Raw genomic sequence first — 115,343 nt, forward strand, 5'->3', positions numbered from 1 at the left:
CTATACCCTAACCTAATCGTAGACTATTGCTACTTTAATACTGGGCTTATCATTAAAAAATACCAGGATTGGTATCCCTAAAGGCAAAAGCATCCCCCTTCAGGGTGGTGTTCGCACCTTCCTGCGACCTCCTCCGGCTTTTCTATACCATTTAACTATCGTTTCCCTATTCATTACCTATCGTTTGGATAGGAAAATTCCGAACATGGGGCAAAGCGGGGACGGTCGATATCCGAACACGGGTCAAAAAAAGCCGTTAGGGGATCCGACCAAAAATGGGCAATACCAGAAGATTCCTGTCGTTTTGAACCAAAGGGAATACTTGGGGGTCTACTTCCTTCCTATTAAACCAGTCTCATCCTAACCAAGAACCAAACGATAGAACCAGCAAGTTAATATATAATATTCCTTCTGTAGCTCCCCGGCCCAATCGGCCGCACAAGGGGTAGACCTGCGAATTGCTTCGTACCTCAGTCGGGACAGCATCGGGGTAAATCCATATTCCTTCCGTGGTGAGTCCGTGGTGAGTCCGAGTTAAACACGCTAGAACAGCAGAACCAATCTGGTCGAACTATGCCAACACCTGCACTTAGCCCCCTTTAAATCCCGATTCAGCTCCGAACAGGTCTCGAATCACAGCAAAAAAAACATTCAACTAGGCTAAACACTCGGACTCATTGGCTGGAAATACAGTTTGTAAAAGTAAAAGGATTCAAAAATTTGCATTTGTTAAACATAAAAATGCTATAAACCGGACTATATTATTGTTACAACACAAACCTTTGATAATTATCAAAAACAGCTGGTTTGTCTTTTTTTTTATGTAGATTTATCTTCTTATAACAACCTCCAAAGTGATGAGCAGAACTACCCTGAAAGATATAGCCTTAGAACTCAACATTTCTGTTTCGACAGTTTCCAAAGCACTATCAGACAGCTACGAAATCAGTGAAGCAACTAAAAAAATGGTTCAGGAGTACGCTAAAAAGCATAATTTCCATCCCAATAAGTTGGCACGAAGTTTAAAAATCGGAAAATCAAATACCATTGGAGTCATTGTTTCCAATATCAGTAATACATTCGTGTCTCAGATTCTCGATGGAATTCAGATCGCTTCCCAACAAACAATCTACGATGTTATCTTTATGCAAAGTAGAGAGGATGAACGCGTAGAAAAGAATTGTATAGATGTATTAAGAATGCGAGGCATAGATGGGTTAATGATAGCCCCTGTATCTTCTGGGTCAAATATTGAGGAGCTTAAAGACCTCATTAAAGCTAAAATACCTGTTGTTATCTTTGACCGTATCAATCACAAATTGGACACATTCAAAGTCGGAGTCAATAATTTTCAAGGAGCATACAATGCAACCCAACATCTTATTCAACAAGGGAAACGGAATATATTACATATCACGGGAAAAAACCTAGGTGTTGCCGAAGAACGTTTAAGTGGTTTTAAAGCAGCTCTCTCAGATGCGGATATAACTTTTAATGAAAGACATTACATCGAATGTAGCTTTAACAGCACGGTTGATTTGGACAATAGTATAAAGGAAATTATAATTAAAGAATATATTGATGGCAAAAAAATCGATGCAATTTTCGGTGCAACGGATGTTATCACAACAAGGACATTGGGCATTTTAGCCGAACTTCAGATTGAAGTTCCGATGGAAGTTGCCGTCATTGGATTCTCCAATACACAAATTGCAGCTTCATTAAACCCCGCACTGTCAACTGTCGTACAACCTGCAACTGAAATCGGTGAAATAGCAACGAAAAAACTGATTGACACCATTAATCAGACAAGACCAATTCACGAATTTGAAACCATTGAACTTCCGACACAACTTGTCGTAAGAAAATCTTCATTATAACCTCCTTTCCTTTGAATCGAAGGAAAAGAATAAAAAAATACAGTCAGAAAATATCGCTTGTGCTATTATCTTCTGGCTGTATTTTTTATATTATGATCTTATCACCAGCAATTCCATATTCCAATCCTCGTAATTCAGCTAAACCTCTTAATCGGCCAATAGCAGAATAACCAGGGTTTGTCACCTTGTTAAGATCGTCCAGCATCTGATGTCCGTGATCAGGTCTAAATGGAATAGCAGTAGATCGCAACTGGTTTTCGGCAACCAAAATTTGCATAATTTTATGCATATTCACATCTCCATCCAAATGGTCTGCTTCATAGAAACTACCAATAGTATCTTTCTTAACATTACGCAAATGGACAAAGTTAACCCGCGCCTTTACCTGCTCTAATATCGCCGGTAAATCATTGGTCTGGCTAGCTCCTAAAGAACCTGTACAAAAACAGATACCATTGAATTGTTGAGGCACTTCACGCAAGATATAGCCAAGATCTTCACCATTGCTAGCAATACGTGGCAAACCTAAAATCGGATATGGCGGATCATCTGGATGGATCGTCATACAGACGCCGTTTGCTTCACATACCGCAGCAATTCCGTTTAGAAAGTAGACTAGATTTCTACGCAAGCCATCCCTTCCAATATGTTTATAGGTATCAATGCTGGCTTTTAAAGCATCCAATTCCACATTTTTTTCTCCCGGAATCCCCATCAGTACAACATTGGACAAGCTATCTTTTTGTTGCTCGGAGATTTCCCCGAAGCGCGCTGTTGCTCTTTTGACAATATTTTCTGAATAGTCTTTTTCAGCATCAGCTCGTTTTAAAATAAAGATATCAAAAAGTGCCAGGTCAATCCAGTCAAAATAAAGAGCCTTTGAGCCATCTGCCATCACCAAATCCAGTTGTGTTCTGGTCCAATCCAGTACAGGCATAAAATTGTAACAGACTGTTTTAATACCGCATTCCGCAAGATTAGTTAATGTCTGGTTATACTTGGCGATATATTCATCAACTCGAGGTCCTTTTGTTTTAATTTCTTCATGAACCGTTACGCTCTCTACCACCGACCAAACCAAACCCGCATCTTCAATAATACGTTTTCGTTCCTGAATATCGGCAAGAGGCCAAACCTCACCATGAGGAATATGATGCAGCGCTGTAACGATGCCCGTTGCACCTGCCTGTTTAACATCCTGCAAGGATACTGGATCGTTGGGACCATACCAACGCCATGTTTGTTCTAATTTATTCATCTCAAAATTTCGTTAAACACCACACCATGCATTAAAACCACCATCTACAAAGACTGTCTCACCAGTTACAAAAGCTGAGGCATCGCTCAATAGATAGATTAAAGTTCCTTTCAATTCCCGTGGATCTCCCAATCGGTTATAAGGTGTCCCGCTCAGTATCCGCTTGGTACGTTCACTATAGCTACCGTCTGGATTTATCAATAGATTTTTGTTTTGTTTTGTCAGGAAGACACCCGGCGCAATTGCATTGACGCGAACTTGATCACCATAACGCTGTGCAAGTTCCGTTGCCATCCATTTTGTATAGCCGTCAATACCGTGTTTGGCAACTGTATATCCCAATACCCGAGTGAAAGGCCGGCTTGCTGTCAAGGAGGAGATATTTACAATGGCTCCTTTTCCGCTTTCTGCAATTACGCGACCAATAATATGCGTTGGGATAATTGTTCCATAGAGATTTAGCTCGATCGCTTTAATCGTGTCTTGAATATTACTTGCAAATAGATCTTGGTCAGCTCCTATTGTCGCGCCCGGAATATTTCCACCGACAGCATTCACTAGAGCGTCAATTCGCCCCCATTTATCAAGGATTTCATCCTTTGCTCTACTGACATCCTGTTCGTCCATGATATCAACCTCTACAAATATGGCCTCCCCTCCGAGAGATTCTACTTGCTGTACACGCTCTTTTCCGATCTGCTCGTTACGCCCAAGAATAGCAACTTTTGCCTCTGCCTCAGCCAACGCTTCCACAAATGCCTCACCAAGAATCCCCGTACCACCTGTGATCACGACAACCTTATCTTTTAATGAAAATGGATTATTACTCATGTATTTCTATGTCAAATTGGTATTTATCCCCAATTTTATTGATAATAACCTTAATTACAAAAAAAAGTAATTGATTTAATTACGATAACGTTTTAGTTATTACAATTTATTTTTCCACTTCTTCCGCTGTCTCATCATCAAACAGAATTCTTACTGAAGGGGTATAGGTATCATCATGCTGTCCTGACTTATTCGCCCAAAAGAAAGCACATAAAAATACCAAAGCTAATAATACACTACAACCGATTAGAATATACATGATTTCCATAACAACTATAGTTTATGACGTTTTGCATACCATCTTGTCATTAAGCTGGTAAATGAGATAATTGTAACTGTACTTATCGGCATCAAGATTGCGGCAAATAAAGGCGACATAATCCCTTGAATAGCAAAGCTCAACCCGATTATATTATAGAGCAAGGATATCCCAAAGCTCATATGGATTACCTTTACAGCATCTTTACTGAAAGCAAAGAAATCCGATAATTTTGAAAATGACTCGCCGTCTAAAATAGCATCACATCCAGGCGAAAAGTTATTGATATCATCACTGACAGCAATCCCTAAATCTGCTTTACGCAATGCTCCGGCATCATTCAATCCATCCCCGATCATACAGACATGTTTTCCCGCCTGCTGAAATTTTTGAATGCGCCCCAGTTTTTCCATTGGAGACTGGTTAAACATCAAGCAAGCTTCCGAAGGAAAAATCAATTTTAGCGCATCCAGGCGTCGGTCATTATCCCCTGATATCAGGTGAAGATCATAACGAGGTTTGAAATTTTCGATCAAAGCCGACAAGCCATCTCTCCAAGCCTGTTCCATCGTAAAATATCCTTTCAACTCTTCGTCGACACGTATAAATACGACAGATCCGTCAGATTTGATATTTCCTATATTCAAAAAACTGGCACTACCGATTTTGACAACTTGCCCCTCAACAATCGCCTCCATCCCTTTTCCTGGCAACTCTTTAAAATCTCGGACCGGAACATCTGAATACACATCCAGCCATTTCACAATCTCCCGGCTCAAGGGGTGACTAGAATTACGACATACTGCATATACCAACGTTTTTTCATTTGTATTAAGTGAGCCTTCAAAATAAATTGAGGTTGCTTTAGGCGACGAAATAGTCCCGGTTTTATCGAAAACGAGTGTATCTATTGTTGCCATCTGCTCGATTGCCGCTGTATTTTTAACATAGAACTTGTTTCTATCGAAAATACTTAATGCCGCCGATAGGGTAAAAGGAGAGCTCAACGCCAATGCGCAAGGACACGCTATAATCAGCACTGCCGTAAAAGCTCCCCAAGCCCTATTGGCGCTTCCGTCCACAGCCCAATATAGTGCTGCAAAAAAAGCGATCGCCAATAAAACAACAGTAAAATATTTACTTATAAAGTTCACAAAAGTCTGAAAATGCTTATCGTAATCTTTATAATTTTCATTATTCCATAATTTGGTCAGATACGACTGTGAAATCGGCTTTATAACTTCCAATTCGATTGCCTCACCCGTCTGACGTCCCCCGGCATAAATAATTTCCCCTAAGGTTTTGCTTACAGGACTTGATTCTCCGGTCACAAAACTAAAATCGATCGCCGCATCGCCTTTTAATAATATGGCATCCGCCGGAATAATCTCATTGTTGCGAACAAGGATACGATCACCGATATGAACATCGGCCAATTGCACCGGTTTGTCCCCTTCTTCAGTAAGTAGAGTTACCGCAACGGGGAAATAGCTCCGATAATCCCTTTCAAAAGAAATATGGTAATAGGTCCGCTGTTGCACCCATTTTCCGATCAGAATAAAGAACACCAAGCTACATAAAGTATCTGTAAAACCAGCTCCAGTCTGCGTTATTACTTCGAAAGCCGAACGTAAAAACAGTACCAAAATACCCAAGGCCAAAGGGACGTCCAGATTCAACCTTTTTTGTTTCAAACTGACATACGCAGACTTAAAGTAATCTGAAGCACAATACAACAAAACTGGCAAGCCAAAAGCTAAATTGATGTAACCGAAAAAACTCGCATACTCCTTTTCAAATGCTCCCATACCAAAGTAGTCCGGAAAACTAAATAACATCGAATTTCCGAAACAGAATCCTGCTACTGCAATCTTGGCAACCAAGGGATTCAGGTTATTCTTGTTTCCCTCTTTAACGACATCCTGCAGCGTAATTTTGGGATCGTAACCAATATTAGCTAATAGATATACTAAATCTTTGAGCGGAAGTAAAGTATGATTAAAAGTGATACTAGCCTGTTTTTTCATAAAGTCCACGCGGGACTGTAGCACGTTTGGATTTAATTTATAGAGATTTTCCAATAGCCAAATACATGAGCTACAATGGATAGCAGGAATATAAAAGGTAATAATAGTCATCTTATCATCCTTAAAATCGACTAATTTAGTCGCAATCTGCGGTTCATCCAAATACGAAAAATCCGCTTGTTTTTCTTTATTGGATTTCCCAGGATGCTGATTATAACGGTAGTATTGTTGCATTCCCCCATTCTGCAAAACCTGATAGACCGTTTGGCATCCCAGGCAGCAAAAATCATGCTCATCGAGATGGTAACCTGTTTCTTCGATTTTGTCTCCACAGTGGTAGCATTTCTCGACTTGTTGTACTTTTTCCTTTGTTACCGCCATATCCCCAATTAAATTGCTTCACTAAATAACTGCATTTTTGTACGCAGCTTCAAAAAACGTTGATCAAAGGCCATACAGATATTCCGTAGAAATGAACGTCCGATCGCAGTGCATCGAATCAGATCTCCTTCTATGCTGACTAAGCCGTCTTGGACTAATGTTGACAATTCTTCTTTGATCTGAGCAGTTAAATCTGATGTGGGATCCAATTGTACTTTACCCTTACACATCATATCAAGGATATAACGTCTTATCACCAGATCTTCTGCATTAAGTATATGTCCTTTCACTACAGGTAACACACCTGATGCGATCAGCTTATGATATTCTTCAACTGTTTTTACATTTTGTGCGAAACCACCCCAAGCATCGCTGATCGAGGACACACCAATTCCAATTAATAAGGGGTTAAACCGATCCGCATACCCCATAAAATTACGGTGCAAGCGTTCCTCTTGGAAAGCCAAATAAAGTTCATCTTCTTTTTTTGCAAAATGGTCCATCCCGATATCTGCGTAGTCTCGTGCCAGGATCAGCTTTTTCCCGAGATTATAAAGTGCAAGTTTGGCAGTACCCTTTGGCAGATCGGCCTCCGTATAATGCCGCTGTCCAGGTTTTAACCAGGGGACATGAGCATAGCTATAAAAAGATATCCGATCTGGCTTGAGCAGCATGGACTTTTCGATGGTATCCTGTACAGATGCTTGGGTCTGCTTCGGCAATCCGTAGATCAAATCAAAATTAATGGATTCAAAACCGATCTCTCTGGCATTCAACATCACCGCTTCCACTTCTTCAAAGGTCTGCTGTCTATTGATCATAAACTGCACCAAAGGGTCAAAATCCTGTATCCCTAAACTGAGACGACGGAAACCTAAGTCGAAAAGAATCTGTAGGTGTTCGGTTGTGGTATTGGCAGGGTGCGCTTCAAATGAAAAAGAACGATCTGCTGTGACATCGACATGCTCAAGAATACCCTCAATCAACAATTTCAAGTTCTCGGGTTGAAAAAATGTGGGTGTACCGCCACCCAAATGTATTTCTGACACGAGCGGTCTCTCACCTTCGAAAACAGCCAGATACATCTCCCACTCCTTTAGGAGAGCAGCAATGTAAGGCAGTTCAACCTGATGATTTTTTGTGATACGCGTATTACAGCCACAGTAGGTGCATAGGCTTTCGCAAAAAGGAAGATGGATATACAGGCTTAATCCCCTATCTTTTGACTGTGTGAAAGTACGGTATACCTGATCCGTCCAAGCATCAATAGAAAATGTTTTCTCGTCCCAAAATGGAACAGTTGGATAGCTGGTGTACCTTGGTGCTGCAATATTATATTTCTGCACCAGCTCCGCCATAGTCTTATCTTGTGTACTCATTGAAAATTATTTTTTTGCGCAGTCATTTAAACAACAACATGCTTTACCAACACATTTCTCCATTCCCCAGAGATTGAGATTCCGGACAGTCTGTTCTGCCAGTCCTTTGGGGCTTTGATCTTCAAAAGGTGCATTCGCAATCTGAATACACAGAGCGCCTGCCTTCACCAAATCAATATGGGATGTTTCTTTACTTCTTGTCATGATCTTATTGATCCCTAATTCCTTCAAATTAAGTAGCATTTTATCATCCAAAATATCTCCTCCTGAGATGACAATCGCATCCTTTCCGCGCGCATAATTTTGCGTTTCGGCATTTAATCCGTTTGAAATCAAGGTGAGATCATGCTGTTTTGCATTGGCCAATGCCCAAAACTCCTTTTCAAATGACCTCACATTATATACAACTACTTTCATTTTGAATTCTACAATCAACCACTTATAAGTTTATCCTAAAAACAAAATTAGCTCATAGCTTAGCCCAAAAACATGATACAAGACCATGCCTGACAATGATATACATCACAATTACACAAAAAGGGTGTGTCCGAAGAACTCAGACACACCCTTTTTGTGTTGATATTTACCTATTTAATTGTTACTGTTTTACGTCCCTCAAGTTTTTGATAGAATTGATAAAAATCTTTCCTTTTTCTTTCGAGATCAGCTTTTCCTCCTTAAAATCAGAAAGCATGCGTGAAACAGTTTCATTTGCCGTACCCGCTATCGAAGCAATTCCATCTCTGGTAATATCAATTGAACAGGCATTGACCTCATTGATATTAATTCCGCTTTTTTCGGCTACACTGATCAGCGCATTGGCCACACGTTTACGGACAGAATGGTATGCAAAGCCCAACAATTGTTCTTCTTTTTCACGAAGATCGACAGAAAGCAATTTGATAAACTTACTTGCTATAGCCGGTTTTTTCCATAAGAGCTCCAAAAAAGCATCCTTCGGGATTAAAATGACTTCACTCGGTTCAACAGCTTCTGCATAATCTTCGTAGTTCTCATTCAAAAGCACCGAAGCGTAACCAAAATAATTCCCTACAATATAAATTCCGGTCGACAATTCGCGCCCATCTTTGTAAGATTTAAAGCTTCGAATCTGCCCCGATTTGACATAATAGACATAAGTAGGTGAATCGTCTTTCTCAAAGATTGACTGTTTCTTCTTTACCGTTTTCACACGCGAGTTGGCGAGCAATTCCTGTAGCAATAAAACTTGCTCCTCTTCGCTCAGATTTAGATCAGCGTCTTCAGGTGTATCAGCGGATAACTGCTCATGCTTTTTTAGACGAACTTCAATTGCATTCATCAGCTCCACATCGTCAAAAGGTTTGGTCAGGTAATCATCAGCCCCCATCTCCATTGCCTTGCGCATGTCTGCACGTTCGGCTTTGGCGGTCAGAAAAATAAAAGGAATTTTTGAAGTGCTTTCTATTTTGCTCAACATAAATAGTACACCATAACCGTCCAATTCGGGCATCATGATATCACAGAGAATTAAATCAGGAATATGCCGGGTTGCCAAATCAACTCCTATCCGACCATTCTCCGCTGTAATAACATCATACCGTCCTGTCAACTCCAAAATCTCTGTTGTCCCCTCTCTAATGTCAATATTATCCTCAATAATTAGAATTGTCTTTTTATTTTTCATTCCTAACATAATTATTCATTCCTATTTATTTTCAATGGATCCTCCAATGCTTGCATTTATCTCATAAGTTCATTAGCACAGATTTTCTCCACTGGAGAGGTGACGCTTACACCTATTCAAAACTAACCTTAAATGATGTTCCTCTATGTACCTCCGATACAAACTCCATTTTACCCCGCATAAGTTCAATATATCTTTTCACGATATTTAGCCCCAGTCCCGTACCCGGAATATTCCCTGTGTTATGCGCTCTGAAAAAAGGCTCAAACAAATGCACCTGATCTTCTTCGGGAATACCGATTCCATTATCTTTGACTGAAATCGAACAGCCTTCGTCATCAATACAGGTTGTAAATTCAATTAATGTATCTTCGCCCGAATATTTGATTGCATTGGAAATCAAATTCACCAAAGCATTTTTCAATAGATTCTGGTCTAAAGAAAAATGTCCGATCTCACCCGTATGCTGATACACAATATGCTGGTTTTTCTTACAGATCAATTGCATTTCCTCCGTAATCTCCTCAGCCAGTTCCACCAAATTAATATACTGCTTGTTCATGACTACAATACCCGCTTCCAATTTTTCCAATGAGAGAAAATCGTTCAAAATACTGGTCAAGAGCTGCACCGCACCTTTGATCTTGTTGGTATGTTTAATGATACTCGCCTTATCATCGGGGCGATCCGCATATTTTTCGATCAACGAAGCTGATAATTGAACGGAACTTAAAGGTGTGCGAAACTCATGTGAAGCCATGGAAACAAAACGTGATTTAAGCTGGTTAAGTTCAATTTCTTTCTCCAAAGATTTAGAGACCTCCGCCTTTGCTTTTTCCAGTTCCGAAACCATCGATATTAGATCACGGGTTCGCTCACTGACTTTATGCTCCAATTCGGCTGCATGTTGTTTTAGCATGTCCTCAGCAGCCTTCTCGCGTGAAAGATCATGGATAAATCCTGTAAAAATATTTTTATCCTTAAGCCAGACTTCACTGACCGCAAGCCGGAATGGAAATGTTCTCCCATTCTTCTTTAATCCCATCACCTCGCGACCGATCCCGATAATTTTCTTATGACCTGTCGTTTGATAATTATGGATATAATTATCGTGATTCCCCCGATCAGGCTCAGGCATTAACATTGAAACATTATGTCCTATAACTTCTTCGGCGTTATAACCAAACAATTCTAAGGCAGCAGGGTTAATGCTTTCCACATTCCCCCTGTTGTCAATGGTGATAATTCCATCAATTGCATGGTCTATTATAGCCGCCAGAAGTCTTCCGCCTTCCATGATCATCGTTATTTCACCAATTTTTTGTATTTAATACGATGTGGAGTCACATCACCCAAGCGTTTCTTGCGGTTCTCCTCGTACTCAGTATAGTTACCTTCAAAGAAATACACTTGAGAATCACCTTCAAAAGCAAGAATATGTGTACAGATACGATCCAAGAACCATCTATCGTGGGAGATTACCACAGCACAGCCACCGAAATTCTCCAAACCTTCCTCTAACGCGCGCAATGTATTAACGTCAATATCATTGGTCGGCTCATCGAGTAAAAGCACATTTGAGCCTTCTTTCAATGTGATTGCCAAATGGACACGATTACGCTCTCCACCAGAAAGTACACCAACTTTCTTTTGTTGATCAGCACCATTAAAGTTAAATTTAGATACGTATGCCCTGGAATTTACGGAGCGATTGCCTAAGATCATATTATCATTACCACCGGTGATATTTTCCCAAACAGATTTTTCAGGATCCAGATCATGGTGCATCTGATCGACATAACCCAATTTGACCGTCTCGCCTACTTTGAACGAACCTGTATCTGGTGTTTCCTGTCCTGTGATCAAGCGGAATAAAGTTGTTTTACCCGCACCATTTGGTCCAATAATACCAACGATACCGGCTGGGGGCAACATGAAACTTAAATTTTCAAATAAGAGACGGTCACCATAGGCTTTGGAAATATCTGTTGCTTCAATAACAGAGTTACCCAAGCGCGGTCCTGGAGGAATAAACAATTCCAGTTTTTCTTCACGTTCTTTGGTTTCTTCTGAAGCTAATTTTTCATAGTTATGAAGACGGGCTTTAGATTTGGCATGACGGGCTTTGGGAGCCATACGTACCCATTCCAGCTCACGCTCCAAAGTTTTCTGACGTTTGGTTTCCTGCTTTTCTTCCTGTGCCAGACGTTTAGCTTTTTGATCTAACCACGAAGAATAGTTTCCTTTCCAAGGAATTCCTTCACCACGATCAAGCTCTAAGATCCATCCTGCGACGTTATCCAAGAAGTAACGGTCGTGGGTTACGGCAATAACAGTTCCTTTATACTGTTTCAAATGTTGTTCTAACCAGTCAATAGACTCTGCATCCAAGTGGTTGGTTGGCTCATCAAGCAATAACACATCTGGTTCTTGTAATAATAAGCGACATAATGCTACACGTCTGCGCTCACCACCTGACAAATTGGCAATTTTGGCATCAGGTTCTGGACAACGTAATGCATCCATTGCTCTATCCAATTTGGAATCGATTTCCCAAGCATTTGTTGCGTCAATTTTATCTTGTAATTCACCTTGTCTTGCCAGCAATTTATCCATTTCATCTGGATTTTCGTAGACCTCAGGCAACCCAAATTTTTCATTGATTTCTTCGTATTCTTTTAAGGTCGCTGTAATTTCAGCAACACCTTCCTGCACAATTTCCAAAACGGTCTTTTCGAGATCCAATTGGGGCTCCTGTGCCAAATATCCCACAGAGTAACCTGGAGAAAACACGACTTCACCCTGATATGATTTGTCCAAACCCGCAATAATTTTCAATAATGAAGATTTTCCGGATCCGTTCAAACCGATCACACCGATCTTGGCACCATAGAAAAAAGATAAATAGATATTTTTTAGAACTTGTTTTTGAGGCGGATAGATTTTGTTGACTCCCGCCATCGAAAAAATAATCTTCTCGTCTGACATAAAATTTAAAAAAATTGGAAAACTCTTGTTATATTAACATACAAATGTAATCTTTTATACTGACATTTTGGACGTATAATGGTCATGGCTTAATTGTTGATGACATTATTTAAAATAATTTTAAGGTTTGAAATGTAGAATTTACTACATTTATATATCCTTAATATAAAACAGAAAGGTATTCAATGGAAGCAAAATTTTCACCGCGCGTAAAGGATGTTATATCGTACAGTAGAGAGGAAGCTTTGAGATTGCGTCACGATTATATAGGCACAGAGCATTTGTTGCTCGGCTTGATTCGTGAGGGCGATGGAATGGCGATCAAAATCCTTAAAAACATAGGCATTGACACAACTGCCCTACGTCAATCTGTGGAGGACGCAGTGAAGGGGGCATCTGTATCACGTGCACCTATTGGCAACATGCCGTTAACTAAACAAGCTGAAAAAGTGCTGAAAATAACTTATTTGGAAGCGAAAATTTTCAAGTCAGATATTATAGGCACCGAGCACCTATTATTGGCTATCTTGCGGGATGAAGATAATATCGCTTCGCAGATTTTACAGCAATATAATGTGACTTATGACATCTTCAAATCTGAAGTTGAGCAAAATAGAACCACCATCAAGGATGAAGCCCCAGGCTCTCCTACCGGTGACGATGACTTTGCTGAGGATGATCAATATATCCAACCTAAAAAGGTTTCGGATATTAAATCCAAAACACCTGTATTGGACAACTTTGGTCGAGATCTGACCAAAGCTGCTGAGGAAGGAAGATTGGATCCTATTGTAGGTCGTGAAAAAGAAATCGAACGTGTATCACAGATTTTATCACGTCGTAAAAAGAATAATCCGTTATTGATCGGTGAACCTGGAGTAGGTAAATCGGCTATAGCAGAAGGATTGGCGTTACGTATCGTGCAACGCAAAGTATCACGTGTGTTGTTCAACAAGCGTGTGGTTACTTTAGATCTAGCTTCTCTTGTTGCTGGCACGAAATATCGTGGTCAATTTGAAGAGCGCATGAAAGCAGTCATGAATGAACTGGAAAAATCTCCAGATGTGATTTTGTTTATTGACGAAATCCATACCATTGTTGGTGCTGGTGGTGCTTCGGGTTCTTTGGACGCTTCTAATATGTTTAAACCAGCCTTGGCAAGAGGAGAAATACAATGTATCGGTGCGACTACACTGGACGAATACCGTCAATATATTGAGAAAGATGGTGCTTTAGACCGTCGTTTCCAACGTGTGACTATCGAGCCAGCTACACATGATGAAACTGTAGAGATCTTGAATCGTATAAAAGAGAAATATGAGGATCACCACAATGTGACTTATACGCCAGATGCGATTGAAGCCTGTGTGTCATTGACAACACGTTATATTACGGATCGTTTCCTACCAGATAAAGCGATTGACGCATTGGACGAAGCAGGTTCACGTGTACACTTGAACAATATTCATGTTCCGCAATCCATTATTGATATCGAGAATAAAATCGAAGAAGTCAAACTGGAGAAAAACAAGGTTGTTCGTAGTCAAAAATACGAGGAAGCTGCTAAACTACGCGATACAGAGAAAAAGCTTATCGACGAGTTAGAGAAAGAAAAGATTGCTTGGGAAGAAGAAACCAAATCTAAGCGATACACTGTTTCTGAGGAAAATGTAGCGGAAGTTGTGGCGATGATGACCGGCATCCCAGTACAACGTGTCAGCCAATCCGACAGCCAAAAACTGTTGAATATGGGTGAACTGATGAAAGGCAGAATCATCGGTCAGGATGATGCCGTCGGTAAATTGGTTAAAGCCATCCAACGGACACGTGCTGGATTGAAAGACCCTAAGAAACCAATTGGTTCCTTTATATTCCTAGGTCCTACTGGTGTCGGTAAAACAGAATTGGCAAAAGAATTAGCTCGATTTATGTTTGATACTGAAGACGCATTGATCCAAATTGATATGAGTGAGTACATGGAGAAATTTGCTATCTCACGTCTGGTCGGAGCGCCTCCGGGATATGTAGGTTATGAAGAAGGTGGACAGTTAACAGAGAAAGTACGTCGCAAACCTTATGCGGTAGTGCTTTTGGATGAGATTGAGAAAGCTCACCCTGATGTATTCAACCTTTTACTGCAAGTATTGGATGAAGGTCAGTTGACCGATAGTTTGGGTCGTAAGGTGGACTTCCGTAACACGATTATCATCATGACCTCCAACATTGGAGCACGTCAATTGAAAGAGTTTGGTCAAGGTGTAGGTTTCACTACTGCAGCAAAATCTCAACAAACCGATGCACACTCCCGTGGAGTAATCGAAACTGCATTAAAAAGAGCTTTTGCGCCAGAGTTTTTGAACCGTATTGACGATGTTATTGTTTTCAATTCGTTGACAAAAGAAAATATCTTCAAAATCATTGATATTGAATTGACGTCATTGTTTAAACGAATCGCAGATTTAGGTTATACCATTAATCTGACGGAGGAGGCAAAAGGTTTCATTGCCGATAAAGGCTATGACAGTAATTTCGGTGCACGTCCATTAAAACGGGCAATCCAAAAATATCTGGAAGATCCAATTGCGGAAGAAATCCTCAAGGGAAATGTGCAAACAGGTTCGGTTTTAACTGTCAGCATCAATCCGGAAACCAAAGATATTGAGGTCTCTAGCTCAGATCCGAAGTCTTCAAAAGATACAGCTGAGAAATAATCGCTTGCTGTACTCGAAATAATTTCAAGAAAATGCACCATTATGGTGCATTTTTTGTTGTAAAGAAGTTTGACGTTAAACTTTCGCACTATTTTATCGTCCTATAATAAAAAATGTCACAAATAACACAAACGATATGAAAAGACTTTTATTCGCAGCTTTAATTGGAACTACAGCCCTAGTTTCATTCTCTTCTTGTACAAAGGAGTATATTACACAAGAGGCTATTAATCCTGGCAGGTCATTTATTTATACTGTTAAACCAAATGAATGGTCATCCGATAATAATAAAAGGATAATACATAAGATAAACCTTCCGGAACTTACCAAATATTATATCGATCAAGGAAATGTTTCTGTTCATATGAGCTTAAATAAAGAAGCTTCGTACAAAATATTACCAGCTTCATTTGCATTCAATGATGGTAGAGAAACCAATCCCGTCAGCTTCCATATTGACTACAAAGTCGGAGAAGTTTCAATAATCGGAGAAGATCCAACTAATGATTTTACAGTTAATCCGCCTACTCAAGACATAATTGTAAAAATTATAATATCAGAAACTGATTTCGTAGAGTAAATAAAAATAAAACCTCAGAATAGATTTTCTGAGGTTTTATTTTTTTCACTCCTTCTCCTAGTACGTCAGGCCATCCAATCCAGCTACTCTCCTTTCAACAACAACTCAGCATGCTCTACCGCAGCATCTGTCGGGTTTGCTCCACTCAGCATCTGTGCAATTTCCTTTACCCTTCCGGATTGATCTAAACGAACAATATTTGATATGGTACGATTGGTCTTATCTTCTTTGTATACTTTAAAGTGCGCTGCACCTTTTGAAGCTATTTGTGGCAAATGCGAAATAGCGATCACCTGCATATTTTCAGCTAGGTTTTCCATGACCTCCCCTACACGTAACGCAACCTCACCCGAAATCCCCGTATCGATCTCATCAAAAACAATTGTTGGTAAAGCCGAAGTTTTAGCAACCAACGACTTTATCGCCAGCATAACACGAGACAGTTCCCCTCCTGAAGCTACGCGATGAATAGATTGTAATGCTTGCCCCTTATTGGCCGAAAATAGAAACTGAATGGTATCTATGCCAGACTCACGCATCTCACCATCTTTTAGTGGCTCTAATACGATCTGAAGCATGGCATTTGACATACCGACATTCGACAGGGTATTTTGCACGTCCTTGGCAATCCTATCCAGCACTAATTTGCGAGCTTCCGATAGTTGCTTCGCATTCCCAAATGCAATCGCTAATTTCTGCACAACCTCAGCTTCCAGTCGCTCCAATTGCTCATCAGAGGAATTGATGGCGATTAGCTTCGCTTCCAGATCATCTCTGAGCTGAATGAGTTCCTGAACAGAATCAACATGATGTTTTTTCTGTAACGAATAAAGTACGCTCAATCGTTCGTTAATCTCCAATAAAGTTCCTTCATCCAATTGTGTATCTTCTTCGAGGGAGGCCAATTCTGCAGCCACATCTTTTAGCTCAATCAAGGTGCTCTTCAATCGCGTAGAAAGATCAGATGCTTCAGGCAAAAAAGAAGATATACCCTCAACTTGTGTCATTGTATCTTTCAGTCGGGTCAATATTGCCGTATCGTCGTTTTCCAACAAATGTGAAGCTGCATTTAACGCCCGCTTTATATCCTCTGCATTTTCCAATTGACGCTGCTGCTGTTCGAGTGTCCCCTGCTCTTCAGCAACCAGGTTCGCTCCATCTAGCTCATCAAATTGAAACTGAAAATAATCCAATTCTATCGCAGCCTTTTTTACCGTCTCTTTGAGTTCCTCCAATTCTCGCTTTGCTTTTTTATAGGCCGTATAGCTCTCTTTGTAGTTCTGTTTCAATACAAATGAACCAGCAACACTATCAACGACCAAAAACTGGAATTCCTCCGTATTGACTTGCAAAGTCGCGTGTTGCGAATGTACATCGATCAATTGCTCACCCAATTGCTTTAGTACCGCCAATGTAACCGGCGAGTCATTGACAAAGGCACGGGATTTACCATCTGGCGTTATTTCCCTTCTTATAATGGTATGATCCGCATAATCGAGGTCGTTCTGCTCAAAGAAACCGTTTAATTGATACGCCCCTATATTAAATTCTCCCTCGATCACGCATTTTTTTGACGGATCAAAAAAGTGTTTTCCCTCTGCTCTGTTGCCCAGAATCAAGGAAAGTGCTCCCATGATAATAGATTTACCCGCTCCAGTCTCCCCAGTAATTATGTTCAACCCTTTATCAAATTGGATTTCCAACACGTTGATCAGGGCATAATTCTTAATATGTAAGGTATCTAGCATATTCTTGAAGGTCTATTTTACAGTTGAGAGGAAAACCGTTCCTCATCCGGATTAATCGTATCTTTTATGATCCTTTCTTTAGTAGGTAATTTACCTAAAAATCAACCGATTTCAATGTATTTTGTTTCAAAAAAATATTGCATCGGTTTTGAACATTATCTTCTTGAATTTTATTCAACGATGCTAAATACTAAAAATAATACCAAAATTCCAAATAAAACTAATTATTATAGCTAAAAATAACTTTTTCATAAACGATTTGTAGTGCTTTCATTTGTAAATGTCGCTTCAAATCCAACATATTGATAGTACCAAGATGAACCAACCAAAGCGAATTACTTCACAGATTCCCTGCGGATAAACACGATCTTTTGACAATAAAATGTTTACCAGTGACAAAATAATGTCCTCTGATTATTATGTGAGCATGAATAAATCACTATTTTTACGGCATGCAAGATTACAGTGCAACCCTCAAAAAATACATGCCCGAAGAAGCTGCACCGATTATATCCAATTGGATAAATCACACAGCATGCTTATTTAAAATTTCCCGGTCTAGAAGCACCAAACTGGGGGATTATCGTGCACCTTTTAAGGGTAGTCCACATCGTATCTCAGTCAATCATGATCTGAATCCTTATTCTTTCTTAATCACGACCATACACGAATTTGCACATCTTCAGACCTGGAACAAACATCAACACCGTGTCAAACCACATGGGACTGAATGGAAGAAACATTTTAAGGAGTTGATGGATCCTTTTTTAAAACTCAGTATCTTCCCAACCGATGTCAATAGCGCGATACACAGTTATATGGAAAATCCAGCGGCATCGAGCTGTACCGATCTTCATCTATTTCGTACATTGAAGGCCTATGACAAGGCAAAAAGCAATGCACTTACAGTAGAAGCATTAGAAGATGGACATTTTTTTAAATTAAAGAATGGGAGGTCTTTTCAGCGGATTGAAAAAATACGAAAACGCTATAAATGTATGGAGTTAACCAGCAAACGCATGTACCTCTTCAACCCAATTGCGGAGGTATTTCTGCTAGAACAATGATTTTTAACAAATACATTCATTATATTTTTATCTTTGCTAACTTAGGAAACAATTAAAGAGAGCTTTTATGTTACACTTACACTCGACAATAGCAATTGTCTTATTGCTAGCCCTGGTGATATCTATTGTGATCACCTTAATGAACTATTTAGGCAACAAACCTTATAACCGTAAAATTGCCTTATTAGGTTTTATCGTATCGCATATTCAATTATTAGTGGGATTGATCTTATACTTTTATTTGAAGTATCCATCGATGATCTCTGGCAGCGTGATGAAAGATCCAACATTACGTTTAAAAATCATTGAGCACCCTTTAACAATGATCATTGCCATTGTATTGATCACCATCGGCTACTCAAAAGCTAAAAAGATGGAAAACTCAAGAAAAGCAAATCAAACTGTTGTGATTTTTTACATCATCGGTTTAATTTTAATGCTTGCTCGTATTCCATGGGGTACCTGGTCATTATTTGCATAGTCTATACAGCAATCATAGCAAAAGAGGCTACCTTAATTGGACAGCCTCTTTTTTTGAACTAGATTATCTTCTCCAATAAGATTAAAAACCGGCCCCACTGATCAACAGACTTTCGCCTCCTTTTTTGAGGCCAGCAGCATCTTGCTGAATTTTAAAATATTGCATTGTAGGACAAGCCATCTGTGTCATCCGTCCCGTATGCATAGGCACTTCGATCACTTGCTTTGCATCATAGCGAAGTAAAGTGGTGTAGGACCAAATCGCTTCCAATACTTTCGTCTTTGTTGCTTGTACAGGCTTGCCTTCATTGGCCACCTGATCGATGGCGTTCACCCGCTTAAATTCACCCAATCCGCCCAGGGTATATCCTGCACTTTCAAACGTAGCTTCATATTTCTTGCCGTTACCCTGTATAGCAAATTTTAACATACCCGGAGCAACAATTTCCAATGTCATCAGCACCTTTTCTCCAGGATACCAATAATATTCGTCCTGTGCGGGTGCATTTTGGTAAAGACTTGCCTGGCCAGAGCTATGTGCAGCTCTTCGTAAAAACGGTCTGAAAGCTCGCCTGTCTTCGGTCACATTTCTTTTTTCATCCTTAATCACTTCCCAGGTAAGACCGATATCCGTTTCCTGTCCCCCCATGTTACCACCCATATAAACAGAGGGATTATCCAAGTATTGCTTGGGTTTGCTCGGGTTCAACCGCGCCGGATCAAATTCCATCTTTGGTAAGGTAACTTCGGCCTTAATGCCGACCCAAACATCTGTACTGGAAACGACTTTTCGATAGTAGGCTCCTTGAAAACAAGCTTTTGAAGAAGCCGGACGAACCTCATTTTTGAGATACTCATTCCCATCAACACCTACAACCGGAAATTCTGGTTTAACAAATTCATTTTTTGCACTGCAGGCGGTCAAGCCGAATAAAAAAAGTAAGAGTATGTGTTTCATTATTTCTTCGGATCAATTGGTACAAAAATTAATGGGGTCGGTAAGCAGGAGGCCCCCGGAGGAGAATAGGTGAATTCAATTTCCTGTATTTCCTTCTTCGGGTCGGGCCAATAAGTTTCGATCAGAATTGCCTCTGGATAACCTTTTGTAATCAGCGTATTTTTGGGATACTGCATTACTGTTTTTTGACCGTCTTGCCCCACAAGTTCCATGGTCAGCCCCATACCACCACACCATTGGTTGTCACCAGATCGGCTGTTCCAGCTGACCAAAGCCAATCCTTTTCCGTCTGTACTCTTCCATTTGATCTTTGTTTTATACAGCACCCCGTAGTTTCCGGCATTCTTGGCAAATTCCTTTTTCGCACCAATCGTTCCCGTAATCCATGGATCGTCCTGCCCGTCGGCAACAATCAGCTGCACTGCCCCTTTTTTGGTATCAAGCGTATCTTTCGGATTAATCTGATAATTGGAAATTGGAAAAATACCACGCCCAGCGTTTGCGTGACTATGTGGAATCAGGGTCTTTATCCGCGGAAACACTTTTGGTCCAGACTCATTTGGGGCAAATTGTATGACAGAGATCTGCGCCGGCTGGTCCACCACAAATTCATAGAAGCCATGGACAAGTTCATCATATTGTACCAGCTGTTTTTCCAGTTTTTCATCGATAGCCATCACTTCCCCCGGTTTGAGCACTTTCACCTGATTGTTTACAGCAGATAAAAAGTAGTCCTCAAGCCCCTTCTTTCCAATTTCAAAGTAGTTTGAACTCGGTTTTTGTGAAGCATACTTCAACATGCGAAAATGCATATTTTCATGCCCCAGGTTTTTTATGACCGCCGAAATCTTACGGGGCATTTTTTGAGGTTCTTTGACACCATTGACGTTATAGACATACAACCTAACTGCTCCGGGATCAACCGTCTCCTGTAGTGCAATGGCTTCCGGAACACGGATATACTCGGGATCATCAGATATGATATACTGCGGCCCCGGTAATACGGTCTTTGTGTAAGGCAACTTGGGAAAGTCCGTTTTTAGAAAATCCTCCAACAAAACGATATCGCCTTTATTTGCGCTGACAATCTTTTTGGACACGTTACTTAAATCACTTTTTTGTGCAAATCCAACTTTACACGAAACTAAACCTAACATCAACAATAAGCTTGTTTTGATGTGCTTGTTCATAATTTTATTTTTTTACGAATGAATACAATGTTCCTCCACTGCAACACAAGCTGCGTGAAGGAACGGTTATTTTAATTTGAATCGGCATAAATTGTAAACTCCTGCGCAACGAGATAACCAAAGGTCGTCAACATATACACCTGAAGCCTTTGTCCATTTTCTGAGGTTCCCATACAGATGTCGCTGGTTGCATTACCATTGGTACCGCCAGTAAACAGTTCCGACTCATAAACACGCAATTGGTTATAGGTAGGTGAGCTCAGTGTGGTACCAATGCGGGCTCGATCGCTAATATCATAAACATATAGCTGACCAATCTCATTGCTTCCAAACAATTTGACCTGAGCCAAAATATCTGCATTGTTAAAACGCTGAAAGGCGATACCACCATTCATAGCAGTACCTGTAATTGCCGGGAATGCTGCTAGCCGCCCCCATGTACTTCCCGAAACATAAGCAAGTTCGGCGTTAGTACTCGCGATCAGTTCGGCGTTAGCGCCGACCCCTAAAGGAAGATATTCCGGTAGGAAGCCTAATGATGTCGCACCATCCTTATATTCCAGGACATCGGCAGCTGTAGATTTTATCTGGCCATTTTCGACTGTCCAACGCAGGAGGTAACGACTGGTTGCAACCGAAGCGAGTAACTGACCGTTTCCGTCCATATCCCCTACCCAGTTAAGTTTACGACCGATATTGCCATCGCCGGCAGCTACCGCAGCAGGTTTGCTATAAGGTAGATCCAATAGCTTGGCAGGACTGGTATCAAAAACATCTTTGTATTTGTATAGCACAAAGCTCTGTCCATTCGGCGTATAAGTTCCTAGCATAAATCGTCCTTTTTCATCGCTCACGCCTTGGAAGATCAAGCGGCCAGCCGGGAAAGGATTTGTTAGATTATGGGAATAAACTCCTGTGAAACGGTTGTACACCTTAAATATAGATGGTGAAGTCCGGCTCACAATCACCAGGTAATCGCCACTCACAAAACAGGACGTTTCACTATTTGCAGTGAAGCCCAAGTCTGCCGCTTTCTTCAGGAACAAGCGCCGGCTAATGCCCACCCCTTTTTCAAGTTTGACAGGTTCTTTGACAACCAATTTGAGCTGCCGCTTGATATTTCCGGCTCCAGAAATCGTCAGGGGTACTTCTGCACCGTTTGCTAAATTGACCTGACCTCCGCTTGCTATAGAACCACTGGAATGTTTATTAATAACGTAACTCAGGGTAGATTGTGAAAGATCCATGCCCGGCACCACATAAAACGTCACCGTATTCCCGTTTAAGATACCCTCAACCTCATTTTCCTTTTGTTCGCTGTCTTTAAATGTAATTTTGATTCCCGAAATATCTGTATTGCCTTTCTTCTCGGCAATGACCACATAATCCTTTGCGTCACCGTTTCCCGCGGTAACAGTAATTTTCTTGGGTGCCGTCAAGTCTGTAAATCCATTTAATCCCGGCGTCACCTGGGCATCAGCCGGAACGGAAGCGCGTAACATCAGTCGTGAAAGATCTACTTCATTGTCCGAATCGATCGGATAATAATAATCTACGTGCAAATACACCGTATCATTGCTGATCGTACTCAAGAAGAGGCGATCTTGCCCTTTCCCATCAATCGTAGCGTAAAAATCCATCAATTGATTTTTCACATTCCGCTCCAGATAATTAGGTTTTTGACATCCTCCCAAAAGGATCGCACAGGCCCATAAACTGTAAAATTTTATTTTGTCCATTGCTAGTCTTTCATGTTTTTACCAACCTTTAATTTGAGTCAAAGCGCCGTTCAACTGCACTTCATTTTCAGGTATGGGCAGATAATATAATTTTGTACTGAAACTTCTGTTGGTTGCGTCTGCTGAGACAACTTCATACGTTAATCCTGTTGCGTTCGGACTGATCTTATGCCCTGTAAACTTCACATTATCCAACAGGAGGTGAGCTTTTCTCCAACGGCGCAAATCCCAGAAACGATGTCCCTCAAAAGCGAGTTCAACTTTGCGTTCGTGCTCCACTACGGCCATTGCCTGATTATTGTTGGCAAGGCTAAGGGCATTAAGTCCACGCTTCTGGCGAAGCTGATTGATGTAGGTTGTTGCAGTCGCAAAATCGCCCAATTGCGCTTTCGCTTCCGCCATAATCAACAAGACCTCGGCATAGCGCATTTCGATCCAGCTTTGTGTACTCTTATTTTGAACGAATGTCGTATTTGTAGGATCAAGCATTTTGCGTACATAGTATCCCGTAACGGTACGTTTGGGGTCGCCACTCGCGCCAAATGTTGTGAATCCTTCTATCGCATCGGTCGTCGACGTATTCAATGTTCTTCCTTTCCAGGTTGCACCATTGTACAAGATCGTCGCATAGAAACGAGGCTCACGATTTGTATAGGGAGCCGCTGCCTGCGCGGCATTCTGCCAGGAGAATTTGGATCCGTCGGCCATTTCAAATTCATTGACCAATTCCGCGGTTGGTACACCATAAACCAATGTATTACCCAGAGCATCCCGAGGTGGAGCATAGCCCAGGTCGTATTGATGCGTGACATCGGGTGCTGCAAAATCTACCCGAAAGATTGCTTCCTTTGTATTTTTATTGGTAAAAATGCTTGCAAAATTATCGTCCAAGGCATAGAATCCCCCATTAGCCATATCGATGACTTTTTGCGCTGCATCGGCTGATTTTTTAAAATACTCCGCGCTCCTCGCCTGTGAAATGCCCGTCAAAGGATCCTGATTGAACTGCTTGAGATCATATTTAGCAATAGAGCCTGCATACAGTCCTACACGCGCCATCAAGGTATAGGCTGCGCCCTGGGTAGCCCGGCCGGCAAGATTGTTGAGCGGAAGATGATCCACCGCAAATTGGAGATCCTCCAGGATAAAATCATAAACGGCTTCCTCACTGGAGCGTTCGTGATCTTTTTCAGTATACTGATCCATACTCTTGAATAGAATCACGCTTCCATGGATCTTTGCCAGCCAGAAATAGGCATATGCTCTCACGAACCTGCCTTCAGCCTCATAAACCTGCTTTTGAGCATCGGAAAGACTGGACTTGGTGTTAATCCCATTGATCATTTCATTGATACGACGGATACGTTCATATCCGCTCGCCCAATAATTCAGCCCCACGCTTGCGGAAGAAAACTGGTTTGAGTTGGATACAAGAATATTGACGGTACCATTCCCAGCCGTATTTGAGGTAAATTTCATCCCATCTGCTAAGGCATCCATTGCATTGTCATAGCCTAAATTGGGAAATTGACCAAACTGGAATTTTTTAAATTCAGCATAGATACCCGACACATATAGTTCGGCCGAATTGGGGTCAGCCCATACTTTCTCTTCTGCGATCCGGTCCTGTGGAATTAGATCGACAGAACAACCTTGCAACGCCATAAACAACAGGCCTAAAAATGAAAGCTGCCGACAGCTGGTATATAGAGTTGATTTCATCTGTAATAATAATTTTTAGGAGATTAAAAAGTAACGCTTAAACCAAATTCAAAAATCCGTTGCTGCGGATAAAATCCATTATTGACATTTGGCATTTCGGGATCGAGGTATTTCAAGTAATCCCATGTGAAAAGGTTTGAGCCCGAAGCAAACACGCGTACATGTTCAATCTTCGCTGCATTCAGCAATCCTTTCGGGAAAGTGTAGCCCAACTGCACGGATTTAAGCCGCAGATAATCTCCTTTTCTGATCCATCCTGAATTGGCATTTGCATTGTTCGTCGACATACCTGTTGCTTTATAGGCACTCATACGTGGAAATTCGGCATTCGGATTGTCTTCGCGCCATGAGTTTTCAACCAAGAAATAAGGGGAGTTTCCATAATTATAAAAAGGTCGCGTAAAAGGTGTATTATCCTCTACCCCTGAAGTTCCTGACGATCCTTCGTAGGCTCCTGCTAGGGCGACATCAACACGTGCAGCACCTTGCAACAATGCTGAAAAGTCGAAGCCTTTATAAGCCATATCGAAATTCAAACCGAATGTTAATTCAGGTACGTTGGAGCGTCCAATATAGGTCATATCATCTGTTCGGGTAATCCGGCCGTCGCCATTCAAATCTTTAAATTTGAAAAAACCGGGAGCCATAAATCCCGAACTTGGTGAAGGCGTATTGCGTGCTTCCTCCCAGGTCTGTACCATCCCCTCTTTGACAAATCCAATTTTTGTTCCGATAGGTTTGCCAATGAGACTCTGCCAAGAAGGGATACCGTTAGCTTCATCTAGTTTCAGATACCTGTTTTTTGCCCAGTTGATATTGCCGGTTACGCCCAGTTTGAATTCACCAAAACGGTCGTTATAACGCAATTGAGCATCAAAACCGCGGTTATCAACTTCGCCAATATTGGCCAAACTCGGAAAATAACCACCCATCGACGCTGGATAAAGGTTTCCTACCTGTCCTAGAATACCGAAAGTATAACGGTAGAACCATTCGAAATCAAAACCAAATTTTCCATTTAAAAACCGTGATTCAAATCCAATATTGGATGTGGTGGATTCTTCCCATTTCAATAGTGGGTTTTGAGGTGCATTGGTATATAAGGCTTTGACCGGTTTGCCGTCTATGACAATGACTGGTGTTGTATTTTGCGAAAGGGTATTAATGTAAGGGAAACTACCCAGTTGTGCACGATCATTGCCTGTACGCCCAATAGACCCTTTTAATTTAAGGAAATCTGCAAAAGGGACAGCTTCCTTAAAGAAGGACTCATTTGAGACAACCCAGCCCAATCCAATGGCCGGGAAAGATTTCCAGCGATTTTCCTTGGCAAAGTTAGCGGAAGCATCCCAACGCGACACCAACTCTACCAGGTAGCGATCGCGGAAAGCATAGTTCAGCCGTGTCACAAATCCCGCCCGTGCAGATTCTGCATCGCTGGAGCCGGTAGACTTGATAATGTCTTCCTGAGAAGCCGAACCATAGTTTATTTCCTGAATAATACTGATTGGAAAATTACTTGCGCCGGCACCAAATTGATTACCATGAGTTTTTGCATATTCATATAAACCTAACACACCGATGCTATGATCACCGAAAGTCCGGTTATAATTTAAACTGGCCTGCCAGGTGCTGCGGTAGTTTGCAGCAAAACTCTGACGAAGAGATGTCTTCGTGATTCCGGGCAAAGTGGTCATCGCCACAAAGTCGCCTGCAACCTGGTCCCGCTGTCTTCCCATCGTCGGATAGGGTGTCAGCCAAGATTTGGATTCATCCGAATTATAGTCGTATGCGCCCTGGACTTTTGCAAGCAAACCTGTTACTCCCGGAACTTTAAAATCGATGTTTGCTGTTCCCTGAAAGATATTGCTTTTGAGCTTCTGGTATCCCGAATTTGCAACGGAAGCAATTGGGTTGACCCAACCTGCTCCGGCCTGATATGCTACCGGAAGTCCATTTGGGGCATACATAGGCAGATTCGGGAGCATCCGAACAGCCTGGTAAAATGGATTCATATAGGCCGAGTTATCGGGTGAAATACCGGGTAAATTGGTATTCTGATTACGCAAACCAATGTTCAAACCAACCGTCAGGTATTCATTAAGTTCACTTTTAAGATTTGTACGGATATTGTAGCGTTTAAAATTGGTATTGTCGATCACCCCGTCCTGGTTCATATGGCTGACCGAAGCAAAATACTGCGTTTTGCTCGCTCCACCAGAAATTGTCGCTGCATGATGTTGCGAATAGCTATTATTATCTGCCAATAGGCCAATCCAATCTGTATTCCCAAATAACGGATTGGTATTGGTTCCATTTGCCACAGCATCGATGAGTTCCTGCGTGTAGATGTAAGGTGCTTCAGTTTGCTTCGTATTGCGGAGAAAATCATTGTCCAGTTCTGTTCCTTTGTTATACCAGTTCATATAATCCGGTCCATTGAGGAATTTTGGAAAGCGGGTATTTTGGCCAATGCTGTATCCAAAGTCATACGTAACTTTGGTCTGCTCCTTTCGTCCATTTTTTGTTTTAACCAATATAATACCATTGGCGGCCTGTACACCATAAGCGGCCGTGGAAACTGCATCCTTTAAAAAGGAAATCGTTTCTATCTCACTTGGGTCCAGATAAGCCAAGGTAGAAAGCGGTCTTTCGATATCATCGACAATCACCAAAGGACTTCGATTACCACCATAAGTTCCAACTCCGCGCAGATACAAGGTCGCATTATCTGCCCCCGGGCGTCCTGATTGTTGCAATGCCGTCAATCCAGGAACACGTCCTACAAGTGCATTGGTCAAATTCATCGACGGGGCTTTCTTGAGCTGATCACCTCCGATCTGTACGACAGATCCAACAACGTTGTTCTTCTTTTGCGTACCATAAGCCACAACAACGACCTCGTCAATCTGACGTTCATCGGACTGCAAAACAAAACTTTGTGTACCGGCAGCTGTGATCTTCCGCGACTGCGACAAATAACCGATATAACTAACCTGAAGTTCGGCCGGAAGTCGGTCTACCTGCACGGTAAAACTCCCTTTTTGATCCGTAAGTGTTGTTACAGAAGTCCCCACTACTTTAACCGTCGCCCCGGCAATAGGCTGTTCATCGCGATTTCGTATGGTACCATTTACAATGGATTGAGCAAAGCTTATTGCGGATTGCATAAAAACAATAAGTAATCCCAATGCCTTAAAAAGATACCTGCGTTTTACATGTGTTGGTTTCATAATTTAGGAATGAAAAAATAGTGTTATGTTAAAAAATAGTATTTATGGTCACTCGGTTACCTACACCATGATCAGACGTTTTCCATTGGATAAAACACGCAACGTTCTGACACGGACAAGGCAACGTATTTTGGTTTACAATTATTAGGTATATTATTTATACAACACTAAATAAGAAATAAAATTTTAAATATTCAAATTATTTCTAATTTTTTTTATTAATTCAAACAGACTAAAGAAAAAAAAACATAAACTTAATTTGCGATGATGAGATATTTACTATATTTACCCTGAAGTTAACGTAACAAAGTTATGGGTATAAAATTTTTGAGTGACTTACATGATGCGAGCTATAGCGGTGTAGCGTATAAAAACATTTTACTTAAAAAGGAAATTTTAACCTTTTTTGCGACCAAAGGTCCCTCGACAATTCCTGAGTTGAGCAAGGAATTCAACATTAGCATTCCCAAGATTAACGAATGCATCAATGAACTCATCGAAGACGCATTGGTACAGGACAATGGAAAATCGACTTCGGGAATTGGTAGAAAACCGAATTCCTACGGACTACTTCCAAATGCAGCATTTTTTGTTGGTGTTCAGGTGAGCCATGATCATCTCAGTATCGTGGTCATGAATATGAAAAAAGACATTATTGCCAGCCAGGAGGAAATTCCACATCGTTTGGAGAATAATCAGGAATCACTCCAGAATATATGCCGGGAGATCAATCAGTTTATTGCCACACATCAGATTCAAAAGGATAAAATATTGGGTGTAGGTATCAATCTTTCTGGCCGTATCAACTATCGAACAGGTTATTCCTACAGTTATTTTAATTTTTATGAAGATCCTTTATCGAAATATTTCGAACAGGAGCTGCAATTGCGCACCTATCTTGAAAACGACAGTAAGGCGCTTGCTTATGGCGAATTTTCCAGCGGAATTTTAAAGGACGAGAAAGATGCACTCTTTGTCAATGTGGACAACGGTATCGGATTGGGTATTTTAATCAACGGAAAGATCTATTATGGGAAATCGGGTTTCTCGGGTGAATTTGGACATATTCCCATTTTTGACAACGATATCATCTGTCGCTGCGGAAAAAAGGGTTGCCTCGAAACGGAAGCATCTGGTTTTGCACTTAGAAACCGTGTAATAGCAGCACTGCAAAATGGCGCAACGAGCATCCTAACAAAAAAATTCAATGATCTGGAAGATATTCGGCTCAGCGATATTATCACTGCTGCAAAAAAAGATGACAATCTCGCCATTGAGTTGATCAATGAACTTGGGGAAAAATTAGGTCGTGGGCTTGCTACATTGATCAATATTTTCAATCCAGAAATCATCATCGTAGGTGGTATTTTAGCCAAGAGTGAGGAATACCTGATGTTACCGCTGAAAAATGCAGTCAATAAGTTTTCATTATCCATTGTCAACAAGGACACCAAACTTGCTTATTCAAATAATGGAGAAAAACTTGCCGCCTTTGGAGCCTGCCTTCTCATTCGGGACCGTCTGCTTTCTATTATCGATTAAGACATAAGGCGTGGATTTCAGTGAAATCCACGCTACTTTATCTTTCCACAATTTCCTTCACAACCTCTCCATATTGATCTTTCACCTGCTCTTTCCTTTGTGCAAGGTGTATCCACTTCTTAAACGTTCCGATAAATACAATCGCCATCAATGACATCGCTGCTACAGCCAAGCCCGCCAGTAGGTACTGTCCTTTGGGCACATATCCTTGTACCACCTGAAGATAGCCGGCCCAAAATGTAATCACGGCCATAAAGACACCGGGAACGGCTGCAAACAAGACATATTTTCGCCTATTCATCCGGATGAGCATTGTTGTACATACAATCAGACCACAGGCTGCCAAGAGCTGATTGCTAATACCAAATAATGGCCAAATGCTACTTACGTTACCGGTATAAACCAAATATCCCCAGGAAAACGTAAACAGGGCACTGCAAATCCATACACCCGGTTTCCAGTTTTTATCACTAAATTTAGGAAAAACGGTTCCAAGCATTTCCTGTAGGAAAAAGCGTCCCACCCGGGTACCTGCATCAATTGCCGTAAGGATAAACACAGCTTCAAACATAATCGCGAAATTATACCAATAGGCCATTATATCGTTCATAAAAGGAACCTTATCGAAGATATGAGCCATCCCTACAGCCAACGACACTGCTCCGCCCGTCCTACCGTGCAGATCTACACCTATTCTGTCTATAAAATGTGGTAAATCCACAGCTGAAAGATGGGGGTGCTGCGCTAGAAACTGTGCATAATCGGCTACCGGCGTATTGATTGCAAAATAATCACCAGGCATCAACGTACAAGCTGCAATCAATGCCATCAAGGCTACAAAGCCTTCAACAAGCATGGCGCCATACCCCACAAACAAGATCTCGCGTTCATTACCGATCATTTTGGGTGTTGTCCCGGTTGCGATAATAGCGTGAAATCCCGATATGGCTCCACAGGCTATCACAATAAAGATAAAGGGCAATACAGGTCCTGAAATTACGGGTCCGCCACCATGGATAAATGAGGTCAAGGCGGGCATCTGAATTGTTGGTGCAACAAAAAATATCCCTACCGTCAGCATAATAATTGTACCTATTTTGAGATAGGTCGAAAGGTAATCTCTCGGAACCAATAATAGCCAGATGGGCAATACTGAAGCGAAGAAACCATATACAGCGATACCGATAGAGATCGTTTTCACATCCCAGTTGAAAAGTGCGTGAAAAGTTGGAAGCTGCATCAGGTGATGACCAGCTATAATACCTGCAATAAGCAAGATACCGCCAATGATACTCGCCAAGGTCACCGAGCCCTCCCGATAGCGCATCATCAAGCCCATTAAAATAGCAATGGGCATTGTCAGTACAATCGTAAATAAAGACCATGGTGCCTCGTGCATCGCACTAATACAGGCCAGCGATAATCCGGCCAACGTTAGGATCAAAATGAAAAGTACGGCAATACCAGCAATAGCGCCAATAGGTTTACTGACCTCCTTGGAGGCAATGGTTGCCAAACTTTCTCCTTTATGTCGTACAGAAGCGAAAAGCACGACCATATCGTGCACACCGCCACCTAATACACAACCAATTAATATCCACAGAGCGCCCGGCAGATAACCAAACTGTGCCGCGAGAACTGGACCAACTAGTGGTCCTGCCGCAGCTATCGCCGCGAAATGATGGCCAAACAACACTTTTTTATCGGTTTTCACATAATCATGTCCATCAGCAAACTCCACCGCCGGTGTCTGACGACTTCCATTCAACCTGAGCAGCTTATTTGCTAGAAGCAAGCCATAAAAACGATACGCGATCGCAAAGATCAATATCGCTGCGAAAACTAAGGTCAACGCATTTATTCCATTGAGAGCATCCATACCAGTTAAGTTACACGATTATTTTTGCTTTTTCAAACACCTCATATACCTTCCATAAGGCACGAGGCACATGAAAGCATCCCTTCCATTTTCCGCCTTTGAGATCGAGTAATACCTCACCTCTTCGATTGAGGTAGCCAAACCATTCGCCATGTTCGGGGTCCCTAAAATGCGTCCAGGTATATTCATGAACCCGTTCAAACCAACGTTTAGCCTCTTGATTACCCGTCAGTACCCAAGCTTTCGCCATACATACCAGTGTTTCACAGTGCACCCACCATAACTTCTGGTCCCATTCCAACTGCTGGGTTGGTTTACCCTGCGCATCCATAAAGTAGAATATACCACCATATTTCTCATCCCATCCATGCTCCAACATACGAAGACCAATACGCATGGCTTTTTCAATCAACGCTGGTCGCTGCAATCTTTCTCCCAGATCCATCATAAACCACATGGCCTCTATCGCATGTCCCGGATTGAGCAACCTTCCTTCAAAACTATCCAGCAATGAACCATTGGGACTTACATTTTCAAAGACAAGCCCCTGCTCCTCTTTATAAAATACATCCATTACCTCGACCACGATATCCTCGATCAATCCCTGCACCAGGTTAGGTTCCAATAAATGCTCTAGTTCGATGGAGAGATTGCTCAAGATCATAGGCAAAGCAAAATTCTTTGATGGACGTGTCCCTGGAACAGCCTTATCGTATATGCCCTTGGTATGTGTTCGACGTTTCAATATATTATGAAAGGTATCTTGCGCAATTTCCGCGTAACGCTGCTCCTGAGTTGCTGTATACAGGGCACCAAATCCCATGGCAGCAAAGCAATCGGAAAAAATATTGTAGGGCTGCACAAGTGCCTTCCCTTGTCGATCAAGTGAAAAATACCAGTTCCCCTCTTCGTCACGTCCATGTTTTTCCATAAAGCTGGCACCATGAACTGCAATATCCAACCAAGATGACCGTGTTTCAATTTTGTTGTAAATACTCGAAAAGAGCCAAACTTGCCGCCCCTGCAGCCACATAAACTTATCCGTGTCAAAAACTCCACCTCTTCTATCCAGACAGGTAAAATAGCCACCATACTCCCTATCAAGCGAATGCTCCGTCCAGAAAGGAAGAATATGATTAAATAATTCGTCTTTATAAATTGTACTATAATGATTCATATATAAATGAATTTGCTCTTTAAAGGCCATTTAAAATCTCTGGCCTACTCTTATCAATAATGCTATTTCTTGTTCTCTGACTTCTTCGAGATTGCTTTTGTCGTCATTTCGCGTGCTGTAAACACACGATCCCTATCACCAATTGTGGTTCAGTACATGTTCCCGGTACCGATTGTAAAGGTGTCCTGCCTGTAAATAAGCGGATTGTGGACTCATAAAGTGAGAAAATTCGAAAGTAATAGCCTTATCATAACCCGCCTTTGCTGCAGCCTCAAGTTTTAGCCTTAGTTTATCAAACTTGATCGGCAAGAATTTGATCGGCATATCCCGGTCAAAAGATTCGGCATTCGTCCAACAGGCCATACCATATTTATCAGCCAATTTCTTATTGACCTCAAAGAAATCGGGAAGCTCATCGTAATCAATGTGTCCATCCTGAAAGGCCACTGCGTCGACAGCTCCTTGTATACCTTCAAAAATTTCGCCCCATTCCCGTTCATGTTCCAATACCGAAACTGCATCGGCTTTACTAAGCTCGGGAGAAGCGGCAAGCACAGCTTTTTTTCCATCAATCCACGGCGATATAAATGTTGGCAAGCCGCCACTGACTGCCTTGCACTGTAACCCAAGTGTACGAAAAGCATGAACAGCCCCTTTCGTTTTACGGCTGATTTCCGTACTAATATACCATCCACCGAAGCTTTTATAATGTCCATATTTAGCCCAAACCTCTTCAATTACATATTGATTGGCATCGATTTCTTGACTCAGATCTCCTGTCTCCCAATAAATACCGCTGTCATAAAGTCCAAAATAGAATTTCATCTCATACTTGTCTGCAAGCTGCAGATAAAGCTCTACAAGATCCAACGATGGTTTAAAACAGCCATATTTATCCATCAGATAAGCCGATGGATAGGTTATAAATTTACGATAGCCACTGCGAATCATAATAACAGTGTCTATACCAATTGCCTTCATATACGCAAAATCCCGATCCCACTCTTCCGGACCCCAATTCTGGTGCGGAATATCGTGGGAAATCTCGTCAATAAATGTCCCTGTAATTCTCATAAATATTTCTTTTCTTTTAATAATTGTACCCATTTTATATAGGCACTGGGTATCAGATGGACACCATCAGCTGAGTAAATTGCGTTAAGTTTTCCCTCATTGTCCTGAAAAAGTGGGCAGAGGTCGACAAATGGGATATTTTCATCTGCTGCAAGCTGTCTTAGTTTTTCATTTAAGATCGGAACCAACACATTTCTACCCTTTGTATAAGGCTCTTTTGTTAGTTCTTCATTGATCGGTAAAGCACTCTGAAGATAGATAAGGGTCTTTGGTGAGATCTTTTTTATTCGTTTAATGATACGCTTGTAGTTATTGACCGACACTTCCTGCGGAAGCTTTCGGAATTGGTCATTAATGCCATCCATCAGAAAAATTGCCCGCGGACGTCCGCGCAACACCTCATCTATACGCGCAAGAATCCCAAACGAATTATCTCCGCCTATCCCCCTGTTCAGTACGGGATATCTTGAATCCGCAAGCAATTCCTGCCATTCTGCCCGTTCAGTAATACTATTTCCCAAAAACACGATTGCTCCTTTAATTGTTGGACTTTGTTCGAAATAGGCCATTCGTTGTTGATAATACCAGTTGGCATAACTGCTATCTATTTTAGTCTCCTGAGCTGAGAGGGACTGGGAAAATACCGACAGACATATTCCAATGAGGAAGCAACCTTGGAAAATACGATACACCTTAAAAAATTCCAATGATCTCATAATAGTTTTTGCTGTTTTAAATAATTGGCCCAAATTAAATAGGTGGCTTGTTTCAGATGTAAGCCATCAATTGTTAGCTCAGCTTTTAGTTCCCCTTTACCATCTACCAATATCGGCTGTAAGTCTACAAAACGAACTTGTTGTGCCGTACACAATTCTTTCAAAGCATTGTTCAGTAGCACTATCTTTTCATTCCGAACCTCTTCATAGATTTTTGGCAGTAAAGATTCATTCACAGGTAGAAGTCCCTGCACAAAAAGCGCTGTATTTGGCGACTGCTTTTTAACCTGCTTTATTATCCTTTCTATATTCGTTGAAATAATGGAAAGCGGTATTCCTCTTTTCATGTCGTTCACCCCACAGAGCAGAAATATTTTTCGTGGTCTGGACGCTAATATCTCGTCTAGTCGTGCTAAAATACCATAAGTCACATCACCGCTAATCCCACGATTGATCACATGCTTCCGCTGGAGGATTTCTTGCCATTTTCCACCTTCGGTAATGCTATTGCCAAGGAAAACGATTTCGTCCTTCTGGTTGGGCATCGCTTTAAAAAACTCAAGCCTTGCGCGATAATGCTGATTATCAAACGTAGAATCAATGCCTTTTGATTGCGCTAAAGTCAATGCCGGTAAAAAAAAAGGCAACAATAAGGCCTTCCAGTTCCTATAAGAAAGTATGTTCATATGCATTAATTATTTTCGTCGGTCTGTTCTTTTTCGGGTTTTCGCAATGGCACCCACCAGGAAACCAAAAAGGCTGGAATAGTAGAAATCAACACCCAGATAAAAAATTCTTTATAGCCCAAATGATCACTCAGCCAGCCGCTGATCATCGAAGGAATCATAAATCCCAGATTAACAAGTCCACTTCCGAAAGCGTAGTGTGCCATCTTATATTTACCTGGGGCAATATTTTGCATGATAAAGAGAATAATTCCGATAAAGCCAAAACCATATCCAAAGTACTCGATGGCGACAGCAGTCGCTATGAGATAAAGGTTTGTCGGCAATGTGATCGCAAGAAATGCATAAGCTACAAATGGAATATTAAAAAAGGCACAAAGGATCATAAGTGTCCTCCGGTCTAAGCCCTTTTTGGATACAAAGTGCCCTGCGACAATCGACCCCAACACAAAAGCTATGGCACCAAATACACCATAAAGCAATCCAATTTCCGAAGTACTCAGGCCAAGCCCACCTTCGGTGCGTTGCGCTTTAAAAAATAATGGGGTGATCTTAATGGCCTGCCCTTCAGCAAAACGATAAAAGACAATAAAAAGCAAACTAAACCAAATATTCTTTTTCTGAAAGAAAGTTATGATAACGTCTTTAAGCGTATCCATTCCCTCCTTTAAAGAAGTGGATTTGGGTGCTTCATCGTGAGCAGGTAAAGCACGTATGCTGTACAATCCAATCCCCAACATAATAAATCCATAAGCAAACATCACCACCATCCACGCGGATTTAATGCCGATTTCCTGTTCCAATTGCCCCGCCAAATAAACGAGTACGCCGCCAGAAAACACTTTAGCCACATTATAGAAGGCACCTTGCCAGCCGACATATTTTGCCTGTTGTTTTGCATTCAGTTCATTCAAATATACCCCGTCGGCTGCGGTATCATGTGTGGAACCACTGAATGCTATCAGTGTCAATAAGGCAATGGAGAAGCTAAAGAAATGATCCAACTGCAGCGTAAGACCAAGCAGACCAAAGAGTAGCCCCGTGAGTATCTGCGTGGTATAGACAAAAAATTTCTTGGTCTTATATAGCTCCAAAAAAGGCCCCCATAAGGGTTTTATTGTCCAGGGTAGCATAATCAATGAGGTCCAAAAAGCAATCTGTGCGTCCGATACCCCCAAATTTTTATACATAATGGAGCTCGCACCCGAAAGGGCAACAAAAGGTAGCCCCATGGCAAACCATGTTGTGGAGATCCAAAAAATAGGCGGAAGTGCCTTACGCCCTTTGCGAAGCTCCACCGTTTGTTCTAATAATTCATTCATTTTATGACTTCCAATAAAATTTTAACCGGCTGCTCACGACCGTCAACAGCGCCACGATTCCGGTGAATAATACACCTCGCATCACTCCCCCAAAAACACCCTGTGCCCCCATTTGATCAAGAGCGCTCTGTAGTCCCGTAAGCGCCAATAGTGGGATCAACAATAGATTTCCTGCGGTATAGGCGACCATCGGATTTTTACCAACCAGTGCTATACCTCGAAACAGAGGTTTTCCAAAAGCAAGTTTCTCGATACAACACAGCATTGTTAGCGCATAACAGGCTAAGCCCGTACAGACAAAATAATAGCTGTATGTGGAATAATCCTTTTTTATTCCCCCCTCATACGCTTCGAAGATCAGTCCTAAAAAAAGCAGATAGCTTCCGAGCACAGCCATTTTTGCCTGTAGTGTCAGTACTTCGCTCTTCCGAAAAACACCTGAACAGAAGCATAGTGAAAAGATCAACATCAGGGTAAGTCCGATATTGATATCCAGATAACGCATATAGAGATTGAAGACATTCAGCCCAATTAGAAAGGCACAGAGCAAGCCTTGTAACACCAGTTGAGACCGCTGCATCCTGGGTTTGTCGGCCAACGACGTATCAGCAATAATCCACTCGCCGACAACTGTAGCCGGAAGGATAATAAAGAGGTATTTGAGGTAATAAAATTGATAAAGCCAAGTCGCAGGGCTGAGTTTGTAGATAAATTCGTTGATACTACCGACTTCTTTGGCTCCCAAAAAAACGCCCATAATAAATGGTAAAATCGCCATACGTAACCAGATGGATTTCGCCGTCAGCCACCACCACAGTGTTCCAAACAAAGCCATATTGGCCAGTACCAGAATAATAATATCTGTCTTCTGGAGGGTAAATCTATCCGTTTGTGCATACAGCAGATATAGCATCCCTATAGATAGCAACAGGGCCGCTACGTGAACAAGTCTCGCGGTCTGCATCGACAAATAGGACTTTAAATCGGCATAGAGTGCAAAGAGCAGGACAAACCCCACGATTGACAAGAGATACTGCGACGCAGCAGGCTCTCCACTCATAACCCAAGCGCGCATATAAAAAGAAAATAATGCAAAAAAGAATAAGGCAACAAAACGCTTAAAAATTGTACCCACGATAGGCAAAGCGTTTAGGTTAGCCACTTTTTTCCGCATAGCTAATGGGATGGCCGCCCCCATTGTAAAAAGGAAAATCGGAAAAACCAGATCTACCCAGGTTATACCTGCTATACTGGGATCAAATACATGTTTGGGCGGTGGCACCTGTGCATGGTACATCCAAGCAGGAAGGTTTCCAAATGAAATGCTCGATGAAAGCACCATTAAAAGGATGGCAATTCCCCGCAGAGCATCCAAACTATCGTTTCGCTGCTGTGGAGTCGCTGTGGAATTTGGTAAAATTGGTATCATCTCGTTTTTCTATACGTTCGGAAATCAATTTTTTGTTGCTATAAATTGGCCGGTAAAATCCACTGGCCGTTCAAACGGCTTTAGGATATGATCCAACACAACCGCCACTTGAGCCCTTGTTAACACTTGATTTTCTTTTACTGCAATGACGGACCAGATTTTATCTTTATTCAAAGTGGGATCGACTTGGAGCAATAGAGCCGCAAAAAATTCTGCTGTGACATCGGCACCCGAGCCAGCGACTTTATCGGCCGATGGATAATAACTACGCATACCATCGATCAGGTCTACTTCGCTTATGCGGTGTTCGGGATAGAACCAAGTCTGATTGGCCCATTTGTACGGCACCCCTTTTCCTTTAAGAATCCCAGTTGCTCCAATACGTTGGATTGCCTGAAAACGGCTATCTTTTGGATCAACATCGATAAAGGGCATGAGATAGGAATGATTGTCCAAAAGTACTTGCTGTACCTCCCTTAATGAAAGATCTTTGGGAGTAACAGCTTGTTTTGCAGACAGCGCTGCCAGTACTCCAGCAGCTTGACCAATACCCAATACAACTGGCTGAAGGCGGGTGGCCCCAGCCACAATATTGCTCACACTGATGCTTTTTTCAGCAACAATAAAATCCGTTATTTTCTCAGGAATCAAACTTCCAAGGGGCACATTGTAAGATGGTACCCGAATCTTAACAAAATCGATTTTGGGTGCATCCAGGTTCTTCAGGTGATGATGATCGATGGTATAATCGCCTACTATCCCACCTGTGCGGTACAAAGGCAGCTCCTGCTGATAAGGACTCTGCACATAAGGCAATGTAAGCTGTACCAAGCCCTTAGCACGTCTAGACTCGCGATGATAAGCAATAAAGGGAAGTTTATCGGCCGTATCATATTCATCATCGGCAAGCCCCAAGTTTTTAAAACCCAGCTGATTTTGAAGATGATATACAAAACGTAAGGTATGATCTTTCGCCTTTTGCAATTCCACCGCCCTCGCCTTTGGCGACATTTCGATAATATTCAAGTAGATATCATTTCCGTCTTTAGGCCAGTTTATCATGTATTTTCCATTCGGCAATTTGCCATAGGTAATCATTTGATCACAATTGATGATAGGTGTATTGCTGTGTGAAGCAGGATCTTTAACATCACAGGCATGTTCAAACTCTTTAGGATCATAACCTTGAGGTTTCTTTAGCAATCTCTTTGGATCAGCACCATAGTCTTTCAGAATAGCGACATAAGTAAGGTCTTGAATTATTGAATTGGCCTTTTCGGGAGCAAATTCTTCTTTCGTATCGTAGCGGCTATCCATACCGATGCTGTAAGCAACACCCGCACGCGGCAAGAGATCCCCCAATTCCGTCGCATCGACTAAAATAGAAGCGTTTACGGTTTTCTTTTTTCCTTCCTGTTCAATGGCAACAGTCCAGCCTTTAGCCTGTTTTTTCAGGTCTAAAAGGGTACTTTTATACCAAACGGCAATATTTTTTTCGGCTCCAACCATCTTTTTTAGCAAGCGATTACCGACCGAAGGCTCAAATAGCGTATTGCTTACCCATCCTGTTTCCACTGCCTTTGGACCACCATAATAGGCATAAAGTTCTGCCCTAAATTCGCCCCATATTCCCGAAGGCATACGATGGTTACCATCAATAGCGGAGACCCCAGCAGCAGTGAGCATACCACCCAACCAGCTTGTCTCTTCCACCACAAGGACCTTACTTCCCAAACGGGCAGCTTGCAAAGCCGCAGAAACACCACTTGCGCCACCTCCTACAATCAAGACATCGTATGAAGCAACAGCCTGCCCCTGCGAGGAGAGTGTGACAGAAATCAATAAAATAGAAAAAAAAGATTTAAACCAATTCATATGAAGTTAATTGCAGTAAATAATTTGAAAAATACGCGCCAAATACCGGCGTAAAAACCAGAGATATACTATTTTGTCGTCGCACTAAAGGATCAGTATAAGGTGAATAAAACATATAGGTTATCGATTAATGGATCAGATGATTAAAATAAGCGAAATGAACCGGAATAGTTTTGGCCCAGTAGCCAGAGGTATGTGCGCCGGGCTGCGCAATATAAGTGGCTTTGATCTTGAGTACATCACAACTATCCCGAAGGGAATTATTGGCCCCATATAGATAATCTTCAGTACCACAATCAAAAATAAATGTCTTTTTACTCCCAGCGATCTTATGGACATTATGGATGACACTAAAACGATCGAACAATGGATTTTGATCGCTGTATTGACCTAAATGTTGGGCTAGACTTGTCTTCTTGAAAGCCGAATGTCTCAGATTGACAACTCCCGAACTGCTACCAGCACTTTTAAAAAATGATGGATAGTTAAAAAAGAGCCAAAGTGCACCATGCCCCCCCATACTCACACCAGTAATAAATGAGTTGTCCCGATCCGTATGATATTTGCCCTGTATGTAAGGCATTAATTCCCCTGTCAAGAACCGACCAAATTGTGCTCCGTCTTTTTGTGGACTGTCTAAAAACCAGCTCGTCCGAAGACCGTCAGGGCATACCACCACAAAGCCATATTGATCGCTCAATGCCTGAAAATCGACAAATTTTGAAAGACTTTTATAATTTGCCCCATGACTATGTAGCACATACACAACAGGTAAGACACGGTTGCCTGGCTTCATCTTTGGTATATAGACGTAGCCGGAATCTACTTCAGAAAGATGAGTAGACTGTAAAGTATAAAGCTCTTGTCCTTTGGCCAACATTGTGCCAACAGCACATAAAAGGCATATGATTAAACGCATGGATATAATTTAGTCAGTCTTTAGATTTATAGTGAAGCTAAATTAATAATAAAATTTATAATAAAAAAAGTATTTAATAATTTTTTTTACTTATTAGAGTTGGATTACGTTATTTTATAAAGAACTAGGCTATATTAATTTAACGTGTACAGAAGGCTGAGGATAATAGTAACCTAATTTAAGAAAGCTTTTAGCTAATTAGTTAGGCACAGAGTCGTTCTTTCGATAATCAAACAGTTTCTACTGGATAGATCGAGAAGTAAGTGAATTCTAGATGGAGGAGGAAGTTAAAACTTATATAGGTTGGCTTATTTGACGACCAATAAAAGACCTCTTAGCTTGAGAAGTTTTTATCTTGTAAGCGACCATAAAAAAGGCTGACCCAATTATGAGACAGCCTCTAACAATATCTTAAATGACTTTTAATTAGTCACGATTTTTTCCAAATCCCAAAATACCGAAAACAGTTTTAAATGCGATAAGCGTACCTATAATCAATGAGATATTTGCTATCGCGGAAAACAAGAATGTTTGTTGTCCCATTGCAGTACATACATCCGGTACAAAACGGATAAATGTGCCTATTAAACCTAAAGCGATAGCTACTACCAATGTTTTGTAGTAATGAGTTTGATTCGCATTATTATCAGTTGTCTTTGGAGCTCTTGGTTGTACAGTTTCTGCCATTTCTATTTCGATTTTATTCGATACAAATGTACAAAATATTCTATGTTTGAAAAATAAAATTAAAAAAACCAGCAAGGCTCGAAATCTTACAGAAAAAAGCAGAAGATACCAGTAAAATTTTCAATCAATATTCAACCGAAAATCTAGCAAATCGGCATATTTTTCGCGGTTACTTCTTTTTTCTCGGGTTGCAAATAATAGTGCTCATCGCTCCTAAAGATACGGAAGCACTAACGACAATTGAAAAGGCAATTAAATTAGCAAGCATCCGATGACAAAATAAGTAAAAATATTTCATCCATTGTGCGGGATGTCATAGCAGGAACACGTCAAAGGCCAACTTTTGAAGATGCAGTAGGATAGTGTAAAATCTCATGATTTACCCAACTCCACCTTTGCTTACATAACTATCCAGTTCTTTATTTACCTCATCCAGCAACTGCTTTTCGGTAGGCAAATAAAGTTCGTATTGACTGGCAACGATCTGTTTTTGTTCTTCAGGAAGGGTAAATTTCACGACCGCATCATTTTTACTTGCGCAAAGTAAAATACCAATCGTGGGATGCTCATGTGGGAGCTTTTCAATACGATCGTAGTAATTGACATACATTTGCAATTGACCTATATCCTGATGCGTTAATTTGTGTGTCTTGATTTCAATAATCACAAAGCTTTGCAATAGACGATTGTAAAAAACTAAATCAACAAAGAACTCATCGCCTTCAATATGTATACGTTTTTGGCGGGCAACAAAGGAAAAGCCATTCCCTAATTCCAGCAAAAACTCCTGCAGATGGGTGATAATAGCGCCTTCAAGATCTTTTTCATAATACGCACTCTCCCACTTCAAACCTAAAAACTCGAGTACCATTGGATCTTTGATGATCTCTTTCGCATCGGACGGCATCTTTTCTCTTTTTGCAACAGCCAACACACTTTCTTTATCGTTACTCAATAATAGGCGTTCATATAGACTGGTATTGATCTGCCGCTCAAGCTGTCGGACAGTCCAGTTATTCTTTATGGTTTCGGCGACATAAAATTCTCGCTGTTCCTCGCTATTAAGACTTAAAAGTAGCTTGTATTGACTCCAACTCAATTGTGTCCACAGTGTAGACACAATTGGAAAGGTGCGATAAAACTGGCGGTACCAATTCAACTGTCTAGCGGAAAAACCACTACCGAACTCAGGTTGCAGCTCCTCTGAAAGATATTTGATGATGTATTTTCCATAATCAGCCCTATCCTTACCTTCTTGTTCCTGTTCAAAAATACGCTTGCCGATGTGCCAGTACATCAACGTGCGCTGATGGTCGACAGCACGAATAGCATGTTCTTTAGACTGCGCAATAATCGTCTTTATATCGGATACTAAAGTCTGATCGGACAACATAATGATTTGTTTAATTGGTACTACTTTTGTACGTGAACAATACAAACATAGCTAAACTTCATTAAAATACTAAATATATTAGTATTTATTTTAAAATACATCACGTTATGGTATCCGATTTTAAGTCCTCACACCTTCACAACCATCGATCATAAGACCAAACTCATTTATTTAAATAATCCAATGCTTTTTCCATCACCTCATCCCTACCTTCACGAATCCCCTTTATACTCGGTTTGACAATCTCATCAATTTTAATACCGACACGTTGGGTTTCACGCTGATCTGGATAATATACACCCAATCCCGAAAGCATTGTCCTTTGATTGCCCGGTAAATCAATATAACTGACATTGCCATCTGCACCGGCTGTCTGTGATCCGAAAACCTTGACATTAGCAGCTGCCTGATAAGCCATCACATGATATTCCGCAGAACTTTGGGTATCTTCATTGACCAGAATAGCCACTTCACCCTGATAACAATCATTGGCATTCTCCCCAACTTGTAATGGGCTGCTCATGACAAATGTTCCGGGATATTTTAGACTGGTGCTGGTAAAACGAACGAAATCAGTAGGCTTGGTCAACAACAAGGGACCAAGCTTGAATACTAAAAAATCACCGGGGTAATTGCGGTCATCAATCACAATACCTTTTACCTTGCTCCAGTCTGCCATATTTTCTGTGATCATCTTACCACGCAGTAAACTGTGATTGATATACAAAATATTATTGTCCAGCATCTTAAAAGGTACCGTATCTCTTGTAGCAGGTTTAATTTGGCTAGAAGGTAGCGCAGCAATATCTACTTTAATCGACTGACCATCACGCAGTAACTCACAGGGCACAATCTCGCTATTGCTTGTCACAAGCTTTCGCGCCAGATCACGGTTGGCCACAGCTTCATTCGGTGTACTCATATAAGCCCAAAGCGAATCTCTAATCTCTTCAATCTTTTTATGTTCCTTACTGATGAGCACATCCCCTATGCTAAGTTTATCTCCTGATTTCTCACTATCGAAAACTTTAGTTACCACAGCTTTTCCTTCTATCATTCGGATCTCTACCGGCATACGGTACTTGCCATAATAATTTATCAGCCCTTTAGGCATGCTCCAGAGTCCGGTATGTGCATCTTTAACCTGGGATACCATCTTAAGAAGTGAAAGACCATAAGAACGATCATCCCGACTAAGGATCATTTCGGGCACAGCGGTCTTTAAAACAGCATCCCATTTCGGATCCGTCAGATGTTTATAGGGGGAAAAATATTCGATCATATTCCAAAAGCGAAAGAGCGCCAATAAACGAAACCCCGCATCTGCAGAAAATACATTTTCATATTTTTTTTCATTCTTGAAAAGAACATTGCCAGCACCTCCAGCAAAACCAAAATAATGGTGTTGATCAAAATTACTGTAGCGAATACGTCTTAATTTATTCTTGATATCATTGTTAAAAGAAAGACCATCAATCCAGCTGTAATCTACTTCATGAACCACATTTTCAAGCTGTGGCTTGGCATAATTAGCCGTAGTACCGAGACTATCTAACAGGGTTGCATAATGTGACTCGACAGATTTATTATCTTTTGCCATAATAACAGTATTCATAGACTTAAATAACTGTTGATCCCAATCGTACTTGCCTTGTGCTACAGCGGGATGTCTATATTTCAGGAAACCCCATATTCTCCCCAAATCCACTAAGCGTTGATCAATCTCGGGCGTAGTATTAAAATCAGAGATCCCCGAACTTGCGGGTTCACTGATCCCTTTCGCAAATGGCACAAACATTCCTACTTCTTTGGTAATATCCTTACCATCTACAGCAATGAGCACATCATCAACCCACATCTTACCTTCTCCAGAAAGAAAAAATGCAATGGATATTCCTTCTGTCTGGTTTGGCACCAATTTAGTTTTCAGCTTAATATTTTCCCAGTTTTTTGTCCCATTCATTTGGCAGTCTGCCATATTGTCGAAAAAGACTTTGGGATCGATCCGTAACATCATCGACACATAGGACCCCGCGACGATATTCTCACGCTTGATCATCGCAGACACTTCAATGGAATCGCCCTTTAAATTTGATGGTAACCACATCATAATCCCTCCGAAAGCGCTGTTCTTCTTTATACTTTCAATCCGAAGCGCTCCTTTTGCACTATAATACGTATCGTGATCTATACCACTCTTAAAAGCCGTCGTATCACCAATCTTGAACCAGGGATTTGTAATCGGTTGATCAAATGAAAAGTTAAAATTTTGTTGACTAAACACAGGAGTAGCTATCGTTGTTAGAAAAACAACAAGGAAAATAAATAGGCGATTAGATTTCATAATGAAAATTTTCATTAAATTAACCATTAAATGAATTATTAACAAAACATTTTTAACTTTTCGCAACAATCTTTTTCTAGTTCTTCTCCGAGATTTTAAAATTTTAGGTTCGTTATAAAAAAGCAGACAGAAAAGGAAAATACACTACAATTTACTTTTTTATTCTATCATAAAGTTTGGCTAACTTCACCGACAAGAAGAAAAGCAAATGAAAATAGTAGACAATTATTTATCTGGTTTAAAGAAAGCATACTATAGTAATGGTGGTAAAGAAACCTGGAATCATTTTGAGCAGATTAAACATGGTGCAAGCAAAACAGACATGGAGCAGCTCAAGGAGATATTTCCAGATGTCCCTCAGCCACTCGTAGACCTGCTTGAGTATGTAGATGGGACTTACTGGAGAACCTACGCCAACGAAGAAATTGCGTTCTACTTTCTAGGATCTGACGTCAATGAATATCCCTATTATCTGCTTTCTTCCAAAGAGATGATCGAAAATCAATCTATTGCACATACCTATTATGCTGACTATATCGATCGGAAATATGACCACGTGGAAATTGATAGCAAGATTACTGATAAATCAGCTAACTTAAAATGGCTTCATTTTTCAGACTGTATGAACAATGGTGGCACTTCTCAATTATTTGTGGATTTCAGTCCTTCAGAAAAAGGTAAAAGAGGGCAAATAGTACGTTTTGTGCATGACCCTGATGAGTTTCGTGTCATAGCGGATAGTTTCGATGAGTATCTTCAGCTACTGATCAATACTGGTTTTAATTTTATTGATGAAGAAGATATGTATTAGCACCAAAATAAAAAAAAAATAGAAAATAAAAATGTACTCATCGGCAGATTGAAAGAATTGGCCGATTTTCCGAAGATCGGTTATATTATTGATGAAAAATGGGTATGGAAATAGGGTTAAAACATGACTAAATTATGTGGCACATATTCTCTTCAAGGACTAAGAAAAAACATATTTCAACTCCTTGCTAAAAATCCAAGTGATTTTTTCCTTGTTTATAAAGGTGATAAAGCTGATTTGCAAAATCTATTGGATGGATGAAAATTTGTAAAAAAAGCCAATGACTGCCTTTAAATTAAGATATCCCATCATATTGATCCATGGTACAGCTGCAGGAGATAGTAGTTTGTTTTGGGGCAGGATTCCCAAAACCTTCAAAAAAAACAATATCTCATTTTTTTATGGCAAGACCGATGGATGGGGCACCGTCGCTAACAATGCGCAGATGCTGAAAAGAAATCTGTTAGATCTTGCAGAAAAAACAGGTGCCACTAAATTTAATCTCATCGCGCATTCTAAAGGTGGGATAGACGCGCGCCATTTTATTTCAACGCTAAACGGACATCAAATGGTGGCCTCCTTAAGCACAATATCCACGCCACACTTAGGAACACCAATAGCAGATTATCTAATGGAAAAGCATTTATCCGGGGATTCTGTCACAAAAAAACTGATTCAACATATTTCTTTCTTATTTGGTGGTCAATCTCCCGCCCCAGTCGAACTAATCCAAGATCTCAGTGTAAAAGAAATGCGTATTTTCAACCAGCTCAACCCAAATATGGACAATGTATTTTATCAGAGCTTTGCTTCGACAATGAATAAGCCACAGGATGATTTGTTATATGCATTGAGTTTTAAATACCTGACGCGACTGATAGGTAAAAATGATGGGATGGTCCCATTGAAAAGCGCAGTTTGGGGTGCCAACTTTAAGTATATACACGCTTTCCCGGGCATTTCGCATGCTGGTATTACCGATGTCACCCGTAAAAATATTGGGAATGTACATATACCGCAAATCTACTTAGACATTATTAGTGGATTAGGAGTTTTAGGATTATAACGATTAACAAATGTATATACTATACGCTCTAATTTTTTTGATATGGTTTTGCATCCCAGGCCTATTCATCTATTTAATATATTGGATCCTAAAAAAGTCTGGCCGTAAAAAATTGGGAACTATCGTCTCGATTGTTTTAATCTTGTCTTTTCTTATATTCACACTATACTTGCTATTTGATGATCTATTATTCTCTAAATCTGATGCAAGAAAATTACTCAGCGAATACCATATCACGCTAAACGATGATTTTAAAATTATTTCCAATCAAAGTGGCGGCTTAAGAGATTACACACATCATTTTAAACTATCAATCACCGAAAAAGACAAACAATCTTTTATTGATCAACGAAGCTGGAGTGACAAAATGGATGAAAGAATAGAAGTTCATACCACTGCGGTAGACAGATATGAAGGTGACACGCTAAGGGCTAATTATCACGACAATGATTCCTATATTTATTCCATGTACCGTCCCAATGGCAAAGGCATCGCTCCGACATTTATAACTATCCGTGTATCAAAGAGTAAAAACACATTGACATACGAGGAGATCTTAGACTAGTTCAACACAGAACCGATCAAATCTCCTATCGCTTTGCTTTTAAATATTTGACCACTATAATATTTTGTTACTTCATACTTCACAGCAAGCAACGTATGAAGCAACAAACAGGTTAACCATTCAACATCTTGACGGCTAGTATATGTTTACATAGCCCTCTTTTTCCCTGATGATTGGTAAACCAATTGCAGGTACATTGATGCTTGTCGCCTCGTATAATGACGGTATGTTGCACCCCTGATCCATCAACTCTAGCTTCGATATAATCCGTTGTATTCTTAACAAATTGTACACCTGCTGTCGCAACAAGTTTTTTAGCATTTTTTAGCCTCGGGTTCAATGCCAAGATACGTTCCATCTTAAACGGCAATCGTCTATAATAGTGCTGATGGCTATGTAGATCATAGCCCAGCAACCCGATGGAAGATAATGATGCTGATAAGGTGTCCATCGTGTCAAAGTCGACATCGTGCTCAATTGAAAGCATTGTTGGATCAAATAACTCGTTGGATTTGAGTAGTCCGTTGACGGCATGAATCCATTCATCCGGAACGGCCTTAATCATATTTTCCAATACATTACCTTCGCCCGAAAATCCGCGATAACTATCTGGTGACAAGGCAAGAGTCAGTCTCATTTTACCAAAGTCAGCAACAAAAGCCGCACTTTCACCTCCTTTTTCCTGATAAACAAGCAACTTATCTGCGTAGGTCAGCAATCCCTCCAATAAACGTAATCGCTGTATACCACCAATACGTACCGCATCACCTGTACTTATAGGGGAAAACACAAATCGGTTAGCTCTTTTCGTCAAATAGAATTCTCCTTTCACATTCCCTTTTGGAATACCCTGAAATAATTGGATAAGCTGAATTTTATTTAATTCAAACTGTAGCTCCATTCCCGCCAAATATAACTGAACCGAAGTCAGCCCTTTGATCCAACGCGGGGGCAAAGTCACTTTCTTTTCAGTCACTTTGGCCTTATCAGTACTAATGGCAACCTCATTGCTTCCTACTCCCAACACCATCTTTTCGGTTTTCTTGACAGCGTTTAACGCATTGAGCATAGGTTCATTAAAATCCACATTGGTTGTACCACTCGTAATAAACTCACCATCAATAGCATCTTCCAATAAATCTAGGCGTGCATAAACACCATTGCAGGAAGAGAAGCCCTCAAAACGAATCTGATTGGTACCAGCTGAAACGATAGGATCCCGCAAACTCGGAGGTACGGGGCCGAAACTCGACCGCACTACTTTCGACAAGGTCAACAAACATTTGGATGTCAGTAAAGGATCCGTCAAACTCCCCCAAAAGAAACAAGGTACATTGGCGACTTCTGCCAATTCCGACTGATGTGCCAATACCAATTGCTGTATGCCCGATTGCTGGGTCAGTTGTGAATTTCTTGCATAGCTAATCGCTAAATCTTGCTCTGCCATATTATTATTTTCTTATTTTCTTATTTTTTTCAAAATAGGTTGTAAACTCTTATATATTTCCAGTTTCCCAAAAATCTGCTGAAGATCATCTGGAAAATGATATTGCTCCTTGTTCATCAAATCGTAATAATATTCGATGATTTTCTTAAAATTGGTCGGCATTTTTTCAGCAATGTTATAATGCGCAAAAGCCACATCCAATAGCTGCAATAAGGCATTGTTATGCTTCGAAGATATATCGCGGCATTGTTCCAGCACTTCAACACAACGACCGATCGGGCCATAACCATTGCTCAGCAGCATTCCCAATTGTTCACCTAATACAGTAGTGTCTAATCTATTTTCATTAACTGCAGCCAGAATGACTTCAACAGCCATCGCACGCACCTCTTTCTCTTTATTGAAGAGTGAAGTTGCCAGGTATAGATTGGACTGCTGATCAAAACGGAAAAAGTCGTACAGCATCTCCTGTAGGTAAGCAGCAGAAGATTTTCCCCCAATATCACTTTTACTATTCAGCCCCATCGTTAAAAACATGGAAAGACTTTCCGTATTCTGCGGCATCAAACTATGCATATAGGGGACATCCGCCCTGTACAAATAATAAGACAGTAAAGTATCGTTCCCACGGTTAAAAATATCTTTGTGATACAAAAAGGCCTCAGCTCCCTGTTTGTAAGACGGGAAATGATAGGTCAGCTTATCACCGTTATACACCTGTTCCGATTTTCTAGTTGTATAGTTATAACCGTTATAATAGGTTGGTTCTATTTTCAATGCCGGACGGAATGGCTGTGCCGCAAAAGGAATATCCGCTAAAGGCTCCTTAGCAAATTCTTCAAAATGGGTATCCCGATGATGCGTGCGCGCCACTGTAGCCCATACACCAATCCAATTGACCGGATCGGAATCTTTGGAAGACAATAAATTTTTAAGCCAAGATTGCTGCTGAACCTTCATCGGTTCCAGCCCCAGGGCATAGCTGATCACATCCTGTACCTGCTGTTCCTTTATTTGTTTTATCAGGGCTTCAATTCTTTCTAAATCTTCACGGACAGTACGGCTCAGGGCTATGGACAAATCCAATAAATTGATCTTCACTCCTGCTTCCTGATAAGCCAAAATACGCTCAACGAGAACGCTCGGTGCAATCCAAAATGGCTTATGTGTCGGCAAACTCAATAAAGGCAGACGAATGCCATTTATGCGATAGTGTTGCAACAGCTCCAGTTGGCTTCCCATCAGACTTACCCATTTAGAATAATTATGATACCGATCCTTATCTTTATATACGACATTGGGTTTATAATACATATTAATGAAGGTCCCTGAGAAATGATTGTACCAGGAAGATTCACGATAGGCTCCTGTCAGTTGTTTAATATAAGGTTCCAGCTGTATCTGATAGTCTTCTGGAAAAACAGCCGTTTGTTGCACCCATGCATTCATTAAGATCTCCACCTGAATGGGGTCAGAACCACCGATTACCTCCCCCACCTTGAAAAATAATTCGTTCCAGGTCTGTGGGTATTCATAAGCTTCGTTCAGGCAACGAACTTCTGTTGGCTGATAACTATATTGCGCTAAAGATTGACCATTCAGTTCTGCTAGGATTTCATCTTCAGAATATCCATCTTCTTGTAAAAGATGCTTCAGGTCAACAGCCACTGTACCCATCATTTGGGCTTTATATAACTGAAGCTTACCGGATAGTTCTTCTGAAGGCTCCGTCTGATTTTTTAAGATGAACTTCGCCGCCCTTTCCTGTAACTGCAAATCCGAGATCATAAAGATATCCGACGCTAGCGAAACAAATCGCTCCCGCCATTCCGGTTTTTGTTTCAATAGCTTATCAAATTGAATCAAAAGAGTTTTAAGACTTGTCTTAATATCAGTCCGCATAAAGATCGGTTCGGCCCAATCTAAAAATTCCCGGAACTGGAAATCACGATGCGAGAAGAATGGTTTTAGATAATCGACCACAAAATTGATCACAGCGCTATGTTCAGCATGCAATAAGGGAAAGAACTGTTGCTGATGTTCAATCACTGTATTCTCGGAAAGCTTCATCCGTTCAATAAGCTTTCTGAAATAGCTTTTTAGATTATTATTCCAATTTTTGGTTTGAGCTTCAAGCGCTCCAGTGATGATGAGTTCCGGATCAATTTTTCCGTTTTCCAACAAGGTATCAAACACCTTATCCCATAACAGTTCATTGACCGTATTCTGATAATTATAATTCCAATACGTGCTGTGAATGCCCGTTTCATAAGCAAATACCAAAGGGATATCCCGTTGGACCGTCAATTCATCTGTCGTCAGAAGCTCAAAAAAACTTTTTGATTCATAATTATTAAAACTAGAAATTGAACTTGCATAAAGCTCTGGTTCAAAATCAACATGTCCCATTTGCTCCAAAAAACGGAGATTGTCGTATTTAATCTGCTGCCACTCATTTTTACGAACTAACTGTAATAAATATACGCCCAGCCATTTGGGCTTGGCATAGGCAAGGATCTGTATCACCTCCTTACTCCGGGCCTGGTTCAAAAGTTCATAAAAAATATCCCAATTACCGGCATCCGAGCCCGAAAATGTGGCGAGCGCTAGTAATTTTACTGTACGCTGTTGCTCCTTCGTGCCTCGTGTCCCCCAGTTGTACTGTGCCTTATTTTTAAATTCAGGGTCTTTGGAGAGATCACTGTAATCAACCCAATATCGCTTGGCTGCACGAATTTCTTTTTTTAAAATTTCAAGGTTGCCACTGGAATATTCCTCCAGAAAAGGGATGATATCTACCATCCTCGCCTCTTTGATAAGCAACTTCAGTGCTGCTATCGCCTCTTCTTTTCGCTGGCTGGCAGCCGTTGGCGGTCGAACAGCTGATCCTTTTTCCTTGCTATCAGCATCTACTGTACCATCTCCAGAATAGCCTTTTTTAGTCTTCTCCGCAATTAGTTTTTCGGCATCCTTTAGACAGGCTTCCTCCGAATCGAAGGTTTTACTTTTACTTTGTCCCGCCGTTCCATTTCGACCATAGGTAACCGTATGTGTCGCACCAGCTGTTTGTATTTCCCAAAATTTATCTGATGTCCCGTCTATGTATTTTAAATGCTTAAACATTTTTTCTTAACGTATTATAAATTCTTTTCTCTGATGCTTAAATATAGGAAATTTAAACACATAAACAGCCCTTATTTTTCACTTATGAGATAATAATCCCCTTTTACAGACGGGAAAATACACTTTTGAAAGAGCCTGAGATTTTATCTACCAGGATTAAATGAGTTAACATCATTCACATTATTTTCTTATCAAAAAAGCGTATATTAAACATCAAATCACAGTCATATGATACGTATATATATCCTATTTAGTTTTGCCCTGTTGCTTTCCAGCATTACCGTAAAAGGTGAATTTTCATCAGATAAAAACCGTTTTAGACAAGGATCAGACACACTATCGAGTAATGTAAAAAATTACATTGCCAAGCTGGCAATCTTAGAAGGTTTAGATAAAAGCTCTATTCAGATTGAAGTAGATCCCTGGGGAGAAGTTACCGTTTCTGATAAATGGCGTAAAAGCGTAAAATATAGCAAAAGCTACGGCGGTGATTATACAGCAAAAGATAAATATGGTGCAAAAACAATAATAAAAGAGGATTTTTTGGGAAATATTATAGTAAAAGATGAGGATGGAAATGAGACCACAGTCCGGAAAAACAACAATGGTGATTTCGATGTTCCTAATCTGGAGAGAAGTCCTTCTACAATCGTTAAAAACATACATGGCAACTTAGAGATGTATGACAATAAAGGCAATGTAACGACTATATCCAAAAATATTTTCGGTGGTTTAGAAATACGTGACAACAATGGAAACAGCAGTACAATATCCAAAAATGTTCTAGGCGATCTGGAAATCTCTGACAATAAAGGAAACCGTACCTTTGTATCAAAGGATGTGCTTGGTAACCTTAGTATACAAAGTAGCAATGGTAAACGTACATCGGTAACGACAGATGTCCTAGGGAACAAAGCAATTGATGATAATAGAGGAAATCGTATTTCTGTAAGAAAAGATATATTTGGAAATTACGAGGCAAGTGACAATCATGGTAACAATGCTTCAATTAAAAAGGATATTTTTGGAAAAATAGTCGTTGACGACCCGAAAGGAATTTTGGAAACTGTAAAACTTCAGTTAGTTGAAGAGCTAATGAAGAAATAATTTTTTTCCCCACGACCTTTTAGTATACTGATTTTGGCATTCAGATATGGACAGAAAATTTCTACAAAACCAATATAACGGTCAACTAAGAATTATCAGGAAGATCATTAAGTCCTGGAATTTAATCCCTGGCGCACCATTGGATGAATTTAATGCATTGGCACATAAATTACTAAAACATTTATCAGAAGGGTCCCATATAATAAAAATCAGAGAGATTATTACGAGCGGGCTGGTGTCGAGATATGGCTTTTTCAACCATGAGATAGATACGGAATCATTTACCAATGAAATTATGGATTGGTAAATGATTAGATTCTTATTGTTAATAAGTTGATTTTGTATATTTATGTCTTAACTTGAATTCAATAGTATTTAACTTCTGACAATACCTACAATATCCAAACTGGAAAATGAAAAATTTATTTATCTGGACGTGTGTATTCGTTTTTTTCGCTTGCAATAACTCGCAATCTCAATCCTACAAAATACCGTTAGAAGAGATCGAAGAAATGTTTTCCAAGATGGAAGCTAATGGAGTTTATACAGATAGAACATTGCTTTGGGGATATTTTTTCACTGCAGATAAAAAAGATCATTTTTATCAGATCACCAAAGAGCTCAAAAATCAGAATTTTGAACTTGTTGAAATTTTTCAGGCCGACGACAAAAGCTATTGGTTGCATCTAGAAAGAAAAGAAATCCACAATCCGAAGAGTTTATTTGAACTTGACAAAGTACTCTATAATGTAGCGAAAAAATATGAAGTCACTTATGATGGCTTTGATGTTGGAAATATAAACAAAGGCCAGCCAATACCACGAGATACATACGTAGTACCGGAAGAATTTAAGACTACCGATTACCCAAACGACAATTTCCCTTACTTATTGGTTGGTAATACTGCATTTGATTGATTTCTTCATAAGCCCGAATTTTGCTACTTTGCAAAAATAACAACAGCTTGTGTCAGCAAAGACACAGCGACAATGCTACCAACAAATGAAGAACTGAATGAGTTAGATCAATTTGAACACACTATTGAAAATTACCTGAAAGAAAGTAATATCCAGTGTTATTATGTTTTCAGAGATACACACAAAGGAATCAGAAATTTTTATATTGTAACAAATGACAAAACAGGTACTACAACCGTCCTCAATAATATAAAGAATTCAAAAAAATTAAGAGAATTTGATTTTGCTATAACAACAGACAAAAACTGGGACTTATATCATGATTTTAGAAAGAAAATCCGCGATAAATAACATTCTTGAACAATGAATCTATTCAAATAAATAAATGACAGACCACAATATAATTGACATCGTTGTTGCGGAACTCACAAAATATCCTTCAGTAAAATTCCAAAAGGGAAAGAACGACGAACTTAAATTTATCGTAATGACGAATATGGCTTTGACATTATACTACAAACAGATGTAAGGGAAAATACGCTTCATTTTGGCTCATTTCATCGGCATTATGAAAATACCGAAGAAGAAATCGATGAAATGCTCAGTCAGCTGATTTTTGCTTTAGTAGGATTGGTCAGAATTCAAGAGTTTTCCAAAAATGGTATAGCCTATAAATGGACACTTCAGATCAAAGATTCAGATGGGAACTGGCACGACAACGGAACGATGCAAACAATAAATCTAAAATTTTGGACCACTCCAGATATTAGTTATCTACAAAATTCAATACTACCCGAAAGTATAGTTAAATAATAATGACTACTTTTTCATCGTACTGATGTACATCAGAAAGTGGCGACTTCTTCTAACAGCGGCTGCCAGTCAAAACCGAATGGCATAGTGATCAGCTTCCCTCCCGGTGTTAAAATGTATTTGCTTGGATAACCCCTGACTTGAAAGCTTTTTTCCACCCGACCGTCTGACATCAGCACTGGTATAATGTAATTGTTCTTAGCAAGAAAGTTTTTCACTTTGTCTACAGCATCATTACATGCAATACTCATAAAACCAATCTTGTCTCCTCTTGATTTATCAGTCTTCAAGTGCTCATAAAAACTATTGAGTTTAGGCATCTCTGCGACACAGGGGCCGCACCAAGTTCCCCAAAAGTCAACCAATGTCCATTTACCTTTCAGGTCAGCCTTTGCAATTTTGCTGTTCTCCAGATTCGCCAAAGCAAAATCTGGTGCCTCGGGTAATTGTGGAATGACCTTCTGAATGAAAAACTCACTGAATTTCTGTTCTGGATAATAATGCTGGTAAAAATCACGTAACCCCTTATAGCTTGTTCCCTGCACGGTCAAAAACTCATCGATATATTTTTGTAAAGCGACATCTTTCTTACCGCTCGCGGCCAATTCTGTAAGATAATCTTCTGAATAGCTTTTCTTAGATTTTAAAAATATAATATCGTAAGATGAGTTGTACGCAGTCTCCGCCTGATTTTTTGGTGAGTACAGAGCCGCTTTCTCCAAATAGTTCAGGGCGTCTTCCTTATTGCTTTTACTGGTCATTTGGTAGGCCAAATAGTTCGCTGTAGCAAGATGTGCGCGGGTTATATTTCGATGCTCGGTCTTATCGGCATTATAAAGCACTGTTAATCTTGAAATAATATCCTTTAGCAATTGTTGGGTATAGTCCGGATCTACAGAAACCAAACGCTGATAGGCCAGTAGCGCATATCTCCCAACGTTTCCATTGTTCCAATACGCATCGTTAAGGTTCATTAACTCTTCAAGCAATTTTTTAGCTTGTGACAGATTATCTGCCTGTTGTATAATCCGTTGCCCCAAAATCATCGGATAGGTATATTGCTTCTCAATTTCGAAAAAATGATTTATTAATAAATCGGCTTGTTCATCAGAAGACAATACTCCTGTGGCAGCTGGACGCCCCAGCTGTTGATATAAAACATTCTGAATCCAATTATATCGTTTTTCGTTGTCTAATAACGGTATTACGGTTATAAATTTATCCCTTGATATAGCACCATTGTAGAGAAAGTTTGAAAGATGATGTGTACCCGAAAGCAAGTTGATTGGCACATCGTTCAAACTCAGATCATATAATTTATAGTTTTTAATCCGCTGAAGTAGATCTAACTTTCGCTGTACGAATGTCCTATCATTTGTAAAAATAGCCTCATTTTTAGTGATGTATTTCATGACCTTCACACTATCAATTGTTTCGTCTGTATAAAGTGCCTTACTAACAAAACTGCCTGACAGCAACATCTCCGCATAGGCTTGATCGTAAGTACTGGATACATTCGTATCCAAAAGTTGCATAATAGTGGTCGTGATAAATGAACGATCATCTTGGATATGCTCACTTCTTCGTGAAAGCATAATAGGCTGAAGTGTCTTCTTATCAACGACAAGCTCTCCATCCGAAAGACCTGATGTATCCCTAAAAGTTAGATACAAATTTTTCTTATCGTCTTTAATTAATTGATAACGTTCGCTTTTGACGAGTATAGGCCCGGATTGGAGTCTCTTTATGAGATCATTGTCTAGGTACTGGTAATTTAGCTTGTTACAAAGAAACCCTGCTCCTACCGTAACATTGTTCCTTACCATTTCTGCGGCGTCATCTGATAATTGCCAGTTCCTGGCCTTTGACAGGATCTCTTTTCTAAGTGAAGAAGTGTCGACAGCGGTCTCTTGATGTTGTAAATTGAATCGAATAGGCTGTTGTAAGTTCATCAAAATATCAACGAGTTTACTCGAAGATAAAATATTCTGATTACTGTCAGGATGAAAACTAGAAAAGACAAAAGAAAAATAAGGATCCTTGTATTCTATAGCTTTAATCGTTATTTCTGAGGGGAAGTATTTTTTTGAAGCTGATTTGTTAGCCGACAATGTAAAATAGGTTGATTTGGACTGTATAAGCTTCCCTTCGGACTTGGATTCCTCGATTATCTTATAATTAACATTCTTTTGGCCGAAACACACTGAATGCAGCAAAAGAAATACGAATAATATTCTTCTCATCAACAAATAGTTTTACATGGTTATCTCTAAAATTAATAAAAATTCTATATCGATACAAGATATGCTCCAATTAAAAATATATAAAACAAATGATGACTCCATTGTTCTTCAGTCCTTTATAATCTTCTCCTCATTTAAAAGACTCGAACTTTGGACAGAATCAATTGATATTCTTCCAGAAGAAAAGTAATTAGTCCATTGATCTTGATCCCATAAAAACTCGATTTTAAACCACTATGCTGATTGCATTTAAAGAATTATATTACAGATGGAATATCTTGCCAGCGAATTGGTAACGCTTCAGGGAGCAGAAGCGCAAGCTTATTACTTTGAGCTGATCAACGAATAATCTATAATCCGGAAACTTCTGAAATGCCGCTCGCTCAAACCAAGCCCTTCTACGTTTTTTTATAACGTAGCTTACCCTTGACGCGAGGGAGATAAAACAGATTGAAGCAATACTACGCAATAAATCTGCGCATTAATTTATCCAAAGCCATTTTCTTTTCGAAATAAAAAAAATAACAATCTAATAATCAGATAAATAAATATTAATCACACATTAACCTCTTATTGCGCAAATATAACGCGTAGGTCAGCTTGCAATTTTGTAATGTCAGTTCAGAATAGTCTGGCACAAATGTTTAACGATAATGCAATGATTATGAAATTCAACTTCCTCAACACTAAAAAACAGCTGGTCACGAATCATGAAAAAGCAAAGGCTTATCTCATGACGCCAGAACTGGAATTGTATACTACGGTAGTCACAACTGCATTGAATGACTCATTTTATGAAACCGGCAACAGTAGATTAAATCGAATCAAGGAACTGGTCATGACATGCGAATCGACATTTGTCGCCAAACTTGCCATCTATGCACGTACAGTGATGAACTTAAGGTCCATTCCGATAGTACTAGCTGTCGAATTGGCGAAGAAAGCCTCTGGCGAGTCGATCGTTAGTAAGGCAGTGAGCCGGGTAGTATTGCGTGCTGACGAGATAACTGAACTTCTGGCCTATTACCAGATTGCAAATAACAGAAATGGAGCGAAGAAGTTAAGTAGGCTTTCTAAGCAAATCCAAAAAGGTCTTGGAGCCTCTTTTAACAGATTTGATGAATACCAGTTTGCAAAATATAACAGAGAAGCTGAAATTAAGTTAAAAGATGCGCTTTTTCTTGTACACCCTAGTCCTAAGAACGATCAACAGCAGGTTATTTTTGACAGGATCGCAGCGGATAATCTTTCGACCGCTTATACTTGGGAAACGGAACTTTCTAAATTGGGTCAGGAAAATTTTGATAACGCCCTGGCCAAATCTGATGCTTTCACCAGAAAATGGGAAGAGTTGATCGAAAGTAAAAAAATGGGTTATATGGCTTTGCTCAGAAATCTTCGTAATATACTGGAGGCTAACATATCAGCACAACATGTCTTGATAGTCTGCAATTATCTATCGAATGAGCAAGCAGTACTCAACTCTAAACAACTTCCGTTCAGGTTTCTTTCAGCTTATAGAGAGTTGAAAGTGCTAAAATCGGGTTTAACGTCAACTGTATTAACAGCATTGGAAGATGCCACATTATGTAGTGCCAGAAATATAAAAGGCTTCGGTTTTGAGACTTCGGTTGTGATTGCCTGTGATGTTTCAGGATCTATGCAAAAGCCTATTTCGGCAAAAAGCACGGTTTTACTGTATGATGTAGGCCTAATGTTAGCAATGCTATTGCAATCACAGTGTAAAAATGTAACAACAGGGATATTCGGTGATACATACAAGATAATCAATATGCCTAAACATCAGGTGCTGACGAATGTAATGGAATATTACAAACGAGAAGGTGAAGTGGGCTATTCAACAAATGGATACCTGGTCGTGGACGATCTAATCCGTAGAAAGAAGATCGTGGATAAGGTCATGATATTTACTGATTGTCAATTATGGGATAGTAATTATAATGGTAATTCTTTGGAGAAGTCATGGAATAATTACAAAAGTTTAGCTCCAAAGGCGAAACTCTATCTATTCGATCTGGGGGGATATGGAAAACAGCCCATAGATGTGAAGCAAAATGATGTTTACCTGTTAGCGGGCTGGTCGGATAAAGTGTTTGATATACTTTCTGGCATGGACAATGCCCTATCCGCTGTCGAACATATCCATCAAGTTGAAATATAAGATCATCCCGCAGTATAAAATAAGCAAGTGTCGTAGAAGAGAGTTACTTCGCATTTGGGTTGCCCGTGTCACAGGTTCGAGTCCTGTCTCTATAGATATATAGAGTAGCTCAGTTGGTTAGAGCAGGAAAAACAGTCTCTTTTCGTTAGTTACCTTGCTTTATGATAAAATTGGATAAGTGCCGTAGAAAAGAGTTACTTCGGTCCAATGGCAGGTTCAAATCCTGCTTCCGATCAGTTCTAGATAGACGATATCGAAAACGTCGGAAAAAACTCTTTTCGTCAGTTGTCTTTCTGATTCTAAACAGAATGCCGTAAACGATAGTTACTTCGTCACCGTTAAGGGGAGGAATAATGAAGTTGTAAAATCAACAAGATTATCCGGTTCGAATCCGGCAATGACTAGCCCCCACTATTGTTGCTTTTTGCTTCTGTTTTTTAAACTAGAAATTTGTCAAGTACAATGTATTCTCTTACATTGTACTTTTTGATGGCAAGTCCTCCCAAAAACTGGATATATGAGATTCACCATAAATGAAGTTAATGGACAAAATAGATTTTATACCACTAATTGAACTTCCTACCTTAAAGGGAGCCCAAAGCAATATAGTGCCTAGGGGAACCTCCTTTACAAATACGAAAGAATGGGATCTATATCAAGAAAATGAATTAAAGAAAAACTATATTGATATCCCCCGTCCAATCGCAACAGGAATTTACCAATATAGACTTTTTGACATTAAGGTCGAGGATCTAAGAACTATAATCAAATTACATATTGGAGACATGCCCATAAAAGACTCTTGCTCACTATTTGGCGGGTACGCAATTTCTATTAATGGACAGGTCGAATTGTATCCTCAATGCTGTGGCCTCTTAGAAGAAATCCAACAATGGAAAAAAATACTAAATGAAAATTTCGAAGATTTTTCCCTATTGGAGTGCCACCCTTCACCCCTAATCACCAAAAATCAAGAAAGGATTACCATTTTCTGCGACGATAAAGACGAACCTTTCTTTCCATATTTTTCAAAAAATAAAATCGAACTTGATTATCAAACCACAAAAAATGCCCTCATCACCTTGCTAAGTCAACTGCATTCTTTCTCCGAAAAATTGGACAATCTAGCGGCAGAATTTAAGGTAGATAATATTGCTGACATCTTGATTTGGGGACAGAATGAAAAGGAGCAATCTCTCGAAGAAACTTAATACCAATAGACTAAAAGATAAGCTGGAGAATCCGAGCTTCGCTGAAAGGAAAAAATTAGCCATAAGATTTGAGAACAAAAAAGGAAGTTTTCGATTAGAATCAGTACTCAAATAATTTAAGATTTCGAAAAGAAGATTAAAATTCCTAAAATTGCATTCTCATTTTGACTGGACTTGCTTTAACACATCCAGTATTAACTTATCTCCTTAGTAGATCTGGATATAAGGGAATAAGTCAGACCTGTTGTTACAGGTGAGTTAAAATTTAAAAGCATATAAATAAGATGAAAAAGGTTCTATTTTTTCTATTACTGATACCTTTCTGGGCAAGTGCTCAGGAGCAGAATATCCAAGACTTTGTAATAAAAGAGAATCTTTCGAAAAACGGAAAACTGGCGGTCGTCGCTTTGGATTCAATAGGCAATACCAATGAGACTATCAATGGAAACTACATGTTTACCATTAACGGTTTCTCTCAGGCGCTCCAATTTCACGATGGTGTAGCTGTTCCAAATCAAAAAATCGAATCGTCTACCTTTGTATTTTTTAATCACAAAAACCAAGAGAAATCTAAAGGTCGCCTGTTTTACATCTATAAGACTGATAATGGCCTTTCTCCTTTTGCCATCAGTGGATTGATGTTTTTGATCATCCCTGCTATTGTATTAGGTATCGCCTACATGTTTAAAAAAGTAATCATGACAGCCATTGCACTGGCAATCGTTTTCTTTATATTCAATCACTCACAAGGATTAGATTTAAGCAAGATCTTTGAGTCAATTTTCTCCAGCCTAAAGAATCTCTTAGGCTAGGGCTAGCATTCAATATCAGCACATCAAAGTCGTAATCTAGGTTAGTGAGCTTTTTATAAAAAATAGTGTTCCCTAGAACGGCATACCTATCCCAAAATTGTACTGTATAAAATTATAACGGTCCGGTTTATGGGTCTGATAATATTGCTCCTTAAATTCTTTTGAATCGAAGAAATTCTTGATGACCCATTGATTGCTTCCTGAAAACTGTGGGTCTTTTACCTTTAATCCTGCATCCAAACGGATCACAAAGTAATCTGAATCAAAGCGTAGTCCAAAACCGGTACCAATGGCTACCTGTCCCAAAAACTTGTTGAATTTAAATTCGCCGCCAGGATTTAAATCGTCATCTTTTTTTAGCCGCCAGACATTCCCCATATCAACGAACGTTGCTCCGTTCATCTTGGCCCCCAAAAAATTATTTAAGATGCGAAATCTATACTCAGCATTAGCCTCCAATTTAATCTCTCCCAACTGATCTAAATTCCTTAGATTCAGACGAAGATCTTCGCTCAAATTTTGCCTATTGTATGCGCCAGGGCCCAGGGTTCGTGCTTGCCAAGCCCGTATACCATTCATCCCTCCACTATAAAAACTCTTTTCAAATATCAGTAACTTCGAATTGTTACCATACGGAATTGCTATCCCCGGATTAAAACGGAAAACAAATTGTCTATTTCCGCCAAAGTTACGGTACAAACGATAATCAAATTCGGTTTTCGCATATTGCAAGAACGGTACTCCAAAGATTTTTTTCTCACCATCGGCATTTGCCGGTAGTTTAGCAATACTACTTATCAGATCCAACACATTACCACTGACGTCCACTGTTCCACGGAAATATTGAAAATCTTCCTTGCTCGTCAGCTTTTTCCCGTTCAGAATAAAGGTATATTGCGTTCCCAATCCGAAATATTGACGGTCATTGCTACGTACATACAATTGATACCCTTCCTGTTCGAGATTTTTTCGAAAATTTGAATCTAACCTCCCATCCCGATATTCCAATACTATCGGGGTAAAGCTATGATATTTGTTCTCTGTTTCATACCAGGAGTAATTCAGTGAAGTAATAAAATAGCGGTTGGAATAAGTACGATCCTGATCAAACAACTGAAGAGTCATCGAATATGTTGTTTTTGGTAAACCAAATTTCCCACCTGGATTAATATGGAAAGGTACCATGAGTCGTGGAATTACTAAATTGACACCCGCCTGAAAATCATTATTGAATATCTTACTCGAAAGCCCCCCTGCCAAACGAGGATCAAATAGCACACCATACCGCAACTTCACCTCCAATTGCTCAGAGCCACCAAAAATATTACGCTGTGAAAACGTATTTCCGATATTAAAACCACTCATCCCCGAGCTAAAAGTATACTCTCCTTCGATCTGGTTACCCATTCGTGGTCGCGGGACGAAATCATAATGAACATCGAGTTTATTGGAATCTTTTTTCACAAACTGCACTTTCACAGACCGAAAACCGTTCATCTCATAAAGCCGATCATAAGACTTATTTTCCTCGGCCAACGAATAATAATTCCCCGATCGTAGATACATATACCTTTCCAATGGTTTCCAACGAAAGCTATTTGTTTCATCCACAAAAAGAAGTCGTTTTGCAGAATCAGTTATACGGCGAGCTGGTTTCTTTGACATTGCCCCATAATTCCTAATAGTCATATATACACTATCAATTTGATACTTTTTATGTATCGTTGAATCACTGGGATTTTCTACATTTATTTTTAAATCGATCAAGTTTCCACTCAATGTAGAGTCAATACCGACACGCATATATTGCCTCAAGTAGTCATAATACCCATTGTTGCGCATAACAATATATAACTTTTCCCGTTCCTCCAGCAATTTGGCGGCATCATATTGTGTATTGGGCTTGACTTTAGTTTTTGGTAGGATATCCCGATCAAATAACCATTTGGCATCCCCATCTTCAAATTTACGTTCTATGTTCCTAATTTGATATGCATTTCCTTCATCGACGTTAAAATTGATATGCGCTCTTTTTTTGTTAACTGTAATCTCAGGACTGACTTTGGCATTAAAATATCCCTTAGTAAACAAAAAACGTCTGATCTGATTAGCGGAAAGGTCAACCATTGCTGAGTCAAGCAAATGAGGAGGTTCGCCTACATTTCGAATTTTCTTGGTCTTATAGCGTCCTTTTGTCGTATTGAAGGTGTTGTAAATAAATAGATTGACCCTAGAATTAGGTTTTATCTGATTGGATATATAGGTTTCGGAAGACTCTTTCAATGCTGGTGAAACGCCGGAAATCTGTATTTTTGTAACCAGGGCTTGGTCGTCGCCTATATATTTTGAAGATCGGCAAGATGCAAAAAATAGCGTCAAAAGCATTATACTTGCAAATCCGATAAAACGAGGGTACTTAATCATCAATAAAAATGTTGTCAAAAGCGCAAATCAGTCTAATAACGTCTCTACAAAACAAAAAGTATAGAAAACAACATGGCTTATTCATCGTTGAGGGCATAAAGTCCGTCAAGGAATTTATCTCATCGAGCTACCAGGTTGAATCCATTTTCTATACAGACGACGCAAACACAAAAGTGGGTAAAATCTCGCATAATATAAAATCCCATGAACTGACGGAGGCTGAATTCCAAAAGATTAGTACCCTAAAATCTCCTCAGGGTGTTCTTGCCCTGGTGAAACTTCCGAAACAACAACAGATCGAAGTAAGTGATCTAAGAAATTGCTACAATATCGTATTGGATGATGTACAAGATCCCGGTAATTTGGGAACTATCATTCGCACAGCGGAATGGTTTGGGATCAAACATATCATTTGCTCCATTGGCACAGTAGATGCTTATAATCCAAAAGTCGTGCAGGCCACAATGGGCTCATTGGCAAGAATACAGGTTCATTATGTAGATCTGCATGAACTTATCTCTTCAACAGATCTACCGGTTTATGGCGCACTGCTCAATGGGCAATCCATTTACCAGACCGAATGGAGTACAGAAGGATTGATCGTCATGGGAAATGAAGGCAATGGTATTAGTGAAGAAATTATAACATTAATAGATCAAGCAGTGACCATACCCCGTATCGGCCAAGCGGAATCCCTGAATGTTGCGGTAGCAACAACGATATTTTGCAGTGAGATAGCCCGGCAGCAGCTGGTTTAGCAAATTTATTTCCAAAAGCGCCCTACAACCGTTGATGAAGTCCGATCCGATTTCCTTCAGAATCCTCTATTTCAGCGACTGCAAAGCCCAGCTCTTTATGAAAGGTCGCAGGATATAATATCCTTGCGCCAGCTTTTTCTGCCTTTTTTAAGGTCTCTTCCATATTTTCAGTATGCAAATAAAGCAGTACCCCCTGATGCGTAGGTTGATAGATTTCCCCTTTTGCCAGCGCACCGTTAATCCCCGACAGCTTTTCCTCAAAAGAGAAATAAGCCATCTGAATTCCATCAAATTCTTCCTGATCAAAGGTAAAGGCAAACAACTCACTGTAAAAATGAACTGCCCGCTCCATATTTAGTACAGGAATCTCAAAATAGACCCCTGGATTTCTTTTTTCATTTGACATACGACCAATTGGAGGTTTCTTAATGTTCAGTCAATAAAAGAGTTTTCTATCGCTGGCGAAGATCAAATATACAAATTTGTGTCAAGTGGATTTCCGGATGATTATTTTCATGTTACCATTGAAAGGATTTTAAAAATTTTGAACAAAAGAAAAAGTTTAATCGTTTCAAAAGCTGTACATTTGACCTACTCTTCAAAAAGTACAGGTATCTTCCACGGTATCGCATACTTGAAGAAATATTCATGCACGACAATTGTTTTAAAATGCCATCTGAACAGAAATCCATCTATACGCTTCAATTTATTTTACTCTGCCTGAGCTCACTCCTATTCTCCTCGAGTTTCAACATGATTATTCCAGAGCTCCCTAATTACCTGAGTAGTTTGGGTGGGGCTGAATACAAGGGGCTGATCATCGCATTATTTACATTGACTGCCGGAATTTCAAGACCTTTCAGCGGTAAGCTGACCGATCGCTGGGGCCGTGTACCCGTCATGGCCATCGGATCCATCGTCTGTTTTATCTGTGGTTTTCTTTATCCGATCTTAACTTCCGTCGCGGGCTTTCTGTTTCTTCGGTTGATACATGGATTCTCGACCGGTTTTAAACCTACATCTACCTCAGCTTATGTTGCGGATCTTGTTCCCCAAAAAAGATGGGGCGAAGCCTTGGGAATGCATGGGCTTGCATTCAGTGTCGGCACCGCAGTAGGCCCAGCAATAGGAAGCGCTATTTTTGACGCTTTTGGGATAAATGTCATGTTTTACTCCTCTTCCTTCATGGCTTTATTATCAATCCTCATCGTCATCAATATGAAGGAAACTTTGGTCAAAAAGGAAAAATTCAACCTTTCCATGCTGAAAATAGACCGAAAGGATATCATTGAATGGCGTGCACTTCCTGCTGGAATAGTTACATTTCTATCCTATACGGCATACGGAGTAATCCTGACCCTTATACCAGATTGGAGTGAACACCTAGGCCTTAAAAATAAAGGTCTTTTTTTCCTGGCATTTACGATCGCATCCGTCATGATACGCTTTGTTTCGGGTAAGGTATCCGATCGCTATGGAAGGCCAAAAGTTATTATTACAGGCATAGTGATTATTGCCATTGCTTTGGTGGTGATTGGTTTTGGGGATAGCTTTATCGGCATGATGATTGGAGCGAGCATCTACGGTATTGGCACCGGTATATTATCTCCCGCAGTTAACGCCTGGACTATTGATCTAAGTATCCCTGAACATCGCGGCAAAGCGGTCGCCACCATGTATATTTCACTCGAAGCGGGAATTGGCCTTGGAGCGCTCCTCGCTGGATTATATTATGCCGATGTTATTCTTCGCATTCCGCAAATTATGTATGCAAATGCCGTCGTACTAGTGATCGCTTTACTCTATATGCTAAATTGGCAAAGAAAATCTTAGTTTTAGATATGAAATTGATTTTTATAAATCGAGAAAAAGTTTACAATGAGTAGCACAAATACAAATCATCTGATCTATAGCTATTATAATTAACAGACGATAGCATCATGACTATTTATAAACAGATAGCAAATGATAAACAATTATTTAAAGCTTCAATATAAATTGTTGACACGCCATTTTAAGGCGACTGGTCTTCCAATAGTGGTTGCGCCACTTTTGTTACTGGGAGCCGGTTATCTGGTCTATTACCTTCTGCTACAGTATCCTGTTTTTGGGAGCTATGCCCTGCTGCTGAGCAACTTCCAATTACTCTTTCTCATGACCGAAAAAAACAGGAACGATTTTCTAAAAAATACCTTTAGTAAAAAGGATTTTTACACGATCAGACTACTGGAAAATGGCATCGTCATTTTGCCAACGCTTACTATTTTTATATTTCGAGGGCTATGGTTATATGGCGTCACGCTAATTGTGCTAGCTATTATATTTGCTTTTTTGGTCTTTAAAACTTTTGGTAAATCCCTTCCAACTCCATTCGCAAAGAAACCATTTGAATTTATTATCGGGTTCCGAAGGAGCTACCTGCTGATTCTCGTTTTGTATATGCTAGCAGCAATTGGTTTCTATGTAACTAACCACAACCTCGTTCTATTTTGCGTAGCCGGTATTACACTAAGCTGTGTATTTTATTACCAGCTACCAGAACCCGTACTTTATCTTTGGAACAGTAGAGAAACACCGACCAGATTCCTCCTGGGTAAATTTAGACGTGGAATACTGCAATGCCTTTTATGTGTTTTCCCGCTTCTACTGATATATGCCGTTATTTTTTCATCCGAATGGTTTAATGCGTTAATTGTTTTGGGCGGTATACTATTCCTGCTCCCTTTTGCTATTACCTTAAAATATGTCGCTTATCCGCGAGAGATCAATTTCCCGGAGGGCTTTGCACTGGCATTATGTTTCAGCTTCTATCCACTGATATTGGCATTATTACCTTTCTATTACTTGAAAGCCCTCAAAAATCTAAAAAACTATTTATGATCGAGCTTATTCATATCAGTAAATCCTTTGGTCAGCATCAGGTCTTGCACGAGGTCACCTTTAATTTTGAAGATGGAAAGGTCTACGGTATTGTAGGCGAAAACGGTGCGGGAAAAACAACATTATTTCGTTGTATTGCAGGCCTAGAAACAGCTTCAGGGCAGATCAATGCGAACTTAGAGCCACTTAAGAACCATCTGGGTTATCTGACATCAGATCCGTATTTCTTGTCAAAACTGACCGGTGAAGAGTATATCTACCTCCTTACCGATGCCCGTGGGAAAAGCATTAAAAAGCTCGATGAAAGAAATATCTTCGAATTACCATTAAAAGAGTATGCAAGTTCCTATTCTACAGGGATGAAAAAGAAACTGGCGCTGACAGCAACCCTGCTTCAGGACAACAGTTTCTACATTCTGGATGAACCTTTTAATGGAATAGATCTACAAAGCAGTATTATCCTAACCGAAATTATACTGCGTCTTAAAGCTATGAACAAAACCATCCTGATCTCATCGCATATATTTTCGACATTAAAGGATACCTGTGATGAGATCTTGGTCCTTGAAGAAGGCCGGATTAGCAAATCTGTCAAAAAAGAACAGTTTGGTGATTTTGAAGAAGAAATGAAGGAAAAAATATTAAAAAAAGATATCGATAAACTCTGGCTTTGAAGCCCTGTAAACCCAAAACAAATAAGATGGAAAAATATCTACCCACATTAGAAACCGAACGTCTAATCATCCGTCCGATAAGCATGGAGGATAAGGACTATTTTTTTGCTAATGGATTCGCAGCCTGAGGTACATACCTTTCTCAATAAAGAGCCTGTTCAATCCATCGAAGATATGGAAAAAGCGATCGCTCTCATTCAGCAACAATATGAAAAATATGGTATTGGCCGACTGGGAGTCGTTGAAAAATCAAGCAATCAATGGATCGGCTGGACGGGATTTAAATATATTGATGAATTGGAAAATGGACGTATCGGATTCCTGGACCTCGGCTATCGTTTCAGGATTGAATCCTGGGGCAAAGGATATGCTACTGAAGCGGCATTAGCTTGTATGCAGTATTATCGTGAGCATCTGACTCATTTCGAGCTCCATGCCATCACCCATACCGAAAACGAAGGATCAAGACATGTATTGGAAAAAGTAGGTTTTCAGGTCACCGAAGAGTTTCATTTCGACCGTTGGGATATTCGTTGTTTTTGGTATGATCTGGTCGAAGAGGCTAAATCAAACTAATTATGTTAGCTTTAAAAACTAATTTTTTTAACTTTTCATAGTTTCACTGGGATAAAACAAAATGGTTTTGTATTTTTACACGTTCGAATAAAATAAAATTTTGAACATTTCTGTATTGTACAATTTAATCTATTGCTGAGTAAATGAGTGACGAAACAAACTTCCCAACGGAAGATAACCAAGAAGAATTAGGATCAGGAAAAACAGAGGGCGGAAGTCAGACAATACCTTTATCTGGACTGTACGAGAACTGGTTTTTGGATTATGCGTCCTATGTTATCTTGGATAGAGCTGTACCCCATATAAATGACGGCTTGAAACCCGTACAACGTCGTATTCTCCATTCCCTAAAGGAAATGGATGACGGACGATATAATAAGGCCGCCAACGTTATTGGTAATACCATGAAGTACCACCCGCATGGAGATGCTTCCATTGGAGATGCCATGGTACAACTGGGACAAAAAGATCTATTGATTGACTGCCAAGGTAACTGGGGTTTCCCTATTACTGGCGATTCGGCGGCGGCACCACGTTATATTGAGGGACGACTTTCTAAATTTGCAAATGAAGTTGTCTTCAATCCCGAAACGACGGAATGGCAACAGAGTTACGATGGACGTAACCGTGAGCCAGTCACTTTACCTGTTAAATTCCCATTGCTTCTGGCGCAGGGAGCCGAAGGTATTGCTGTAGGTTTAGCGACCAAGATTATGCCGCACAACTTTATTGAACTCATTGATGGCTCAATTCAGGTACTGAACGGCGAACGCCCGAATATTCTTCCAGATTTTCCCACAGGTGGTATGGCCGATGTGTCCAACTACAACGAAGGTCAACGTGGCGGAAAGATCCGTGTGCGCGCTAAAATCGAGGAGCGGGATAAAAAAACTTTAGCAATTACCGAGATTCCTTTTGGTACCACCACTGGTGGACTTATCGAAAGTGTTGTCACCGCGAATGAAAAAGGTAAAATCAAAATCAAGAAAATCGAAGATAACACGGCTGGAAATGTTGAAATCATCGTGCATTTAGCGCCGGGAATATCTCCCGATGTTACGATCGATGCGCTGTATGCATTCACGGCTTGTGAGGTTTCTATTTCGCCAAATACTTGTGTCATAAAGGATGAAAAACCTCATTTTATGAGTGTCAATGACATCTTGATTGAAAACACAAAAAACACAAAAGACCTATTGAAGCGGGAACTGGAGATCCGTTTAAATGATCTACAGGAAAAAATCTTCTTCAATAGCTTACTAAAGATATTCATCCAAGAAGGGATGTACAAACATGCCGATTATGAAAATGCCGGTGACTTTGACACAGTAGTGCAGGTTTTAAATCGATTGTTTGAGCCATTCTTTGATCAGTTTTATCGTGAAATTCTTCCTGAGGACTATAAGAAATTGATCGATAAACCAATGAGTAGCATTACGCGTTTCGACGTAAAAAAATCGGACGAAACGATGAAGACGCTCGAAAATGAGATCAAAGAAGTTAAGCGTCATTTACGTCAGTTGACCGAATATGCCATTGCCTGGTATGAAAAACTGCGTGAAAAATACAGCAAAGATCGTGAGCGCAAAACAGAATTACGCATCTTTGATAAGGTTGAGGCAACGCAAGTTGCACTAGCCAACGCCAAACTATATGTCAATCGTGAAGAAGGTTTCATCGGTTCAGGAATGAAGAAAGATGAGTTCGTATGCGATTGCTCGGATATTGACGATATCATTGTATTCCGCGAAGATGGCAAATATGTCGTCAGCAAAATCCAAGACAAAGTATTTGTAGGAAAAGGGATTATTCATGTGGCAGTCTTCAAAAAAGGTGACGAACGTACCATATACAATGTCATCTATAAAGAAGGCGAAACTGGTACAAGTTATATCAAACGTTTTTCTGTTGTTGGCGTTACCCGTGACAAGGAATACGACGTATCCAAAGGATCTAAAGGATCAAAAGTTTTGTATTTCACTGCTAATCCAAACGGCGAAGCAGAAGTTGTCAATATACAGCTCAAACCGCACACGAAATTACGAAAATTGAATTTCGATATGGATTTCGCTGAAATTGCCATTAAAGGTCGTGCATCCCAAGGAAATATTGTCTCCAAATATCCGGTTAAGAAAATCGCCTTCAAAAGCTCAGGTATTTCAACACTCGCAGGACGAAAAATTTGGTATGACACCATTATGAAACGCTTAAATGCGGATGAACGTGGTCAGTATTTAGGAGAATTTGATGGTGATGATAAAATATTGGTTGTGCTTTCCGATGGTAGCTACGAGTTATCGAACTTCGATTTGAGCAACCACTTTGATGAGAAAATGATCCGTATTGAGAAATTCTATCCGGAACATGTTTATACCGTAGTACATCAAGATGGTAAGAGCGGCACCTATTTCGTCAAACGTTTTAAATTTGATGACCAGCCTATTGGTAAACGCATTTCGTTTATCAATGAAGAACCCGGTTCAAAACTAGTTCTAATGAGCAATGCGGCTGAACCTACAGTCAAATTAGATATTCTAAAAGGTAAATCACAAACGGAAGAAACACTGGAACAACCGTTGACCGAGATTATTGACATAAAGGGTATAAAAGCACAAGGCAACCGTCTGTCCTTCCATACCGTAAAATCTGTCACTTTGATCACAGCTGATGAAGATCTAAGTGAAAAAGGAAAGGAGAAAGCAGAAGTCGCTTCAGAAGGTGGCGAAACGAAATCCGGAGAGACCAAGTCCAGTGCAGCAACTGATGAAATATCAGCGGATGCCACTAAGGATAAAAAAGAAGATGACATCAAATTAGAGATCACTAATCCTGATGACATCCAAATTGATGACAAGGGGCAAATGGAAATGTTTTAACAGCATTTTTCAATAAATAATCCGCATAAGAAAAGGCTCGAACATCATATTCGAGCCTTTTATATTATTATTGATCGAAGGTAGTTTTCAAAGGTCACCAAGGCCTTGTTTCAATCCTCTTCCCCCTCTAGTTAAATAGCCCACAATCAATTCGCTGCGCCTGACATAAAGCTCCTGATATAAAGCTTTTAAGCTTTAAATTCTTTTAGAAATTTTTGGAGTTTCGGCGCAATGACCACCGAACAGAACGGGTTCTCTGGATGATCATTAAAATAATTATGATGATAATTTTCAGCAAGCCAAAATGTTGATGCCGGTTCAACCGCCGTTACAATTGGATCTTCATAGACATCCTCGTTTTCCAACTCATCAATAAAGTTTTTTGCTAAAATTTCCTGTTCTTCATTGTGATAGAAGACCACAGAACGATACTGCGTACCTACATCATTACCCTGACGGTTTAATGTTGTCGGATTATGTGTCTTAAAGAAAATTTTCAACAGATCCTCATAATTGACCAACTCATCATCATACTCCAACTCCACCACTTCTACGTGATCTGTTGTACCTGTACAGACCTGCTCATAAGTAGGATGGTCTATATGACCTCCCATATATCCAGGCAATACGGATGTCACTCCTTCAGTATTTTGGAAAATCACTTCCGTACACCAAAAACATCCACCTCCAAATGTTGCTTTCATATTTTTATAGTATTTAGTAATGAGTATTGAGAATTTAGACTTTAATTTTAAAAGCCTTTGGCATGCTCGTTATATTATTTTTTTTCTTCCACAACGCTCATGCAAAGATAATCATTATTCAATTTAATACTCAAACCTAAACGTGTATTCTATATTTAGTAGTGCGTATTGATTAGTAAGTATTTAGACTTTTCTTTTATAAGCCCTTGACATACTTGCTGTCCTATTTTTTCCAGTCTTTGATCCTTTGTCTCCAATCACCTAACTCACATCTAATATCTCACATCTAAATATTAATAATAATGTTTTCCTTTGATCAATAGATCTTGCTGTTTGCTGTCGCAAACGGCGTAAGAGAATCCCTCCTGCAATGCAAAAGCTCCATACTCTCCTTTTTTATTGATCGCCAAAAATCCAACTTGTATCTCTTTGGCAATTGCGGGCTTTTTCTTCACGATACGCATCACGGCTTCCTTGCAGGCATCTTCAGGCGAATAACCCTGGCGCATTAACTCAACCACCAAAAAACTACCAACATTTCGAATAACTTCTTCACCGACACCAGTCGAAGTAGCCCCTCCAACTTCATTATCCACATAGAGTCCAGCTCCGATAATCGGACTATCCCCTACCCGGCCATGCATCTTAAATGCCATTCCGCTGGTCGTACAGGCTCCGGAGATATTTCCGTTGGCATCCAAGGCTAACATACCTATGGTATCGTGATTGTATTGATTGCCTGGTAGGCGCTCCGCAGCAAAAGTTTTATTTTCGATATTAACGACTGGCTTGTATTTCTTTTCCTTTAACCATTCTTTCCAAGCTTTCTCCCCTTCTGGCGTCAATAAATTCTCTTCTTGAAAACCATTTTCCAATGCAAATTGCAATGCACCTTCACCAACAAGCATGACATGTGGCGTTTTCTCCATCACTAGACGGGCCACGGAGATCGGATGACCTATTTTTTCCATACCAGCCACAGCGCCACAATTACCATCAGCATCCATAATACAGGCATCTAGGGTCACATGACCATCACGATCCGGATACCCCCCTTTTCCTACAGTCATATTCTTCAAATCCGCTTCGGGTACACGTACACCCTGCTCGACAGCGTCAAGTGCTTTTCCACCTTTCGACAGTATCTCCCATGCTGCTTTATTTGCCGCTATCCCAAAATCCCATGTCGATATCACGATAGGATATTTCTTCACCTCGACACTAGATGCAATCGTCAACCCTTTTGTATCGAATACACTCAAGGTACCTATAGCCGTAGCAGCCATAAAACCTTGCTTAATAAAATTACGTCTAGAACTCATATGTAAATTATTTATCTTTTAACACCCTGTTTCATTTGAGTAGCCTCTACCGTCCAAACATGGATATACTACTTTTTGATTCTCATGAGCAGAATAATGCATCCATAACGATTGATTCTAAGATGCTCCTACCTCCTATTGGATCATCGTAACAATTGCATGATAAAACCGCACAATTATGCTTGCAATCCAACGTAATCGGGGACAAGAATATCTTCTTTTTTTACCCTATTATCACCCCAACCCGAAAATACCAAAAACTTGACAATTTCTTTTTTTAGCATGCTTATTGGTCCCAAAGAGGACCTCAATCGCTCTCTGACTTATCTTCAGACAGAGAATCACCAAAAAAAAGCTGATTTCGCTATCAATAAGCAATAATACAAAATGGTTTTAGCAAATAGACAAATTAATTAAAATTAGGCCTAAAGATTCGTTTTTTAGCAACATAATATTCAAATCACTTAAAAATCGACAATAAACATTGATTTATATTGTGAATTAATCCTATCTTTAGGAACAAACTAATCAGCATGAAAAACACACTAAAATTCGCCATTTTAGCATGTGCAAGTCTTATTGGCACAAGTCATGGCCATGCACAGCAGGTAGATTCCACAACATATTTCAAAATCAAAGAATTGCAAGAAAACGTAAAACGTGAATTTGCACCAGATCGCAGAACGAAAATTGTGGCTATTCAAAAAGCGGATATCCCACAAAATCAATATATCCTCGAGACAACCGAAAAAGATGCGAAGTTCGTACTCGAACAGAAAGCGAAAGAAATATCCGCTAATATCCAAATCCAACTATTGCCTGATGCAAGTGTCGAAGGTAAAACTAACGGCGTAATAAGACTTTCGGTTGCCAACATGCGTACCGATCCGAATAATGCCGCAGAATTGACAAGTCAGGTCTTACTGGGCACACAAGTAGATTTATTGCAGAAAAAAAGTGGTGAATACCGTGTACGAACACCCGACGGGTATATCGCATGGGTACCTAGCTCTTCAATAGTTGTAATGGATAAAACTGAAATTGACAGCTGGAGGCAAACGGACAAGCTGATCTACACCAATGAATTTGGCAAATCCTATTCCGAAGCCGATGAGAAGAGCCAGCGGGTATCGGATTTAGTTTATGGCGACATCTTAAAATTAACGGGACAGAAAGGCAACTTTTATACGATTGCTTACCCCGATGGCCGAAAAGGATATATCAAGAAATCTGAAAGTCTAACCTTAAAAAACTGGTTGGATACACGTACCCCTACCGCCGACAATATTATTGCAAGCGCAAAAACGATGCTGGGACTGCCTTATCTATGGGGTGGAACATCCGTTAAAGGAGTCGATTGCAGTGGTTTTACCAAGACAAGTTTCTTTATGAATGGTTTTGTCATCCCCAGAGATGCATCGCAACAGGTACTGGCCGGCGAGAAGATAGACATTCTGGACAATGAGGGGCATTTTGATGCGAGTAAAGCACTCAAAAACCTTAAACCAGCAGATTTATTATTCTTTGCTGCAGGTAAAAATAGTAATCCCAACGCTCGGGTAACCCATGTGGCCCTTTATATTGGTAAGGGCACCTTTATTCACGCTGCAGGCTTAGTTCGTATAAACAGCATGCTAAAAGATTCGCCAGATTACGACGACTTCCAGACACGTACTGTGGTAGCAGCCCGCCGTTACCTTGGAGCCAAGGATAGTGCAATTCAAAAAATCGCTGAAAACAATTATTACACCAACAAATAAATCAAGATGAGCAACCAATCTGAATGGATCAGCAAAGACTTTGGGGCTTTTAAATTACGGTTCCGTCCATATACGTTAACATTGCGGCATGTTTTCACCGTTGCTTCCTACAGCCGAAGTACAACACCTGTTGTATTGACCGAACTGGAGTACGATGGTATTGTAGGTTATGGGGAGGCCAGCATGCCACCATACCTTGGTGAATCACAGGAAAGTGTTATCGCTTTTTTAAATCAAATTGATCTATCCGCATTCAACTCCCCTTTCCAAACCGAAGAGATCTTACACTATATAGATCAAGTAGCAACAAAAAATACTGCAGCAAAAGCAGCTGTCGATATCGCATTGCACGACGTGCTTGGTAAGATTATGGGCCAGCCGTTTTATAAAATCTGGGGATTAAACCCCGATCTTATTCCACCGACTTCCTACACCATCGGCATCGATACGGAGGATATGATTCGTAAAAAGGTTGCTGAAGCAGATCAATTTAAGATCCTAAAAGTAAAATTGGGGCTGGATACCGATAAGATGATCATTGACACCATTCGTCAGGTCACAGACCGTCCCTTATGTGCAGATGTCAATCAAGGTTGGAAAACGCGGGAAGAGGCGCTGGAAATGGCTCATTGGCTCGCTGAGCGGAATGTTTCTTTCCTTGAACAACCCATGCCCAAAGAACAGATTGATGATAATGCCTGGCTGACTGAACATAGTCCAATACCGACAATTGCGGATGAGGGCTGTCAACGGTTGGTTGATGTGCCTGCGCTAAAAGGAGTTTACAGTGGTATCAACATCAAACTGATGAAATGTACAGGCATGCGTGAAGCCAAACGAATGGCCGAACTTGCACGTTCTCTCGAAATGAAAGTAATGATCGGTTGCATGACTGAAACCTCATGTGCCATCAGCGCTGCAGCACAATTAGCACCATTGACCGACTGGGCAGATCTAGATGGGGCACTACTGATCGATAATGATATCTACGACGGGATGACAGTAGTCAACGGAAACTGCATCTTGCCGGATCGCCCTGGAATTGGAATTTTAAGAAAATAACATTATATTCAATGCAATGTTTTTTGTCTTAAAGAAAAACATTGCATTGAATCGCTATCGGAGTTGTAACCAATAGCCAATTTTACCAAGATATTAACAAACTAAATTAATCAATTCACACTTTTATGAAACAACATGTGCTCACAACGTTGTGTCTCATAGCCTGTAGTTCGATGCAGTCACTATACGCGCAACAGATTCAGATTGCTGGAAAAATCACCGACAGCAATGGAAATCCCATCAGTGGAGTTACCATAAATGTCAAAGGATCCAGCCAAGGAACATCAACCAACGAACAAGGCTTATTCATGCTCAATGCAAATTCGAATGCCACACTAATCCTATCTGCTGTTGGCTATAATGCGCAGGAGGTTCAGGTTAATGGCCGAAAAGCCATCAGCATTACACTCGTCAGTAACGAACAAGCCTTAGATGAAGTTATTGTCGTTGCCTATGGTACAGCAAAAAAAAGCACCTATACAGGCTCGGCTGCACAGGTAAAATCTGATGCAATAGATAAACAACCGGTCACATCCTTTGAAAAAGCATTAACTGGACGTGTCGCTGGTTTGCAATTATCAAATGGATCAGGTCAAGCGGGAGCTACATCGGCCATACGTATCCGAGGAATTGGATCAATGAACGCATCCAATGACCCACTATATGTGATCGACGGTGTCCCAGTTATCTCCGGAAGTGTTGGGCAAATGGGCGATTACATCGTCAATACAAACAATGTAATGAGTACATTGAATCCAAGTGATATCGAATCCATCTCTGTACTGAAAGATGCTGCTGCATCCTCCTTGTATGGATCTCGGGCAGCTAATGGAGTAATCATCATTACAACAAAAAGGGGAAAAAATGGCGAGCCTAAGATCAATGTTAAATCCTCAATCGGCATAAGCCCATCTTGGGCCACAAAAAATAATGAACCTGCATCTGTCCAAGATCAAATCAATATGCTCTATAGCATCTTATATGATTCTCGGATAGCATCAGGCCAGACAGCAGAGCAAGCAAACAAGAATACGCTCAACCGCCTGAATTCATTGGAATGGAATCCCAATTCTGCAAATTATGGCAAACCAAATCCTGCCTATGGATTTGGTATCCATGGCTACCAATTCAGTACCGATGGCATATCACAATGGGAGAATGTCCATATTTCCGGAAAAACTGACGGAATGGAAAACAGGGACGGAAAATACTACGATTGGAATAAAGCATTATTTAGAACAGGTATATTTAACACCAACGATATATCGGTCAGTGGAGCAACGGAGAAGACAAACTACTATGCATCGTTGAACTATACACAAGATAAAAGCAGGGTTATTGAAAATAATTTTGACCGCATTAATGGAAGGGTCAATTTGACACAGAAAATCGGAAAATACCTAGAATTTGGATCCAATATCAACTACGCAAAGAACAAATTAATTGGCATGAACGATACGCGAAATACAGGAACAAATTACCTGTATCAAACGCGCAATCTTTTATGGCAGATGTATTGGCCAACTGATTATAAAACAGGCAAAGAATACACTGCCCGCTATGGAAGTCTAGCTTATAACCCATTATACTACAACAAAGAATGGGAGAACTCATCAAAAACGAGCAAAATTTCTGCCATAGAATCCTTGACTCTAAAGCTCTTACCAGAGCTAACCCTGAAAACGATTTTCTCTTACGATAATACAGAAGTTAAAGACCATATTTACTACAGTGCCAAACATTATAATGGTATGGCAGACAATGGTCGTGTCACCGAAGTTTCTACATCCATCGAGAAATTAGTCTCATCAACAACTGCCAATTATAACAAAAGCTTCGGTCTGCACAATTTGAATTTATTGGCAGGTTTCGAGGCTGAAAAAAACACCACAGATTTTATTCGTGCCACAGGTAAAGATCTTCCCTCTTCATCACTTCATACGGTCGCTACTGCTGGTATTTTGGACGCTTCGGCATACTCATGGGGCAACAATATGATGTCCATTTTATCCAGAGCTGAATATAACTTTGATGAGCGGTATTTTGCATCAGCTTCTTTTAGGAGAGACGGCTCGTCACGATTAGGACCAAACCCACGCTGGGACAATTTCTGGTCGGTCGCAGCCTCTTGGAATCTAGCAAAAGAATCTTTTATGAAGGACATTGAACAAATCAATAGTCTGAGATTTAGAGGTTCTTATGGAACTAACGGAACTTTGCCTACCGATCTTTTCGCTTGGAGAAACTTGACCAGTTATTCCAATAAATATATGACGCAACCTGGCGGTGGATTAAATAACCTAGGTAATCCGGACGTCGCTTGGGAACTAAATTACCAGACCAATATCGCTTTGGAATTCGGGTTATTTAACAACAAACTCTTTGGTACACTCGAATATTTCAATAGGGATTCAAAAAGTCTGCTACAGGATGTTCCGATATCTACAATCACGGGTTTTAAGTCTATCCTGAGAAACGTAGGTGAGATGAACAACAAAGGATTAGAAATAGAACTGGGCTCCGATATTGTGAAAAATGAAAATTGGAAATGGACTTTAAGTGCTAATGCGACTTTTATTTCATCGAACGTGACAAAACTATACGGCGGACAGGATATTGTCTGGTTTGACCCTACCGGTGGAGATAATAGGGCAAGGTACGTATACCGTGAAGGTGAATCAGCGTTATCTTTCTTTGGACTGGAATGGGCCGGCACGGACCAAACCAATGGAAAAAATGTATGGTATACCAATGATGGCACCACAGGTGAATTTATGTTTAATGGGAAAGCTGCAACTTATAATTATAAAAATGCAAAGCAGACAATTATTGGAAATGCCAATCCCAAATTATATGGTGGTATAAATTCGGATATTGACTATAAAAACTTTTCATTGGGATTGAACTTTGCTTACAAGATAGGCGGCAAACTATATGATGCTACATCAAAAGATGTCGCAGATGATGGTTATTATTGGGAACGAATACATTCAGAATACTTCGTTGAAGACTCTTGGTCACCATCCAACACAGGGGGAACTTATCCCATGGTAACTGGTAGAGATCTAGAAGATGTCAACCAGATCAGCAGTAGACAATTATTTGACGCCTCCTATATCAGACTAAAAAATATCTCCCTAAGCTATAGATTACCAAATACATTATTGAGTCGAGCCGGAATTTCAAATGCTAGACTATATTTTAATGGCAGTAATTTGCTCACGCTTTCCAAGTATAAATACATGGATCCTGAGGTGAATCAATTTGGTACCCGCGGTTGGGAAACACCACTGGCAAAAACATACACTTTTGGTGTTGAATTTAGTTTTTAATGGACAAAAAACAGTAATATGAAAAAGCTTTTTATCGCCTCGTGCATATCTATATCTTTAGCAATTAGCTCCTGCAGTAATTTTCTGGATGTCACTCCTACAAACATGGGAGATTCCAATACATCTATACAAACTGCAGCCGATGCAAAAGTTATTATGAATGGACTAATGAGCAAAATGGCAAATGTTGATTATTATGGTAGAAATTTCCCACTTTATGCGGATGTAAAAGGTGGGGACTTTACGATCGCCTCGCAAGGACGTGGTTACGATTACTTATACGTATTTAATCATTCTGCATCATCAAATCCCTATGCTAACATTTGGATCCAAGGATTCCACTCACTGGTGCAAATTAATAATCTCCTTGCAAATATAGATAAACTGGTCAACGCCGGTTCAACGGAAGATTTTGCTTCCTATAAAGGGCAAGCATTAACAGCTAGAGCATTAATTAATTTTGATCTAGTGAGATTATATGGCAAGCCATATAATATGGATAAGTCATCCTTGGGTATTCCCAATGTAACCAAAGTACTTGAATACAACGCACAGGAAAAACGCGTCTCTGTCGATGAAAATTATAAGCAGATTCTGCAAGATCTTAAAGATTCAGAAAGCTTATTATCTAAATCAAAGGCAAACGGATATATTAACTATTTCGCGAATAAAGCATTGCAAGCACGTGTCTATCTTTACATGAACGATTATGACAATGCGCTAAAAGCTGCTCAGGAGATAATCGACTCCAAAGTGTACACCTTGTACAGCAATGCTGACTGGGTAAAATCCTGGACTAGTATGTTTGGTACAGAATCAATTTTTGAACTTGGTGTCTATCCCAATGAAGCCGATGCGGGTGTAAATTCTCTTGGGGCAATGTTTCGTAGGAAAGGACATGGAAGTGCTGCTATTTTGGGGAATTTTATCGCTGCAGACCCATTCCTAACGAAACTTAAAACTGACGACACTGATGTGAGATGGGGAGTAATGGGATCTGATGAGGTCGGTAGCACACATCTGGGCGCTTTGTACAAGTATAGTGGAAGCACTACCCTTGCCGGAGACAAAAATTCACCAGCAAATAGTACTGCCGTGAATATCAAAGTCATTCGCCTTTCAGAAGTGTACCTCATCGCTGCTGAATCCGCTTTACTGAAACCATCTCCAGACAAAAGCCTTGCAGCAACCTATTTGAATGCTATTCGTCAAAGATCTCCAAAACTGGATGCCGCAACCTCCAATACAGTTACTTTGGATATGATAGCTGACGAAAGAAGCAAAGAGCTCTTAGGTGAAGGCCACCGATTCTTCGATATGATGCGCTGGAATAAGTCGATCACATTTGACGATGATCTCGGTAATATAAGTACCACTAATAGACCAAAGACTATAGACCGAACTTTTTTCAAAACGATTCTTCCAATTTCTTTGGATGAAATGAATGCGAATCCGGCTATCGCAAATCAACAAAACCCGAGTTACTAGGTAATTAAACGAACAATAAGCGGAGCTGTCTAGGTTGGACAGCCCGTTTATTATTTAATCTTACTCATATCCAGTACAGTTTCTTTCCAAATACTTAATTCCCAAAGGAGCGGGTATTTTTTAGACAGCTTCTTTTTTGAATGAAAAAATAATTCTATTTTTATAAAATACCATTTTTGAAATTCTCTCCCATTTCTTCCTTTAAATCAATCAAGTACCCGTTGATCACCGCATATCGTATTTCGCTTTTAGATCCGATAAAAAAGTCAGCATGATCCCCTATAATGGGCCTCACTGCACCTTGAAAATTAGCACCCTTCATGATCTGAATCGGAAAAGTATGAACCTTTACACCCTCCATCGTATCAGAAACCATTATCGCCGCAAAGCCCTGCTTCAATAAATCAACGATAATCGGCAAAGTTAATTCCGCCAGTGAAAATACCCTGTCCGAATACAATTTTGCGGGAATAAATTGGAGTTCTTCAACATCAAGGTCGGTATATCCATAGAAATCCCTCAGATCGCCTATATCTTCGATTACCCCCTCCACATAATAATCATCTGCTACAGTTTTTTCATTTTGCCGAATAGCCACATCCACGAGCATCTTCTTACCATTTTTTTCGATAGATAGGTTTCGGATCAGAGCATCATGAAGCTTTTCATCGTTAAAAGGAATCGCGTTGTAATCAGCAATATCGTGTACCGAATAAGATCCCGAAGCGATTTCCTGAAAGGCTTTCAACAATGCAATGAAATTATATTTTCGAACTTCCAGTTTCTCCGGATCGCCGGCATAGGCTCCTGATTCAATTAGAATGGTACTGGCACCCCATTTTTGAAAATTGTCCCCGAAACCACGTGGGGTATGCTCATCATCATATTTTGCGACAGCATTCGGGATAAATTCCTGTAGTATCTTGTTTATTCCCACGATTACCCGCATGGCATCCGCCCTAACCGTATTAACACTTCTCGCATAGTCGTATGCTGGGGCCAGCAAGGAAATTGTTACCGGGGTGGCGGTACCGGGGATATTGTAATAATTATTCTGATTATGGAGATTAAAAGCAAAATCTGGTTTTAGTAACATCGCTTGCGCTTTCAACAGAGCCCCTTCCACGGTAGCAACTGCACGTGCATCGCGATTCATGTCCACATCCATCGCCGTTCTCCGCTGATAACGTTCTGCGCCATCGGGATTCAACATCGGAATAAAATATAAAGTCAGTTTCTCCGCTATTTCCTTTCGAAAGGTATCAAAACCGTCCCTCTCCCCATTAAAAAAATTAAACAGGTCAAGGAGCGCCATTGTAGCTGTAGGCTCGTCACCATGCATCTGCGACCACAACAGTACCTTTATCGGTCCTTGCCCATATCTCAACCTAAAGATTGAACGATATTCTACTGATCTTCCTATCTCCTCCACCGTAAGTTGCTTATGGATTTTATTATTTTCCAATAAGGGCAAAATATCCCGATGTTTAAATCGTCTATGCTGCAAAGCCTTTTCTTCATATAAAGAAAAGGCTTTGATAAAATCGTCTTTCACTAAATTCATGTTAATCTTTTAAGGCTGCCTCAAGTAAGGTAATCGTTCCTTGCGATGCATCCATTCTCACCTTTGCACCCACAGGAAGGATAAATTGCTCTGCAATATGCCCAATGACAGCACCGCTATAAGCAGGCACGTTTAAAGGCTTAATATAATCATTGAATAGCTGATCCAACGTCACAGAGCCATAACCTCCCGACGGTTTACAATTGGTGCATTTCCCAAAAACAAAACCTTTGATCCCTGCCAATATCCCTGCATTTTTCAACTGGCAAAACATCCGATCAACGCGTTCCATATCTTCATCGACCTCCTCAATAAAAAGTATCTTATCTTTAAACTCTGGTAGATAAGTAGTCCCACATAAGCCAGTCAATACGGTCATATTCCCGCCCAGCAACACTCCCTCCGCAACACCTGGGGAGATTGTGGCTATCCGGTCTTTAGTCTGTACAATATTATCCCCCTTCAATTTGGGGTTTTCAAATACCGCAGGCTTATTGGCAACAAATTGTGTATTAAAGGCCTCTGCGAGCTTCTTTGTCCATGTGCTTATACCAACCGCACCATGGAAAGTAACAAGTCCAGTTTTCGCGTACAGGGCAAGAATTAAAGCCGTTATATCAGAATACCCCAACAAAATCTTAGGATTTTGAGCAATCATCTGATAATCAAGTCGGTCTAAGAGCCGGGAAGTTCCCGAACCTCCCCTTATGCAGACTATTGCTTTGACAGCCTTATCAGCAAACATATCATGTATATCAGCAATACGTTCCTGATCTGTCCCCGCCAAATTACCGTAACGGCTACGGATATGTTTTCCCTCCTTCACTTTAAAACCCAATGTTTCAAAGATCTCGCGTGCGATAATGATCGATTCCTCATCGTCCAATACACCTGCTGGAGTTATCAACCCTATAGTATGCCCTGGGTATAACTTCTTTGCCAGCAAAGTAGCCGCCCCTGCAAACTCCGCTGCGATTGCTTTAGCGCGCCCAGCTCCCAATACCGGAATGGCCAATGTGCCCAAAGCAATTGATTTAATAAAAGCTCTTTTTTCCATATTATGACAACTTATCTGTTGAACAACAAACGCTCACCAGCACCTTTCTCAATAATTTGTCCTTTAGAAAAGGCGACTTGACCAGATACAATGGTATGTTCGATCGTTGAACCAAATGTATGTCCTTCAAATGGAGACCATCCGCATTTAGAAAGAATATTTGATTTTGAGACGGTATAGGGTTTATTCAGATCTACGAGTACCAGATCCGCCCAATAGCCTTCACGGATATAGCCACGATCTTCAATCTGAAATAGTGTAGCCGTATTATGTGCTGACTTTTGAACCAATTGTTCCAAGGTCATTTTACCAGCTTTGACCATATCCAATAATGCTTGTAAAGCATGTTGAACCAAGGGGCCACCGCTAGGAGCTGATGCATATGGCTGTGTTTTTTCCTCCATAGTATGTGGGGCATGATCTGTCGCTATCACATCAATATGTCCATCTAATACAGCTTTAAGAATATGGTCACGATCATTGGCCGTCTTAACAGCCGGATTCCACTTGATAAAATTCCCTTTTGTTAGGTAATCTTGATCAGAAAACCAAAGATGATGTATACAAGCTTCGGCAGTGATTTTCTTATCCTTTAATGGGATATCATTCCGGAATAGTTCAATCTCTCTTGCTGTTGATATATGTAAAATATGTAATCTTGTATCATGCTTTTTGGCTAAATCCACAGCCTTGGATGATGACAAATAACAAGCCTCAGCGGATCGTATCAACGGATGCATTTCAATCTTCAATCCGTCTTCACCGTATTGCTCCTTAAATCTCGCCAGATTAGCCTTGATTGTTGCTTCGTCCTCACAGTGTGTAGCGATCAATGTAGGAGCGTTGGCAAAGATGCCTTCCAAAGCTTTTTCATTATCCACCAACATATTTCCAGTGGATGATCCCATAAACACCTTTATACCGCAGACATCACGTGGATTGGTTTTCAATACCTCATCTAAGTTATCGTTCGCGGCCCCCATAAAGAATGAGTAATTGGCTAATGCATTCTTTCCTGCAATATCATATTTATCCTGGAGCAATTCCTGCGTCAAGGTATTGGGAACTGTATTTGGCATCTCCATAAAGGAGGTTGTCCCACCTGCTACTGCAGCACGACTTTCATGCCATATATCCGCTTTATAGGTTAACCCAGGTTCCCTAAAATGAACCTGGTCATCAATTAATCCCGGAAACAGATGTAGTCCCTCGGCATTGATTTCCTGATCCGCAGGATGATTTATCTCCTGTGCGATCATTTCGATTCGACCATTACTGATATATACATCAGCAGTCTCAACTTTACCCTCGTTAACAAGTTGCGCAGATTTTATAAGAATAGATGACATGTTGATCTCTTTACTTTGGTATCTGTCAAAAGTAAAGATTTGTTACCGTGATATCAAGTTATACGATCAAAGAGTTCACCAAATAAGAGAATAAAAAAGAGGCCTAAGCCTCTTCTATTATTCTTTATCAAATTTGTAACCTACTCCTTTTACAGTAGTGACGTAATCGTCGCCTATTTTTTCGCGGAGCTTACGGATATGCACATCGATTGTCCTATTGGTGACAACCACCGAGTCTTCCCAAATACTTTTTAAAATCTGCTCTCTTGTGAAAACTTTATTTGGTTTGGAAGCCAACAAGTAAAGCAATTCAAACTCTTTCTTGGCAAGCACAATCTTTTGCTCTCCTTTGTAAACTAAGAAAGAATCTCTATCAATAACCAGATCAGCTATCTCGATTTTATCCTGTGCGTTTGAATCAGACTCCTCGGATGCATTTCTTCTTAAGATCGCATTAATACGACTCATCAGCGCTCGGGGCTTAATTGGCTTAGCGATATAATCATCCGCTCCAACATGAAATCCGGCAATTTCTGAATATTCTTCGCTTCTAGCTGTCAAAAACACCATAAAGGTACTTTTGAATTCAGGCATAGCACGCATGATGCGACAAGCTTCAATACCGTCCATCTTAGGCATCATCACATCCAAGATGATCAAATCGGGGTTTACTTGCTTGGCAACTTGTATTGCCTCTTCCCCATTTTGCGCTGTAGAGACCTGATAACCTTCACGATTTAAGTTGAATGCAATTAAATCCAAGATATCTTTTTCGTCATCAACAATTAAAATCTTTTGTTTCGAAGAACTCATTTGTCTTATTTTTCTGCTAAAATATGAACAAAATGATAACAATCGATTAATCTAATGTTACCAAATTATTAAGTAATATTTCAATTAACAATAACACATTGATTACTTAATTGTTTTCTTCAAAAAATCGCCAAGCTCTTCACCACGCAGATTCTTTGCAATGATAATACCATTTGGGTCGAGAATATAGGAAGTGGGCAATGCCTTGACACGGTAGTCTATTACTATCGGTGAACTCCAAGCCTTTAAATCAGATACATGTGTCCAAGTCAGCTTGTCATCTGCGATAGCACGCATCCATGAACCAGGGTTATCGTCAAATGAAACAGACAGGATATCAAAACCTTTGGTATGATAGGCATTATATAGCTTGACAAGATTCGGATTTTCCTGACGACATGGCATACACCAGGAAGCCCAAAAGTCAACCAAAGTATATTTTCCTTTAAAACTAGACAACTTCACCTCTTTGTTAGAAGGCGTAAATGACGTCAACTCCGGAGCAGGCTGACCAATAGCCATTTTCTTCAGCTTTTGGGTTTCCTCCTTAAACTGAGTCACGTATCTATTTTCCGTGAATTCGTTTTTAATTCTATCTGCGTAAGCTATAATTTCTGCCTCTGCCACTTCAGGATCCAAGGTTGAGATAGCATAAAATCCAGCCAGATCATTATGTTTAGCAGAAAAATCGACAGCCTTGCTGGTATAGCCGCGAAGTTCATTTGCAAATTTGGCCTTATATTCTGCACGAAGTTTTTCTATTTCGTCAGCAGTTGAATTTGCGGTTAATTTGGAAAAGACACCCTGTAGAGAATCTTGCACATAATCGCGATGATTTCGTTCCTTAGCAAATGGCTGGATCGTTTTCGACAATTCAGACCCTTCAACGAGATAATCATTGACATCCTTATGCAAATCTGCTTTAAATGAAATTGTCTCGCCCGGAGAAGCAATCAGGTCATAGCGATTTTTACCGACACGTAGCGACAACAATCTCGATTGACTAGCTTGACGAACAAACTGAAATTTGTTATTATCACCAAAAAACATAGAATCTAGCTTAGTATCCCCCTCATACAAGGAGACGACTTTTATATTACCTGGGTTTTCTATATTTCCTTCGATGCTAAACTGCTCTTTATTCTGGCAACCAAACATCAATCCAACCACGCCAACTACTAAAAAAATTGCCTTTTTCATCTGTATATAGTTTTGTGAGCGCCATAGGTCCATATATAAATAAATGTCATTGCGCTCGGTTTCCTTTTAAATTGAAGAAACTATCCTATTTATGCCCCTCTGTGATTATTCATAATTTGCTCTTCAGCAGAATTAGTGAACTCGTTACACTCGGTTTAAATAAATAGGATAGTTTCATATAGTATAATTTTAGAGGAGACGTCCACTACGTTTGAAACCTATTCAACAAGCACCCTAAGTCTCCGATCTAAATACTCAAATTTAACCTAAAAATTCCTTAGCACGGTCAATTGCTGTTTTTAATCCCGCAGAGTTCTTACCTCCCGCTGTCGCAAAGAAAGGTTGCCCCCCTCCACCTCCTTGGATATCTTTTGCCAAATCACGAACAATGTTGCTGGCATTTAAACCTTTTTCTTTTGCTAAATCATCCGAAATTACGACTGTCAAACTTGGCTTTCCATCGAATTCCGCTCCAATAACCAAAAATAAATTATTAACAGCTCCCTTCAGCGCATAAGCTAAGGTTTTAACTGCTTCTGCATTCGGCAGATCCACCAACGTCGACAAAAAGTTGATATCACCAACCTGTTCAATCTTCGCTTCCAGATCCGATTTCAAGGCTAAAGATTTTTCTGTAATGCTTTTTTCAATTTCTTTTTTCAGCGCTCCATTTTCTTCAATGATCTTACCCAAAGCTGACACAAAGTCCTTTGGACTATTCATCAGTTCTTTTAGATGCTGTACCAATTCAAAATGCTCACGAATTACCGCCGCTGAGCGAGTTCCTGTAATCGCCTCAATACGACGCACCCCTGCCGCAACAGCCGACTCAGAAACAATCTTAAAGAATCCGATTTGCCCTGTCGCTTTCACATGGGTACCACCGCATAGCTCTTTGGAGAATTTATCTTCAAAAGTAATCACACGAACAAAATCACCATATTTCTCACCAAACAAAGCTGTTACACCTGAATCCAAAGCTTGTTGGTAAGGTACATTCCGTTCTTCTTTCAACGGGATATTCTCACGAATTTTAGCATTCACGATATCCTCTACCTGTTTGATCTCATCCTCGCTCATCTTTGCAAAATGAGAAATATCAAAACGTAGGATATCAGCATTAACCAATGAACCTTTTTGATTCACGTGCGTACCTAATACCTGTTTTAGTGCAGCATGCAATAAATGGGTTGCAGAGTGATTATTCTCCGTATCCAATCTTTTGGAGCTGTCAACCTCCGCGATAAAAGTTCCATTCAGATCCAATGGCAACTTATTGGTAAAATGAACGAAAATTCCATTTTCCTTTTTCGTATCCGTAATGTAGATTTTTTCGCCTGTTTCCTCTGAAATCAATTCACCGGAATCACCGACCTGGCCTCCCCCTTCAGCATAAAACGGGCTAACGGAAAGAACCAATTGATACTGCTCTTTATTTTTTGCAATAACTTTACGGTATTTTACGACTTCTGTTTTTGCGGTCAGGGTATCATAACCAACAAATTCAAAGCCCTCATCATCATTGACAAGAATCCAGTCTCCGGTATCAATGGCAGTTGCCGCACGGGAGCGATCTTTTTGAACCTGAAGTGCTTGTTTAAAACCGTCCATATCAACAGACAATCCTTTCTCTCGCGCTAACAATTCTGTTAAATCGATTGGAAAGCCGTATGTATCGTATAATTCAAATGCAAAATCACCATTAATAACACGATGATCTTCCACGTAATTTTCAAAACGCTGTACGCCAGTGGACAAGGTTCTTAAAAACGAAACTTCTTCCTCTAAGATTACTTTCTGAACAAAATCCTGTTGTTGGATCAATTCATCAAATACACCACTGAATTGTGCCGCCAAAACTGGAACAAGCTCATTAATAAATGGTGCTTTGAATCCTAAAAATGTATAAGCATAACGTACCGCACGACGTAAAATGCGGCGAATTACGTATCCAGCTTTGTTATTAGAGGGTAATTGTCCATCTGCTATCGCAAAACTTACCGCACGAATATGATCAGATACCACACGCATCGCAATGTCAGTCTTGTCATCTAAACCATATTTTATCCCTGATTTCTCTGCAATAAAATCAATAGTTGGCGTAAAGACATCCGTATCATAATTTGAGGTTTTACCTTGAATACATCTGACAAGACGCTCAAAGCCCATACCTGTGTCCACATGTTTAGCTGGTAAAGATTGGAGTGATCCGTCCTTCAAGCGATTGAATTGCATAAAGACCAAGTTCCAGATTTCAATCACCTGTGGATGGTCCGCATTAACTAAGCTTTGTCCTGCAACCTGCGCACGTTCTTCTGCACTACGCATATCGAAATGGATTTCAGAACAAGGGCCACAAGGACCAGTCTCTCCCATTTCCCAAAAATTATCCTTTTTATTGCCAAGTAAGATACGATCCTCAGCTATCCACTGTCTCCAGAAATCAAACGCTTCCATATCCCGGTCCAAACCTTCACTTGCGTCGCCTTCAAAAATAGTCACGTATAAACGATCCTTATCAAGTTTATATACTTCGGTCAATAGCTCCCAAGCCCAAGCAATAGCTTCCTTCTTAAAATAATCCCCAAAGCTCCAGTTTCCCAACATCTCAAATAAAGTGTGGTGGTAAGTATCAATACCAACTTCCTCTAAATCGTTATGCTTACCCGAAACACGCAGACAACGTTGCGTATCTGCAACACGTGGAAATTTAATCGGCGCTTCTCCCAAGAATAAATCCTTGAACTGGTTCATCCCTGCATTAGTAAACATTAATGTAGGATCATTTTTTACAACTACTGGTGCTGAAGGTACTATCTGATGCCCCTTGCTTTTAAAAAAGTCTAAAAAGGCTTGACGAATTTCTCTACTTGTCATTTAATTATCTAAAAATATGTGCAAACTTACTCAAAATTGGTCTGTTATGCAATGTAGAATACGAGATAATAACCATGACACAATGATTTTAATAACGTTCAGTTTTCATAGTCAACTGACTTTTCAAACAAAAAAATCAGGACATAAGATTCAGGCAGATAGGATTGTCCTATTTTCAGGATGACCGTAATCACAAATATGCATTAAATGCAACATTTTAAAAGCATTAAATGTTAGCCACCTTTGTACCATTAGGATCAGATTTAATACGCTAAACAATAAAAACATTTTGACTGATAGCCATTCACAATTGCATTTGTTTTATTACATTTGATAGGGATAGAGGGCTCTAAAAAATTAAGAAAAATAAATCTGATGGCTTCATCACAACTAAACAAACAAACAAACAAACAAACAAACAAACAAACAAACAAACAAACCGAGTGAAACGAGCTCATTTATACCGATGAGAACAACACTTATAAATAATTTAAACAGATGAAAAAAAACATTCTACTACCGGTAGATTTTTCGGCTCATTCTAACAATGCGGTAAATTATGCTGTGGATCTAGCCATTCAAAAAGGCTACAGTATCCACCTTTATCACAATTATACCTCTGCTTCTGCTGTATTTGAGGAAGAAACTGATTCCATTGGAAAGCGAAGCCCCATATTTAAAGCTGATTTCCTTATTAAAAATCTTTCAGATCAGATAAAATCGGCACATGCTACACTTGAAGTGACTACCCAGTGCGAACGTGGCATGATCACGGAAACTCTCCCTGAAATGGCCACGCCTGATCGTTTTGACTTTATCATCATGGGCACAAAAGGTATTACGAATGATGATAGCCAACTTATTGGTAGCACAACTTACGTCATTAGCAAAAAAGCAAAAATACCTGTTTTGGCCATTCCGACAGAGGCATCATTCGAGCAGGTTGATAAGGTTGGTTTATTGTCCAATTTCAAAGAAGAAGAAGTACAGACGGTCCAAGATTTTGTCAATATAATGGGTAAGGATTTCGAATTAAAGTTGATGCATGTTCATTATGATCATTCGTCGGAAAACCGGATAGAAGATAAATTGGAAGTATGGAAATATAAAATCAAAAAATATATTGGCGTGACCAACATAGCAATCGAAGTCGACTCAATACAAGGCGACCTAGAGGACCTAGACACTGTCCCTGAAGTTATCAATGAAATGATCCATACAGAAAAAATAAAGATATTACTCGTAACACGCTCAAGAAAATCCTTTTTTGAACGTACTTTCACCAGATCAGTGGCAAAAGCATTATTTAGCCACCCGCTAGTTCCCATATTTTTTACCAAAGCATAATAAGTATATCGCTATGTCTAAATTATTAATACCCGTAGATTTTTCCGAAAATGCGGAAGTCGCAGCAAACTATGCAGCCCAGATCGCTCAGGAAACACATGATGAAATCACACTTTTCCACTCCTTCACTTCACATATCAACAAATTCGCAAATGCGAAGCATTTAGTAGACCCTACCGAAGAGGGCGCTCGTCGTAAGATGGAGAAACTTGTCGCTGAACTTCTACAAAAATATCCTTCGTTAAAAATTTCAACCTTATTTACGAATGGAATTTTAGCTGAATCATTAGAAAAACAGGAGATAAAAGAGAACTACCAAACGGTGATTATGGGTACAAAGGGAGTCACAGGACTTGAATCTGTACTGATCGGAAGCAATACTTATGACGTCATTAAAGAGTCAAAAATTCCTGTATTAGCGATCCCAAAAAATGCCATAAAATTAAAAAAAGATAATATCGCACTGCTTACAAATTTTAAACCTGGTGAGCTGGAAGTCCTCAAACAAGCGATCCCATTATATGGAAAAGACTTTCATTTACAACTCATCCATATCAACAAAAACGAACTAGAAATCAATATTTTAGGATCAAAACTTGAAAAATGGATTGAACAGATTATAGCAGAGACTGGTATTGAAGACATCTCCTACATCGTCAAAGCACCGAGCTATTTTGCAGGCTCACGGGAGAACATTGCAAATGGTATACATACGATTATTAGGGATGAAGATATTGATGTGATTTTGATTACAAAAAGTAGGAAAACTTTTTTTCAAAACATTTTTACTGAGAATATTGTTAAGCACATGGCTTTTGAAATTGAGGTGCCAAATTTTTTCGGCCGAGTAAGCTGACCAAATAATTTTTGGCAAATTTATTGTAAGAGTAGTCAATGAGTTAATTTAACAAGAATTTTATAGTAGAAAATTTTACAAAAACACATTATGAAAATTAGCCTTAAAAAATCAGGATTACTAGTAGCGGCAGGTATCATCTCAACCGCATCCTTTGCCCAAAGCGCAAAGCAGTCATCAATTGAAGGCACTACCCCATTTGGTCCGGCAACACAATACAGGACTTGGTCTATCGGTGTAGGTGCCGGTGTTACAAGCTTGCAAAACATTGCTAAATTCAATAATGGAGGTTATGACAAATTGGACTGGAACTTAGGTTACAGTGCCTATATCAAAAAACAAATCTCACCTTCATTCGGAATCAAGGCAACTTATTTTGGTGGAAAGACCTCAGGATATGAAGCCAGTGATAAACAAACAGGGTTTGAAACAAAAACACCTTGGTCAGTTGCTTTATCTGGTGAGTTTATTGCAGCCAATACCAACTGGCGGTTTTTCAACAGTTTCATTAAACCTTACGCCTCAATTGGTGTGGGTGTAATGAATGCAGAGACAGCAGCAATTGCTGGCGGAAACAGGGGCGAATATGGTGATTCATATTCTAAGATCTACGTACCGGCGGACTTCGGTTTGAAATTTGCAGTTGCCAAAGGCATTAACTTTGAATTGGGCTATCAATTGAACTGGGCAAATCAGCGATTTGACAATAAAGTTGGACCAACTCAACAATATAAGAATGACTTATTCACCTATGCTCACGCAGGTCTAGAGTTCGCTTTGGGTAGTGGTAGCAAACCCGCATTGAGCAACTCAAATCCGGTCGCTACACTTGTAAATGATTACACCGTAAAATATGATGATTTAAAAGCTCAAAATGATGCGCTTAATGCAAAAAATCAAGCTTTACAAGGTCAACTGGATGGAATTAGCAATGATCTGAAAGATGATGACGGTGACGGTGTTGCAAACAAATACGACAAATGCCCAGGCACACCTTCCGGTGTACAGGTAGATGGATCAGGTTGTCCAATTGTTGTTAAAAACGAAACTAGAGTTGTAGAGAAAGTTGTTGTAACAGAAGCAGACAAAAAAGTCGTTGCTGATGCGATTAAAAACTTAGAGTTCGATCTAGGTAAAGCAACCATCCGCCCAACTTCATACGCAACATTAAACAAAGTTGCAGCATTGTTGATCGAGAAAAACTTTAGCTTGAAATTAGCTGGTCACACAGATAATACAGGTTCACGTGAATTGAATATGCGTCTATCCAAAGAACGTGCTGAGTCAGTAAAAGCTTACTTGGTATCTCAAGGTGCTAACGCTTCACGTATCGAAGCGACAGGTTATGGTCCTGACCAACCAATTGCATCCAATAAAAATGCTGCTGGTCGTCAACAAAACCGCCGCGTAGAGTTTACACTTTATTAATAGCTAATAAATTACACATAATAAAATGGTATTTTTCAGTAAAATACCATTTTATTTACCCTTTTGTCATATTTAAACTACAAACCGATTAGGAATTTAATTTTTAACCTATTACTTTTGCCTCGGTTTATACAAACAAATTCTATGAAACTAAATTTACAATTAGCACTTGCTTTCGCAACTGCAGGCTTATTCGCCAATTCCGCTTTTGCTCAAACGTCAAAGGTAGCATCGATAGAAGGAACTTCTCCTTTTGGTTCTGCTACACAATACAGAACATGGTCGATCGGTATCGGTGCAGGTGTCACAAACCAAACTAACATCGCGGGTTTCAATCGTGCGGGTTATGATAATCTAGATTGGAACTTAGGATATAGTGCCTATATCAAGAAGCAAATCTCTCCTTCTTTTGGAATTAAAGCCAGCTATTTCGGTGGTAAAACTGGTGGTTCTTTTCAGGAGGTAAATGGTCAACAATCATTCGAAGCAAAAACACCTTGGTCGGCAGCTTTATCTGGAGAATTCCTAGCAGCAAATACCAACTGGAGATTTTTCAATAGTTTCATCAAACCTTATGCATCAATCGGTGTGGGTGTCATGAACAGCAAAACAACCTTAACTACGGGCTCTACTTCAGTAGAAGCGGATGGTATCTCTAAAATCTATGTACCACTAGATATGGGTTTCAAATTTGCTGTTGCTAAGGGCATCAACTTTGAATTAGGTTACCAATTGAATTGGGTGAACCAAAACTTTGACGGTATCCGTGGTGGCCAATATAAGAATGACCTATTTACTTATATCCATGGTGGTCTAGAATTTGCATTGGGAAGTGGGAGCAAACCAGCATTGAACAACTCAAACCCGGTAGCTACACTTGTAAATGACTACACTGTAAAATACGATGATTTAAAAGCTCAAAATGACGCTCTTAATGCAAAAAATCAAGCTTTACAAAGTCAATTGGATGGTTTGAACAGTGATTTGAAAGATGATGACGGTGATGGTGTGGCCAACAAATACGACAAATGCCCGGGTACTCCTTCTGGTGTACAAGTAGATGGATCAGGTTGTCCTATTCTTGTTAAAAACGAAACTAAAATCGTAGAAAAAGTTGTTGTTACAGAAGCAGACAAGAAAGTTGTTGCTGATGCGATCAAAAACCTAGAGTTCGATTTGAGCAAAGCAACTATCCGTCCTACTTCATATGCAACGTTAAACAAAGTTGCTGAATTGTTGATCGAGAAAAACTTTAGCTTGAAATTAGCTGGTCACACAGACAATACGGGTTCACGTGAATTAAACATGCGTTTATCGAAAGAGCGTGCTGAGTCAGTAAAAGCTTATTTAGTATCTCAAGGCGCTAACGCTTCACGTATCGAAGCTACAGGTTACGGTCCAGACCAACCAATTGCATCTAATAAGAATGCTGCTGGTCGTCAACAAAACCGTCGCGTAGAGTTCACACTTTATTAATCGATCGTATTCGATCTCTACAAAAAAAGGCATCACTCTAAGTGATGCCTTTTTTTGTAGAGTTACATGAACTTACTTAATCGCACCAGCCTGATGTTTAGTCAAAATCAACAGCATACATTATAAATTTTCCACCTAGTATCTGCATCTGGCGAAAGAGAAGTTCACACCTTGATATATAATATGAATGAATTTATTGTCGCTTCGATAGGACATATTCTGATTCCGCTAAAAATCAATTATTTAAATTCTTTGATTATTCAAATATTATTCTTACCTTTGCAACGCCTTAGGCAATAGTGCCTATTGTATATAAAATTTCATGAACCCATTTTTAGAACTGGGAATCCGTGAGGAAGTTGTTAATGCCATCTCAGAATTAGGTTTCGAAAAACCTTCTGAAATTCAGGAAAAAGCCATTCCTGTTTTATTGACTGGTAACGACGATTTTGTCGGATTAGCCCAAACTGGCACAGGAAAGACCGCGGCATTTGGTCTTCCATTATTAGAGCAATTAGACTTTTCTCAAAAACACCCACAGGCATTAATCCTTTGCCCTACTCGGGAACTATGTTTACAAATCTCAAAAGATTTAGAAAAATTTGCTAAATACGTTGACAACGTACATGTTGTTGCTGTATATGGAGGTGCAAATATCTCAGACCAGCTACGTCAAATCAGACGTGGAGTGCAAATTGTAGTAGCGACCCCGGGTCGTATGTTGGATATCATTGGCAGAAAAGCCATTGATTTTTCAAATGTTAAATATGTTGTGTTAGATGAAGCGGATGAGATGCTCAATATGGGCTTCAAAGAAGACATCAACAACATTTTGTCAGAAACTCCTGACGAGAAAAAAACTTGGTTATTTTCGGCGACAATGCCTTCCGAGGTGCGTCGTATTGCGAAAAATTATATGACCGATCCTGTTGAGCTTACTGTAGGTACAAAAAATACAGGTAACGCCAACATTGAACACCACTATTATTTGATCAAAGCAAAAGATAAATATGCTGCGTTCAAACGTATTGTGGATTCAAACCCTGATATCTTTGGTATCGTATTTTGTCGTACAAAAATCGAAACACAGGATATCGCTGAAGCGTTGATCAAAGATGGTTACAATGCAGACTCGCTGCACGGTGACTTGTCCCAACAACAACGTGATAAAGTAATGAAACGTTACCGTGACCGTAGTTTACAATTATTGATCGCAACAGACGTAGCCGCTCGTGGTATTGATGTTAGTGATGTAACTCACGTTATCAACTTCTCTTTACCTGATGAAACAGAAAACTATACGCACCGTTCTGGTCGTACTGCCCGTGCAGGTAAAACTGGTATCTCTCTTTCTTTAGTAAATGTAAAAGAGCTCAGCAAAATCCGTCATCTTGAAAAGATCATCGGCAAAGCTTTTGAAAAGAAACAAGTTCCTCAAGGTGCTGAAGTGTGTGAAAAACAATTGTTCTCTATCGTTAAAAAGATTGAAAACGTCGAAGTAAATGATGAGCAGATCAGTCCATTCTTGCCTGCAATTATGGAAAATCTGGAATCTCTTTCGAAAGAAGATATCATCAAAAGATTTGCCTCTCTTGAATTCAACCGTTTCCTAGATTATTATAAAAACGCTCCGGATTTAAATATCGAAGCCCGCGAAGGTTCTCGTGAAGATCGTGGTGATAGACGTGACGGTCGTTCTCGTGAAGGTTCAAAAGGTTATACACGTTTGTTCATGAACTTAGGTTCTGTAGATGAGTTTTCTCGTGGAGACATGTTAGGCTTTATCTGTAACAATGCAAACATCTCAGGAAAATCTATCGGTAAAATTGACTTAAAAGGTGTGTTTACATTCTTTGAAGTACAGGATGCTGAAGTTGAGAAAGTATTCCAAGGATTCCAAGGTGTAGATTACAACGGTCGTCAAGTACGCATCGAAGTATCTGGAGAAGCTAAAAGCGAAGGCCGTGGTGGTGATCGTGGAAGAAGCCGTGGTGGTGATCGTGGCGGAAGACGCGAAGGCGGATACCGTGGTGGTGATCGCGGTGGAAGACGTGAAGGCGGATTCAGTGGCGGTGACCGTGGCGGAAGACGTGAAGGCGGATTCAGCGGTGAAAAACGTGACCGTGGTAGCAGCAATGGCGGAGGTTTCCGTGATTTCTCAGGTAAACGTAAAGAATCTAAAAGCAAATACTAGATTTAGTATTTAGATAAGCGTATAAAGACTCTGATTTGGAAAGCCCCGGCTTTGCAGATCAGAGTCTTTTTCGTTTACAGTACTTCAGGGGGGTCCAAAACCAAAATAGCCCCTCCTTCTCGCTATCTTAATGCGCCTTATCCCGTTTTTTTATATGCCTCAATCTCCTCAAAAAAACGTACATTAGCTAAATTACACGAACTGGATTTTCATAATGCCAACAGCAACAAGATTATTTGATTTAGCCTATTTGCAACAAGAAACTGCACCTGGGTTTCCTATGTTTTCCTACAAAGACGGAGCTAATTGGGTAGCAGTAAGTAATACAGAATTTATTGAACGCGTCAATCAGGTATCCAAAGGTCTGATTGCCCTCGGTGTACAAGTAGGTGAAAAAGTTGCTTTAATCAGTGAAAACCGTATCGAATGGAATATTCTCGATTTTGCAATCCAACAGGTCGGTGCTGTTGTCGTCGCGATTTATCCGAATATCTCTGAATCAGATTACAACTATATATTCAACCATGCTGAGATTAAAAATTGTATCGTAAGCTCAAAAAAGCTATATACGAAGATCGTTTCCATCAGAGACTCATGTCCGCTCCTTAAACATATTTTTAGTTTAGACAAAGAAGAGGATATACCGTATTGGCAGAGTTTCGTAGCTAACGGCGTTTCCATCACTGATGAGCAGCTTGAGACACTTCGAAATACCGTCAATACCGAGAGCCTGGCCTCTATCATTTATACATCAGGTACAACCGGAAATCCGAAAGGAGTGATGCTGGCCCACCGCAATCTATTGGCCGATACCATGAGCAGTGAATACTCCTTCCCTGTCGGACGCGGGGACCGAGCGCTTTCCTTTCTACCCGTTTGCCATGCCTACGAGCGGGTATTCCAATATGTCTATATGTATAAGGGTTTAACAATCTTTTTTGCCCAATCAATGGATACCATTGGAGAAGATTTCAAATCAGTCCGACCACATATCTTTTCAGCTGTACCGCGTGTACTTGAAAAAGTATATGAAAAAATTATTGCAACTGGTGAAAAGCTGACCGTATTCAAACGCAAGATATTCTTTTGGTCTCTTCGTGTTGGTGAACAATACACTTTGGAGAACCGCTCTTGGTGGTATGCTATCAAATTAAGTATCGCAAGAAAACTCGTCTTTTCAAAATGGCGGGAGGCCTTGGGTGGGGACATCAAAGGGATTGCATCGGGCAGTGCTGCTTTACAAGAAAGATTAATCCGTTTGTATATGGCTGCCGGAATACCTATTTATGAAGGTTATGGTCTGACTGAAGCAGGTCCCTGTATTGCTGTAAATTGCTTTAAAAGAGGGATGAAAATCGGCACAGTAGGTCTACCATTGATTAATATTGAAATCAAACTTTCCGAAGATGGGGAGATCCTCACCAAAGGCGAAAACAATATGATTGGCTATTATAAAAATGAAGAAGCTACTGCGGAGGTCCTCAAAGATGGTTGGTTATATACTGGAGATATCGGTCAATGGGTTGACGGTAAATTTCTCAAAATAATCGACCGCAAGAAAGAGATGTTCAAGACTTCCGGCGGGAAATATATTGTCCCACAACAGCTTGAAGCCAAGATCGTAGAATCTTCTCTTATCGAACAGGTCATGGTGATCGGCGAGTCACGAAAATTCCCCGCAGCTTTAATTGTTCCAAACTATGCCAATCTTTTGGAATGGAGCAAGAACTCCTCTCCTTCATTGGCAAAATTGCCAAAAATAGAATTCCTGAAGCACCCTGAAGTTAGACAGCAGATTGAGTCCGAGCTCAATCGCATCAATCAAAATTTTGGTAACTGGGAGCAGATCAAGAAATTTGCGATTATTCCAAACGAAATGACGATAGAAACGGGTGAATTAACCCCTACCTTAAAGATGAAACGGAAAGTTATTCTCCAGAAATATGAAAAAGAGGTTGAGGCGATCTACAATGCTTAGCGAGATAAATAGACAAATCTATTTATAAGGGGCAAACAACAAAGCATAGGAGATAGGAGATGTCGGGATCTGGATCAGACTTTTGTCTGCAGATTGAAATAAGGGTCAACAAGATTAGTATAAAATTAAACCAAGCCCTCCTGCTTAATTACTAAAGTAAAAATCAACAAGATGGATATTCAAAAAAATAGCCTTTGTCTCTGACAAAGGCTATTTTATATCGCAGAATTTAGTTCTTACGACTTCTTAGGCAGACGTTGACGAATTGCCTCATAAATAACAACAGCAGCCGATACAGACACATTAAGAGAGCCTATTTCGCCATACATTGGTATCTTGGCAAGATTATCCGCGATACGGATTAAATCATTCGATACACCGACATCCTCAGCACCCATGATGACACAAGTAGGTGCTGTATAATCCACATCATAGATACTCGATGTTGTTTTTTCTGTACTAACAACCAATTGCACCCCTGAATCTATCAGAAATTTACCCACTTTTGAAAGGCTATCATGACGGCAGACCGGAATTTTATACAATGCTCCAGCGGATGTTTTAATTGCATCCGGATTTATTTCAGCAGATCCTTTTTTCGGCACAATGATCGCATGCACACCTGAACATTCAGCCGTACGTGCAATAGCCCCCATATTACGAACATCAGTTACACCATCTAACATCAAAAGTAAGGGAGTTTCACCTTTCTCATAAATCTGAGGTAGGAGATCTTCGATACTTTGATATGTAATTGGCGATATAACGGCAATTACCCCTTGATGATTTTTCCGTGTGATACGGTTCAGTTTCTCAATAGGCACTTGCTGAAAGGCAATATCATGTTCTTTCAATAAGGATTTCAGTTCCAGAATCAAGCTACCACTTAATCCGCGTTGTACAAATAACGATTCAATTTCTTTACCACTATCAATCGCTTCGATGACGGCACGGATACCGAATACCATCTGATTTACTTCACGTTTTTCGCCGTGATCGCGATCACGTCTCTGAAAATTTCCTTGCATCATAAAACTAAATATTACCTTCCAAATAGAAGAGATTGCAAAGGTACAAAAATTAACAGGAATTAGAATGATCGATTTAGCTTAAACCTAAGTTAAACTCCTTACGCAAAGTATCTAAAAGCGGATTTTTGGTTACCATAGCCTGATACTTTTCCTGCGAAGTGTACGGTTTGCGGGAAACCGTGAACTCCATCATAACACCTTGTAGATCTAGCGCAAAATTTTGCAGCTTTACCCGAAGATAATTCAACACATCCACTTTCGCGCTTTGCAGGACATCCATCTGTACGCCATTTTCGACATCAATCTCTATTAATGTACCTTTTAGTCGCGGTTGGGTCGTGGTCATCATTGTATATAGGTTGATCTTATTTTCTGCCTTTAACTGTTCGGCGTAAGCGTTCCAAATAACTATGAATTGATTAAAGCTTACCTCACGTTGTTCGGTACCTCTTATTAATTCAGGCTCATCACCTTCTTTGGCAACCGAGTTGTTGTCATAAATGGTGTTCAAATCTGGCAATGATGGAATAATCGCTGAGGCAGCTGCCCCCCATCCTCCTTTTTTTACTTTTGGAGGTACATTTGAAACAGCATCATTTTTTACCTCGGCTTTAACAGCCGAAGTCTGGAGATTGGAAACTGTTGATTGCGGGGTGGATACAGGCGTGGGATTCGATACAACGGGTGCTGGTGTCGCATTGTGCACTGTATTTCCAGAAGATACTGCCGCAGAAGGAGTTTCCTTAGTTTGTGAAACTACTGGCTCAGGGAGTTTTTTTTTTACTCCTTCAGTAGCTGAAGGAACCTGTATAGAACCGAGCTGACTTAGCTTAATGGCACTTGCGATGTGACACATTTTCAACAAAGCAAGTTCTACTTGTAAGCGTTGGTTTTTACTTGTTTTGTAGTTTATTTCACACTGGTTTGAGATATTCAATGCGGACAATAAAAATCCCGAAGAAGCTTTCTGCGCTTGCTGTAAATACTTCAGACGTATACTATCGCTAACTTCCAATAATTTTAACGTCGAAGGCTCTCTAGCCACCAGCAGATTCCGAAAATGAGCTGACAAACCAGCAATGAAATGGCTTCCATCGAAGCCATGGTTCAAAATCTCGTTAAATGTCAAAAGCGTTTGCGCAGCATCTTCAGCCAAGATCGAATCCGTTAGCTTAAAATAATAATCGTAATCCAGAATATTCAGGTTGTCAATAACAGCCTGATAGGTTACATTTTTATTCGAGAAACTGACAATCTGATCAAACATAGACAAGGCGTCACGAAGACCACCGTCTGCCTTTTGCGCAATGATATGTAAACCATCTTGGTCATAAGCGATCGCTTCACGATCAGCTATTCTCGCCAGATGGCCTGCCATGTCCTCCACCTTTATACGGTTGAAATCAAAAATCTGACAACGTGAAAGAATCGTTGGCAAAATCTTATGTTTCTCGGTTGTTGCAAGGATAAAAATTGCATAAGAAGGTGGTTCTTCCAATGTCTTCAAGAATGCATTGAAAGCGGCCTGTGAGAGCATGTGCACCTCATCGATGATATAAATCTTATATTTTCCGGCTTGAGGTGGTATACGGACCTGATCAATGAGGTTACGGATATCATCTACCGAGTTGTTGGATGCAGCATCAAGTTCGTGTATACTGAAAGAATTACCGTTTTGAAAGGATTTGCAGCTGTCGCATTCGCCACAGGGCTCAGTCCCTGGTAAGATCTGTTCACAATTTATTGTTTTGGCCAAAATACGGGCGCAAGTAGTTTTACCAACACCACGTGGCCCACAGAATAGAAATGCCTGCGCCAACTGATTGTTGTGAATTGCATTCTTTAGGGTACCCGTAATGTGTTGCTGACCTACAACCGAATCAAAGGTAATCGGGCGGTATTTACGTGCAGAAACAATAAAATTATCCATTGCACGAAGATACGAATTTTAATATTATTTTTCTACGTAATAGCAATCGGGAGGAAAAGGATTTTAGCATTTCAATCAAGGGTGATATCCTCTCACGCTGTGTTTGCTAAACATCGTATGCACACAAATCAATAAGTTTCAATGGCTTTCTTTGGGCATGAACTGGAAATATGAGTTCCCAATGATGATCTTAAAAAATGGTAAAGAACTTCGTTAACAAATAGCTTATAACCAATATAACTCATCCTTTGTAATCCAGAAAACATTTTTCCTAAATCCTTGGGAAAAGCACTTATAATTGTTAAATTTATATTACACTAATGTTATCAAATTGTTAATAATTGAATATCGAAGGATGCCATATTGCCTTTCTGACCATTTTATGCTGGTTTACTTGCAGTCTACAAATCGCCAGGGCGCAGCATCATGATTTCGATTTTTACGATGGAAAAGTTTCAATTAATGTATCACCATCTTTCAATATTCCATTCAATGATAGTTTAACGGGAGCTCGTGTACAGGAGTTCTACCAAATTGCTGATCAAACAGAATATCACGATTTGGTAAATAGTTTACTGGAATACAAGGATAAACAACATCTCAACGACTGGGTGTATTATCAGCTTGTGCGACGTACCGCACAACAAATCGCGCCAAAAGCGGAAAATTATACCCGTTACACGCTGTACAAATGGTTTCTGATGTGCAAATCGGGGTATGATGCACGTTTGGCGGTAGGAAATAATCAGATTGTCTTTTTTATTCAGAACAATGAGGATATCTCTGATATTCCTTTTTTTGAAGTTTATGGTAAAAAATACACCTGTTTAAATTTTCATGATTATGGAAAACTATTTCAACGAGCAGACACCTATATTCCCGTAAATATTAAAGTACCAGAGGCCACCAACGATTTCAGCTATAAAATCACAAAGTTACCGGATTTTGTGCCGGCAAACTACATTGAAAAACAAATTGCATTCAATTACGGCCATAAAGCCTATCATTTTAATGTTAAATTGAACAATGATATCAGCGATCTTTTTAAAAACTATCCTGGAGTAGATTTCGAGACCTATTTCAATATTCCATTGAGTAAGGAAACTTATCAATCATTGGTTCCTGCGCTCAAAGAAAATCTAAAAGGGAAGAAAGAAAAAGAAGGCGTAGATTATTTAATGCGGTTTACACGTTACGCTTTTCTTTATGAAAATGATGAAGAGAATTTTGGAACAGAAAAACGACTATCCCCAGAACAGACATTATTAAATAAATACAGCGACTGTGATGATCGTGCGGCACTATTCTTTTACCTTGTCAAAGAAATTTATAATCTCCCAATGATCACGCTCCTATACCCCACACATATCACCATGGCCGTTCAATTCGAACAGCCTATTGGTGATGCCATACTATATAATGGAAAATACTATTCAGTATGTGAGCCTACTCCGCAAGCGCAAAGTTTGGCTATAGGTCAATTGTCCGATGAACTGAAAAATCAATCGTATCAGATTGTATATCATTATGAACCGAGGTAAATTACTGTCCACTATCCCGAAAACTGCCGGCAATTTAAATTGTAGCAGAAACCAATAACATTAGGTTCTTCGATTTTATTTAAGGTTTGTAGATCAAACTACTAAGAACTCTTAGTTATTATAGTTTATCAATAAAATTCAATAGATCGGTATATTTACCATCTGTGCGGTGAGCTGCAATAGTAACTGTATTTTCTCTTCCTTCGTATTTTATTGTGATCACATAATCAGTTCCATCTGCACAACGCGCGCATTCCTGAATTTTAGCATCCATTAACTTATACGTATCAATATAGGTTGACAATTGTTTTAATGTGGTCTCACTTGTTTTATAAACTTTATCTCTTTTAGCTTCCGGAACAAGACTTTTCGGATACTTAATTTCAGTCTTATTTTTGTCAATGATGACATTTACAACATCACCCCATCCAGAAATTCCCTTTATTTCTATTTTAAGTCCATCAGGTTCTGTATCAGTTTTATCATCAGACTTTTTGCACCCAACAAAAAAGAGAATACTTAACACAAATAAATAGATTGTTTTTTTCATAATTTAAAGCTTATATTATTTGACTATATAACGAAATATTTACCCAAAATGCGACAAAAAAATCCTGCTGATGGCAGGATTTTTTAATACTTTTAATAAGGTCTTATTATTATTTAACTTGACCGGGAGTTGTGTATGGTAAAGTTTGTGGATCATAATGAGCCCATCCTTTTGTCCAGTCCTCAGAACCGAAAGCACCTTTATAAGCAACTTTCTCAAAGAAGCTTCCAGAGACTTTCGCATTCGTAAACGCTGCACCTGTAGCTGCATCAGAACCAGTCGATAACGTGAAATCCGGATTCGATGGGGCTGAAGAGAAGTCTTTTCCAAAATTATAAGGAGCTTTGAATAATGCAGGTGCAAATTTTGTATTATCAAATACATTATTAGCACGTAATAAAGTATTTACTGCCACAGAATTCGTTGTCGAACTTACTTTCAAGTCCGCATCCTTTGAGCCATATACCAAATTATTAGCAAATACTGCGGAACCACTTAAGAAGTTATTAGAAGTTGTATTTGCAGTAACAACTTTTGTATCGTCAATGTATAATCCAGCAAATGGAAATCCTGAGATCACTGAATTAAATATGCTCAACGACGAATTACGACGAATTTGTGCCCCATGTTGATAGTTTCCAATTGCTGATTCGCCTGCCTTTTTAATAGGTCCTAGAACAGTTACATTTGAAAATACCGCAGAAGTCTTAGGTGTCTGATCTGTACCTGTAGAATTATTATCAGACTCAAAACCATTTGATCCCGATTGATCCGCTTGAGTAGTTGCTCTTTGGGCAAGCGCAAATTGAACATTTCCAGAATAGCCAAAATCGGTATCAAAATCATCATCCCAAGTTGCTACAGCTAATAAGTGTTTAGCATTAACAGTACCACCAAACCATTCAAAAGCATCATCTCCAGAGCGGTACACTTGAATATAATCAAGTGTTGTACCATTACCGACACCTGCCATAGTCAACCCGTTAATTTCATTATCTGCTGAATATTCAATACCACCATATTCAATACGGACATATTTTAACGTACCTGAGTTATCCGCTGCATCTGTTCCGCCATAATATATATAATTCTTGGCATCTTTTCCTTTAGGCCCCTCTAAACCGCCCTCTATCATAACGTCTGTCCCTTGGTTAACTGGAGCTTTACCAAGTAAAATTATGCCTCCCCAATCCCCTCTAGTTCTTGCACCTGCAGGAAGAGCCGATGTAAATACAATTGGTTTTTCAGCTGTACCAGTAGCATTAATTTTAGAACCTCTTGTAATCGTTAAAGTTCCCTTTGTCGCCTTCTCGCCTTTTATGATTGTTCCTGGCTCAATAGTCAATGTAGCTCCGTTTGAAACAAAAACAAATCCTTTCAACAAATAAATCTTGTCCGATGTCCATGTTGTATTGGCTGTTATTTCTCCAGTCACTTCCACAACATCTTTATCCGCAGGATTGGTTGGCGTTTCAGTATCATTGCCATCATCAGTAATTTTGGTTTCCTTACAAGCTCCAGCAATTAATAATGCCGCTAATGATAAGAATAAAAATCTTTTTTTCATTTTTTAAGTTTTAAAAATCTCGATACAAAAAAATACTTTACTTATGTCTTTAGATTTAAAGAAATATTAAATTTACATTATCAATTAAAACGTATAATTAAATGATAATGAATAGTTCGCTCCCGGCTTGTATTTAAACCAAGTTTCATCGTTGATATGCCGCACTTCATTGTCAAAATATACATTGATAGAATTGTTCAAAATGTCACTTGCATTAAATTTAAATTCGCCTTTATTCTTTAACACTTTATAACCAACTTGAAAATCCAAAACATTTCGAGGTGCTTCCCATGCACTGGCAAATGTTTGTCCACCAGGTTGAACAATGCGCTTTCCTATACGGTTATATAGAATGTTAAGATTTAATTTATTATCCAAAGCTGTATGTTGTAATCCTCCATTTATAACATAAGGAGATTGTCCCACCATTGGTCTTTTTTGTTCCAAATAAGGTTGATCATTTGGATTGGTAACTTCTGAGTGAACGTATGCAAGATTCAAATAAGCTGTTGTATTTTTGAAAAATTGCTGCTCATTAACAAAATCTAACCTCTTACGAACCTCTAATTCTGCACCATATAAATTAGCCTTCGGAATATTCCCGAAGCTAATATCGGGAGTTGAGGTAACGTCATATCTTCTTGGCTCAATAGCATCCGTAAATTGCTTATAAAATGCTGAAATGGATAAAATTTCGCCAGCAGATGGATAAATTTCATAGCGTAAATCCATATTATTAATGGAGGCACGCTTCAAATCTGGATTACCAGTTATCATTCCAAGTTGTTCAAAATCATAGAACTTAAATGATGCCAGCTCCCGTAGTTCAGGTCTTGCTAATGTACGGTAGTAAGATGCCCTTAAATTAGATTTTGATGTAACACTATAGGTAAAGTTAACCGAGGGAAGAAAATCAAGTTTAGTGTCATTAACGTCCTCCACCATTTTCATGTTATCTATATCCAATGCATCAATCTTAACATTGTAATTTTCAACTCTCAAACCATAAACAACCCTAAATTTATCGTTGAACTTTTGATCTAACATGGCATAACCAAATGAATTCATGGAACTACCAGTATATTTATCTCCATTCATCATAATTTCTTCATAACTGAAATAGTTATTATTTATATTTTGAGTGGAAAAAATTTGGTCAGGTGGCGTCTGTAGAAAATTATTGATATCATCAACATTATCAAATGCATTTTCGTTAAATTGGAAACCAATGAATCTAGCATCAAAATTTCGCTTTCTATAGTTTCCACCAGCACCTATTTTCAGAGTAGATTGTTCTGTTAAAAAATTTACAGGTAAGGTATAGCTACCCTCTCCAGAATATATGTTCTCATTAAGTTTGGCAAATAATCTTGTATTTTGCTTGCCTATCGTTCCAAGATTTGCTGTAAATGGAACGGAAGGATCATTGGCAGCAGACATCGGTCTTGTATAATTAAGTTTAACCTGATTAGGCTGGTCATTCTTGATATTACTCCATGAAGCTGTCCATTTTATTTTATCATTCTTATCACTCAATACATGTTCACCATCAACGGTCGACTTGAATAAAGATTTTTCCAAGATATCATAGGCAGAAAATTTATTATCAAATGATGTACCTAAATCTATACCTCTTCTGCTTGTATAGGTATTATCGTAGTTTTTGTTATAAAGATTTTTCCATGTGATTTTATTTTTACCAAATGTATATCCAAAATTAGCTAATGCACCCAAGTTGCTAGAGAATTTATACTGATTGTCTGTGAAGTCATATTGATGCCATTCACGTCTTACATTCGCCAATATATTCTGTGAATTTCGATAGGTAACGGAAAATAGCGCTCCAAATCTATTATTATTCTCAAATTGTTTCACCTTTCCTAATGAAAATTGATAATTTTGGGAGGGTAACGCCTTTTTATTTTCAATTGAAAGATCATTTGGTAAAGATTTTAATGCAAGACGGTTTTCTTTACCAGAGAGTCCAGCTTTATACTGCTCCCTTGTATACATATTTGTCGCCAAATTACTCGAACCATCATCAAAACCTAAATAATTTTGAAAATTCTTCTTGGTTTGCAGAAAATCCTTGAATGTAGAGGCCGTATTGTAACCGTACCCTACCCCAAAGGATACGAAATCTTTATCAGGAATATCTTTTGTTGTAATTTGTACTGCACCGCCGGCGAAATCTGCAGGAAGATCCGGTGTTGCAGTTTTCGAAATCGTAATTTTATCAATCAAGTTAGATGGCACGATATCAAATGAAAATGCACGACGATTAGCTTCAGTACTTGGCAAAACGGAACCATCCATCATCGAAACATTGTAACGGTCACCTAACCCGCGAACGACAACAAATTTATTATCTTGGATAGTAGCTCCACTTACACGACGTAACGCCTCAGAGGTATTTTTATCCGGTGATCTTCTGATTTGCTCACTTGAAATACCATCAGAAATTAAAGCACTATTTTTTTGCTGTGCATATAATGCACCAATGGACTCCTTTTTAAAAGATCCCGTAACCACAACTTGATCCAACACCTTACCTTCTGAATTATCAAGGACAATATCCAAATTGGTCATATCATCCGCTTTGATCTCAACTTCAGTAATTTGTTTTGTAGCGTAACCTATATAAGCGTACTCCACAGTATACTTACCAGCAGGCAAAGCCGGGATACTATACTTACCAGAAACATCTGAGCTTCCACCTCTAGAAGTTCCAATAACACGAATGGTTACTCCCGTAATCGTTTCTCCCGTCTTACTATTTGTAATAGTCCCCATTAACTTCCCACTGCTCTGTGCATAAACTGTTGTTGACGCAGCTACGACGAACGTAATGGCAGCAGCTATTCTTTTAAGTTGTAATTGTGGTTCCAATTTATTTTGTTTTTTGTTTCTGCAAAGCTATTGGCAGAATATTATATTAACATTAACAACGAATTACCATTACGTAAACCACTTGTTAATTTAATGTTACCTTGGAAATTCTAGCTTAAAATTTTAGATAAAATCCGGTCTGAAGAAGCATTTGAGCAATTATTCCATTATTTCGATGCGATGATATTAATGAAGTGTAATAAAATTATTAAGTCGAAAAGTTATTAACATATAAAGGTCAGTTTTAGGTTTTAGTACATTTACTTATACATATCATTGTAATTCGATAAGAATAGATATTTGTTCATACTATTGTTTAGAAGCAAGAATGATCTTATTATTGCAATAATATTGCATATGCAAAGCAATTTTTCTAAGTTTGAATATATTTTCAATTTTTGAGCGTATGAGCAATCCGATCGTATCTACTGAGCAGCTAACATTCCAATATCCGAATGCAAAAAGCATCGAATTTCCTGACATCCATATCGAGAAAGGACAGCATACACTACTATTAGGCGATTCAGGTACAGGTAAAACAACTTTACTGAATATGTTAGGTGGCCTATCCCGACCTGATACGGGTCATGTTAAAATTAATGGTCAAGATCTTTCGCAATTATCAAATAGCAAACTAGACAAGTTTAGATCACAATATATTGGGTTTATCTTCCAGGAAGCTCACCTTCTCAAAAATTTAACTTTGCTAGAAAACATCAAATTGGCACAATCGCTGGCTGGAAAAAAAGTCAATTTAGATGAAATTCATCAGGTGTTGAAACAATTGCAGTTGGACCACAAAACCGGGGCCTATCCAAACGAACTGAGCCGTGGTCAATTGCAACGTGCCGCGATTGCACGTAGTGTCATTAATAAACCGGCCCTACTCATTGCGGATGAACCCACAGCAGCATTAGATGATAATAATACAAATCGTGTACTAGAACTTCTTTTGGGCATTGCAGATACCGCTGGCTCAACGTTGTTGATCACAACACACGATAAACGGATCAAGGATCAATTTTCAAAAATGTATCTCTTAAAATAATTGCTTACAGCCCATATCTCTCACCCTTTTTTATTCAACATTTGCTATGAACACGATACAGTTGGTTTGGAAAAATTTAAGTAGACAGTTTGGTTCTGTCTTTTTGAGTATCTTACTGACAGCTTTTGGAATCTCCATACTGGCAGTGCTCTCCATCACAGGTGAAACATTTGAAAAACAACTTGACAACAACAGTAAGAACATTGACCTTGTCATCGGAGCCAAAGGAAGTCCACTTCAATTGATCTTATCCAGCGTATATCATATCGACAATCCAACAGGAAATATCCCCTTAGATGAACTCGAACCATTACGCCAGAATCCTCTTGTCCAATTGGCGGTTCCGCTATCCCTGGGCGATAATTTTAAAGGACACCGTATTGTCGGTACCGACTCTTCTTTTTTGGCCATCTATGATACGAAAATAAATGATGGCCGCATCTGGCAAAAAAACTTTGAGGTCGTTATCGGTGAACAGGTCGCTAAAAAAAACAACTTGAAAATAGGTGACCAGATCAACAGCTCACATGGACTGAGCAAGGATGGCCATAGTCATGACGAACATCCTTTTACTATTGTGGGTATTCTAAAGCAAAATAACAACGTAACTGACAACCTTATATTGACCAACCTCGAAAGTGTCTGGGATGTTCATGGTATTTCCCATGATCATACCGATCACGAAACAGCAGCCCAAAAAGAAAAACGTGAACGGGAAGAAGACCGCGAAGAAACGGTTAAAGCACACCTACACCACCATGGAGAAGACTTGCCGGAAAATTCTGCAGCTCAGGCAGCAACCAATGAAAAGGAGCATCATGACCACGACCATGAAGGACATGCTGATCATGAACACGAAGAGGAAGCTGTATTTGTTAAATCCATCGGCGCGGATATGGTTAAACAGAATGGACTTGAAATAACAGCTGTTTTGATAAAATACCAGTCACCGGCAGCCATCGGTATATTGCCCAAAATGATCGACCAACAAACTGATATGCAAGCGGCTTCTCCAGCAATGGAAAGTACACGTCTGTTTTCACTCCTAGGTGTAGGAATAGACTCATTAGCCATCCTTGCATATGTCATTATGTTCATTGCAGGGCTGAGCGTGTTTATTAATCTCTATAATGCATTGAAACAACGCAAGTATGATCTGGCCATCATGCGTACGCTGGGCGCATCTAAAGGAAAATTATTCAACATTGTCCTATTGGAAGGTCTTACCATAACAATCGTTGGCGGACTAATAGGTCTATTGTTGGCACATTTGGCATTATATTATATCAGTAACCAGACGAGCCAGAGCGCAGACTTTATCGAAGCTTTTAGGTTACATCCAAAAGAATTGGTATTTTTGCTTGTCGCTTGCCTCATTGGCGTTCTAGCCGCTTTAATTCCAGCAATCAAGGCTTATAAGACAAGTATATCAGGAACTTTGTCGAACAAATAGGTTAAAAATAGAATAAATGGGCAATTGGGATAAAAGCATAAGAATAACATATACGAGGTAAATCTCAGATTTGCATCAGCAAAATCTTAATACTCAATACGATATATACTCAATACTAAAATAATGAAACAAATTATTACAGCATTTGCATTTATATGCCTCTTTATACAAGTACATGCTCAGATCGGTAGCAATCCCGATGTGCCTGATCATACCCCCATGATGAACAAAACATGGGACGCCATTGATAAGATGGCTTATAAAGTGACCTATAATGGTGCAAAAAAGGTATACACCCCATTTTATCCCAAAGAACTCAAAGCACTGGAAAACAAAGTGGTCGAACTCCCAGGTTATATGGTTCCGCTGCACAGTGGACGCAATCATAAGAATTTTATGATGTCTGTGCTACCTGTTATGCAATGTCAGTTTTGTGGTTCCAACGGGATCCCGCCTATGGTAGAAGTAACCTTAAAAGGTGGGGCAATTAAATTTTCCGAAGACCCGATTAAGCTCAAAGGAAAGATGATTTTTACAAAGGATCCACTTAAAGGAAATTCTGAAATTCAGATCGTCGATGCTGAACTGATAAAGTAATAGAAAAAGTATCTTCAATGCTGAATCTGATCTACTCCAGATTAGATTCACATTGAATCACTAAGAAAATAGAATGAGAATTATCTATTGAGTAGTGAGGTCTCAAGACAAGCTGCCAAAGCTGCTGTCTCCGTCCGTAAACGGGCTTCCCCAAGCGATACTGGCTGAAAGCCGGCAGCTAAGGCCAAATCAATTTCCTCCGTTGAAAAATCTCCCTCTGGGCCTATCAAAATGATATAATGTTGTCCACCTTCAAATACTTCATTCAAATATTTCTTATCCGAATCAACACAATGCGCAATTGCTTTTTGAACGCCATCTCTTGGCAGATCCTTTATAAACTGTTTAAAGGATACTGCGGGATTCAATTGAGGTAAATACGCTTTCAAAGACTGTTTCATGGCTGATACAATGACTTTATTCAAGCGGTCCAACTTTACTTCCTTGCGTTCTGAATGTTCACAGATAATAGGTGTAATCTCTTGAATCCCGACCTCGGTAGCTTTCTCCAAAAACCACTCAATACGATCGATGTTCTTGGTCGGCCCCACAGCAATATGTAAATGATAGTTTGGCTGTTGGTAGTTCTCCTTGATACTTAAAATGCGAAGTACAGTACGTTTCGGATGTGGATCTATAATTTCCGCTTCGTACAGGCCACCGCGACCGTCTATTAAATATAAGTGATCACCCATATTCATACGAAGCACACGAACTGCATGCTTGCTTTCTTCCTCAGAGAGGATAAAATTTTCTAAAGAAGGATTTAATTCCGGTGTAAAAAATAACTGCATGTACTGTTCGTTATGGTCTTATTCCGCTACATCGTCATCAGCTGACTCAACCAATTCCAGTTTGACAAATTCAATATTCTGTTGGGCTTTGCGGATAATTGTAAATACATAACCATATTCTTGTTTCCGCTCACCTACCTCAGGAATTTTATCAAAGATTTCACTGACCAATCCAGCCATGGTATCGTAATCCTGGCTTGCGGGTAATTCGATGGGAAGAAACTCATTCACATCATGAATGCTAGCTCCCGCATCCACCATATACTCTGTTTCAGAGATACGTTCGACAACTGGTGTTTCCTCATCATACTCATCTTGGATCTCACCTACCAACTCCTCCACAATATCTTCCAAGGTAGCCATCCCCGCAGTACCTCCAAATTCATCCAGTACAATAGCCAGTTGAATGCGTCTTTGCTGAAACTCGGCCATCAGATCATTGATTTTTTTGGTCTCAGGTATGAAATAGGGCTTACGCATAATATTCTTCATCACCACCTCTTTGCCTTTCGCCAAAAGCGGAAGAATATCCTTCGTATGCACAATACCCACAATCTGATCAATATTATCCTCGTAGATCGGAAGACGCGAATAGCCCTCCTCGGTCATGGTTTCAATCAATTCCGACGCGTCTGCTGTTACTTCAACAGCGACGATCTTGGTCCGAGGTACCATAATATTCTTTACGATACGCTCATTAAAATCGAAGACGTTTTTGATCAACTCATGTTCAGAAATATCCAATGCTCCGGATTCTTTTCCTTTATCCAAAAGGTATTGTAATTCCTCAGAAGAGTGGGCAGATTCACCTTTTGTTACTTCAAATCCTAAAATTTTAAGCAGAAAATTTGCAAAACCGTTTAGGATCCAAATAAAAGGTCTGAAAATAAAATAGAAGAATTGCAGAGGAACTGCAATTTTCATCGTCGTTGCAACAGGTTTTTGAATCGCAATTGACTTGGGAGCTAGCTCACCAAAGACAATATGTAGTACGGTAATAATCGTAAATGCCAACACGTGACCCGCGTTGGTCGCTATTGTACCGGTCAATTCAACACCAAAGAACCCTAATGCCCCCTGCACAATTTGGGTCATTACAGCTTCTCCTACCCAACCTAAAGCTAGAGAAGAAAGTGTAATACCCAATTGTGTAGCGGCCAAATAACCATCCAAATGCTCCGTTATACTTTTGGCAATTGTGGCAACTTTGCTACCTGTTTTCGCCTGAACTTCAATTTGGGAGATTCGGACTTTGACAATAGCAAACTCAGCGGCAACGAAAAAACCGTTGGCTAATACTAAAAACAATGTCACAAAAATATCGAGCGCCATGCTTGGGGTTATTTGTTAACAAATTCTGTTTTGTACAATTCAATAGCCTCAATCAAGATTCTTTGTGCTTCCTCACGTCCTTTCACCCCTTCTACGATAACATGTTTCTTTTCTAAAGCTTTATAACTTTCAAAGAATTGTACAATTTCTTTCATTGTGTGTGGCGGCAATTGTTCAATGTCCTTAATGTAATTGAATACAGGATCATTTTTAGCAACAGCAATGATTTTATCATCTTGCTCACCACCATCAACCATATTCATTACACCAATAACTTGCGCTTCCACCAATGTTAAAGGTAAGATATCAACCGAACAAATCACCAAAATATCCAAAGGATCTTTGTCGTCGCAATAAGTTTGTGGAATAAAACCATAATTGGCAGGATACACGACAGATGAACTCAATACTCTGTCCAAAAGCAACAAACCTGTTTCTTTGTCTAATTCGTACTTTCCTTTGGATCCGTTTGTAATCTCAATGATAGCGTTTACGGCATTTGGCACATTCTCACCTGGAGAAACCATGTGCCAAGGGTTTTGTTTACTCATTTTTTATTTTACTGTATATTTTGTTTGTTTCTTTTATCTTTTATTCGCTTTTTAAGCAAAGTAATTGCAATAGGTAAAAATGCGACCACGATCATCCCAACGACAACATATTCAACATAATGGATAATCCATGGAAACTCCATCCCCAAGAAATAACCAGAAAGGGTCAATACCATGACCCATATTAAAGCTCCACTGATGTTATATAAAACGAATTTTTTAAAATCTAATTTTACAACACCCGCAAAGATAGGAGCAAAAGTACGAACTATTGGGACAAATCTACCTATAATTAATGCTGTTCCTCCATATTTATGGTAAAATTCTTCCGCCATCACCACATATTTCCGCTTAAAGATGATGCTATCCTTTCGCTTAAATAACATGGGACCGGCTCGATAGCCGAACCAATAACCTGTAAAATTGCCCAATATTCCTGCCCCCAACAAACCCAAACAAAGCGTGTAAATACTCACGTCGATCTTATTGAGAGCACAAAACAATCCCGCTAAAAATAATAAATAATCGCCGGGTAGAAAAAACCCAAAAAACAGACCTGTTTCGGCAAATACGATTAAAATAACTAAATAAAACCCTCCCGAACTCAAGAGTTCTTCGGGATTCATTA

Annotated in this window: 85 protein-coding genes and 1 tRNA gene (1 of these 86 running past the window's edge); 37 read left to right on the forward strand and 49 right to left on the reverse strand. The window is 39.7% G+C overall.

All coding sequences use genetic code 11. From position 1 onward, the window contains the following. The first annotated feature begins 857 nt into the window (after positions 1 to 857). Positions 858 to 1,880, forward strand: coding sequence for a LacI family DNA-binding transcriptional regulator (locus tag LC454_RS21990; protein WP_223584605.1), 1,023 nt, complete (start codon positions 858 to 860; stop codon positions 1,878 to 1,880). Between the two features lie 85 nt (positions 1,881 to 1,965). On the opposite strand, the gene uxuA is transcribed toward LC454_RS21990, so the two are convergent. The 9 genes from uxuA to ettA form a co-directional block, all read right to left on the reverse strand. Beyond that, entirely contained in the window at positions 1,966 to 3,138 is a 1,173-nt protein-coding gene (gene uxuA, locus LC454_RS21995) for a mannonate dehydratase (RefSeq protein WP_223584606.1), read from the reverse strand. A 12-nt stretch (positions 3,139 to 3,150) separates the two neighbouring features. Further along, entirely contained in the window at positions 3,151 to 3,969 is an 819-nt protein-coding gene (locus LC454_RS22000) for an SDR family oxidoreductase (RefSeq protein WP_120259989.1), read from the reverse strand. A gap of 106 nt (positions 3,970 to 4,075) precedes the next feature. After that, on the reverse strand, positions 4,076 to 4,237 hold the full coding sequence (gene ccoS / locus LC454_RS22005; protein WP_223584607.1) for a cbb3-type cytochrome oxidase assembly protein CcoS: 162 nt from the start codon (positions 4,235 to 4,237) through the stop codon (positions 4,076 to 4,078). A gap of 5 nt (positions 4,238 to 4,242) precedes the next feature. After that, entirely contained in the window at positions 4,243 to 6,636 is a 2,394-nt protein-coding gene (locus tag LC454_RS22010; RefSeq protein ID WP_223584608.1) for a heavy metal translocating P-type ATPase, read from the reverse strand. 8 nt (positions 6,637 to 6,644) lie between these two features. Continuing rightward, a complete protein-coding gene (hemN, locus tag LC454_RS22015; protein ID WP_223584609.1) occupies positions 6,645 to 8,015 on the reverse strand; it encodes an oxygen-independent coproporphyrinogen III oxidase in 1,371 nt (456 codons plus the stop codon). 6 nt (positions 8,016 to 8,021) lie between these two features. Next, positions 8,022 to 8,432 carry a lactate dehydrogenase gene (locus tag LC454_RS22020; protein WP_223584610.1) on the reverse strand — a complete coding sequence of 137 codons (411 nt, stop codon included), beginning with the start codon at positions 8,430 to 8,432 and terminating at the stop codon, positions 8,022 to 8,024. Between the two features lie 181 nt (positions 8,433 to 8,613). After that, complete coding sequence (locus tag LC454_RS22025; protein WP_223584611.1) at positions 8,614 to 9,681, reverse strand: response regulator; 1,068 nt, start codon at positions 9,679 to 9,681, stop codon at positions 8,614 to 8,616. Positions 9,682 to 9,793: 112 nt separating this feature from the next. After that, complete coding sequence (locus LC454_RS22030) at positions 9,794 to 10,978, reverse strand: PAS domain-containing sensor histidine kinase (RefSeq protein WP_223584612.1); 1,185 nt, start codon at positions 10,976 to 10,978, stop codon at positions 9,794 to 9,796. Positions 10,979 to 10,986: 8 nt separating this feature from the next. Beyond that, positions 10,987 to 12,669 (reverse strand): energy-dependent translational throttle protein EttA, encoded by a 1,683-nt coding sequence (gene ettA, locus LC454_RS22035; RefSeq protein ID WP_223584613.1) that lies wholly within the window; start codon positions 12,667 to 12,669, stop codon positions 10,987 to 10,989. 185 nt (positions 12,670 to 12,854) lie between these two features. Between ettA and LC454_RS22040 the strand changes: the two genes are divergently transcribed. Continuing rightward, positions 12,855 to 15,380: an ATP-dependent Clp protease ATP-binding subunit gene (locus LC454_RS22040; RefSeq protein ID WP_223584614.1), complete on the forward strand. Its 2,526-nt coding sequence runs from the start codon at positions 12,855 to 12,857 to the stop codon at positions 15,378 to 15,380. Positions 15,381 to 15,516: 136 nt separating this feature from the next. Further along, positions 15,517 to 15,960, forward strand: a complete 444-nt coding sequence (locus LC454_RS22045) for a hypothetical protein (RefSeq protein WP_223584615.1) — start codon at positions 15,517 to 15,519, stop codon at positions 15,958 to 15,960. A gap of 83 nt (positions 15,961 to 16,043) precedes the next feature. On the opposite strand, the gene recN is transcribed toward LC454_RS22045, so the two are convergent. Then, positions 16,044 to 17,708, reverse strand: coding sequence for a DNA repair protein RecN (gene recN / locus LC454_RS22050; protein ID WP_223584616.1), 1,665 nt, complete (start codon positions 17,706 to 17,708; stop codon positions 16,044 to 16,046). 452 nt (positions 17,709 to 18,160) lie between these two features. On the opposite strand from recN, the gene LC454_RS22055 reads away from it, so the two are divergent. Both LC454_RS22055 and LC454_RS22060 read left to right on the forward strand, forming a co-directional pair. Then, positions 18,161 to 18,775, forward strand: coding sequence for a SprT-like domain-containing protein (locus LC454_RS22055; protein ID WP_223584617.1), 615 nt, complete (start codon positions 18,161 to 18,163; stop codon positions 18,773 to 18,775). A 67-nt stretch (positions 18,776 to 18,842) separates the two neighbouring features. Beyond that, complete coding sequence (locus LC454_RS22060) at positions 18,843 to 19,256, forward strand: hypothetical protein (protein ID WP_121127400.1); 414 nt, start codon at positions 18,843 to 18,845, stop codon at positions 19,254 to 19,256. Positions 19,257 to 19,337: 81 nt separating this feature from the next. Here LC454_RS22060 and LC454_RS22065 read toward each other — a convergent pair whose 3' ends face one another. The 5 genes from LC454_RS22065 to LC454_RS22085 all read right to left on the reverse strand — a co-directional run bounded on the left by LC454_RS22065 (position 19,338) and on the right by LC454_RS22085 (position 28,097). Then, on the reverse strand, positions 19,338 to 20,213 hold the full coding sequence (locus LC454_RS22065; protein WP_223584618.1) for a hypothetical protein: 876 nt from the start codon (positions 20,211 to 20,213) through the stop codon (positions 19,338 to 19,340). After that, positions 20,213 to 21,403 carry a copper amine oxidase gene (locus LC454_RS22070; RefSeq protein WP_223584619.1) on the reverse strand — a complete coding sequence of 397 codons (1,191 nt, stop codon included), beginning with the start codon at positions 21,401 to 21,403 and terminating at the stop codon, positions 20,213 to 20,215. The genes LC454_RS22065 and LC454_RS22070 overlap by 1 nt, the downstream gene beginning before the upstream one ends. A 71-nt stretch (positions 21,404 to 21,474) precedes the next feature. Beyond that, the gene (locus LC454_RS22075; RefSeq protein ID WP_223584620.1) at positions 21,475 to 23,142 is read right to left on the reverse strand and encodes a DUF5018 domain-containing protein; all 1,668 of its coding nucleotides are present in this window, start codon (positions 23,140 to 23,142) and stop codon (positions 21,475 to 21,477) included. Between the two features lie 18 nt (positions 23,143 to 23,160). Then, a complete protein-coding gene (locus tag LC454_RS22080) occupies positions 23,161 to 24,864 on the reverse strand; it encodes a RagB/SusD family nutrient uptake outer membrane protein (RefSeq protein WP_223584621.1) in 1,704 nt (567 codons plus the stop codon). Positions 24,865 to 24,887: 23 nt separating this feature from the next. Then, positions 24,888 to 28,097, reverse strand: coding sequence for a SusC/RagA family TonB-linked outer membrane protein (locus LC454_RS22085; protein WP_223584622.1), 3,210 nt, complete (start codon positions 28,095 to 28,097; stop codon positions 24,888 to 24,890). A 25-nt stretch (positions 28,098 to 28,122) separates the two neighbouring features. Here LC454_RS22085 and LC454_RS26480 point away from each other — a divergent pair, with 25 nt between their 5' ends. Together LC454_RS26480 and LC454_RS22090 are read left to right on the forward strand one after the other, a co-directional pair. Then, complete coding sequence (locus LC454_RS26480; protein ID WP_262896106.1) at positions 28,123 to 28,245, forward strand: hypothetical protein; 123 nt, start codon at positions 28,123 to 28,125, stop codon at positions 28,243 to 28,245. A 164-nt stretch (positions 28,246 to 28,409) separates the two neighbouring features. Further along, positions 28,410 to 29,639, forward strand: coding sequence for an ROK family protein (locus tag LC454_RS22090; protein WP_182331128.1), 1,230 nt, complete (start codon positions 28,410 to 28,412; stop codon positions 29,637 to 29,639). Between the two features lie 37 nt (positions 29,640 to 29,676). Here the strand turns inward: LC454_RS22090 and LC454_RS22095 are convergent, their stop codons facing one another. The 12 genes from LC454_RS22095 to LC454_RS22150 form a co-directional block, all read right to left on the reverse strand. Next, a complete protein-coding gene (locus LC454_RS22095) occupies positions 29,677 to 31,518 on the reverse strand; it encodes a carbon starvation protein A (protein ID WP_223584623.1) in 1,842 nt (613 codons plus the stop codon). 10 nt (positions 31,519 to 31,528) lie between these two features. Next, positions 31,529 to 32,695 carry an AGE family epimerase/isomerase gene (locus tag LC454_RS22100; RefSeq protein ID WP_223584624.1) on the reverse strand — a complete coding sequence of 389 codons (1,167 nt, stop codon included), beginning with the start codon at positions 32,693 to 32,695 and terminating at the stop codon, positions 31,529 to 31,531. Positions 32,696 to 32,830: 135 nt separating this feature from the next. Then, positions 32,831 to 33,769, reverse strand: coding sequence for a DUF4434 domain-containing protein (locus LC454_RS22105; protein WP_223584625.1), 939 nt, complete (start codon positions 33,767 to 33,769; stop codon positions 32,831 to 32,833). Beyond that, positions 33,766 to 34,485 carry a GDSL-type esterase/lipase family protein gene (locus tag LC454_RS22110; RefSeq protein ID WP_223584626.1) on the reverse strand — a complete coding sequence of 240 codons (720 nt, stop codon included), beginning with the start codon at positions 34,483 to 34,485 and terminating at the stop codon, positions 33,766 to 33,768. Before LC454_RS22110 ends, LC454_RS22105 begins: the two co-directional genes overlap by 4 nt. Continuing rightward, entirely contained in the window at positions 34,482 to 35,171 is a 690-nt protein-coding gene (locus LC454_RS22115; protein ID WP_223584627.1) for a GDSL-type esterase/lipase family protein, read from the reverse strand. The genes LC454_RS22110 and LC454_RS22115 overlap by 4 nt, the downstream gene beginning before the upstream one ends. A 5-nt stretch (positions 35,172 to 35,176) precedes the next feature. Continuing rightward, entirely contained in the window at positions 35,177 to 36,493 is a 1,317-nt protein-coding gene (locus tag LC454_RS22120; protein WP_223584628.1) for an MFS transporter, read from the reverse strand. Position 36,494: 1 nt separating this feature from the next. Then, positions 36,495 to 37,922: a DUF5009 domain-containing protein gene (locus tag LC454_RS22125; protein WP_223584629.1), complete on the reverse strand. Its 1,428-nt coding sequence runs from the start codon at positions 37,920 to 37,922 to the stop codon at positions 36,495 to 36,497. A gap of 24 nt (positions 37,923 to 37,946) precedes the next feature. Continuing rightward, positions 37,947 to 39,797, reverse strand: coding sequence for an FAD-dependent oxidoreductase (locus LC454_RS22130; RefSeq protein ID WP_223584630.1), 1,851 nt, complete (start codon positions 39,795 to 39,797; stop codon positions 37,947 to 37,949). 127 nt (positions 39,798 to 39,924) lie between these two features. Beyond that, positions 39,925 to 40,716, reverse strand: a complete 792-nt coding sequence (locus LC454_RS22135) for an alpha/beta hydrolase (RefSeq protein WP_223584631.1) — start codon at positions 40,714 to 40,716, stop codon at positions 39,925 to 39,927. A 426-nt stretch (positions 40,717 to 41,142) separates the two neighbouring features. Beyond that, positions 41,143 to 41,403 carry a hypothetical protein gene (locus LC454_RS22140; protein ID WP_077438329.1) on the reverse strand — a complete coding sequence of 87 codons (261 nt, stop codon included), beginning with the start codon at positions 41,401 to 41,403 and terminating at the stop codon, positions 41,143 to 41,145. Between the two features lie 379 nt (positions 41,404 to 41,782). Continuing rightward, positions 41,783 to 42,796: a YhcG family protein gene (locus LC454_RS22145; protein WP_223584632.1), complete on the reverse strand. Its 1,014-nt coding sequence runs from the start codon at positions 42,794 to 42,796 to the stop codon at positions 41,783 to 41,785. 163 nt (positions 42,797 to 42,959) lie between these two features. Next, positions 42,960 to 45,140, reverse strand: a complete 2,181-nt coding sequence (locus LC454_RS22150) for a S41 family peptidase (RefSeq protein ID WP_223584633.1) — start codon at positions 45,138 to 45,140, stop codon at positions 42,960 to 42,962. A gap of 208 nt (positions 45,141 to 45,348) precedes the next feature. Between LC454_RS22150 and LC454_RS22155 the strand changes: the two genes are divergently transcribed. The 3 genes from LC454_RS22155 (at position 45,349) to LC454_RS22165 (ending at position 47,582) form a co-directional block, all read left to right on the forward strand. After that, on the forward strand, positions 45,349 to 45,951 hold the full coding sequence (locus tag LC454_RS22155) for an SMI1/KNR4 family protein (RefSeq protein WP_223584634.1): 603 nt from the start codon (positions 45,349 to 45,351) through the stop codon (positions 45,949 to 45,951). Between the two features lie 280 nt (positions 45,952 to 46,231). Further along, a complete protein-coding gene (locus LC454_RS22160; protein ID WP_223584635.1) occupies positions 46,232 to 47,017 on the forward strand; it encodes an esterase/lipase family protein in 786 nt (261 codons plus the stop codon). Positions 47,018 to 47,159: 142 nt separating this feature from the next. Then, entirely contained in the window at positions 47,160 to 47,582 is a 423-nt protein-coding gene (locus LC454_RS22165; RefSeq protein ID WP_223584636.1) for a hypothetical protein, read from the forward strand. A gap of 112 nt (positions 47,583 to 47,694) precedes the next feature. On the opposite strand, the gene LC454_RS22170 is transcribed toward LC454_RS22165, so the two are convergent. Both LC454_RS22170 and LC454_RS22175 read right to left on the reverse strand, forming a co-directional pair. Next, positions 47,695 to 49,029: an SWIM zinc finger family protein gene (locus LC454_RS22170; protein ID WP_223584637.1), complete on the reverse strand. Its 1,335-nt coding sequence runs from the start codon at positions 49,027 to 49,029 to the stop codon at positions 47,695 to 47,697. 12 nt (positions 49,030 to 49,041) lie between these two features. Continuing rightward, positions 49,042 to 52,152: a DUF6493 family protein gene (locus LC454_RS22175; protein WP_223584638.1), complete on the reverse strand. Its 3,111-nt coding sequence runs from the start codon at positions 52,150 to 52,152 to the stop codon at positions 49,042 to 49,044. 228 nt (positions 52,153 to 52,380) lie between these two features. Between LC454_RS22175 and LC454_RS22180 the strand changes: the two genes are divergently transcribed. The 3 genes from LC454_RS22180 to LC454_RS22190 all read left to right on the forward strand — a co-directional run bounded on the left by LC454_RS22180 (position 52,381) and on the right by LC454_RS22190 (position 54,527). Then, positions 52,381 to 53,259: a hypothetical protein gene (locus LC454_RS22180; protein ID WP_223584639.1), complete on the forward strand. Its 879-nt coding sequence runs from the start codon at positions 52,381 to 52,383 to the stop codon at positions 53,257 to 53,259. Between the two features lie 413 nt (positions 53,260 to 53,672). After that, entirely contained in the window at positions 53,673 to 54,176 is a 504-nt protein-coding gene (locus LC454_RS22185; protein ID WP_262903137.1) for a ribonuclease E inhibitor RraB, read from the forward strand. 72 nt (positions 54,177 to 54,248) lie between these two features. Continuing rightward, entirely contained in the window at positions 54,249 to 54,527 is a 279-nt protein-coding gene (locus LC454_RS22190) for a DUF695 domain-containing protein (RefSeq protein ID WP_223584640.1), read from the forward strand. A 494-nt stretch (positions 54,528 to 55,021) separates the two neighbouring features. Here the strand turns inward: LC454_RS22190 and LC454_RS22195 are convergent, their stop codons facing one another. Next, positions 55,022 to 57,232, reverse strand: a complete 2,211-nt coding sequence (locus tag LC454_RS22195) for a TlpA family protein disulfide reductase (protein ID WP_223584641.1) — start codon at positions 57,230 to 57,232, stop codon at positions 55,022 to 55,024. Between the two features lie 664 nt (positions 57,233 to 57,896). Between LC454_RS22195 and LC454_RS22200 the strand changes: the two genes are divergently transcribed. From LC454_RS22200 to LC454_RS22215, 4 genes are all read left to right on the forward strand, one after another. Continuing rightward, positions 57,897 to 59,414 carry a TROVE domain-containing protein gene (locus LC454_RS22200; protein WP_223584642.1) on the forward strand — a complete coding sequence of 506 codons (1,518 nt, stop codon included), beginning with the start codon at positions 57,897 to 57,899 and terminating at the stop codon, positions 59,412 to 59,414. Positions 59,415 to 59,517: 103 nt separating this feature from the next. Then, positions 59,518 to 59,647, forward strand: a tRNA-OTHER gene (locus LC454_RS22205). Positions 59,648 to 59,956: 309 nt separating this feature from the next. After that, positions 59,957 to 60,625 carry a hypothetical protein gene (locus LC454_RS22210; protein WP_223584643.1) on the forward strand — a complete coding sequence of 223 codons (669 nt, stop codon included), beginning with the start codon at positions 59,957 to 59,959 and terminating at the stop codon, positions 60,623 to 60,625. Positions 60,626 to 60,909: 284 nt separating this feature from the next. Further along, positions 60,910 to 61,437, forward strand: coding sequence for a hypothetical protein (locus tag LC454_RS22215; protein WP_223584644.1), 528 nt, complete (start codon positions 60,910 to 60,912; stop codon positions 61,435 to 61,437). A 72-nt stretch (positions 61,438 to 61,509) separates the two neighbouring features. On the opposite strand, the gene LC454_RS22220 is transcribed toward LC454_RS22215, so the two are convergent. Continuing rightward, entirely contained in the window at positions 61,510 to 63,861 is a 2,352-nt protein-coding gene (locus LC454_RS22220) for a BamA/TamA family outer membrane protein (protein ID WP_223584645.1), read from the reverse strand. An 8-nt stretch (positions 63,862 to 63,869) separates the two neighbouring features. Between LC454_RS22220 and LC454_RS22225 the strand changes: the two genes are divergently transcribed. Further along, positions 63,870 to 64,619 carry a TrmH family RNA methyltransferase gene (locus LC454_RS22225; protein WP_223584646.1) on the forward strand — a complete coding sequence of 250 codons (750 nt, stop codon included), beginning with the start codon at positions 63,870 to 63,872 and terminating at the stop codon, positions 64,617 to 64,619. A gap of 22 nt (positions 64,620 to 64,641) precedes the next feature. On the opposite strand, the gene LC454_RS22230 is transcribed toward LC454_RS22225, so the two are convergent. Next, positions 64,642 to 65,025: a VOC family protein gene (locus LC454_RS22230; RefSeq protein ID WP_223584647.1), complete on the reverse strand. Its 384-nt coding sequence runs from the start codon at positions 65,023 to 65,025 to the stop codon at positions 64,642 to 64,644. A gap of 263 nt (positions 65,026 to 65,288) precedes the next feature. Between LC454_RS22230 and LC454_RS22235 the strand changes: the two genes are divergently transcribed. The 5 genes from LC454_RS22235 (at position 65,289) to LC454_RS22255 (ending at position 71,625) form a co-directional block, all read left to right on the forward strand. Next, complete coding sequence (locus LC454_RS22235) at positions 65,289 to 66,452, forward strand: MFS transporter (protein ID WP_223584648.1); 1,164 nt, start codon at positions 65,289 to 65,291, stop codon at positions 66,450 to 66,452. Between the two features lie 132 nt (positions 66,453 to 66,584). Beyond that, positions 66,585 to 67,499, forward strand: coding sequence for a hypothetical protein (locus tag LC454_RS22240; protein ID WP_223584649.1), 915 nt, complete (start codon positions 66,585 to 66,587; stop codon positions 67,497 to 67,499). Continuing rightward, positions 67,496 to 68,173, forward strand: coding sequence for an ATP-binding cassette domain-containing protein (locus LC454_RS22245; RefSeq protein ID WP_223584650.1), 678 nt, complete (start codon positions 67,496 to 67,498; stop codon positions 68,171 to 68,173). The genes LC454_RS22240 and LC454_RS22245 overlap by 4 nt, the downstream gene beginning before the upstream one ends. Positions 68,174 to 68,284: 111 nt before the next feature. Beyond that, positions 68,285 to 68,749 (forward strand): GNAT family N-acetyltransferase, encoded by a 465-nt coding sequence (locus tag LC454_RS22250; protein WP_223584651.1) that lies wholly within the window; start codon positions 68,285 to 68,287, stop codon positions 68,747 to 68,749. Between the two features lie 143 nt (positions 68,750 to 68,892). Continuing rightward, entirely contained in the window at positions 68,893 to 71,625 is a 2,733-nt protein-coding gene (locus LC454_RS22255) for a DNA gyrase/topoisomerase IV subunit A (protein ID WP_223584652.1), read from the forward strand. Between the two features lie 188 nt (positions 71,626 to 71,813). On the opposite strand, the gene msrA is transcribed toward LC454_RS22255, so the two are convergent. Both msrA and LC454_RS22265 read right to left on the reverse strand, forming a co-directional pair. Then, a complete protein-coding gene (msrA, locus tag LC454_RS22260; protein WP_120259952.1) occupies positions 71,814 to 72,329 on the reverse strand; it encodes a peptide-methionine (S)-S-oxide reductase MsrA in 516 nt (171 codons plus the stop codon). Positions 72,330 to 72,622: 293 nt separating this feature from the next. After that, on the reverse strand, positions 72,623 to 73,651 hold the full coding sequence (locus tag LC454_RS22265) for a N(4)-(beta-N-acetylglucosaminyl)-L-asparaginase (protein ID WP_223584653.1): 1,029 nt from the start codon (positions 73,649 to 73,651) through the stop codon (positions 72,623 to 72,625). A gap of 533 nt (positions 73,652 to 74,184) precedes the next feature. On the opposite strand from LC454_RS22265, the gene LC454_RS22270 reads away from it, so the two are divergent. The 4 genes from LC454_RS22270 (at position 74,185) to LC454_RS22285 (ending at position 81,293) form a co-directional block, all read left to right on the forward strand. Further along, positions 74,185 to 75,411 carry an NlpC/P60 family protein gene (locus LC454_RS22270; RefSeq protein ID WP_223584654.1) on the forward strand — a complete coding sequence of 409 codons (1,227 nt, stop codon included), beginning with the start codon at positions 74,185 to 74,187 and terminating at the stop codon, positions 75,409 to 75,411. Between the two features lie 6 nt (positions 75,412 to 75,417). Beyond that, positions 75,418 to 76,473 carry a dipeptide epimerase gene (locus LC454_RS22275; RefSeq protein ID WP_223584655.1) on the forward strand — a complete coding sequence of 352 codons (1,056 nt, stop codon included), beginning with the start codon at positions 75,418 to 75,420 and terminating at the stop codon, positions 76,471 to 76,473. A 125-nt stretch (positions 76,474 to 76,598) separates the two neighbouring features. After that, positions 76,599 to 79,805 (forward strand): SusC/RagA family TonB-linked outer membrane protein, encoded by a 3,207-nt coding sequence (locus tag LC454_RS22280; RefSeq protein ID WP_223584656.1) that lies wholly within the window; start codon positions 76,599 to 76,601, stop codon positions 79,803 to 79,805. A gap of 18 nt (positions 79,806 to 79,823) precedes the next feature. Beyond that, a complete protein-coding gene (locus LC454_RS22285; RefSeq protein ID WP_223584657.1) occupies positions 79,824 to 81,293 on the forward strand; it encodes a RagB/SusD family nutrient uptake outer membrane protein in 1,470 nt (489 codons plus the stop codon). Positions 81,294 to 81,453: 160 nt separating this feature from the next. Here LC454_RS22285 and LC454_RS22290 read toward each other — a convergent pair whose 3' ends face one another. The 6 genes from LC454_RS22290 to alaS form a co-directional block, all read right to left on the reverse strand. Then, complete coding sequence (locus LC454_RS22290; protein ID WP_223584658.1) at positions 81,454 to 82,857, reverse strand: M14 family zinc carboxypeptidase; 1,404 nt, start codon at positions 82,855 to 82,857, stop codon at positions 81,454 to 81,456. A 1-nt stretch (position 82,858) separates the two neighbouring features. Next, on the reverse strand, positions 82,859 to 83,914 hold the full coding sequence (locus LC454_RS22295) for an LD-carboxypeptidase (protein WP_223584659.1): 1,056 nt from the start codon (positions 83,912 to 83,914) through the stop codon (positions 82,859 to 82,861). Between the two features lie 11 nt (positions 83,915 to 83,925). After that, complete coding sequence (locus tag LC454_RS22300; protein WP_223584660.1) at positions 83,926 to 85,263, reverse strand: dihydroorotase; 1,338 nt, start codon at positions 85,261 to 85,263, stop codon at positions 83,926 to 83,928. A 117-nt stretch (positions 85,264 to 85,380) separates the two neighbouring features. After that, entirely contained in the window at positions 85,381 to 86,076 is a 696-nt protein-coding gene (locus tag LC454_RS22305) for a response regulator transcription factor (protein ID WP_223584661.1), read from the reverse strand. Positions 86,077 to 86,178: 102 nt separating this feature from the next. Next, entirely contained in the window at positions 86,179 to 87,276 is a 1,098-nt protein-coding gene (locus LC454_RS22310) for a TlpA family protein disulfide reductase (RefSeq protein ID WP_223584662.1), read from the reverse strand. A gap of 261 nt (positions 87,277 to 87,537) precedes the next feature. Continuing rightward, positions 87,538 to 90,153, reverse strand: coding sequence for an alanine--tRNA ligase (gene alaS, locus LC454_RS22315; RefSeq protein WP_223584663.1), 2,616 nt, complete (start codon positions 90,151 to 90,153; stop codon positions 87,538 to 87,540). 498 nt (positions 90,154 to 90,651) lie between these two features. Here alaS and LC454_RS22320 point away from each other — a divergent pair, with 498 nt between their 5' ends. The 6 genes from LC454_RS22320 to LC454_RS22345 all read left to right on the forward strand — a co-directional run bounded on the left by LC454_RS22320 (position 90,652) and on the right by LC454_RS22345 (position 99,432). Then, entirely contained in the window at positions 90,652 to 91,500 is an 849-nt protein-coding gene (locus tag LC454_RS22320) for a universal stress protein (RefSeq protein WP_223584664.1), read from the forward strand. 13 nt (positions 91,501 to 91,513) lie between these two features. Beyond that, positions 91,514 to 92,356, forward strand: a complete 843-nt coding sequence (locus tag LC454_RS22325) for a universal stress protein (RefSeq protein WP_223584665.1) — start codon at positions 91,514 to 91,516, stop codon at positions 92,354 to 92,356. Between the two features lie 90 nt (positions 92,357 to 92,446). After that, positions 92,447 to 93,784 carry an OmpA family protein gene (locus tag LC454_RS22330; RefSeq protein ID WP_223584666.1) on the forward strand — a complete coding sequence of 446 codons (1,338 nt, stop codon included), beginning with the start codon at positions 92,447 to 92,449 and terminating at the stop codon, positions 93,782 to 93,784. Positions 93,785 to 93,928: 144 nt separating this feature from the next. Continuing rightward, positions 93,929 to 95,260 (forward strand): OmpA family protein, encoded by a 1,332-nt coding sequence (locus LC454_RS22335; RefSeq protein ID WP_223584667.1) that lies wholly within the window; start codon positions 93,929 to 93,931, stop codon positions 95,258 to 95,260. A gap of 322 nt (positions 95,261 to 95,582) precedes the next feature. Then, positions 95,583 to 97,454: a DEAD/DEAH box helicase gene (locus LC454_RS22340; protein WP_223584668.1), complete on the forward strand. Its 1,872-nt coding sequence runs from the start codon at positions 95,583 to 95,585 to the stop codon at positions 97,452 to 97,454. A 214-nt stretch (positions 97,455 to 97,668) separates the two neighbouring features. Then, complete coding sequence (locus LC454_RS22345) at positions 97,669 to 99,432, forward strand: AMP-dependent synthetase/ligase (protein ID WP_223584669.1); 1,764 nt, start codon at positions 97,669 to 97,671, stop codon at positions 99,430 to 99,432. Between the two features lie 236 nt (positions 99,433 to 99,668). On the opposite strand, the gene rlmB is transcribed toward LC454_RS22345, so the two are convergent. Further along, positions 99,669 to 100,463: a 23S rRNA (guanosine(2251)-2'-O)-methyltransferase RlmB gene (gene rlmB / locus LC454_RS22350; protein WP_410528668.1), complete on the reverse strand. Its 795-nt coding sequence runs from the start codon at positions 100,461 to 100,463 to the stop codon at positions 99,669 to 99,671. 73 nt (positions 100,464 to 100,536) lie between these two features. Beyond that, complete coding sequence (locus LC454_RS22355; protein ID WP_223584670.1) at positions 100,537 to 102,393, reverse strand: DNA polymerase III subunit gamma/tau; 1,857 nt, start codon at positions 102,391 to 102,393, stop codon at positions 100,537 to 100,539. Positions 102,394 to 102,734: 341 nt separating this feature from the next. Between LC454_RS22355 and LC454_RS22360 the strand changes: the two genes are divergently transcribed. Beyond that, on the forward strand, positions 102,735 to 103,934 hold the full coding sequence (locus tag LC454_RS22360) for a hypothetical protein (RefSeq protein ID WP_223584671.1): 1,200 nt from the start codon (positions 102,735 to 102,737) through the stop codon (positions 103,932 to 103,934). 118 nt (positions 103,935 to 104,052) lie between these two features. Here LC454_RS22360 and LC454_RS22365 read toward each other — a convergent pair whose 3' ends face one another. From LC454_RS22365 to LC454_RS22375, 3 genes are all read right to left on the reverse strand, one after another. After that, on the reverse strand, positions 104,053 to 104,484 hold the full coding sequence (locus LC454_RS22365) for a hypothetical protein (RefSeq protein WP_223584672.1): 432 nt from the start codon (positions 104,482 to 104,484) through the stop codon (positions 104,053 to 104,055). Between the two features lie 109 nt (positions 104,485 to 104,593). Further along, positions 104,594 to 106,051 carry a right-handed parallel beta-helix repeat-containing protein gene (locus LC454_RS22370; protein ID WP_223584673.1) on the reverse strand — a complete coding sequence of 486 codons (1,458 nt, stop codon included), beginning with the start codon at positions 106,049 to 106,051 and terminating at the stop codon, positions 104,594 to 104,596. Between the two features lie 84 nt (positions 106,052 to 106,135). Next, positions 106,136 to 108,940, reverse strand: coding sequence for a TonB-dependent receptor (locus LC454_RS22375; RefSeq protein ID WP_223584674.1), 2,805 nt, complete (start codon positions 108,938 to 108,940; stop codon positions 106,136 to 106,138). Positions 108,941 to 109,346: 406 nt separating this feature from the next. Here LC454_RS22375 and LC454_RS22380 point away from each other — a divergent pair, with 406 nt between their 5' ends. The 3 genes from LC454_RS22380 to LC454_RS22390 all read left to right on the forward strand — a co-directional run bounded on the left by LC454_RS22380 (position 109,347) and on the right by LC454_RS22390 (position 112,038). Further along, on the forward strand, positions 109,347 to 109,988 hold the full coding sequence (locus LC454_RS22380) for an ABC transporter ATP-binding protein (RefSeq protein ID WP_223584675.1): 642 nt from the start codon (positions 109,347 to 109,349) through the stop codon (positions 109,986 to 109,988). Positions 109,989 to 110,034: 46 nt separating this feature from the next. Continuing rightward, positions 110,035 to 111,441, forward strand: coding sequence for an ABC transporter permease (locus LC454_RS22385; protein WP_223584676.1), 1,407 nt, complete (start codon positions 110,035 to 110,037; stop codon positions 111,439 to 111,441). A 123-nt stretch (positions 111,442 to 111,564) separates the two neighbouring features. Continuing rightward, complete coding sequence (locus LC454_RS22390) at positions 111,565 to 112,038, forward strand: hypothetical protein (RefSeq protein WP_223584677.1); 474 nt, start codon at positions 111,565 to 111,567, stop codon at positions 112,036 to 112,038. 80 nt (positions 112,039 to 112,118) lie between these two features. On the opposite strand, the gene LC454_RS22395 is transcribed toward LC454_RS22390, so the two are convergent. The 4 genes in view from LC454_RS22395 to LC454_RS22410 are tightly spaced (at most 18 nt apart) and all read right to left on the reverse strand, a layout consistent with a single transcriptional unit that may run on beyond the window. Further along, on the reverse strand, positions 112,119 to 112,832 hold the full coding sequence (locus LC454_RS22395) for a 16S rRNA (uracil(1498)-N(3))-methyltransferase (protein WP_223584678.1): 714 nt from the start codon (positions 112,830 to 112,832) through the stop codon (positions 112,119 to 112,121). An 18-nt stretch (positions 112,833 to 112,850) separates the two neighbouring features. Further along, positions 112,851 to 114,164 (reverse strand): hemolysin family protein, encoded by a 1,314-nt coding sequence (locus tag LC454_RS22400; RefSeq protein ID WP_223584679.1) that lies wholly within the window; start codon positions 114,162 to 114,164, stop codon positions 112,851 to 112,853. 8 nt (positions 114,165 to 114,172) lie between these two features. Next, positions 114,173 to 114,715, reverse strand: a complete 543-nt coding sequence (locus tag LC454_RS22405; protein WP_223584680.1) for an inorganic diphosphatase — start codon at positions 114,713 to 114,715, stop codon at positions 114,173 to 114,175. Positions 114,716 to 114,723: 8 nt separating this feature from the next. Further along, positions 114,724 to 115,343, reverse strand: the 3' portion of a protein-coding gene (locus LC454_RS22410) for a DedA family protein (RefSeq protein WP_223584681.1). The gene runs 31 nt beyond the window's last position; only the last 620 of its 651 coding nucleotides appear in the window; the start codon falls outside the window, past its right edge — the gene reads right to left on this strand; it ends in the stop codon at positions 114,724 to 114,726.

Origin of the sequence: Sphingobacterium sp. GVS05A (genome assembly GCF_019969845.1) — a bacterium.
Taxonomy (GTDB): domain Bacteria; phylum Bacteroidota; class Bacteroidia; order Sphingobacteriales; family Sphingobacteriaceae; genus Sphingobacterium.

Excerpts from the sequence above, each read along its gene's own strand:
- LC454_RS22105 (WP_223584625.1), bottom strand. The coding sequence starts at position 33,769 with ATGAGAATTACAGGGACATTTATTGACGAGATTTCCCACGATATTCCG.
- LC454_RS22355 (WP_223584670.1), bottom strand. The coding sequence starts at position 102,393 with ATGGATAATTTTATTGTTTCTGCACGTAAATACCGCCCGATTACCTTT.
- LC454_RS22135 (WP_223584631.1), bottom strand. The coding sequence starts at position 40,716 with ATGCGTTTAATCATATGCCTTTTATGTGCTGTTGGCACAATGTTGGCC.
- LC454_RS22090 (WP_182331128.1), top strand. The coding sequence starts at position 28,410 with ATGGGTATAAAATTTTTGAGTGACTTACATGATGCGAGCTATAGCGGT.
- LC454_RS22185 (WP_262903137.1), top strand. The coding sequence starts at position 53,673 with ATGAAAAATTTATTTATCTGGACGTGTGTATTCGTTTTTTTCGCTTGC.
- LC454_RS21990 (WP_223584605.1), top strand. The coding sequence starts at position 858 with ATGAGCAGAACTACCCTGAAAGATATAGCCTTAGAACTCAACATTTCT.
- LC454_RS22025 (WP_223584611.1), bottom strand. The coding sequence starts at position 9,681 with ATGAAAAATAAAAAGACAATTCTAATTATTGAGGATAATATTGACATT.
- hemN (WP_223584609.1), bottom strand. The coding sequence starts at position 8,015 with ATGAGTACACAAGATAAGACTATGGCGGAGCTGGTGCAGAAATATAAT.
- LC454_RS22095 (WP_223584623.1), bottom strand. The coding sequence starts at position 31,518 with ATGGATGCTCTCAATGGAATAAATGCGTTGACCTTAGTTTTCGCAGCG.
- LC454_RS22325 (WP_223584665.1), top strand. The coding sequence starts at position 91,514 with ATGTCTAAATTATTAATACCCGTAGATTTTTCCGAAAATGCGGAAGTC.
- LC454_RS22190 (WP_223584640.1), top strand. The coding sequence starts at position 54,249 with ATGCTACCAACAAATGAAGAACTGAATGAGTTAGATCAATTTGAACAC.
- LC454_RS22065 (WP_223584618.1), bottom strand. The coding sequence starts at position 20,213 with ATGAAACACATACTCTTACTTTTTTTATTCGGCTTGACCGCCTGCAGT.
- LC454_RS22395 (WP_223584678.1), bottom strand. The coding sequence starts at position 112,832 with ATGCAGTTATTTTTTACACCGGAATTAAATCCTTCTTTAGAAAATTTT.
- uxuA (WP_223584606.1), bottom strand. The coding sequence starts at position 3,138 with ATGAATAAATTAGAACAAACATGGCGTTGGTATGGTCCCAACGATCCA.
- alaS (WP_223584663.1), bottom strand. The coding sequence starts at position 90,153 with ATGACAAGTAGAGAAATTCGTCAAGCCTTTTTAGACTTTTTTAAAAGC.
- LC454_RS22335 (WP_223584667.1), top strand. The coding sequence starts at position 93,929 with ATGAAACTAAATTTACAATTAGCACTTGCTTTCGCAACTGCAGGCTTA.
- LC454_RS22320 (WP_223584664.1), top strand. The coding sequence starts at position 90,652 with ATGAAAAAAAACATTCTACTACCGGTAGATTTTTCGGCTCATTCTAAC.
- LC454_RS22155 (WP_223584634.1), top strand. The coding sequence starts at position 45,349 with ATGAAAATAGTAGACAATTATTTATCTGGTTTAAAGAAAGCATACTAT.
- msrA (WP_120259952.1), bottom strand. The coding sequence starts at position 72,329 with ATGAAAGCAACATTTGGAGGTGGATGTTTTTGGTGTACGGAAGTGATT.
- LC454_RS22310 (WP_223584662.1), bottom strand. The coding sequence starts at position 87,276 with ATGAAAAAGGCAATTTTTTTAGTAGTTGGCGTGGTTGGATTGATGTTT.
- LC454_RS22330 (WP_223584666.1), top strand. The coding sequence starts at position 92,447 with ATGAAAATTAGCCTTAAAAAATCAGGATTACTAGTAGCGGCAGGTATC.
- LC454_RS22225 (WP_223584646.1), top strand. The coding sequence starts at position 63,870 with ATGTTGTCAAAAGCGCAAATCAGTCTAATAACGTCTCTACAAAACAAA.
- LC454_RS22295 (WP_223584659.1), bottom strand. The coding sequence starts at position 83,914 with ATGGAAAAAAGAGCTTTTATTAAATCAATTGCTTTGGGCACATTGGCC.
- LC454_RS22230 (WP_223584647.1), bottom strand. The coding sequence starts at position 65,025 with ATGTCAAATGAAAAAAGAAATCCAGGGGTCTATTTTGAGATTCCTGTA.
- LC454_RS22160 (WP_223584635.1), top strand. The coding sequence starts at position 46,232 with ATGACTGCCTTTAAATTAAGATATCCCATCATATTGATCCATGGTACA.
- LC454_RS22270 (WP_223584654.1), top strand. The coding sequence starts at position 74,185 with ATGAAAAACACACTAAAATTCGCCATTTTAGCATGTGCAAGTCTTATT.
- LC454_RS22120 (WP_223584628.1), bottom strand. The coding sequence starts at position 36,493 with ATGAATGAATTATTAGAACAAACGGTGGAGCTTCGCAAAGGGCGTAAG.
- LC454_RS22075 (WP_223584620.1), bottom strand. The coding sequence starts at position 23,142 with ATGGACAAAATAAAATTTTACAGTTTATGGGCCTGTGCGATCCTTTTG.
- LC454_RS22110 (WP_223584626.1), bottom strand. The coding sequence starts at position 34,485 with ATGAGATCATTGGAATTTTTTAAGGTGTATCGTATTTTCCAAGGTTGC.
- LC454_RS22220 (WP_223584645.1), bottom strand. The coding sequence starts at position 63,861 with ATGATTAAGTACCCTCGTTTTATCGGATTTGCAAGTATAATGCTTTTG.
- LC454_RS22245 (WP_223584650.1), top strand. The coding sequence starts at position 67,496 with ATGATCGAGCTTATTCATATCAGTAAATCCTTTGGTCAGCATCAGGTC.
- LC454_RS22070 (WP_223584619.1), bottom strand. The coding sequence starts at position 21,403 with ATGAACAAGCACATCAAAACAAGCTTATTGTTGATGTTAGGTTTAGTT.
- LC454_RS22055 (WP_223584617.1), top strand. The coding sequence starts at position 18,161 with ATGCAAGATTACAGTGCAACCCTCAAAAAATACATGCCCGAAGAAGCT.
- LC454_RS22280 (WP_223584656.1), top strand. The coding sequence starts at position 76,599 with ATGAAACAACATGTGCTCACAACGTTGTGTCTCATAGCCTGTAGTTCG.
- LC454_RS22045 (WP_223584615.1), top strand. The coding sequence starts at position 15,517 with ATGAAAAGACTTTTATTCGCAGCTTTAATTGGAACTACAGCCCTAGTT.
- LC454_RS22115 (WP_223584627.1), bottom strand. The coding sequence starts at position 35,171 with ATGAACATACTTTCTTATAGGAACTGGAAGGCCTTATTGTTGCCTTTT.
- LC454_RS22140 (WP_077438329.1), bottom strand. The coding sequence starts at position 41,403 with ATGGCAGAAACTGTACAACCAAGAGCTCCAAAGACAACTGATAATAAT.
- LC454_RS22195 (WP_223584641.1), bottom strand. The coding sequence starts at position 57,232 with ATGAGAAGAATATTATTCGTATTTCTTTTGCTGCATTCAGTGTGTTTC.
- LC454_RS22030 (WP_223584612.1), bottom strand. The coding sequence starts at position 10,978 with ATGGAAGGCGGAAGACTTCTGGCGGCTATAATAGACCATGCAATTGAT.
- recN (WP_223584616.1), bottom strand. The coding sequence starts at position 17,708 with ATGCTAGATACCTTACATATTAAGAATTATGCCCTGATCAACGTGTTG.
- LC454_RS22180 (WP_223584639.1), top strand. The coding sequence starts at position 52,381 with ATGATACGTATATATATCCTATTTAGTTTTGCCCTGTTGCTTTCCAGC.
- LC454_RS22240 (WP_223584649.1), top strand. The coding sequence starts at position 66,585 with ATGATAAACAATTATTTAAAGCTTCAATATAAATTGTTGACACGCCAT.
- LC454_RS22170 (WP_223584637.1), bottom strand. The coding sequence starts at position 49,029 with ATGGCAGAGCAAGATTTAGCGATTAGCTATGCAAGAAATTCACAACTG.
- ettA (WP_223584613.1), bottom strand. The coding sequence starts at position 12,669 with ATGTCAGACGAGAAGATTATTTTTTCGATGGCGGGAGTCAACAAAATC.
- LC454_RS22125 (WP_223584629.1), bottom strand. The coding sequence starts at position 37,922 with ATGATACCAATTTTACCAAATTCCACAGCGACTCCACAGCAGCGAAAC.
- LC454_RS22400 (WP_223584679.1), bottom strand. The coding sequence starts at position 114,164 with ATGGCGCTCGATATTTTTGTGACATTGTTTTTAGTATTAGCCAACGGT.
- LC454_RS22020 (WP_223584610.1), bottom strand. The coding sequence starts at position 8,432 with ATGAAAGTAGTTGTATATAATGTGAGGTCATTTGAAAAGGAGTTTTGG.
- LC454_RS22370 (WP_223584673.1), bottom strand. The coding sequence starts at position 106,051 with ATGAAAAAAAGATTTTTATTCTTATCATTAGCGGCATTATTAATTGCT.
- LC454_RS22250 (WP_223584651.1), top strand. The coding sequence starts at position 68,285 with ATGGATTCGCAGCCTGAGGTACATACCTTTCTCAATAAAGAGCCTGTT.
- LC454_RS22100 (WP_223584624.1), bottom strand. The coding sequence starts at position 32,695 with ATGAATCATTATAGTACAATTTATAAAGACGAATTATTTAATCATATT.
- LC454_RS22175 (WP_223584638.1), bottom strand. The coding sequence starts at position 52,152 with ATGTTTAAGCATTTAAAATACATAGACGGGACATCAGATAAATTTTGG.
- LC454_RS22300 (WP_223584660.1), bottom strand. The coding sequence starts at position 85,263 with ATGTCATCTATTCTTATAAAATCTGCGCAACTTGTTAACGAGGGTAAA.
- LC454_RS22290 (WP_223584658.1), bottom strand. The coding sequence starts at position 82,857 with ATGAATTTAGTGAAAGACGATTTTATCAAAGCCTTTTCTTTATATGAA.
- LC454_RS22215 (WP_223584644.1), top strand. The coding sequence starts at position 60,910 with ATGAAAAAGGTTCTATTTTTTCTATTACTGATACCTTTCTGGGCAAGT.
- LC454_RS22275 (WP_223584655.1), top strand. The coding sequence starts at position 75,418 with ATGAGCAACCAATCTGAATGGATCAGCAAAGACTTTGGGGCTTTTAAA.
- LC454_RS26480 (WP_262896106.1), top strand. The coding sequence starts at position 28,123 with ATGTTAAAAAATAGTATTTATGGTCACTCGGTTACCTACACCATGATC.
- LC454_RS22010 (WP_223584608.1), bottom strand. The coding sequence starts at position 6,636 with ATGGCGGTAACAAAGGAAAAAGTACAACAAGTCGAGAAATGCTACCAC.
- LC454_RS22085 (WP_223584622.1), bottom strand. The coding sequence starts at position 28,097 with ATGAAACCAACACATGTAAAACGCAGGTATCTTTTTAAGGCATTGGGA.
- LC454_RS22150 (WP_223584633.1), bottom strand. The coding sequence starts at position 45,140 with ATGAAATCTAATCGCCTATTTATTTTCCTTGTTGTTTTTCTAACAACG.
- LC454_RS22210 (WP_223584643.1), top strand. The coding sequence starts at position 59,957 with ATGGACAAAATAGATTTTATACCACTAATTGAACTTCCTACCTTAAAG.
- ccoS (WP_223584607.1), bottom strand. The coding sequence starts at position 4,237 with ATGGAAATCATGTATATTCTAATCGGTTGTAGTGTATTATTAGCTTTG.
- LC454_RS22390 (WP_223584677.1), top strand. The coding sequence starts at position 111,565 with ATGAAACAAATTATTACAGCATTTGCATTTATATGCCTCTTTATACAA.
- LC454_RS22380 (WP_223584675.1), top strand. The coding sequence starts at position 109,347 with ATGAGCAATCCGATCGTATCTACTGAGCAGCTAACATTCCAATATCCG.
- LC454_RS22265 (WP_223584653.1), bottom strand. The coding sequence starts at position 73,651 with ATGAGTTCTAGACGTAATTTTATTAAGCAAGGTTTTATGGCTGCTACG.
- LC454_RS22305 (WP_223584661.1), bottom strand. The coding sequence starts at position 86,076 with ATGAGTTCTTCGAAACAAAAGATTTTAATTGTTGATGACGAAAAAGAT.
- LC454_RS22255 (WP_223584652.1), top strand. The coding sequence starts at position 68,893 with ATGAGTGACGAAACAAACTTCCCAACGGAAGATAACCAAGAAGAATTA.
- LC454_RS22200 (WP_223584642.1), top strand. The coding sequence starts at position 57,897 with ATGAAATTCAACTTCCTCAACACTAAAAAACAGCTGGTCACGAATCAT.
- LC454_RS22340 (WP_223584668.1), top strand. The coding sequence starts at position 95,583 with ATGAACCCATTTTTAGAACTGGGAATCCGTGAGGAAGTTGTTAATGCC.
- LC454_RS22080 (WP_223584621.1), bottom strand. The coding sequence starts at position 24,864 with ATGAAATCAACTCTATATACCAGCTGTCGGCAGCTTTCATTTTTAGGC.
- LC454_RS22235 (WP_223584648.1), top strand. The coding sequence starts at position 65,289 with ATGCCATCTGAACAGAAATCCATCTATACGCTTCAATTTATTTTACTC.
- LC454_RS22130 (WP_223584630.1), bottom strand. The coding sequence starts at position 39,797 with ATGAATTGGTTTAAATCTTTTTTTTCTATTTTATTGATTTCTGTCACA.
- LC454_RS22385 (WP_223584676.1), top strand. The coding sequence starts at position 110,035 with ATGAACACGATACAGTTGGTTTGGAAAAATTTAAGTAGACAGTTTGGT.
- LC454_RS22365 (WP_223584672.1), bottom strand. The coding sequence starts at position 104,484 with ATGAAAAAAACAATCTATTTATTTGTGTTAAGTATTCTCTTTTTTGTT.
- LC454_RS22000 (WP_120259989.1), bottom strand. The coding sequence starts at position 3,969 with ATGAGTAATAATCCATTTTCATTAAAAGATAAGGTTGTCGTGATCACA.
- LC454_RS22405 (WP_223584680.1), bottom strand. The coding sequence starts at position 114,715 with ATGAGTAAACAAAACCCTTGGCACATGGTTTCTCCAGGTGAGAATGTG.
- LC454_RS22060 (WP_121127400.1), top strand. The coding sequence starts at position 18,843 with ATGTTACACTTACACTCGACAATAGCAATTGTCTTATTGCTAGCCCTG.
- LC454_RS22145 (WP_223584632.1), bottom strand. The coding sequence starts at position 42,796 with ATGTTGTCCGATCAGACTTTAGTATCCGATATAAAGACGATTATTGCG.
- LC454_RS22285 (WP_223584657.1), top strand. The coding sequence starts at position 79,824 with ATGAAAAAGCTTTTTATCGCCTCGTGCATATCTATATCTTTAGCAATT.
- rlmB (WP_410528668.1), bottom strand. The coding sequence starts at position 100,463 with ATGATGCAAGGAAATTTTCAGAGACGTGATCGCGATCACGGCGAAAAA.
- LC454_RS22345 (WP_223584669.1), top strand. The coding sequence starts at position 97,669 with ATGCCAACAGCAACAAGATTATTTGATTTAGCCTATTTGCAACAAGAA.
- LC454_RS22040 (WP_223584614.1), top strand. The coding sequence starts at position 12,855 with ATGGAAGCAAAATTTTCACCGCGCGTAAAGGATGTTATATCGTACAGT.